This is a genomic window from Frigoribacterium sp. CF331 (assembly GCF_057787905.1).
This window is the reverse complement of record NZ_CM173545.1, coordinates 228,143-343,485: the sequence shown is the minus strand read 5'-3', so window position 1 is coordinate 343,485 and position 115,343 is coordinate 228,143. Positions and strand designations below refer to the sequence as shown.

Genomic DNA, 115,343 nt, shown 5'->3' with positions numbered 1-115,343 from the left:
CACCGGATCCCCCGAGGTCCAGATCGCCGTGATGACGCAGCGCATCCTCGACCTGACCGAGCACCTCAAAGAGCACAAGCACGACCACCACTCGCGTCGTGGCCTGTTGCTGCTCGTCGGCCAGCGCCGTCGCCTGCTCGGCTACCTGTCGAAGGTCGACATCGAGCGTTACCGCACGCTGATCGGCCGCCTGGGCCTGCGCCGCTAGTCCTCGCGCTCCGGCACGTCTCGACGACGGCCCCCTCTGCATGCAGAGGGGGCCGTTCTCTCGTCGAGACGGGGTGGCCACGCGACCGCACCGCCGACCCGAGCGGCCCGTCGGCTCGTCGCCCGGAGCGCCTCAGTACCAGTTGTGCGCCACCGAGTGCGCCCAGGCGGAGCACATCGTGCCGTAGCTGCTCCGGATGTACGAGATGCCCCAGTCCACCTGGGTGCGGTAGTTCGTCTGCCAGTCGAGCCCGAACGCGGCCATCTTGTTGCCGGGCAGCGACTGCGGGATGCCGTAGGCAGCGCTCGAGGGGTTGCTGGCGTTCGTGCGCCAGCCCGACTCCTTGTTCCAGAGCTGGACGAGGCAGGTGTACTCGGCACCGGTGCCGACCTTGGTCGCCGCGTAGGCCTTCGCGCCGGCCGGGTCGTTGACCGCGCCCGCCGGGGGAGTCGTGCCCGCACCGCCCGAGCCGCCCGAGCCGCCCGTCCCGGGAGTCGCGCCCCCGGACGATCCGCCGCCGCCCGACGAGCCCGACCCGCCGGACGTGCCCGCCGGTGCCTTCGCAGCGGCCGCCGCCTGGGCCTTCGCCGCGGCCTGCTGGGCGGCGAACGCCTGTTCCGCCGCGACCCCGGCCCGGTACTGCTGCTCGAGTTCGGCCGTGGAGCCCTTGAGCGCGGCGAGCTGGGCGTAGAGGTCGGTCGATCGCTGCGTCGCGCTGGCGACCTCGGCGTCGGCACTCGCCTGCGCGGCCGAGGCCCGGTCGGCCGTCTCCTGGGCGTCGCGGGCGAGGGCGTCGCGTCGGGCGGTCGCGGCCGCCGCCTGGTCGCTGAGCGACGACACCGTGTTGCTCGCCGTGGTGGCGTCGGCCAGCACCGTCTGCCAGCGGTCGCCGAACTGCGTGAGCGAGCCGAGCTGGTAGAGCGCGGCTCCGGGGTCGGGTGAGGTGAAGAGCTCGGTGCCCATGCTCTGGGTGCCGCCGGTGCGGAACAGGCTGCCGGCGAGCTGGCCGGCCTCCTGCTTCGCGGTGTCGGCGGTGGCCCTGGCGCGCTCGGCGTCGGCGGCCAGCTCGTCGGCCCGCTGCGAGGCCGCAGCCAGCTCGGCCTGCGCCGTCAGGTTCGCCTGGTCGGCGAGCACGGCCTCGTCGCTACGGTCGGACGCGGCCTTCTCGAGGCTGTCGAGGGACGCGTCGACGAGGTCGACCTGGGCCTCGGTCGCCGCGGCGTTGCCCTTCGCGGCCTCGACCTGGGCCCACGTCGGGTACCCCGCCGCCGACGCGGCGGTCGGTGCCACGAGCATCGCCAGCACGAGGGCCGAGGAGGCGCCGGTCGCCACCGCGAGGCGGCTCGCGCGACGGTCCCGGGCAGGCCTGTCGTGAGCACGCATGTGGACGACCCTAACGCCGTCCTCGCCGCACCGCGCCTCCCCGTCCGGGCGACACCCGCCGGTCGCACCCCCGGACGGAAGGGTGCGGGTGCTAGGATCGCGCTCGGAGCAGGCCGGTACGGCTGCTGGTCACCGGTGGTGACAGGCGGAATGCCCCGACCGACGCCGAGCGTCCGGGTCGGGTGCGGGGTCCGACCGTTTCTACTGTTGGCCAGACGTGCCACCGCCTCCGTCGCGTTGTTGCACGTGCATGTCGTCATGCCGTCCACGCCGCCCGCTCCCGGTACACATCGATGCCCACACGGGGCCTCGATGCAAAACAAAGAGGAGTAGCCCCCACATGGAGGGTCCAGAGATCAAGTTCGGCGAAGCCGTCCTCGACAACGGCAAGTTCGGCAAGCGCACCATCCGATTCGAGACCGGTCGTCTCGCCCAGCAGGCTCAGGGAGCCGTCGCTGCCTACCTCGACGAAGACACCATGCTCTTGTCGGCCACGAGCGCCAGCAAGAAGCCGAAGGACAACTTCGACTTCTTCCCGCTCACCATCGACGTCGAAGAGCGCTCGTACGCCGCGGGCAAGATTCCCGGCTCGTTCTTCCGTCGCGAGGGTCGCCCCTCGACCGAGGCCATCCTGGTCTGCCGTCTGATCGACCGGCCCCTGCGTCCCTCGTTCGTCGAGGGCCTGCGCAACGAGGTCCAGGTCGTCATCACGGTGCTCAGCATCGCTCCCGACGAGTTCTACGACGCCCTCGCGATCAACGCGGCCAGCGCCTCCACCCAGATCTCGGGCCTGCCCTTCTCCGGCCCGATCGCCGGCGTGCGCCTCGCGCTGATCGGTGACCAGTGGGTCGCGTTCCCCAAGGCCAGCCAGCTGGCCGACGCCGTGTTCGACCTGACCGTCGCGGGCCGTGTCGTCACCGACGCCGCCGGCAACGAGGACGTCGCGATCATGATGGTCGAGGCCGAGGCCACCGAGCACGCCTGGGGCCTCATCCAGGGCGGCGCCACCAAGCCCGACGAGGCGATCGTGGCCCAGGGCCTCGAGGCCGCCAAGCCCTTCCTCAAGCAGCTCGTCGACGCCCAGGCCACGATGGCCGCGCAGGCATCGAAAGAGATCGCCGACTACCCGGTCTTCCTGCCCTACACCGACGAGGTGCTCGAGGCCGTCACCGCTGCGGCCGGCACCGAGCTCGCCGAGGTCTACAAGATCGCCGGCAAGATCGAGCGCCAGGACGCCGACGACGCCCTCAAGTCCCGCGTGAAAGAGGCCGTCGCGGCCAAGGTCGAGGCCGGCGAACTGCCCGACTCGGCCCTCGGCCAGGTCGGCGCCGCCTACAAGACGGCGACGAAGAAGGTCGTCCGCGACCGCATCCTCACCGAGCAGATCCGCATGGACGGTCGCGGCCTCGCCGACATCCGCCCGCTCGACGCCGAGGTGCAGGTCATCCCGCGCGTCCACGGTTCCGCCATCTTCCAGCGCGGTGAGACCCAGATCATGGGCGTCACGACGCTGAACATGCTCAAGATGGAGCAGCAGATCGACTCGCTGAGCCCGGTCACCAAGAAGCGCTACCTGCACCACTACAACTTCCCGCCGTACTCGACCGGTGAGACCGGTCGCGTCGGTTCGCCGAAGCGTCGCGAGATCGGGCACGGCTTCCTGGCCGAGCGCGCCCTCGTGCCGGTGCTGCCCAGCCGCGACGAGTTCCCCTACGCCATCCGTCAGGTCTCCGAGGCCCTCGGGTCGAACGGCTCGACCTCGATGGGTTCCGTCTGCGCCTCGACCCTGTCGCTGCTGAACGCCGGCGTGCCCCTCAAGGCCCCCGTCGCCGGCATCGCCATGGGCCTCGTCTCCGACACGGTCGACGGTCAGACGCGCTACGCGGCCCTGACCGACATCCTCGGTGCCGAAGACGCCCTGGGCGACATGGACTTCAAGGTCGCGGGCACGAGCGAGTTCGTCACGGCGATCCAGCTCGACACCAAGCTCGACGGTCTGCCGACCGCCGTGCTCGACGCCGCCCTGAAGCAGGCCAAAGAGGCTCGCACCGCGATCCTCGGCGTGCTCAACTCGGCGATCGACGCCCCCGACGAGATGGCCCCGACCGCGCCCCGCGTGATCTCGGTCCAGATCCCGCAGGACAAGATCGGTGAGCTGATCGGCCCCAAGGGCAAGACGATCAACGCGATCCAGGACGAGACCGGCGCCGACATCAGCATCGAAGAAGACGGCACCGTCTACATCGGTGCCGTCGACGGCCCGTCGGCCGAGGCCGCCCGCGCCCAGGTCAACGCGATCGCCAACCCGACCAACCCCGAGGTCGGCGAGCAGTTCCTCGGCACCGTCGTCAAGATCGCGTCGTTCGGTGCGTTCGTCTCGCTCCTCCCCGGCAAGGACGGCCTGCTGCACATCAGCGAGGTCCGCAAGCTCGCCGGTGGCAAGCGGGTCGAGAACGTCGAGGACGTCCTCGGCGTCGGCCAGAAGATCCTCGTCGAGATCACCAAGATCGACGACCGCGGCAAGCTCTCGCTCGCCCCGGTCGTGGCCGACGAGGCCGACACCGACTCGAGCGGAGCGACCGAAGAGTCGACCGACGAGTCCGTCGACGCGTAGTCAGCACGCCACGAAGGGCCCGCCCCGACCTCGGTCGGGGCGGGCCCTCCGTCGTTCCGCCCCCACTGCGACCCCGCCGTCCAGACGCCGTCGGCTGGGTCGGCGACTCAGGGGATCGGCCGCACCGCGCCTCCGTGGGGCGCTGCGCCTCGTCGTCCTCCTGAGTCTCCGACGACGTCAGACGAGCGGACGGGATGAGCCCCTCGTCGTCGACGAGGAGGCGCGGGTCGCGTCCCCCGGATCGGGGCGGCGACACGACATCACGATTGCGTGCGGCGACGGCGGAAACGGGGCGGGTGGTCGTATTCTTGTTCTCGAGGGGCGAACCATACCCCATGCGATTGCACAGAGTCGCATCGGGGGTTCGCGACGAGAAGGGGACGGCGTGACCGAGACGACGGCTGAGCTCGCCCGGTCGGCCGTGTCCGACCTGGCCGCGAGCAGGGCGGCCAGTGCCTCGCTCGCGCAGCCGACCGTGCCCGTCGACCTCGGCATCATCCAGCCCCGACGGCGCCTCGGCCTCTCCGACCTCAAGGTCTTCCCCCTGGCGCTCGGGGGCAACGTCTTCGGCTGGACCGCCGACCAGACCGCGACGACGTCCGTCCTCGACGCCTACTTCGACCTCGGCGGCAACTTCGTCGACACGGCCGACTCCTATGCCGGAGGCCGCAGCGAGATCATGATCGGGTCGTGGATGCGCTCGCGTCGCTCCCGCGACGACATGGTCGTCTCGACCAAGGTCGGCAAGAGCGCCGACAACCCCGGGCTCACCCCGCGGGCGATCGAGCGTGCCGTCGACGCCTCCCTCGAACGGCTCGGCACCGACCGCATCGATCTCTTGTACCTCCACGTCGACGACACCGAGGTGGCCTTCGAGCGCACGCTGCTCGCCGTCGACCACCTGATCCGGGTCGGCAAGGTCCGCTGGTTCGGCGGGTCGCACCACTCGGGCAACCGGCTCTACGAGGCGCGCATCGCCGCGGGCATGCTCGGCATCGCCCCCATGGTCGCCCTGCAGAACCAGTACAACCTGCTCGATCGCTCCGAGTACGAGAAGGGCCTCGCGCACGTGGCCGCACAGCAACGGCTGGCCGTCATGCCCCGATTCGCCCTCGCCAGCGGATTCCTCACCGGAAAGTACCGTTCGCGTTCCGACTTCGCCCACAATCCACGACGACGCGTCCTGGCGAAGTACCTGTCGAAGCGTGGGCTCAAGGTCGTCCACGAGCTCGACCGCATCGCCTCGGTGCACGAGGTCTCGAGTGCGGCCATCGCCCTCGCCTGGCTCCTCGCCAAACCGAACGTGGTGGCACCCGTGGCGAGCGCCACGAACGCCAAGCAGGTCTACGAGTTGGCGCAGGCCGCGAGGGTCCAACTGACGCGCAACCAGGTCCTCGACCTCGATCGGGCCTCGGCCTGATCGAATCGCCGACCGTCAGTACGCGGCGGTCCGACGGGCGCGACCGAGGCGTGTGGGCGATGCCCGGCGGACCGGGTCCTCGCGGGTAGGTGCCTCGCGGGCCTCGGTCTGCCAGGTGGGTGCCTCGAGGTCTACGCCTCGAGGAGTCGCTGGGCGGAACGTCGGAGGGCGGCGGCGGCCGCGATGGCGTCGCCGGCGTAGGCGCCGACCTGGGCTCCGTCGAGTGCCAGGACGAGGTCGTCGGCCGCGTCGCCCGGCATCGGGTGCCCGGCGGTCTTGAAGAGGGAGACCATCTCGGACGTGAGCCACTCGCGGTGTTCGGCGATGGCGAGACGCACCGGGTGGGTCGGATCGCTGAACTCCGACGCGGCGTTCGCGAAGGCCGAGCCGCGGAACGACACGGTCTGGAGGCGCGCGACGACGGCGTCGAGGTAGGCCTCGAGGGTGGCCCGTCCGCCGCCGTGGGCCTCGATCAGCGAGGTGAGTTCGGCGGCCTCGACGTCGTGTCGCCCTGCGAGGTACTCGAGGACCAAGGTGTCCTTGGCACCGAAGTGCTTGTAGAACGTGGCCTTGGTCACGGAGGACTCGGCGATCAGCCGGTCGACGCCGACGACCCGCACGCCCTCGTCGTAGAACAGTCGACCGGCGGTGGTGAGGACGCGCGCGCGGGCGCCGGGGACGGGGGAGTCGGCGCGGGGGCGGCCAGGGAGACGCTGGACGGCCGGTGGGGGGGAATCGACCGTCACAGCGTGGCTCCTTGGGACGTCTCGGCTTGAAGCCGCGTGGGGGACGCGCGCTCCGGACCTTCTGACGACGTCCGACCAGCCGCCGACGACGGCCATCAGGGGGGTGGGGTCGTCGTCGGTGGCATCACTCTAACATCGATGGGGACAAACAGAGTCGTCCGTTTGTCCGCACGAGCGTACCCCAGTTCGGGTGCCAGACGTTCCGAGCGGCACACGGCCGACTGCAGGGGAGGTCGCCTAGGCTCGACCTGATGAACGGCCCTGTCTCCTTCCCCCTCGACGAGGTCGAGATCTCCTTCCGCGCCACGGGCGACGCGCTCGTGAGGCGGAGCGTGCTGCCCTCCGGCGTCCGGGTCCTCAGCGAACGCATGCCGGGCGCCCGCAGCACCACCATCGGCCTCTGGGTGGCCGTCGGCTCGCGCGACGAGTCCGAGGCGGACCGGGGGTCGACGCACTTCCTCGAACACCTGCTGTTCAAGGGCACCCCCACCAGGTCCGCGCTCGACATCGCCGTCTCGTTCGAGTCGGTGGGCGGCGAGCACAACGCCGCGACCGCGAAGGAGTACACCTGCTACTACGCGCGGGTGCGGGACGTCGACCTCGACGACGCCATCGACGTGCTCACCGACATGGTGACGTCGTCGACGCTCGACCCGGTCGAGTTCGAGACCGAGCGCGGCGTCATCCTCGAAGAGCTCGCCATGGCCGACGACGACCCGGCCGACATGGCCGGCGAGCGCCTGTTCGAGTCGGTCTTCGGCGACCACCCGCTCGGGCGGCCGATCGGCGGATCACCCGAGAGCATCCGGGCCGCGGTGCGTGACGACGTCGACCGGCACTACCGGGCGAACTACCGGCCCCGAGACCTCGTCGTGTCGATCGCCGGTGCCGTCGACCACGACCGGGCCCTCGACCGGCTCACGGCCGCGCTCGACCGGGCCGGCTGGCCCACCGACGCGGGGTCGCCGGTGCCGCGGCGTGACGACGCGCCCGTCGACCTGGTGGCGGGCGAACCCGTGCAGGTCGTCCGTCGTCCGCTCGAGCAGGCCACGGTGCTGCTCGGCCTCCCGGGCATCTCGGTCGGCGACGACCGTCGGCCCGCCCTCGCCGTCCTGAACTCGGTGCTCGGCGGGGGCATGTCGTCCCGTCTGTTCCAGGAGATCCGCGAGCGTCGGGGCCTCGCGTACTCGGTCTACTCGTTCGCGCCCAGCTACTCGGACGCGGGCCTCTTCGGTCTCTACGCGGGGTGCACCCCGGCCAACGCCGGCGACGTGGCCCGGCTGATGCTGGACGAGCTCGAGGGTCTCGCCGCCGACGGCATCACGGACGACGAGCGCCGGCGCGCCCTCGGCCAGCTGGGCGGCGCCGCGGCCCTCGCCCTCGAGGACAGCGACACCCGCATGAACCGCCTCGGACGGGCCGAGATCTCGACGGGCGAGTTCGTCGACCTCGACACGTCCCTCGACCGCATCGACGCGGTCACGTCCGACGACGTCCGGTCGTTGGCCACCCGGCTCCTCGCGGGCCCGCTGTCCACGGTCGTGGTCGGCGAGGTCGACGAGGCGACGTTCACGGCTCCGACGACGACGTCGAGGGTCACCACACGATGAACCAGGAGACGACGGTGTCCCACTACCTCTACCTCGTCCGGCACGGCGAACAGCAGGACGCAGAACACGGCCTGCCCGACGGCCCCTTGAGCGAACGCGGCAAACGCCAGGTGCGCCTCCTCGCCGAACGGCTCGGCGGCGTCCCCTTCGACGCGGCGTGGCACTCGCCGCTCGAACGGGCGGAAGAGACGGCCGCCATCATGACCGAGCGCATGCCCGCCCTCGAGTCGCAACCCTCGACCCTGCTGTTCGACTGCGTGCCCTCCGGGCCGACCTCCGACATGCCGTCGTCCTACAAGCCGTTCTTCGGGGGCGTCACCGACGAGCAGATCGAGGCCGGTCAGGCGCAGATGGCCGACGCGGTGGCCGAGTGGTTGACCCCCGCTCGTGAAGACCGTCACGACCTGCTGATCACGCACAACTTCGTCATCGGCTGGTTCGTCCGAGAGGTCTTCGGGGCCCCCGACTGGCGGTGGATGGGCGTCAACCAGGCGAACGCCGGCTTGACCATCATCCGGGTCCGTTCCGCGAAGCCGCCCGAGCTCGTGACCCACAACGACCTCGGGCACCTGCCGGTCGAGTTGCGCACCGGTCTCCCCGTCGAACAGCCCTTCTGACCCGGGGCCGCCCCGGTCGGGTGGGTCGTCAGGCCGCGCCGTCCGACGTGCCGACCGCACCCGGGTGCTCGACGGGCTTGCCGTACCAGGTCGTCGCGTTCGGGTTCGCGTTGTAGGGCTCGACGGTCGAGTACCCGGCGCTGCGGTACAGCCCGCCGGCCGCCGCCAGGCTGTCGTTGGTGTCGAGCACGATCTCGTCCGCCCCGAACGCGGCCGCCCGGCGTTCGAGCTCGACGAGCAGCGCGCGGCCCAGGCCGAGACCCCGGCCCGAGGGACGCACGTAGAGGTGCTTGACCTCGTACCGGACGGCACCGGTCGCCGACGGGGCGATCAGGCGGATGCCCCCGCAGGCCACCGGCTCGGGCTCGTGGTCCGCCTGCCGCTCGCCGACGTCCGGGTCGACGACGACGAACACGCCCGCCGGCGGGACGAAGGCCGAGGCGTCGGGCAACGTGGTCGTGTAGGTGCCCTGGGCCGAGGGGAACGTGGTCTCGCGCTCGGTGAAGTACTCGGTCAGGAGGGCGGCGGCATCGGGGGTGGAGACGCTCGTCTCTCGGAACCGGGGCATGCCCACCATGCTAGGTCGAGGCAGCGTCCCCCGTCGGTCGGCCCCGGTAGGTTGGACCGCATGACTTCGCGCATCGCCGTGGTGGGAGCCACCGGCACCCTCGGCTCGTTCATCGTCGACCTCGTCGAGCGCACCCCGGGGCTCGAGGTCCACGCCGGCCTGTCGTCGCGCGACGACCTCGACGACGTCCTCGGTGCGGACCTCGTCGTCGACGTCACGCATCCCGCGGTCAGCCCGGGCATCGTCGAGCACGTCGTCCGAGCGGGCATCCCCGTGCTCGTCGGCACCTCGGGCTACAACGCCGAGAGGCTGGCGAGACTCTCGACGGTCGTGGCCGACGCCGCAGGTCCCGGGGTCCTCGTCGTGCCGAACTTCTCGATCGGATCGCTGCTCGCGACGCGGTTCGCGACCCTCGCGGCACGCTTCTACGAATCCGTCGAGATCGTGGAGGCGCACCACCAGGGCAAGGTCGACTCGCCCTCGGGCACCGCCGTCCGCACCGCCGAGCTGATCGCCGAGGCGCGGCGCGACCTCGGTCCCGTCTCCGCACCGCACGCCGACCAGCGGGCCAGGGGTCAGCAGGTCGCGAGCGTCCCCGTCCACAGCCTGCGCCTCCGGGGCGTGGTCGCCCGACAGGAGGTCGTCTTCGGCGGCGAGGGCGAGACCCTCACCCTGACCCACGACACGCTCTCGCAGCACGCCTACGAGCAGGGCCTCCGCGTGGCCATCGCGGCCGCGCCGGGGGTCTCCGGGGTCGTCGTGGGGCTCGACGCCGTCCTGCCGCTCGACTCGTGAAGGGGCGTACCGCCGCGCTGGTGATGGCGCTGCTCCTGCTGCTCTACGTCGTGCTGGTGGGCCAACGCGCCGTGCTGTTCGTGTCGACCGGCGAGCCGGTGGCCATCGCGCTCGGCGTCGCCCTGCTCGTCCTGCCGCTGCTGGGCCTGTTCGCCCTGGTCGTCGAACTCCGCTTCGGCCTGCGCACGCAAGAGATCGTCCGCCAACTCGTGGCCGAGGGCGAACTGCCGGTCGACGACCTGCCGCGCCGCGCCTCCGGACGCTACGAGCGAGAGGCGGCGGACGCGGCGTTCCCCGCCTACAAAGAGGCAGTCGAAGCCGCTCCCGACGACTGGCGGGCGTGGTTCCGGCTCGGGCTGGCCTACGACGCGTGCGGCGACCGCCGTCGCGCCCGGCAGGCCCTGCGGTGGGCGATCGGCCTCAGGCGCGACTCGACCCGTTAGTCCGCGGCGCTGCGACGATCGGACGCACGCCTCTCGGGTCAGAGGGCGTCGACGAACGCCGACAGCGCCTGCTCGACCGTGCGGTGCCGGAACTCGAAGCCGTCGCGCTCGAGCACCTCGGGCACGACCTGCTGGCTCGGCAGCAGCATCTCGCGACCAGCCTCTTGCATGGCCGTCGAGATGACGGCCTCGGGGACGCCGAGCAGGTAGGGGCGGTGCAGGTCGGCGGCGAGCGTCCGCGTGATCAGGTCGCTCGTCGCGGGCGTCGGGCCGACCAGGTTGACGGGACCCGCGACCGACGACGTGAGCAGGTGCACGATCGCGGCCGCCTCGTCGTGGAGGCTGATCCATGGCCAGAACTGGTCGCCCGAGCCCAGTCGCGAACCGAGGCCCAGCTTGGTGAGGGGCAGCAGGGGCTTCAGCGCGCCTCCACCGGGTCCGATGACGATGCCGGTCCGCAGCGTGACGACCCTCGTGCCCTCGGGAGCCTTCTCGGCGGCGGCCTCCCAGGCCACGACCACGTCGCTGAGGAACCCCTCGCCGCGGCCGCTCGCCTCGGTGAGGCGCTGGCCCGGTCGGTCGCCGTAGACGCCCACGGCCGAGCCGCTGAGGAACGTCGCCGGGGCCGACGACGCGGCCGCCATGCCGTCGACCAACGTCGACGTCGCGGCGAGGCGGGACTCGAGGATGTCGCGCTTGTACCCGGCCGTCCACGGCAGACGACCCAAGGAGGCGCCGGCCAGGTTCACGACGGCGTCCGCGCGGGCGATCAGGTCGTGGTCGACGATGCCGGCACTCGGCACCCAGGTGAACTCGTCCTCGGCCCGGGGCTCACGACGCACCAACGAGAGCGGACGATGGCCTGCCTCGCGGAGTTGGCGGGTCAGCTCCGCGCCGATCATGCCGCTGGCGCCGGAGATCAGGACGGTGAGTGCGTCGGTCATGGGGACACCGTATTCCGCAGCCCTGGGGGAGCGGCCGCCGGTGTCTGCGGCGCTTCCCGTCGGGAGCGTCCTGCCAGGTAGAGTCGACGCCGTGCCCGAGACCGAAGCCACCCCCGCCGTGCCCTCAGACAAGACCCCCGAGTTCCGCTCCGACGTCACCGTCGAGCTGGTCCGCTCGAGCGCCCACGACTCCGACGTGCTGTTCGCCGCCCGCGTGTCGACCATGGGCGAACTGACGCTCGACGGCGCACAGGCCTCCGCCGACGGCGCCCAGGCGACGAAGGGTGCGGGGCTCATCAACTACCTGATGCGCGACCGGCACGGGTCGCCCTTCGAGCACAACTCCATGACCTTCTACGTGCAGGCGCCCATCTTCGTCTTCCGCGAGTTCATGCGTCACCGGATGGCCAGCTACAACGAGGAGTCCGGCCGCTACCGCGAGTTGAACCCCGTCTTCTACGTGCCCGCACCCACGCGCAACCTGCAGCAGGTCGGCAAGCCCGGCGCGTACGACTTCCTGCCCGGCACGCCCGAGCAGTCCGCCCTCGTCGACGAGGCCACCCGGGCCGCCTCGACCCAGGCGTTCGATGCCTACCAGCGCATGCTCGACGCCGGCATCGCCCGCGAGGTCGCCCGCATCGTGTTGCCGCTGAACATCTACTCGTCGATGTACGTCACCGTGAACGCCCGGTCGCTCATGAACTTCCTCAGCCTGCGCACCAAGCGCGAGGGCACGCACTTCCCGTCGTTCCCGCAACGCGAGATCGAGATGTGCGCCGAGAAGATGGAAGACCTGTGGGCCGAGTTGATGCCGCTCACGTACGCGGCGTTCGGGGCGAACGGGCGCGTCGCCCCCTGACGGCCGTCCTCGGCGGCGCGACCCGCGCCTCCCGACCGGAGGCGACGGGCCCGGCACGGGGGAGGGCGGGCCCGACGCGAGACAGTACGCTGGAGGGCGTGTCGAACATCAGCAACCCCTTCGGACAGGTCCTCGTCGCCCTCGTGACGCCGTTCACCGCCGACGGCGAGGTCGACTGGCCCGCCGTCGAGAAGCACATCGACGACTGCATCACCGCCGGGGCCGACGGCATCGTCGTCACGGGCACGACGGGTGAGACCAGCACGCTGACCGACCCCGAGAAGCTCCGCCTCGTCGAGGTGGGCAAGTCGGTGGCCGCGGGGCGGGCCAAGATCATCACGGGCGGCGGGTCGAACGAGACCGCGCACGCCATCCAGCTCTACAAGGCCAGCGAGAAGGCCGGCGCCGACGGCGTGATGATCGTCACCCCGTACTACAACAAGCCCACCCAGGCCGGGGTGCTGACGCACTTCCGCATGATCGCGGACGCGACCGACCTGCCGGTCATCCTCTACGACATCCCGGGCCGCACCGGCATCCCGATCAAGTACGAGACCCTCCTCCGGGCCGCGAAGCACCCCAACATCGTCGCCGTCAAGGACGCCAAGGGCGACTTCGCCGAGGTCAGCCGGGTGCTCAACCAGACCGACCTGCTCTACTTCTCGGGCGACGACGCCAACGTGCTGCCGCACCTCGCGATCGGCGCCTCCGGCCTGATCGGCGTCACCGCCAACATCGCCGCGGCGCCCTACCGCACCATCGTCGACGCCGTGAACGCGGGCGACCTGCACACGGCGACCGAGGCGCACCGGATGCTCGAGCCCCTCGTCCGCGCCGTCATGACCCACGTGCCCGGCACGGTGGCCGCCAAGTACATCCTCCACGGCCTCGGCCGCATCTCGAGCCCGCGGGTCCGGCTGCCCCTGGTCGGTCCCGAGGACAGCGAGGCCGCCCTGATCGAGGACGAGCTGTCGCACGTCGGGGCGATCCCCGGCCTCGACCTCAGCCGCTTCCGCCCCGACCGGAACGCGGCCGCCGGGGGCGCGCTGCCCAAGGTGCACGGCACCACCCGCTGACTCGCCGACCCCCACCGACGCCGACGTCGGTCCGAAGTCCTCCCGCACACCGGGGCACGAGCCCCACCCCAACCGAAGGAACAGATGCCCACGACAATCCACGCTCCCCGAGATCTCGCCAAGGGCACGCTCCGCGTGATCCCCGTCGGCGGGCTCGGCGAGATCGGCCGCAACATGACGGTCTACGAGATCGACGGCAAGCTGCTGATCGTCGACTGCGGCGTGCTCTTCCCCGAAGAGCACCAGCCCGGCGTCGACCTGATCCTGCCGGACTTCTCACCCATCCGTGACCGCCTCGACGACATCCTCGCCGTCGTCCTGACGCACGGTCACGAGGACCACATCGGCGCGGTGCCTTACCTGCTCCGTCTGCGCAAGGACATCCCGCTGATCGGCTCGCAGCTCACGCTGGCCCTGATCGAGGCGAAGCTCAAAGAGCACCGCATCACGCCCTACACGCTCGCGGTCAAAGAGGGTGGGCGCGAGTCCCTCGGGCCGTTCGACCTCGAGTTCATCGCGGTCAACCACTCCATCCCCGACGCCCTGGCCGTCGCGATCCGCACGTCGGCCGGCACCGTGCTGCACACCGGCGACTTCAAGATGGACCAGCTGCCGCTCGACGACCGGATCACCGACCTCCGTGCCTTCGCCCGCCTGGGCGAAGAGGGCGTCGACCTGTTCCTTCCCGACTCGACGAACGCCGACGTGCCCGGGTTCACGGCGCTCGAGCGTGACATCGGGCCCGTGCTCGACGACGTCATCCGGCGGGCCCCCCGCCGGGTGGTGGTCGCGAGCTTCTCCAGTCACGTGCACCGGGTCCAGCAGGTGCTCGACGCGGCCCACGCCAATGGCCGTCGGGTCGCGTTCATGGGCCGATCGATGGTGCGCAACATGGGCATCGCGGCCGACCTGGGCTACCTCAAGGTGCCCGACGGCGTGCTCATCGACGCGAAGAAGGCGAAGGACCTGCCCGACGACCGCATCGTCTACATGAGCACCGGCTCGCAGGGCGAGCCCATGGCCGTCCTGGCCCGCATGGCGAACCTCGAACACCAGATCGAGATCGGCGCGGACGACACCATCATCCTGGCCTCGAGTCTCATCCCCGGCAACGAGAACGCCGTCTACCGCGTCATCGACGGCCTCACGAAGCTCGGCGCCAAGGTCGTCCACAAGGGCAACGCCAAGGTGCACGTCTCGGGTCACGCGTCCGCCGGCGAGCTGCTCTACTGCTACAACATCCTGCGGCCGAAGAACGTCATGCCCGTCCACGGCGAGCACCGGCACCTGTACGCGAACGCCGCCCTGGCGGTCCGCACCGGCGTCCCGCAGAAGAACACCATCCTCGGCGAGGACGGCATCGTCGTCGACCTCCGCGACGGCGTCGCGAAGGTGGTCGGCCAGCTCGACCTCGGCTACGTCTACGTCGACGGCTCGACGGTGGGCGAGATCACCGACGCCGACCTGAAGGACCGCCGCATCCTGAGCGAAGAGGGCTTCATCTCGGTCTTCATCGCCATCGACGCGTCCACCGGCCGCGTGGTCGTCGGGCCCGAGATCCAGTCGCGCGGCTTCGCGGAGGACGAGAGGGTGTTCGACGACGTCAAGCCGAAGATCATCGCGGCACTCACCGAGGCCGCCGAGAACGGCACACGTGACACGCACGCCTTCAGCCAGGTCGTGCGCCGCACGGTCGGTCGCTGGGTGAACACGCAGCACCGTCGTCGTCCGATGATCGTGCCGGTGGTCATCAGCGCCTGAGGGTGAGACGGACGACGACGGCCCGCGGGGGAGACCCCGCGGGCCGTCGTCGTGCGTGCGGGACGTGGTGCCCTCGCCGGGGCGGAGTCGCCCTGCCGCCCCACCCGGCTCCGGTCCGAGAGGCTGATCTTCGGCGACGTCAGTCATCCTCGGGGGTGAGGCGCCGGTTGTCGCCACCTCGCTACCGTGATGTCTGACACGTCAGCACATCGACCGGGGGTAGCCGTTGCGCATCGCCAAAGTCTGGGTCTTCCCGATCCTGCGCATCCTGATCTTCGTCGCCATCGCGGCGGCTCTCGTCAAGCTCGCGTTCTTCGCCGCCCCGGCGAGCGGTGACGACGAGGTCGCCTTCCCCACGGGCGAACTCGTCGAGCCCCAGGTGGCGGTCTCGGTCGGCACCATCACGAACGACGTCGTGGTCGACGCCACCGTCGTGTCCGACCCGGCTGCTCCGGTGCCCGCCACGCTCGCCGGTGCGGTCACGACCGTCGACGTCGTCGCCGGGCAGGCCGTCGCGGCCGGCGACCGCCTCGCAAGCCTCCGCTCCGAGACGCCGCAAGAACCGCTCGTCGCCGCCGACGGCACGGTGACCGAACGCAAGCCGATCGTGAAGACGGCGGTCATCACGGCACCCGTGGCCGGGACGGTCACGTCGGTCGCCGTCATCAAGGACCAGACGGTGGTCGTGGGCGACGCCGTCGCGCAGGTCGCGCCTCCCACCTTCCATGTCACGGGGTCGCTCGCCGCCGCACAGCTGTACCGCCTCGTCAGCCGGCCGGCCGAGGGCTCGGTCGCGATCACCGGCGGTCCGGCGCCGTTCCCCTGCACGTCGCTGACGATCGGTGCAGGCACCTCCTCGTCGTCGTCCGGCACCGGCGAGACCGGCGAGACCGCTCCGACGGGTGACGCGTCCGGTCAGAGCGTCTCGTGCGTGGTCCCGGGCGACGTCACGGTGTTCAGCGGCCTCGCGGCGAAGCTCACCATCCCGGCGGGCGTCGCCACCGACGTGCTGACGGTTCCCCTCACCGCCGTCGAGGGAGCCGCGGGCAAGGGCGTGGTCTCGGTCGTCACGGCGGACGGCACGACCGAGAAGCGGGACGTGACCCTGGGCATCAACGACGGGACGACCGTCGAGGTCACGGGTGGTCTCGCGGAAGGCGACCTCGTGCTCGAGTTCGTCCCGGGGGCGGCCGCGGCGCCCCAGGGCGACTGCGTCGACCCCACCACGGGCGAGGACCTCTGCAGCTGATGGCGCTGATCAGGCTCGAGGCCGTGACCAAGACCGTGCCCCTCGCGGACGACGCGACCCTCGACATCCTCACGGGCGTCGACCTCGAGGTGGGTGCGGGTGAGCACGTCAGCATCGTCGGGCGTTCGGGGTCCGGCAAGTCGACCCTGCTCAACATCCTCGGGCTCATCGACGAGCCCACGACGGGTACCCACTGGTTCGACGGCCTCGACGTGCGCACGATCCGACGGGGTCGGCGCGACCGGCTGAGGGGTGCCCAGGTCGGCTTCATCTTCCAGCAGTTCAACCTGCTCCAGGGCAGGACGGCGCTCGAGAACGTCATGACCCCCCTGCTCTACTCGTCGGGCTCCGAGTTCTGGCGCCGCCGGTCCATCGCCGGCGAGATGCTCGAGCGCGTCGGACTCGGCCACCGGGCCGACTCGATGCCGCACCGACTGTCGGGGGGTGAGCAGCAGCGCGTGGCGATCGCCCGATCGCTCGTCCGCCGACCGCGCGTGATCCTGGCCGACGAGCCCACCGGTGCGCTCGACGTCGAGACCGGTGCCGGCGTGATGACCCTCCTCGACGGCATCGCGACCGAGAACGAGGCCGCCCTCGTGACGATCACCCACGACCTCGCGGTGGCGGCCAGGGCGTCCCGGCACTACCAGCTCGACACCGGCGTCCTCTCGCCGGCGGTCGGCGCCCCGGCGTCGGCACCGTCCGTCTCGGACGAGGTGCACGCGTGAGACGGGCGGCGGCCGACGTCGTCGGGGCCTTCGCCGAGGCCTGGGCCGAGTTGCGTGTCAACAAGCTGCGGGTGCTGCTCAGCCTCCTCGGGGTCGCGGTGGCCGTCGCGGCCCTGACGGGCGTCGTCGCGCTCGGCGGACTCGCCGAGCAGGCGTCCCGCGAGACCTCGGAGCGGTACGGCGGGCGTCCCGCGAACTACGCCGTCAACGCCTACGGCACCGGGTCCACCTCTCCGAGCGCCGAGTCGGTCGAGGACGCGTTCTCGACCGCGACCGCGCGGTACGGCATCGAGCAGACCAGCCGGGTCGTCTACGGCACCCGTGCCGTGCAACTCACGGACGGCGTGTCCGAGATCGCCGCGGTGACGGTCGACGTGCCCTACGGCGAGATGCACCGGGTCGTCATGACCGAGGGGGCGTGGTTCACCGACGCCGACGCCACCCGTCTCGCGCCTCCCGTCATCGTCAACGAGGTGCTCTGGCGACAGCTGGGGTCTCCACCGCTGTCGTCGCACCCGACCCTCCTGGTCCGAGGTGCGGACTCGGCGACGCTCGTCGTCACCGGCGTCTCGGCCGCGTCGGAGTACGACGGAACGCAGATGTACCTGTTGCCGATCTCCGATCACGACCTGACGCTCGCGAGCTACGGCGTCGAGACGCTCCAGTACGAGATGTGGCTCCCGCCCGATGCGAGCGATGCGCTGAGCGCCCAGGTGGCGTCCGACATGGGGGCCTCCCTCGGCGACGACGTGCAGGTCGACGTCGTGCGGCAGGACTACGCCGCCGGCGGTGATGCCGACCCGCTCGGACCGGTCAAGCTCGTCATCACCGGGGTCGGCGTCCTCGTCCTGTTGCTCGGTGGCCTCGGGCTGGTCAACATCGCCCTCGTGACGGTCCGCCAGCGCATCCGCGAGATCGGCGTCCGACGGTCGTTCGGGGCGACGGCTCCGCGGGTCTTCTTCGCCGTGATGCTCGAGAGCGTCGTCGGCACGGTCGTGGCGGGGGCGGTGGGCGTGATGGCGGCCGTCCTGGTCGTCGAGAATCCGACCGTCCAGGGCTACGTCGCCCAGGGGGCCGTCAGCGACCTGCCTCCGTTCCCCGTCGAGGCGGCACTCGTCGGCCTCGCGTCGGCCACGGCCATCGGGGCCGTCGCCGGGCTGTTGCCGGCCCTGGTGGCGATCCGCGTCAAGGTCATCGACGCCATCCGCTACTGACACACACCGGACCGCCTCCGGCCGCTGTCGGTGCTGAGAGGTACCTTGGAGCCCATGGCCACGCCCACCAAGTCGACCGCGCGTTCGCGCTCGTCGTCGCGCGCGTCGCAGACCTCCGGTGCCACGAAGGCGACCACGAGGCTGCCCGCGGCCCGTCGACCCGACCCCGTCCGAGAGGGCCCGGGTCCGCTCGTCTCGGCGTGGATGGGCCTCGCCCACCTGACCGGTGGGGCGTTCCGGCTGCTGGGCAAAGAGTCGCTCGCCAAAGACGAGCGTCGTGACGGCGTGCCGTTCCTGCTCGTGCTCCTCGCCGTCGCCGGCGCGGTCGTCGAATGGCTCAACCCCACCAGTCCGCTCGCGGTGGGCTTCGACGCCTACACGTTCGGCGGGTTGGTGGGCCGGGTCGCGTACGCCCTGCCGGTCATCATGGTCCTCTTCGCCGGCTGGTTGTTCCGACACCCGGCTTCGGTGCACGACAACACGCGCATCGGCATCGGCCTGGGGCTCTCCATCGTCTCCATCAGCGCGCTCTGTCACATCTTCGGCGGTCAGCCGGAGGCGGCAGAAGGACTCCGCGCCCTCGCCACGGGCGGCGGGGTTCTCGGCTGGGTCGTGGCGTCGTGGCTCGTCGCGCTCGCGACCGAGTGGGTCGCGGTGCCGCTCGTCGTCGTCCTGCTGGCCTTCTCGCTCCTGATCATCACGAAGACCCCGCCGAACCGCATCCACCGCCGCCTCGGCGAGCTGTACTCGTACCTGTTCGGCGAGACGACGTCGACGTCCTCCTCGGCCGGGGGAGACCCCGACCTCGTCGACCTGGCCGAGTCCGAGTCCCTGCCCTGGTGGCGGCGCAACAAGGACCAGCGCGAGGACGACCCGGCGTACGACACCCCGCTCGTCAGCGCGGGCGAGACCTCGCCGACCGAGACGCCCGGCCGACGCCGCCGCAAGAAGCCGGTCTTCGAGCCCGGTGCCGACGACGCGGGTGCGGCTGCCGACACCGGGGTCGACGATCGCCCCACGGCTCCGACGGACGTCTTCTCGGCCGATCTCCTGGGTGACCTCGACCGCGCCGAGGACGCCGTGCGCGCGCAGGGCTTCGACGTGCCGCCGGCACAGCCCACCGCGTCCACCACCGTGCTGCCGTCCGTCCCCGCCGAGCCCGTCGGTGAGAGCGACGCCGCCGCCGACTTCCTCGCCGTCGATCCCGACGAACCGGCTCCACCGTCTCTCGACGAGGTCGACGACGGTGCCGAGAGCGCCCCGTACCGGCTCCCCGCCGTCTCGAGCCTGTCGGTGGGCGAGCCCGCCAAGGCCCGCAGCGAGGCCAACGACGCGATCGTCGCGGCCATCAGCCAGGTGCTCGACCAGTTCAACGTCGACGCCAAGGTCACGGGCCTCAAGCGCGGTCCGACCGTCACCCGGTACGAGATCGAACTCGGCCCTGGCGTCAAGGTCGAGCGCGTGACCGCCCTGACGAAGAACCTCGCCTACGCCGTGGCGTCGAACGAGGTCCGCATCCTGTCCCCGATCCCGGGCAAGAGCGCGATCGGCGTCGAGATCCCCAACACCGACAAAGAGATCGTCGCCCTCGGTGACGTGTTGCGGTCGTCGGCCGCCACCAAGAGCGTCCACCCGTTGACGATCGGCGTCGGCAAGGACGTCGAGGGCGGCTACGTGGTCGCCAACCTGGCCAAGATGCCCCACCTGCTCGTGGCCGGGGCCACCGGCTCCGGCAAGTCGAGCTTCATCAACTCGATGATCACGTCGCTGCTCATGAGGGCCAAGCCCACCGACGTGCGCATGGTGCTCATCGACCCCAAGCGCGTCGAACTGTCGATCTACGCCGGCGTCCCCCACCTGATCACACCCATCATCACGAACCCCAAGAAGGCCGCCGAGGCGCTGCAGTGGGTCGTGAAAGAGATGGACATGCGGTACGACGACCTGGCCAGCTTCGGCTTCCGCCACATCGACGACTTCAACCGTGCCGTGGTCGGCGGCGAGATCGTCCTCCCGGCGGGCAGCCAGCGCAAGCTCAAGCCCTACCCGTACCTGCTCGTGGTGGTCGACGAGTTGGCCGACCTGATGATGGTCGCGCCCCGTGACGTCGAGGACAGCATCGTCCGCATCACCCAACTCGCCCGCGCCTCCGGCATCCACCTGGTGCTGGCCACCCAGCGTCCTTCGGTCGACGTCGTGACCGGCCTCATCAAGGCCAACGTGCCGTCGCGTTTCGCGTTCGCGGTCTCGAGCGTCACCGACTCCCGGGTCATCCTCGACCAGCCGGGTGCCGACAAGCTCATCGGCCAGGGCGACGGACTCTTCCTCCCCATGGGAGCCTCCAAGGCGATGCGCGTCCAGGGCGCGTGGGTGCAAGAGAACGAGGTGGCCCAGGTCGTCGCCCACGTCACCCGCCAGGCCCGACCCGACTACCGGCCCGACGTCGCGGCGGTGGTCGAGAAGCGCGAGATCGACGGCGACATCGGTGACGACCTCGAACTCCTGCTCGCCGCCGCCGAACTGGTCGTGAGCACGCAGTTCGGTTCGACCTCGATGCTGCAGCGCAAGCTCCGGGTCGGTTTCGCCAAGGCGGGTCGCCTGATGGACCTCATGGAGTCGCGAGACATCGTGGGTCCCTCCGAGGGTTCCAAGGCGCGTGACGTGCTCGTCACGACCGAGCAGCTCCCCGGCGTACTGGCGAAGCTGCGTGGTGGGGACGCAGGCGGCGCGCCCGTCGCGGGCGGCGCCTCCTCGGTTCCTGCGGCGCCGTCGCGAGGCGGAGCCGGCGACTACGACGACGACCCTGTCGAGGCCATGACCCGCGGTCTCGCGGAAGACGACGACGCCGGCAGCGAAGACGCCTGGCATCTGACGGGCAGGGACTAGACGATGACTCAGCACGACCCCTCCGGCCCGGCTGCCCCGCGCTCGGCCTTCTCGTTCCGGGGGAGGGTCGCCTCCAAGGGGCCGGGACCGGCCAGCACGGGCAACATCGCGAACGTGATCACGGTCGTCCGCATCCTGATGGCGCCCCTGTTCATCGCATGGCTGCTGATCGACGACGGTGCCGACGGGTCCTTGCGCGTCTGGGCCGCTGCTCTCTTCGTCGTGGCCATCCTCACGGACAGCCTCGACGGCATGCTCGCCCGCGGGCTCGACCTCGTCACCGACTTCGGCAAGATCGTCGACCCGATCGCCGACAAGGTGCTGATCGGCGGAGCCCTCGTCTCCCTCACGATCCTCGGTGAGCTCCCCTGGTGGGTCACCGTCCTGAACCTCGTCCGCGAGGTCGGCATCACGGTCTACCGCTTCGCCGTCCTGCGCGACCGTGTCATCCCGGCGTCCCGGGGTGGCAAGGTCAAGACGGTGCTCCAGGCCGTCGCGGTCACCCTCGCGCTGTTCCCGCTCTGGAACGTCTTCGGCGAGGGCATGCACTGGGTGAACGGCGTGTTCATGACCGCCGCGACGGTCGCGACGCTCGTGTCCGGCGCGGACTACATGCGGGTGGCCCTCCGGCACGGCAAGGCCGACGCGTGACCCAGGCCTCCGACCTCGTCGCCGAGCTGACGGGTCGTCGCCTGACCGTGGCCGTCGCCGAGTCGCTGACCGGCGGCGCCCTCGTCTCCGAGCTCGTGTCGGTTGCGGGTGCGTCGGCGGTCGTGCGAGGCGGTGTGGTGGCCTACCAGACCGAGCTCAAGCACACCCTGCTCGGTGTGGATCGAGACCTGCTCGCCCGTCACGGGCCGGTGCATGCCGACGTGGCCGAGGCCATGGCGAGCGGGGTCCGCGACGTCCTGGCCACCGAGGGCCGCCCGGCGGACATCGGACTCGCGACGACGGGTGTCGCCGGGCCCGACCCGCAGGGTGGGCACGACCCCGGGACGGTCTTCGTCGGGCTCGCCTGGCCAGGAGGCACGCGGGTCGTCCGACTCGCCCTCGCCGGCGACAGGCAGGCCATCCGAAACGCGACCGTCTCCGAATCCCTGACAGTCCTCGGTCGGTGGTTGGCCGAGACGAGGGAATAGCCGGCGTTTCGGTCTCGTTACAACTCCCGAGTTCACAACAGGTGCACAGATCCTCATGGCTACAGTCGTGGTCAGTCGGTCAGAGCACCAATCCCGTCGTCCCCCACCTGAGACCATCCCGTCAGGTGGGTCGTTCCCGAAGGAGGGTCCCATGGTCCTGGTACGTCAAGAAATCGGCGACGTCCTCCGCGACTTCCGTCTGCAGAAGGGCCGCACCCTCCGCCAGGTCGCGAGCAAGGCGAGCGTCGCCCTCGGTTACCTCAGCGAGGTCGAGCGTGGTCAGAAAGAGGCGAGTTCCGAGATCCTCGCGTCGGTCGCCGACGCGCTCGAGACGCCCATCTCGGTGATCATGCGTGAGGTCGGTGACCGCATGGCCGTCATCGAGGGGCTGAACCCCATCCCCGACACGCTTCCCGACGACCTCGTCGCCGAGTTCGACTCGGATCTCGCGGTCCGCTGACCTGCTGACACGACGTCCGACGCCCCCGGCTCATGCCGGGGGCGTTCGACGTCGGGGGTAGTCTCGTCTGATGCGCAAGAGCGAGTTCGCCCGGGCCGTCGAGGACGAGTTCGGCGACGTCTACGGTCGTGTCCTCACGCGCGATCTCGTGATCCAGTCGTTGGGCGACCGGACGGCGGACGAAGCCATCGCGCAGGGGGAGTCGCCCCGGGACGTGTGGCTGGCCCTGTGCGAGGCCGAGGGCGTGCCGGTGCCCCGGCGCCACGGGGTCGGCCTGCCCGAGCCGAAGAACTGACCACGATCTCGTCGACCGTGTGTTCGACACGCCGAGGTCGATCGGTCGAACACGTGTTCGGGTGGGTGATAGCGTCCTCCACAGAGACGTAGACCGTCGAGTTCTGCACCTCGGGCCCTGCTCGCCATCGCGATGTCGGGGGTGGCCCGTAGCGTTCCTCGCATCGACGTCCCGCGTCACCGGCACAAGCCGGTGACACCAGCCTTGTCGCAACGACGACGACCTTGTACCACCGGTCGGCGGCGACGCGACAGCCTACAGGCGCACGGACGACCACCACGAAGGAGAACGACATGCCCTCAGCAGCAGACCGCGAGAAGGCCCTCGAGACGGCTCTCGCCCAGATCGACCGACAGTTCGGCAAGGGCGCCGTCATGCGCCTCGGCAGCGACGACCGTGCTCCCGTGGCGGTGATCCCCACCGGCTCGATCGCCCTCGACGTCGCCCTCGGCATCGGCGGCATCCCGCGCGGACGCATCGTCGAGATCTACGGCCCCGAGTCGTCCGGTAAGACGACCCTCACCTTGCACGCCATCGCCAACGCCCAGCGCAACGGTGGCATCGCCGCGTTCATCGACGCCGAGCACGCGCTCGACCCCGAGTACGCGAAGAAGCTCGGAGTCGACATCGACGCGTTGTTGGTGTCGCAGCCCGACACCGGTGAGCAGGCACTCGAGATCGCCGACATGCTCGTCCGCTCGGGGTCCATCGACCTCGTCGTCATCGACTCGGTCGCCGCCCTGGTGCCCCGTGCCGAGATCGAGGGCGAGATGGGTGATTCGCACGTGGGCCTGCAGGCGCGCCTCATGTCCCAGGCGCTCCGCAAACTCACCGGCGGGCTCAACCAGACCGGCACCACGATGATCTTCATCAACCAGTTGCGCGAGAAGATCGGTGTCTTCTTCGGCAGCCCCGAGACCACGGCCGGCGGAAAGGCGCTGAAGTTCTACGCGTCCGTCCGTCTCGACATCCGCCGCATCGAGACGCTGAAGGACGGGACCGACGCCGTGGGCAACCGCACTCGCGTCAAGGTCGTGAAGAACAAGATGGCGCCGCCGTTCAAGCAGGCCGAGTTCGACATCCTCTACGGAGTGGGCATCTCGCGTGAGGGCAGCCTCATCGACTTCGGCGTCGAACACGGCATCGTCCGCAAGTCCGGGGCGTGGTACACGTACGAGGGCGACCAGCTCGGTCAGGGCAAGGAGAACTCGCGCAACTTCCTCATCAAGAACGCGGCGATCGCGCAAGAGATCGAGCAGAAGATCCTCGCCAAGCTCGGCGTCGGCGGCGCGAAGCCCGTCGAGGCACCCGTCGAATCGATCGAGGCCAAGATCGCCGCCCGAAAGGGCGCATGACCTCGCGCGACGATGACGGCGGCGCGTCGTCGGGACCGTCCGATGACGGTGCCGCCACCGCCCGCCTCGCCCCGGTCACGCCCCTCTTCGGTGCGGCGACCGACGGGGCGCGATCGACGCCCGCCCTGGAGGCCCTCGACGGTGTCGACCACTCAGGTCGGTCCGCGTCCGACAAGGAGGCCGTCCTGACGGCCATCAGTGCCCACTGGGTGGGCGACGACGCTGCTGCGGCCGCCTCGGTGGCGGATCATCCGTCGGCCCGAGGGGCCCGGTCGGGGGCTGCCGGCCGTCCCAAGGCCACGGGCTTCGACGAGCAACCCGACGACGGGCCCGAAGACCTCGAGGCGCAGCGTCGTCGCGCCGAGAACGTCAGCCTGCACGCCCTGTCCCGTCGGGGGGTGTCGTCGCACGAGATGGAGAAGCTCCTCCGATCGCGCGATCTCGACGAGTCCGTGGTGTCCGACGAGATCGAGCGTCTCGAACGCGTCGGACTGCTCGACGACGCCGAGCTCGCCGCAACGCTGGTCCGGGCCAAGCAAGAACGGAAGGGGCTCGGTCGAGGGGCCGTGACGTCCGAGTTGAGGGCTCGGGGCATCGACCCGGCGGTCATCGACGAGGCACTGGCCGAGACCGACGACGACGAAGAACAACAGCGTGCCGACGAATGGGCGCGGAAGCGAGCCGGGTCGTTGCGTGGTCTCGACCGCGAGACGGCCGAGCGACGGCTCAACGGCTACCTGATGCGTCGGGGCTACCGCTCCGAGGTGGTACGCCGGGCGGTCGATAAGGCCCTTCCCCGCGGCGGGAGCGCCCGCGGCGGGGTCCGCTTCGAGTGACCGGCTCGGGGGTGGCGGCGATCTACACTGAGTCACCATGACGACGGTCGCCACCATCCCCACCGCCTCGCGCGTCGAGGGTCCGGCCCGCACCTACGAGGTCCGCACCTTCGGCTGTCAGATGAACGTCCACGACTCCGAGCGCCTGAGCGGCTCCCTCGAGGCGGCGGGTTACGTCCCGGCCGACGGGGGCGAGGCCGACATCGTCGTCATCAACACGTGTGCCGTCCGCGAGAACGCCGACAAGAAGCTCTACGGCACGTTGGGCACGCTCGCCGGGCAGAAGAAGAAGCACGGGGGCATGCAGATCGCCGTCGGTGGCTGTCTGGCGCAGAAAGACCGGGACGTCATCCTCGACAAGGCGCCGTGGGTCGACGTGGTCTTCGGCACCCACAACATGGGTGCGCTCCCCACGCTGCTCGAGCGGGCGCGCCACAACGACGAGGCGCAGCTCGAGATCCTCGAGTCGCTGGACGTGTTCCCCTCGACCCTGCCGACCAAACGGGACTCCACCCATAGCGGTTGGGTCTCGATCTCGGTGGGCTGCAACAACACCTGCACCTTCTGCATCGTGCCCTCGCTCCGGGGCAAGGAGAAAGACCGTCGCCCGGGTGACGTCCTGGCCGAGGTGACGTCACTCGTGGACGACGGAGCCGTCGAGGTGACCCTGCTGGGCCAGAACGTGAACTCCTACGGCGTCGAGTTCGGCGACCGCCTCGCCTTCGGCAAGCTGTTGCGAGCCGTCGGGGCGGTCCCGGGGCTCGAACGCGTCCGGTTCACGAGCCCCCATCCCGCGTCCTTCACCGACGACGTGATCGCCGCCATGGCCGAGACGCCCGCCGTCATGCCCCAGCTCCACATGCCCCTGCAGTCGGGTTCCGACCGGGTGCTGAAGGCCATGAGACGCAGCTACCGCAGCGAGAAGTTCCTGGGCATCATCGACCGCGTCCGAGCAGCCATGCCGGACGCCGCGATCAGCACCGACATCATCGTGGGCTTCCCCGGCGAGACCGAGGAGGACTTCGCCGAGACGCTCCGGGTGGTCGAACGCGCCAGGTTCGCGTCGGCCTTCACGTTCCAGTACTCGGTCCGCCCCGGCACGCCGGCCGGCGAGATGGCCGACCAGATCCCCAAGGCCGTCGTCCAGGAGCGGTTCGAGCGCCTCACGGCCCTCCAGGACCGCATCTCGGCCGAGGAGAACCGCCGCCAGGTCGGTCGCCGGGTCGAGGTCCTCGTGGCCGCCGACGGGGGCCGGAAGGACGGCGCCACCCACCGTCTCTCGGGGCGGGCGGAAGACAGCCGACTCGTCCACTTCGAGGTGCCCGCCGGGCGGGAGGTGCCCCGCCCCGGTGACGTCGTCAGCCTGCGGGTCACCGACGCCGCGTCGTTCTTCCTCCTGTCCGACGTCACCGGTGCTCCCGACCCGCTCTACGAGGTGCGTCGAACGAGGTCGGGCGACGCGTGGGATCGTGCGCAGGCCGCGTCGTGCGGGGTGCCGTCCACGGGTGACGCGACCGGCGCCTCCCCGGTTCGGCCTGCGAGGGTGAGTCTCGGCCTGCCGACGCTGAGGGTGGCGACCACGCCGATCTACAGCACGACCGACGACCTCCGCTGACGTGCTGGTCGCGATCGTCGGGGCGACCGGCACGGGAAAGTCCGCGTTCTCCCTCGAGCTCGCCGAGGCCCTGGCGGCCCGGGGGCAGCCGGTCGAGGTCGTCAACGCTGATGCCATGCAGCTGTACCGGGGCATGGACGTCGGCACCGCGAAACTGCCGGTCGCCGAACGCCGGGGCATCCCGCACCACTTGTTCGACGTGCTCGACGTCACGGACGAGGCGAGCGTCGAGTGGTACCAGCGCGAGGCCCGGGCGGCCGTCGACGACATCGTCGGGCGCGGGGCCGTCGCGGTGCTCGTGGGCGGCTCGGGGCTCTACGTCTCGAGCGTCCTCTTCGACTTCCGGTTCCCGGGCACCGACCCCGTCGTCCGGGCGCGGTACGAGGCGATCGCCGACGAGCGAGGGGCCGGCGCGCTGTACGACGTGTTGGCTGGGCGCGACCCGACGTCGGCGGCGTCGATCGGGCGGTTCAACGTGCGCCGACTCGTGCGCGCCCTCGAGGTCGCCGACCTCACGGGGCGCCCGCTCTCGGGCACGCTGCCCGAGTCGTCGGCACCTTGGCGACCGTCCACGGTGTTCGGCGTCGCCGAGGAGCGTCCCGTCCTGGTGCAGCGCCTCGACCGGCGGGTCGAGCGGATGTGGCAGGACGGCCTCGTCGACGAGGTGCGGGGGCTCCTGCCCCGAGGTCTCGAGCGTGGCGTCACGGCCGGTCGCGCGATCGGCTACGCCCAGGCCGCGGCTCAGATCAGGGGAGAGCTCACCGAGCCCGAGGCGATCGAGGCCACCGCGGCCCTCACGCGACGGTACGCCCGGCGACAGGCCAGTTGGTTCCGCCGGTACGACGGCGTCGAGTGGTCCCGTTCGGGCGACCCTCAGGCCGTCGAGCGGGCCGTGGCTAGACTCCTCGGGTGACGACCACGCTGCAGTTCACCAAGGGGCAGGGCACGGGCAACGACTTCGTCCTGTTCACCGATCCCGACGCGACCACCGACCTGACGCCCGCCACGATCCGTGCCCTGGCCGACCGTCGGTTCGGCGTGGGCGGCGACGGCGTCATCCGGGCCGTCCGCACGGCCGCCCTGGCGACCGAGGCGGGCCTGCTGGACGACGAGCCACGCGCCGAGTGGTTCATGGACTACCACAACGCCGACGGCAGTCCCGCCGAGATGTGCGGCAACGGCATCCGCGTGTTCGCGCGGTACCTGGTCGAGCGAGGGCTCGTCTCGATGGGCGACGACGACGTGCTGGTGGTCGGCACCCGGGCCGGTGCGCGCGAGGTGCGCCGCGACGGAACGGGGTTCCGCGTCGACCTGGGCCCGTGGCGTCTCGGCGACGACGACCCGGTGGTGCGGGCTCGGCAGCTGCACGCGGCGCGCCCCGGCCTGCCGATCTCGGTCGGCAATCCGCACGTGGTCGTGGCCCTGGCCGGTGACGACGAGCTCGACGGCCTGGACCTGACCTACGTGCCGATCATCGAGCCGGCTCCTGCCGACGGGGCGAACGTCGAGTTCGTCGTCCCGGCCGACCCGCTCGTCGTCGACGGTCTCGGGCGCATCCGCATGCGCGTGCACGAACGGGGCAGCGGCGAGACCCTCTCCTGTGGCACCGGCGCGGCCGCGGCCGCCCTGGCCACCCGGCACTGGGCGGGTGCCTCCGCCCCGGACGGCTGGCTGGTCGACGTCCCCGGCGGGGTCGTGGGCGTCTCGATCAGCCACCACGTCGACGGCGAGCACGTCTCGCTCAGCGGGCCGGCCGAACTGGTGTTCACGGGGGCGCTCGAGATCTGACGGTGGGCACCGTCGGCGCGCTCCGGTCGCACCCGGCGATCGGGGTCAGCGGGGGGAGGTGACCCGTCCGGCGCGCAGGACGCGGTACCCCTTGCTGGTGGAGGCGCGGGTCACCTCGACGACGTCCGGCATCGTCTCGGCGATCCAACGCTGCAACGAGTCCGCACCCAGGTTCTTCTGCACCACGAGCCAGGCGTCGGCACCGTCGTCGAGGCGGGGCAGCCACCGCTCCAGCAGTGAGTGCAGTTCGGCCTTGCCGACCCGGATGGGCGGGTTCGACCAGATGGTCGCGAAGCGCAGGTCGTCGGGAACATCGTCGGGGGTCACGGCGTTGACGTTCTGGAGGCCGACCGACCGCGCGTTCTCGCGCACGAGGTCGAGCACTCTCTCGTTCACGTCGACGGCCCAGACCGTCGCGTCGGGTGACGACAACGCGAGGCTCAGTGTGATGGGGCCCCACCCGCACCCGACGTCCAGCAGATGGCCCGTCTCCGGCGGCGTCGGCGTGCCCGCCAGCAGCACCGCGGTGCCCGGGTCGACGCGGCCGGGGCTGAAGACCCCGGCGGCGGTGGTCAACGTCAGTTCTCGTCCCGCCAGGACGACGTCGATCGTCCTGGGCTTGGCCGCGCTGCCGGGCTGGGGTGAGAAGTAGTGCTCGCTGGCCATGCTCGTCAACCTACCGAACATCGGCGGGGACGTCGTTCCCCGCTCCCCGCACACCGAAAGGGTTAGTATCACCCCGATGACAGACCACACCACGACACCGCTCGACCCCGAGCGGAACGACCAGCCCGACGACGTCGTCGCGCGCGTCCTCGATCGTGCGGCCCAGAGGGCCTCCGCCTACACGGTCTTCTCGCCCGCGCAGGCCATCCAGACGCGGTCCTTGCACGACGGAGGGTCGGACGGCGACCAGTCCGAGCGCGACGACCGGCAGGCCCTCCGCCGGGTCGCCGGCCTCTCGACCGAACTGCAGGACGTCACCGAGGTCGAGTACCGGCAGCTGCGTCTCGAGAACGTCGTGCTGATCGGCGTCTACTCGCAGGGGTCGCTCCAGGACGCCGAGAACTCGCTCCGAGAACTCGCCGCCCTGGCCGAGACCGCGGGTGCCGTCGTGCTCGACGGCCTCCTGCAGCGACGGCCGAACCCCGACCCGAGCACCTACCTCGGCAAGGGCAAGGCCGAAGAACTGCGTGGGACGGTCGCGGCCCTCGGTGCCGACACCGTCATCGCCGACACCGAACTGGCCCCCAGCCAGCGCCGTGCCCTCGAGGACGTCGTCAAGGTGAAGGTCATCGACCGCACGGCCGTCATCCTCGACATCTTCAGCCAGCACGCCAAGAGTCGTGAGGGCAAGGCGCAGGTCGAGCTGGCCCAGCTCGAGTACCTGCTGCCGCGCCTCCGCGGTTGGGGTGAGTCGATGTCGCGACAGGCCGGTGGTCAGGTAGGAGGCGCGGGTGCCGGAATGGGCAGCCGCGGCCCCGGTGAGACCAAGATCGAGCTCGATCGGCGTCGCATCCACACGCGCATGGCCCGGCTGCGTCGGCAGATCAAGGAGATGAAGCCCGCGCGGGACGCCAAGCGGGCGAACCGTGACCGCAACGAGGTGCCCACCGTCGCCATCGCGGGCTACACCAACGCGGGCAAGTCGAGTCTGCTGAACCGTCTCACCAGTGCCGGCGTGCTCGTCGAGAACGCGCTGTTCGCCACCCTCGACGCGACGGTCCGCAAGAGCTCGACGGCCGACGGCCGCCCGTTCACCTACGCCGACACGGTCGGGTTCGTCCGCAACCTGCCGCACCAACTGGTCGAGGCGTTCCGGTCGACACTCGAAGAGGTCGAAGCGTCCGACGTCATCGTGCACGTCGTCGACGGGTCGCACCCCGACCCGGCCGCCCAGCTCGCCACCGTGCGTGACGTCATCGCCGAGGTCGACGGTCGGGACATCGCCGAGATCGTCGTCTTCAACAAGAGCGACCTCGTCGACGCCGACCAGCGTCTCGTGCTGCTCGGCCTCGAACCGACCGCGGTCTTCGTCTCGGCGCGGACGGGCGAGGGCGTGGACGAACTCCTCGCACGCATCGCGTCGGTCCTGCCCGAGCCCGAGATCGAGCTCGACCTGCTGGTGCCCTACGACCGCGGCGACGTGGTGTCACACCTGCACGACTCGGGTCGTGTCGTCAGCACCGACTACGAAGAGGACGGCACGCGGGTGCACGCCCGGGTCTACCCGAGCGACGTCGCCGGGCTGACGGAGTACGTCGCCCCGGCCACGGCGGTCCGCTGACGCCCAGCGGCCACGCCCCACACGACGTCGCGCCGGTCACCCTCGAGGGTGACCGGCGCGACGTCGTGTCGGGCGCAGACGGGGTGCCCCGTCGGCACTAGACCGAGCGCAGCACGGCGACGACCTTGCCCACGATCTGGGCATGGTCGCCGACGATGGGTTCGAAGGCGCTGTTGCGGGGGAGCAGCCAGGTGTGGCCGTCTCGCTGACGGAACACCTTGACGGTCGCCTCGTCGTCGAGCATGGCGGCGACGATGTCGCCGTTCTCGGCGTCCTGCTGCTGGCGGACGACGACCCAGTCGCCGTCGCAGATGGCCGCGTCGATCATCGAGTCGCCGACCACGCGCAGCATGAACAGCTCGCCCTTGCCCACGAGCTGACGCGGCAGGGGCATGACGTCCTCGATCTGCTGCTCGGCCGTGATGGGGATGCCGGCCGCGATGCGCCCGACCATGGGCACGTGCGCGGTGTCTCCGTCGTCGCTCGTCGTGAAGACGGTGGCCGGGGCGGGGGTCGGCGCCACGTCGTCCACGAGCACCTCGAGCGCGCGCGGTCGGTTCGGGTCGCGCCGGATGCGTCCGGCCAGTTCGAGCTGGTTGAGCTGGTGCGTCACGCTCGAGAGCGACCTCAAGCCGACGGCGTCCCCGATCTCGCGCATGCTCGGCGGGTAACCGCGGTGACCGATGCTCTCGGTGATGGCCGCGAGGATCGTCGACTGCTTGGCCGTCAACTCCTTGCGGGGGAGGAGACCGGATTCAGCCCGACGGGTCGCGTCGGGGGCCGCCTGCGGGGTGCGCTTCGGGTCGCTCATGGGTCTCCTGCCGTCGATGTCGGTGGTCCCTGTTTGACTCCTACCACCGATCGAAACCGTATCCGATCGGGCGGTGTCGACAAAACACATGTTCGAGTGTGTCGCGTCTTTCCCTCCCGATCGAGCCCGAGTACCGGGTCCAGATCCCGTCCCAGGGGTTGATCGCCGTCGAAATCGAATGTATGTTCGGAACACGTCTTCGTGTCCGGCATTCCCGGCCGAGTGCCGGGCACGAACTCGTCCCCTGTCTTCCCACGCTGAAAGGACCACCTCATGAGCGTCACCTCATCTCCCGCAGTTGTGTCCCCCGCCGACTCTCCCCGGGTCGTACGGTCGCGCCTCCGCATCACGCGGCGCGGTCGCGCGGTCGTCGCGGCGCTCGTGGCGGTCCCGGCGGTCGTCGTCGCCGGCGCGCTGGTGATCAACGGCGGCGGGGCGGTCGCGTCCGACACGACCGGCTCCTCCGACTTCCAGCACGTCACGGTCGACGGCGGTGAGACCCTGTGGCAGGTCGCCTCCGAGATCGCCCCGAGCTCGGACCCCCGCGACGTCATCGCCGACCTCGTCTCGCTCAACAACCTGCCCAGCGCCGAGGTCTCCGCCGGGCAGAGCCTCGCGGTGCCGACGCAGTACACCCGCTGACCCCGAGGTCCGGGCGGCAGGCCGTCGCCGCGACCGTGTGTTCCCCCGACCCGGGCGGGCTGGCACCGGACCGACCGCCCGTACGATGGTGGGGTGTCCTTCAGTCTCGACGACCTGCCCATCCGTGACGACCTGCGTGGTCTGACGCCCTACGGCGCCCCGCAGAAGAAGGTCCCGGTCGCCCTCAACGTCAACGAGAACACGCATCCCATCCCCGAGGACGTCGCCCGAGACATCGTCGAAGCGATGGCCCGAGCGGTGCTCGACGTGAACCGCTACCCCGACCGCGAGTTCACCACCCTGCGCGATTCCCTCGCCACGTACCTGGGGCACGGCTTGACCCGGGACAACATCTGGGCCGCGAACGGGTCGAACGAGGTCATCCAGCAGCTGCTCCAGGCCTTCGGCGGTCCGGGTCGCTCGGTGCTGGGCTTCCCGCCGACCTACTCCATGCACTCGATCATCACCGCGGGCACGGGCAGCCGGTGGGTCGAGGGTCGTCGAGACGAGGGCTTCGGCATCTCGCCCGAGACGGCCGTCGCCGAGATCGAGCGGACCCAGCCCGACATCGTCTTCTTCTGCGGTCCCAACAACCCCACCGGGACTCCGCTCGACCTGGCGACCATCGAGGCCGCCTACGAGGCCACCGACGGCATCGTCTTCGTGGACGAGGCCTACGCCGAGTTCATGCCGACCGGCCAGCCGACGGCCCTGACCCTCCTCGAGGGGCGTGAGCGACTCGTCGTCTCACGGACGATGAGCAAGGCCTTCGCCTTCGCCGGCGCCCGGGTGGGCTACCTGGCCGCGCACCCGGCGGTGACGGACGCGCTCCGTCTCGTGCGCCTCCCGTACCACCTGTCGTCCTTGACCCAGGCGGCGGCCGTGGCGGCTCTCTCGCACGCGTCCGAGATGCTGGCCATGGTGGACGACATCAAGACGCAGCGCGACCGCATCGTCGACGTGCTGACCGAGCTCGGCTACGAGCCGTGGCCGACCTGGTCGAACTTCGTCCTCTTCGGCGGGGTCGACGATCCGGCCGACGTGTTCGAGCGTCTGCTCGAGCGGGGCATCATCGTCCGAGACCTGGGCATCCCGAACCACCTGCGGGTCAGCGCGGGCACCGAGGCCGAGACCACGGCGTTCCTCGAGGCGCTCCGCGACATTAGGCTCTCTTCGTGACCGAGACGACCCGCGCCGCCCGTACCGCCTCCCTCTCGCGCGAGACGAGCGAGTCGAGCATCACGCTCGCCCTCGACCTCGACGGCTCGGGCCGGTCGACGATCGACTCCTCGGTGCCGTTCTTCGACCACCTCCTGACGGCCCTGTCGAAGCACTCGCTGATCGACCTCGACGTCTCGGCCCGGGGCGACACACACATCGACGTGCACCACACGGTCGAGGACATCGGCATCACGTTCGGCACGGCGCTGAAGCAGGCGCTCGGCGACAAGTCCGGCATCTCACGGTACGGCGACGCGCTCGTCCCGCTCGACGAGGCGCTCGTGCAAGCGGTGGTCGACGTGTCGGGTCGGCCGTACCTCGTCCACGCCGGAGAGCCCGAGGGGTTCGAGTACCACCTCATCGGCGGCCACTTCACCGGTTCGATGGTCCGGCACGTGTTCGAGGCCATCACCTTCCACGCCGGCATCACGGTGCACGTCCGCGTGCTGGGGGGTCGCGACCCGCACCACATCGCCGAGGCCGAGTTCAAGGCGTTCGCCCGGGCACTCCGTCAGGCCGTCCAGCCCGATCCGCGCGTCAGCGGCATCCCGTCGACGAAGGGCGCCCTGTGACGGCGGCTCGTCCGTCGGTCGTCGTCCTCGACTACGGCAGCGGCAACGTCCACTCGGCCGTGAAGGCGCTCGAACTGGCGGGTGCCGACGTGCTGCTGACGGCCGACCGTGCTCGGGTGCAGGCGGCGGACGGGTTGTTCGTGCCCGGTGTCGGGGCGTTCTCGGCGGTCATGAGCCAGCTCGAGTCCGTCAGCGGCGGAGACCTGATCGATCGTCGGCTCGCCGGCGGTCGCCCGGTGATGGGCATCTGCGTCGGCATGCAGGTCTTCTTCGAAGGCGGTGTCGAGCGGGGCAACACGACGGGCGGCCTGGGCGCCTGGCCCGGCGTCGTCGACGAGCTCAAGGCCGACGTCCTGCCGCACATGGGCTGGAACACCGTGGACGTGCCCGAGGGCAGCGTGCTGTTCGACGGCGTCGCCGACGAGCGCTTCTACTTCGTCCACTCCTTCGCGGCACAGGAGTGGTCGCTCGACGTGATCCGACCCTTCACCGAGCCGCACGTGACGTGGGCCGACCACGGCGGACGCTTCGTCGCCGCCGTCGAGAACGGCCCGTTGTGGGCCACGCAGTTCCACCCCGAGAAGTCGGGGCAGCCGGGCATCCGGCTGCTCTCGAACTGGCTCGGCACCCTCTGACCCCGACGCGACCCACCCGATCGCGCCTCCTGACCCTGCGGTGCCCCGGCCCCGTGAGAGAGACGACATGAGCGAGTTCTGCACGACCCCCGCCCTGACCCTGTTCCCCGCCGTCGACGTGGCGGGCGGGCAGGCCGTCCGCCTCACCCAGGGCGAGGCCGGCAGCGAGACGAGCTACGGCGACCCCGTCTCGGCCGCCGACGACTGGGCGAGCCAGGGCGCCGAATGGTTGCACCTGGTCGACCTCGACGCCGCCTTCGGGCGCGGGGACAACCGTGCCGTCATCAAGAAGGTCATCAAGCAGGTGAAGGGCGTCAACGTCGAGCTCAGCGGCGGCATCCGCGACGACAAGTCGCTCGAGGACGCGCTGAGCACCGGCGTCAAGCGCATCAACCTCGGCACAGCGGCCCTCGAGAACCCCGAGTGGGCCGCCCACGTCATCGCCGAGTACGGCGAGGCGGTGGCGGTCGGCCTCGACGTCCGCGGCACGACCCTCGCGGCGCGTGGCTGGACGGAAGAGGGCGGCGACCTCTGGACCGTGCTGGCCCGCCTCGAGGAGGCCGGCTGCGCACGCTACGTCGTCACGGACGTCGCCAAGGACGGCACGCTGCAGGGGCCGAACGTCGACCTGCTGCGTCAGGTGATGGACCGCACCGACCGTCCGGTCATCGCGTCCGGCGGCATCTCGAGCCTCGACGACCTCGTCGCCCTGCGTGAGCTCGTGCCCCAGGGCCTCGAGGGCGCGATCGTGGGCAAGGCGCTCTACTCGGGTGCCTTCACGCTCGCCGCGGCCCTCGACGTCGCCTCGAACTGATGACCGCTGCTCCGGAGGACCGGGGGAACGCGCGACACGGGTCGACGGCCGGCGACGGTGCGGCCCGCGACGGTGCGCCCGGCGTCCCTGAGCACGGCGACGCCGGGCGCGGCGCCGACAGTGCCGGGCGTCCCTGGGCGGGGCGCACGTTCGAGCACCACGACACGGCGCACGCGGGCGACGACGGATCGGCCGACCCGCGCCTCCTGGACGCCCTCCTCGGTTTCCGCGAGGGGCGGCTCGGCGAGGCCGACGTCGTCGACGCCCTCCGCCCGGCCCGTCTGCTCGTGCCATTGGTCGCCGTGGCCGGTGACGAGGGGTTCGACGACCACGGGCGCCGCGTCGACAAGACGCAGGAGCTGTCGATCGTGACGGTCTCCGGCCCGGACGGCCGCGACGTGCTGCCCGCCTTCACCTCGGTCGAGACCCTGACCCGCTGGCGTGCAGCCGCACGTCCCGTGCCGGTGGACGCCCGGCGCGTGGCGCTGGCGGCCGCCTCCGAGTCGACCGACCGGATCGTGCTCGACCCTGGGTCGATCACCGAGTTCGGGCTGCGACGCCCGGCCGTCTGGGCGGTCGCGCAAGACCTGCCGTGGGCGCCGAGCCACCACGACGAACGCGTCCTCGGCGCGTTCCTCGACGCGTCGCGCGGCGAGGAGGCGCTGGTCAGCCTGGTGGTCGCGCCCGGTTACCGGGACGCCCGCCTCGGCGCCCCCGAGATCGTGGTGCAGCTGGGGGTCGTCCCGGGGCTCGACCGTGACGCCCTCGCCGCGATGCTCGGGCGCCTGCAGGCCGCGTGGGCCGCCGACCCGGTGATCGTCGACCGGGTCGACAGCATGTCGGTCAAGGTGGTCGCGGGCTGAGGCCGCCGGGCCCCGGAGGGCGTGCGTCGGTGGGTCCGGTCAGTTGACCGGGCCGGTGTACTTCTCGCCGGGCCCCTGGCCGACGGCGTCGGGGATCGCCGAGGCCTCGCGGAAAGCGAGCTGCAACGAACGGAGCCCGTCGCGCAGTGCGCGGGCGTGCTGGTCGCCGATCTCGGGTGCGCTTGCCGTGACGAGGCCCGCGAGCGAGGTGATGAGCTTGCGCGCCTCGTCGAGGTCGGTCTGGGCCTGCGGGTCGTCCGCGAGGCCGACCTTGACGGCGGCGGCGCTCATCAGGTGGACGCAGACCGTGTTGATGACCTCGACGGCGTTCACGTCCGCGATGTCGCGGGCGGCGTCCTCGCCGAACCGCAGGTCGTCCTCGAACCGGGACGAACCGGGGGCCGCCTCGGGGGTCGTCTGCGACCCGGCGTCGCCGAAGCGGGCGTCGGGTGTGGGTGCGTCGTCGGGGGAGTGGCTCACGAACTGATCCTCTGCTAAACTCGTCCAGGCTCGGAGCGTCTGCTCCGTGCGAAAGTGGAGATTCTCCCACCCGCGCTTGACCGTTACACAAGGTTACCGGGTTGTTGGCACCCCGTTCGATCAGCACCATCGCCCTTCCTGCTCCTCGTCAGAGGCAGTGGGTGGGCACCGGTCGAGCAGCCAGGGTGCAGTGCGATGCGTCCCTGGTGACGACCGCACGAACCTCCTCTTTCTCTGGCCAGGCCGTCCGGCCCCGCCAGGTGCAGAAGAAACGACAGAGGAGTTCCGCATCAGCGATCCCCGTACGAACGACCGCATCCGCGTCCCCGAGGTCCGCCTCGTCGGGCCCGGCGGAGAACAGGTCGGTGTCGTCCCCATCGCCATGGCCCTGCGTCTCGCCGCAGAGGCCGAGCTCGACCTGGTCGAGGTGGCCCCCAACTCGAAGCCTCCCGTGGCCAAGATCATGGATCACGGAAAGTTCAAGTACGAGGCCGCGCAGAAGGCGAAGGAAGCGCGTCGCAACCAGGCGAACACGATCCTCAAAGAGGTCCGTTTCCGTCTGAAGATCGACAAGCACGACTACGAGACCAAGCGCAAGCGCGCCGAGGGCTTCCTCCAGGGCGGCGACAAGGTCAAGGCCATGATCCTGTTCCGTGGCCGCGAGCAGTCGCGTCCCGACCAGGGCGTCCGCCTGTTGCAGCGCTTCGCCGAAGACGTCGCCGAGTTCGGCAGCGTCGAGTCGACCCCGACCATCGACGGCCGCAACATGGTCATGGTGATCGGTCCGCACAAGAACAAGTCCGAGGCGAAGGCCGAGGCCGAGGCTCGCAAGGCGGCCAACAAGGCGCCGAAGCACCCGACGTCCGACGAGGTCCCGGCCGACGCACCGGCCGACCGACCGACAGAAGAAAGCAAGTAAGACATGCCCAAGCAGAAGACCCACTCCGGCGCCAAGAAGCGCTTCAAGGTCACCGGTTCCGGCAAGATCATGAAGCAGCAGGCCGGCATGCGCCACAACCTCGAGGTGAAGAGCGCCAAGCGCAAGGCCCGCCTGAACCAGGACCAGGTGCTCGCGCCCGCTGACGCCAAGGTCGCCAAGAAGCTTCTCGGTCACTGACCGCAGACACGAACGTAGAGGAACAAGAAAATGGCAAGAGTCAAGAGAGCGGTCAACGCCGCCAAGAAGCGTCGCGTCATCCTCGAGCGCGCCGAGGGTTACCGCGGCCAGCGTTCGCGCCTGTACCGCAAGGCCAAAGAGCAGGTCACCCACTCGCTCGTCTACTCGTACCGTGACCGCCGTGCTCGCAAGGGCGAGTTCCGTCGTCTGTGGATCCAGCGCATCAACGCCGCGTCGCGTGCGAACGGCCTGACCTACAACCGCCTGATCCAGGGTCTGTCCCTGGCCGGCGTCGAGGTCGACCGTCGCATCCTCGCCGAGCTGGCCGTCAACGAGCCCGCCACGTTCGCGTCGCTCGTCGCCACCGCGAAGGCCGCGCTGCCCGCCGACACCTCGGCCCCCAAGGTCGCCGCGTAGTCGCACCCGCACCACACCTCGAGGCCCGACGGCCGTCACCGCTCCGGTGTCGCCGTCGGGCTTCGTGCGTCCCCACGCCTCCCGGCCGCGTGCGGCATCATGGACGGGTGCCCCACGACTCCCTGCTCGACAACCCCCGTTCGCCTCGAGTCCGGGCGGTGGCCAAGCTCTCGAAGCGCGACGCCCGCACCGAGACCCGCACCTTCCTGCTCGAGGGGCCGCAGTCGGTCGGTGAGGCCTTCGCCTTCCGCCCCGAGCTGATCGTCGAGCTGTTCGGCACCCCGACCGCCCTCGAGCGGTACCCCGCCGTCGCATCCGCCGCCGAGGCCGAGGGCATCGACGTGCAGTTCGTCACCGAGCCGGTGCTCGAGGCCATGGCCGACACCGTGACGCCCCAGGGCATCGTCGCCGTCTGCCGGCAGTTCCCCACGTCCGTCAAGGACGTCTTCGCCGCGGACCCGAGGCTCGTCGTCATCCTCGAGGAGGTCCGCGACCCGGGCAACGCGGGCACCATCATCCGGGCCGCCGACGCCGCCGGTGCCGACGCCGTCATCATGACCGGCCGCAGCGTCGACCTGTACAACCCCAAGGTCGTCCGGTCCACGACGGGCTCGCTGTTCCACGTGCCGGTCGCCGTGGGCGTCGAGCTGCCGGCGATCGTCGACCGGTGCCGCGAGGTCGGCCTGCAGGTCCTCGCCGCCGACGTCAAGGGCGACGACCTGCTCGCCGCCCGCGTCGCGGGCGTCCTCGCGGCGCCGACGGCGTGGCTGTTCGGCAACGAGGCCAGGGGCCTCACCGACGTCGACCTCGGGCGCGCCGACCGCGCCCTGGTGGTGCCCGTCTACGGTCACGCCGAATCGATGAACCTCGCCACGGCGGCCTCGGTGTGCCTCTACGAGAGCGCTTTCGCCCACCGCAGCTAGCGCCTCCTCGGTCCCCGGGAGGCGCGGGTCGGGTCGGACGGGGACGTCACGACCGAACACGTCGTTTCGTTTTCATTAAGAATCGACTGTGAATTTGACCCCGACCTGGGGGTCTGTTTGTGTGGGCGCATGGAACCCCTCGTCGTGGTCGACCACGTCAACAAGCACTTCGGTGACCTGCACGTCCTGAAAGACATCACCACGACGGTGGGCCGGGGCGAGGTGGTCGTGGTCATCGGGCCGAGCGGCTCGGGCAAGTCGACCCTCTGCCGGGCCATCAACCGCCTCGAGACCATCGACGACGGCGTCATCACCATCGACGGGACGCGTCTGCCCGAAGAGGGTGCCGGCCTGGCGCGGCTCCGCGCCGACGTGGGCATGGTGTTCCAGAGCTTCAACCTCTTCTCGCACAAGACCGTCCTCGAGAACGTCATGCTGGGCCAGCTCAAGGTGCGCAAGCGGAGCAAGGCCGAGGCCCGAGAGCGTGCGATGCAGTTGCTCGAGCGGGTCGGCGTGGCGAACCAGGCCGACAAGATGCCGTCTCAGCTCTCGGGTGGTCAGCAGCAGCGCGTGGCGATCGCCCGTGCCCTCGCGATGGACCCCAAGGTGATGTTGCTCGACGAGCCGACGAGCGCACTCGACCCCGAGATGATCACCGAGGTCCTCGACGTCATGGTGCAGCTCGCGAAGGACGGCATGACGATGATCGTCGTCACCCACGAGATGGGCTTCGCCCGCAAGGCCGCCGACCGCGTCGTCTTCATGGCGGACGGCCAGATCGTCGAAGAGGCCACGCCCGAGGAGTTCTTCACCGCTCCCCGGTCGACCCGCGCACAGGACTTCCTGGCGAAGATCCTCACGCACTGAGCCGGGCCGCGGACGCCGTCGCGTCCGCCGTCCGCCACCGGCGCCCGACGCGCCGGCCCCCGACACCCGATCGCCGTCCGGCGTCCGGGCCACCCAGCAAGGAGATCAGAATGCGACTCAGCAAGGGATTCGTCGCCGTAGCCGCAGCAGCCGCCGTGGTCCTCGGCCTCTCGGCCTGCACCGACTCGTCGGCCCCGGCCGTCGACGTCGAGACGCCGGCCGACTTCGCCGAAGGCAGCACCATGGCCCGGCTCGCCGACGCCGGTGAGATCACCATCGGCACCAAGTTCGACCAGCCCCTCTTCGGCCTCGCGAACCCGGACGGCGTGCCCGAGGGCTTCGACGCCGAGATCGGCAAGCTCGTCGCGGCGAAGCTGGGCATCCAGCCCGAGAACATCACGTGGACCGAGACGGTGTCGGCGAACCGCGAACCGTTCATCCAGAACGGCCAGGTCGACCTCGTCATCGCGACCTACACGATCAACGACGATCGCAAGAAGGTCGTGTCGTTCGCCGGCCCGTACTACACGGCGGGTCAAGACCTGCTCGTGCTCGACGGCAACCCCGAGGGCATCGAGTCCGCGGACGACCTCGCAGGCAAGAAGGTCTGCACGGTCAGCGGTTCGACCAGCGAGAAGAACGTCGCGGCCTACACCACCGACATCCTCGCGACCGACACGTACTCCAACTGCCTCGAGCCCCTCCGCACCGGTGCGGTCTCGGCGGTGACGACCGACAACGTCATCCTGGCCGGCCTCGCCGACCAGAACGAGGGCGAGTTCGAGGTCGTCGGCGAGCCCTTCACCGAGGAGCCCTACGGCATCGGCCTGGCGCTCGACGACACCGACTTCCGCATGTTCGTCAACGACACGCTGCAGGAGGCCGAGGACGACGGCACCTGGGACGAGCTGTGGGAGAAGACCGCGGGCAAGGTGCTCGACACCCCGACGCCGCCCACGATCGACCGCTACTGACACCGCGCGGGCACCCGGGGCGTCCTGCCCCGGGTGCCCGTGTCCTGCCCCGACCGAAGGACCCCGTTGAACCCCTTGGACGTCATCCCCGGCTTCGACGCCGTGACCGACAACTGGCCCCGTTTCTGGGGCGGCTTCGTCACGACGCTGCAGCTGCTCGTTCTGTCGGGCCTCGGCGCCCTCGTGATCGGCTTCGTCGTGGCCGCGCTGCGCATCTCGCCCGTGGCCTCGTTCCGCACCTTCGCGACGGTCTACACCGAGGCGCTCCGCAACGTCCCGCTGACGCTCGTGCTCTTCTTCTGCGCCTTCGTCCTGCCCTACCTCGGCGTCGACTTCGGCACGTACTTCCCGCTGGCCGTGCTCGGGTTGACGGCCTACACCTCGCCGTTCGTGGCCGAGGCGATCCGCTCGGGGATCAACGGCGTGCCCGTGGGTCAGGCGGAGGCCGCACGCAGCATCGGGCTGGGCTTCGGTCAGACCCTCGGCCACGTCGTGCTGCCGCAGGCCATGCGCATGGTCGTCCCACCCCTCATCAACGTCTTCATCGCCCTGACCAAGAACACCTCCGTCGCGGGCGGCTTCTTCGTCGGCGAACTCTTCGCCGCCGGCCGGTACATCGCCAACGACCGCGGTGACGCCGTCATCACGACGCTGCTCGCCGTGGCGTTCTTCTACCTGCTCGTCACCATCACGCTCGGCCGCCTGGCCGCCGTGGTCGAGAAGAAGGTCGCAGTCCTCCGATGAGCACCTCCGTCCTCTACGACGCCCCCGGCCCCAAGGCCCGCCGCACGTCGCGCATCATCTCGGTGGTCGGCGTCGTGCTCGTGCTGGCGCTCGTCGCCTACCTGGCGTACCTCCTCGGGCGCCCCCGCATCAGCGCGAACGGCGCGGAGACACCCGGCGTCTTCGACTCGTCCCGGTGGGACATCCTGCAGGACCTCGCCCTGTGGCGTGCCATCGGCCGCGGGTGGCTCGGCACCGTCCAGGCCGCCGCCCTCGCGTCGGTCCTCGCCGTCGTCATCGGCATCCTGTTCTCGTTCCTCCGCACGGCCCGCTCGGCACTCGTCCGCGTGCCGACGACGATCGTCCTCGAGTTCTTCCGGGGCATGCCCGTGCTGCTGATGATGCTGTTCATCCTGTTGGTCTTCTCGACCGGGGCGTTCTGGGCCGTCGTGGCCGCGCTGGCGATCTACAACGGTGCCCTGATCGGCGAGGCCCTGCGGGCGGGCATCGCCTCGCTGCCGAAGGGGCAGCGTGAGGCGGGACTGGCCATCGGGCTCACGCCGATCCGCACGAGGTTCGCGATCGAGTTCCCCCAGGCCTTCCGCCAGATGCTGCCGATCATCCTCGCCCAGCTCGTCGTCCTGCTCAAGGACACCTCGCTCGGCTACATCGTGGGCTACCTCGAACTCACCCGGGTCGGCCTCAACCAGCTGGGGTCGTACTACGGCAGCCGGTACACCTTCACCCTCTTCGCCGTCGTGCTCGTCGTCTACCTCGCGACGAACCTCCTGCTCTCGTGGGTCGTCCGCATCGTCGACCGGCGCACGGGCCGTCGCGCCGTCGTCGCGAAGCGTCCGGGCGCACCGAAGGACCCCGGCATGTCCGCCCGCGGTGGCCGCTTCGAGTCCGACCACGTGTCGGGCCGCGCGACCTGACGAGGCCCGCCTCCTCGTCCCCGGCCCGCGCCTCCTCGTCGTCCCCGACCAGGAGGCGCGGGTCGCCTCCGCAAGATCGCTAAGCTTGGTTCTCGTGTCAGACTCCGTTCCCCTCACCGAAGACGCCGTCGCGTCGGCGGTCGACGCCGCCCTCGCGGCGATCGCCACGGCCGCGACCGTCGCCGAGCTCAAGACCGCGCGTGCGCAGCACGTCGGCGAGGCCTCGGTGCTGGCGCGCCTGAACGCCGGCCTGCGCGACCTGCCGAACGACCAGAAGGCCGCGGCGGGCAAACTCGTGGGCCAGGCCAGGGGTCGCGTCGGCCAGGCCGTCGCCACGCGCGAGGCCGAACTGGCCGTGGTCGAGGAGAACGCCCGGCTCGCGGCCGAGACCGTCGACGTCACGGCCCTGCCGTCGCGTCGTCGCGCCGGGGCCCGTCACCCCCTGACGCTGCTGCAGGAGCGCATGGCCGACCTGTTCGTCGGCATGGGGTGGGAGGTCAACGAGGGCCCCGAGCTCGAGCACGAGTGGTTCAACTTCGACGCCCTGAACTTCGACGCCGACCACCCGGCGCGGGCCATGCAGGACACCTTCTTCGTCGACCCCGTCGACCGTCACCTGGTGCTGCGCACGCACACGTCGCCGGTGCAGATCCGCACGCTGCTGTCGAGAGAGCTGCCGGTCTACAACGTCGCCCTCGGCCGGGTGTTCCGCACCGACGAGCTCGACGCGACGCACACGCCCGTCTTCACCCAGCTCGAGGGCATCGCCGTCGACGAGGGGCTGACCATGGCCCACCTGCGCGGCACGCTCGAACACCTCGCGCGGTCGATGTTCGGCGCCGAGGCGCAGATCCGCCTGCGCCCGAACTACTTCCCCTTCACCGAGCCCAGCGCCGAGATGGACGTCTGGCAGCCGAACGCCAAGGGCGGCGCGCGGTGGGTCGAGTGGGGCGGTTGCGGCATGGTCAACCCGAACGTGCTGCGCGCGGCGGGCATCGACCCCGAGCGCTACCAGGGATTCGCCTTCGGCATGGGCATCGAGCGCACACTGCAGTTCCGCAACGACCTGAACGACATGCGCGACATGGTCGAGGGCGACGTCAGGTTCAGCGAGCAGTTCGGGATGGTGGTCTGATGCGGGTTCCGCTGAGTTGGCTGGGCGAGTTCGTCGACCTGCCGGGTGACGTGTCGCTCGAGAGCGTCCACGCCGCCCTCGTGTCGGTCGGGTTCGAAGAAGAGGACGTGCACGTCGGCGACGTGACCGGCCCTCTCGTGGTCGGGCAGGTGCTCGAGTTCACGCCCGAGCCGCAGAAGAACGGCAAGACCATCAACTGGTGCCAGGTCGCCGTGGGGCCGAACGCGGCGACCGAGCCCGACGACGTCCGCGGCATCGTCTGCGGTGCCCACAACTTCGTCGTCGGTGACAAGGTCGTCGTGTCGTTGCCCGGCGCCGTGCTGCCCGGCCCCTTCCCGATCGCCGCGCGCAAGACCTACGGGCACGTGTCCGACGGCATGATCGCCTCGACCCGAGAACTCGGTCTCGGCGACGAGCACGACGGCATCCTCGTGTTGTCGTCGCTCGGCCTCGACCCCGAGGTCGGCACGGACGCCATCGCACTGCTCGGACTCGACGAGGCGGCGGTCGAGATCAACGTCACGCCCGACCGCGGCTACGCCTTCAGCATCCGCGGGGTCGCCCGCGAGTACTCGCACGCGACCGGTGCGACCTTCCGCGACCCGGCGTCGCTCGTGTCGCCCACCCCGTCGACGGGGTTCTCGGTCGTCGTCGACGACCAGGCGCCGGTGCGAGACCGCGTGGGCGTCCAGACCTTCACCACCAAGGTGGTCCGCGGCATCGACGCGACGCGTCCCACGCCGCCCTGGCTGGCCTCGCGCCTCCGCCTGGCGGGCGTCCGCAGCATCTCGCTGCCGGTCGACGTCACGAACTACGTCATGTTCGAGCTCGGCCAGCCCATCCACGGCTACGACCTCCACAAGGTCAGCGGGGGGCTCTCGGTCCGCCGGGCGGCACCCGGCGAACGCCTCGAGACCCTCGACGGTCAGGTGCGCGACCTGCACCCCGAAGACCTCGTGATCGCCGACGAGTCGGGTGCCGTCGGCCTGGCGGGCGTCATGGGCGGTGCCTCGACCGAGATCGGCGAGGGCACGACCGACGTCCTGATCGAGGCCGCGACCTTCGACCCGACCTCCGTCGCTCGAACCGCCCGTCGCCACAAGCTGCCCAGCGAGGCGTCCAAGCGCTTCGAGCGCGGTGTCGACCCCCAGGTCGCCGAGGCGGCCGCCCAGCGCGTCGTCGACCTGCTCGTCGAGCTCGCCGGCGGCACGGCCGACACGCTCGGGTCTCGGTGGGACGCGTCCTCGACGCCCGAGACGATCACCTTGCCGGCCCACCGGCCGGCGAGCCTCATGGGCGTCGACTACACCGACGACGAGGTGTCCGCAGCCCTGACGGCGATCGGTGCGCGCGTCGAGCGTGCCGGCGACGACTGGCTCGTCACCCCGCCGACCTGGCGCACCGACCTCGTCGACCCGGCGTCGCTCGTCGAAGAGGTCGCCCGCATCACCGGCTACGACCGCATCCCCTCCGTCCTGCCGGTCGCTCCGGCCGGGCGCGGCCTCAGCCGTGAGCAGCAGTTGCGACGGCAGGTCTCGAACGGGCTCGCCGCGTCCGGGTCCACCGAGGTCGCCGCGTACCCGTTCGTGTCGTCGGCCCAGAACGCCGCCTTCGGTTCGAGCGACGGCACCGTGCTGCCCGCCGTCCGGCTCGCGAACCCGCTCGACTCGGCTGCTCCCGAGCTGCGGCGTTCCCTCGTGCCCGGCCTCCTCGAGGTCGCCCGTCGCAATCTCGGTCGCGGCCTCGTCGACCTCTCGCTGTTCGAGGTCGGCACGGTGTTCCTGCCGGTCGAGGGCGTCGCCTACGGCAGCGCCGAGGTGCCCTTCGGGGCCGCGCGTCCCGACGACGCGACGTTGTCCGCCCTCGCCGAAGCCCTTCCTCCCCAGCCACGACATCTCGGGCTCCTCGCCGCAGGCACCGTCGTCGACCGTGCCCCGGGTCAACCCGCCGTCGCGGCCTCGCTCGCCGACGTGCTCGACGCCGTGCGCGTCGCGGCGTCCTCCGTCGCCGCCGCGGTCTCGTTCCGCCAGGCCCGGCACGTGTCGCTGCATCCCGGTCGCACGGCCGAGGTCCTGGTCGGCGACGAAGTCGTGGGCATCGCCGGCGAACTGCTGCCGAGCGTCGCGTCCGACCTCGACCTGCCCCGCGTGGTGGCCGTGGCCGAGCTCGACCTCGACCGTCTGCTCGCCCTCGCCGCGGTCGAACCGTCCACCTCCGCCCTGTCGTCCTATCCTGCGGCGACGCAGGACCTCTCTCTCGTGGTGGGCGTCGACGTCCCCGCGGGCGACGTCCTCGCCGCGGTCCGCGACGGCGCCGGCCCCCTGCTCGAGAGTGCCCGACTGGTCGACGACTACCGGGGTGCCGGGTTGCCCGACGCGTCGAAGTCGCTCACCTTCGCCCTCCGCTTCCGGGCCGACGACCGCACCCTCACCGCGGCCGAGGCCTCCGAGGCCAAGTCCGGCTCCGTCCGCCTGGCCGGCGAGCGATTCGGGGCGGCGCTCCGCGACTGACACTCGCCCGGCGCCGCCGCCCCTGATCCCAGGCCGATTCGAACATTAGGGTGGACGCATGCCTTTCTCCGTTGCCGTGGCCGGCGCGAGTGGTTACGCCGGTGGTGAGCTGTTGCGCTTGCTGGCCGAGCATCCCGACTTCGAGGTGCAGACCGTCACCGCGTTCCAGAACGCCGGTCAGCGACTCCTCTCGGTGCAGCCGCACCTGCGCTCCCTCGCGCACCTGACCCTGGTCGAGACGACGCCCGAGGCCCTCGCCGGCCACGACGTCGTGTTCCTCGCGTTGCCCCACGGCAAGTCGGGGGCGATCACCGCGCAGCTGCCCGACGACACGCTCGTCGTCGACTGCGGTGCCGACCACCGGCTCACCGACGAGTCCGCCTGGCAGACCTTCTACGGCGGCGAGTTCTTCGGCGCCTGGTCGTACGGCCTGCCCGAGCTGGTCCTCGGCGACGCACCCGGACGCCAGCGTGACGCCCTCGTCGGCACCAAGCGCATCGCGGTGCCCGGCTGCAACGTGACGGCCGTCACCCTGGGGCTGGCTCCCGGCGTCCAGGCCGGAGTGGTCGAGACCGCCGACATCGTCACCGTGCTGGCCGTGGGCCCGTCCGGGGCGGGCAAGGCGCTCAAGACCCACCTGTTGGCGAGCGAGCTGATGGGCTCGGCGTCCGCCTACGGCGTGGGCGGCAGCCACCGGCACGTCCCCGAGATCCAGCAGAACCTCCGCGTCGCCGGGGCGACCGAGGTGAACGTCTCGTTCACGCCCGTGCTCGTCCCGATGTCGCGCGGCATCCTCGCCACGACCACGGCGCGCCTCGCCCCGGGCGTCTCGGCCGGCGACGTCCGGTCCGCCTGGCAGCAGGCCTACGCGAACGAGCCGTTCGTGCACCTCCTGCCCGAGGGCGAGTTCCCCCGCACGGCGGACACCCTCGGGGCGAACACCGCGCTCATCGGCCTCGCCGTCGACGAGGCCGCCGACCGCGTCGTCGTCGTCAGCGCCATCGACAACCTCGTCAAGGGCACCGCGGGCGCCGCGATCCAGTCCGCGAACATCGCCCTCGGCCTGCCCGAGACCACCGGCCTCGGCCAGAACGGAGTCGCCCCGTGAGCGTCACCGCAGCAGCCGGCTTCGAGGCCTCGGGCGTCGTCGCCGGCCTCAAGAGCACCGGAGCCCCCGACGTCGCCCTGGTCGTCAACCGGGGCCGCAGCACCGCCGCCGCCGCCGTCTTCACGAGCAACCGGGCGAAGGCCAATCCCGTCCTCTGGTCGCAGCAGGTCGTCTCCGACGGTCGCGTCGACGCCGTCGTCCTCAATTCCGGAGGCGCGAACTGCTTCACCGGGGCCTTCGGCTTCCAGACGACCCACTCCACGGCCGAGACCGTGGCCCAGGCCCTCGACCTGTCGGCCACGGACGTCCTCGTCTGTTCCACGGGGCTGATCGGAGTCGGCGACCAGCGGTTCCGCGACAAGGTCCTGGCCGGGTCCACCGCGGCGGCTGCGGCGTTGTCGGCCGACGGCGGTCTCGACGCGGCCACGGCCATCATGACGACCGACACCAAGCCGAAACAGGCCGTCGTGTCGGGCGACGGCTGGGTGGTCGGCGGGATGGCCAAGGGCGCCGGCATGCTCGCGCCGGGGCTCGCCACGATGCTCGTCGTGCTGACGACCGACGCGGACGTCGATCCGGTGGGCCTCGACGCCGCGCTCCGCGAGGCGACCCGGGTCACGTTCGACCGTCTCGACTCCGACGGCTGCATGTCGACCAACGACACCGTCGTGCTGCTGGCCAGCGCCGAGTCCGGTGTCGCGCCTCCTTCCGGCGACTTCGCCGCGGCGGTCACGGCGCTCTGCGCCGACCTCGCCGAGCAGCTCCAGGCGGACGCCGAGGGCGCGTCGCACGACATCCGCATCGAGATCGTCGGGGCGGCGTCGGACGACGACGCCGTCGAGGTCGGTCGGTCCATCGCCCGGAACGCCCTGTTCAAGGCGGCCGTCTTCGGCAACGACCCCAACTGGGGTCGCGTGCTGGCGGCGATCGGCACCACCTCGGCCGAGTTCGACCCCTACGACGTCGACGTGACCATCAACGGCGTCCGGGTGTGCCATGCCGGTGCCCCCGACCGGCCGAGCGACGAGGTGGACCTCACCCCGCGGGCGGTCCACGTCCTCGTCGACCTCAAGACGGGCCCTGTCGAGGCGACGATCCTGACGAACGACCTCACGCACGACTACGTGCACGAGAACAGCGCGTACTCCAGCTGATGGGCGTCCACACGAACACGGGCGCCACGGCTGCCGACGAGCAGGAGCTGGCCGCGGTCAAGGCCTCGACGCTGATCGAGTCCTTGCCCTGGCTCAAGCGCTTCTCGGGCAAGGTGGTCGTCGTCAAGTTCGGCGGCAACGCCATGGTCGACGACGCCCTCAAGCAGGCGTTCGCCGAAGACATGGTCTACCTCCGCTACGCGGGGCTGCACCCGGTCGTCGTCCACGGCGGCGGGCCGCAGATCTCGGCGGCGCTGGACGCAGCCGGCATCGAGAGCGAGTTCCGCGGTGGCTACCGGTACACCTCGACCGAGGCGATCTCCGTCGTCCGCGACGTCCTGGCCGGCGAGGTGAACCGCGAGATCGTCGAGCTGATCAACGAGCACGGTGACCTGGCCCGCGGTGTCTCGGGCGAGGGCTCGACGTTGTTCGAGGGGCGCAAGCGCGGCGTCGTCGTCGACGGCGAGACCTTCGACCTGGGCCACGTGGGTGACGTCACGCACGTCGACCCCTCCTCGGTGCTGGCCGAGATCGCGGCGGGGCGCATCCCCGTCGTCTCGTCGATCGCGACCAACCGGGTCGACCCCGAGCACGCCCTGAACGTCAACGCCGACGCCGCGGCGGGCGCGCTGGCCATCGCCCTCGGCGCGGCCAAGCTCGTCGTGCTGACCGACGTCGCCGGGCTCTACGCCGACTGGCCGAACCGGGACTCGCTCGTCGAGGCCATCACGGTCTCGGCCCTGACCGACATGCTGCCGACCCTCGAGTCGGGCATGATCCCCAAGATGCGCGCCTGCCTCGACTCGGTCGTCGGCGGCGTGGGCGGGGCGACCATCATCGACGGTCGCATCCCGCACTCCATCCTCCTCGAGGTGTTCACCCAGCGCGGGTCGGGCACCGAGGTGGTCCCCGACGACAGGGCGGCCTCGACCGGCGCGCCCGTCGTCACCTCGTTCGGCACCCCCGCCGGCGAGCCCGTCACCACCCGGGGCGCAACCCCGGGCGGCCCTGCCGCGAGCGGCACCGACACGAAAGGACAGTCGTGACCATGATCCAGACCCAAGGCGGTACCTGGCAGCGCCGATTCGGCGACTCGATGATGCGCTCGCTGTCCACGCCGAAGGTGATGCTCGACCGGGGCGAGGGCTGCCAGGTCTGGGACGTCGACGGCAAGCGCTACCTCGACTTCCTGGCCGGCATCGCGGTGAACGCCCTCGGGCACGCCCACCCGGTGCTCGTCGAGGCGCTGAGCGAGCAGGCGAGCAAGCTGATCCACGTCTCGAACTACTTCGCGACGGCCCCCCAGGTCGAGCTCGCCGAACGGTTGACCCGCATCAGCGGCGCCGGCGAGCGGGGGCGCGTCTACTTCGGCAACAGCGGGGCCGAGGCCAACGAGGCCGCGGTCAAGCTGGCCCGCCTCAACCGCGGCGACGGTTCGCGCACGCGCATCCTCGCCCTGCAGAACTCGTTCCACGGCCGCACGATGGGCTCGCTCGCGTTGACCGGCAAGCCCGCGCTGCGTGAGCCCTTCGAGCCGATGATGCCCGGGGTGGAGCACATCGACACGACGATCGAGGCCCTCGAAGCGGCCCTCGACGACACGGTCGCGGCACTGTTCGTCGAGCCGATCAAGGGCGAGGCCGGCGTCGTCGACCTGCCCGACGGCTACCTCGAGCGGGCGCGAGAACTGACCACCCGACACGGTGCCCTCCTGATCCTCGACGAGATCCAGACCGGCATCGGCCGGACCGGCTCGTGGTTCGCGTTCCAGCAGCACGACCTCGTCCCCGACGCCATCACGGTGGCCAAGGGCATCGCCGGGGGAGTCCCGATCGGTGCGCTCATCACCTTCGGTGACGCGTCCGACCTGTTCGAGGCCGGGCAGCACGGCAGCACCTTCGGGGGCAACCCGCTCGCCACCGCCGCGGCTAACGCCGTGCTCGGAGAGATCGAGGCGAGCCAGCTCGTGCTCAACGCGATCGTCCGAGGTGACCAGCTGCGGGCGGCCGTCGAGGCGATCGGTTCGCCCCTCGTCGGCGAGGTCCGGGGCGCCGGACTCCTGATCGGCCTGGGCCTGACCCAGCCCGTGGCGGCACGGATCGCGGCCGACGCCCTCGAGGCCGGCCTCATCGTCAACGCACCGAACGACTCGAGCATCCGTCTCGCGCCTCCGCTCATCGTCGGCGACGACGAGATCGCCGAGTTCATCCAGATCATGACCACCGTCCTGAAAGGCCTCGAATGACCCGCCACTTCCTCCGGGACGACGACCTGACGACGGCCGAGCAGCTCGAGGTCCTCGACCTCGCCGACGAGCTCAAGCGCGACCGCTGGTCGCAGCGGCCGCTCGCCGGCCCGCAGACCGTCGCCGTCATCTTCGACAAGTCGTCGACGCGCACCCGGGTGTCGTTCGCCGTCGGCATCGCCGACCTCGGCGGCAGCCCGCTGATCATCGCCACGGCGAACAGCCAGCTCGGCGGCAAGGAGACGCCGTCGGACACGGCCCGCGTGCTCGAGCGCATGGTCTCCGCCATCGTCTGGCGCACCTACGCGCAGTCCGGCCTCGAAGAGATGGCGGCGGGGACGACCGTCCCCGTCGTCAACGCCCTGAGCGACGACTTCCACCCGTGCCAGTTGCTGGCCGACCTGCAGACCATCCGCGAGAAGAAGGGCACGCTCGCCGGGCTCACGGTCGCGTTCGTCGGCGACGGCCGCTGCAACATGGGCCAGTCCTACCTGCTCGCGGGCGCCACCGCGGGCATGCACGTCCGCATCGGCGCACCCGAGGGTTTCCTGCCCGACCCGACCGTGGTGGCCGACGCCGAGGCGATCGCGGCCCGGACGGGCGGCTCGGTGCTCGTCACGACCGACGCCGTCGAGGCGGTCACCGGCGTCGACGTCGTCGTGACCGACACCTGGGTGTCGATGGGCAAAGAGGACGAGAAGGACGAGCGCGTCGCCGTCTTCGGGTCGTTCAAGGTCGACCAGGCGCTGATGGCCCGGGCCGACGCGGACGCGATCTTCTTGCACTGCCTCCCCGCCGACCGCGGGTACGAGGTCACGGCCGACGTCATCGACGGCCCCACCAGCGTCATCTGGGACGAGGCCGAGAACCGGCTGCACGCTCAGAAGGCGCTGCTCACCTGGCTGCTGGCCCGCTGAGCGCACCCACCACCACACACTCGTAGACACACCCACACCACACAAGGAGAACCATGGCGGAACGCGTCGTCCTCGCATACTCAGGAGGCCTCGACACCTCGGTCGGCATCGGCTGGTTGGCCGACGCCACCGGCAAGGAGGTCGTCGCCCTGGCCGTCGACGTCGGACAGGGCGGAGAGGACATGGAGGACATCCGTCAACGCGCCCTCGACTGCGGCGCCGTCGAGTCCGTCGTCGTCGACGCCAAGGAGGAGTTCGGCACGGACTACCTGATGCCGGCACTCAAGGCCAACGCGCTGTACCAGAAGACCTACCCGCTGGTCTCGGCCCTCAGCCGTCCGCTGATCGCACGTCACCTGGCGTCGGTCGCGAAAGAGCTGGGTGCGAACAGCGTCGCGCACGGCTGCACGGGCAAGGGCAACGACCAGGTCCGCTTCGAGGCGGCCGTCGCGGCCCTGGCCCCCGACCTCACGAGCATCGCCCCCGTCCGAGACCTCGCCCTCACCCGTGACAAGGCGATCGTCTACGCGGAAGAGCACGCCCTCCCGATCCGTCAGAGCGCGAAGAACCCCTACTCGATCGACAAGAACGTCTGGGGCCGCGCGGTCGAGACCGGCTTCCTCGAGGACCCCTGGAACGCCCCGATCGAGGACCTGTACGAGTACACGCAGGACCCGGCCGTCGTCCGTGACGCCGACGAGGTCGTCATCACGTTCGAGGCCGGCGTGCCGACCGCGATCGACGGCGTGGCGTTCACCCCCCTCGGCATCGTCGAGCGCATGAACGAGCTGGCCGGCAAGCACGGCGTCGGCCGCATCGACGTCGTCGAGGACCGCCTGGTCGGCATCAAGAGCCGTGAGGTCTACGAGGCGCCCGGCGCGATGGCCCTGATCGCCGCGCACGAGGCGCTCGAGGCCCTGACCATCGAGCGCGACCTCGGCCGCTACAAGCGCGGAGTCGAGGCCGAGTGGTCGAACCTCGTCTACGACGGCCTCTGGTTCTCGGGTCTCAAGCGCTCGCTCGACGTCTTCATCGACGACACCCAGAAGTACGTGTCGGGCGAGATCCGCCTCAAGCTGCAGGGTGGTCGCGCCGTCGTCACCGGCCAGAGGAGCGACGCGAGCCTCTACGACTTCGACCTCGCGACCTACGACACGGGCGACACCTTCGACCAGTCGCTGTCGAAGGGATTCATCGAGATCTGGTCGCTGCCGAGCAAGATCTCGGCTCGTCGCGACCTGGCCCACGGGGCGTGACCGGCGAGAACGGGGCCGGTGACGGGCCCGGCGGCAACCAGCGCGCAGGCGAGGCGGGCGCCCTCTGGGGCGGCCGCTTCGCCTCCGGGCCGTCCGCCGAGCTCGCGGCGCTCAGCAAGTCCACGCAGTTCGACTGGCAGCTCGCCTCGTACGACATCGCCGGGTCCCGGGCGCACGCCCGGGCTCTGGCGGCGGCGGGCTACCTCGACGCCGCCGAGCTCGACGCGATGGTGGCGGCGCTCGACCGTCTCGAGTCGGACGTGCTCGACGGCACCTTCACCGCGTCCGAGTCCGACGAGGACGTGCACTCCGCCCTCGAGCGGGGTCTCATCGGCATCGCCGGCCCCGAGCTCGGAGGCAAGCTGCGGGCGGGCCGCAGCCGCAACGACCAGATCGCCACCCTCGTGCGCTTGTACCTGCGCGACCACGCCCGAGTCATCGGCCGGCACGTCGTCGACCTGGTCGACGCCGTCGCGGGCCAGGCGACCGCCCACCCGACGGCCGTCATGCCCGGTCGGACGCACCTCCAGCACGCCCAGCCGGTCCTGTTGGCGCACCACCTCCTGGCCCACGCCTGGCCCCTGGTCCGCGACCTCGAGCGCCTGCGCGACTGGTCACGCCGAGCCGGTGCGTCGCCCTACGGTGCAGGTGCCCTCGCCGGCAGCTCGCTCGGTCTCGACCCGCTGTCGGTCGCGACCGAACTGGGGTTCGACCGCACGACCGAGAACTCGATCGACGCGACGGCCAGTCGTGACGTCGTGTCCGAGTTCGCGTTCGTGACGGCCTCGATCGGCATCGACCTCTCGCGCCTCGCCGAGGAGATCATCCTCTGGAACACCCGCGAGTTCGGCTTCGTCCGGCTGCACGACGCCTTCTCGACCGGGTCGAGCATCATGCCGCAGAAGAAGAACCCCGACATCGCCGAGCTGGCACGAGGCAAGTCCGGTCGACTGATCGGCAACCTGACGGGTCTGCTGGCGACCTTCAAGGGGCTGCCGCTGGCGTACAACCGCGACCTGCAAGAGGACAAAGAACCGGTCTTCGACTCGGTGAGCCAGCTCGAGGTGCTGCTGCCGGCCTTCACGGGCATGGTGGCGACGCTCGACTTCGACGAAGGCCGCATGGCCGAGCTGGCCCCGCAGGGGTTCTCGCTCGCGACCGACGTCGCCGAGTGGCTGGTCCGCCAGGGTGTCGCCTTCCGCGACGCGCACGAGATCAGCGGCGAACTGGTGAGGTTCTGCGAGCAGCACGACCTCGAGCTGCACGAGCCCACCGACGAGCAGTACCGAGCGATCTCGCCGCACCTCACCGGCGAGATCCGACCGGTCCTGACGGTCGAGGGGTCCATCGCGAGTCGCCGCGGCGCCGGGGGCACGGCTCCCGAACGGGTGGCCGAGCAGCTCGCGCAGCTCACCGAGCAGATGCGTCACCTCGTCCAGGCCCTCGACCCGGTGGCGGCGTGAGCCCTCGCCGCACCGGGCCGGGCGACGACCGGCCGACCCGCGCCTGGGTCGTGCCGGTCGTCGTCGCCCTCGCCGTGGCCGTCCTCGTGGCCGTCGTGGTGATCACGCTCGCCAGCGGGCAACGATTCTTCTGAGCGGCGTGGGCACGAGGGGGCGGTGAGCGCGACGACCGCCGACGACAGCCTCGCGAGGCTGCTGGCCGAGCCGGCGCTGGAGGTCGCGCCGCGCCTCCTCGGCTCGGTCTTCTGGTCCGGGCGGGTCGGGGTCCGCCTGACCGAGGTCGAGGCGTACCACGGCCAGGGTCAGGACCCCGGCTCGCACGCGCACCGCGGTCGTTCGGCGCGCAACGGCAGCATGTTCGAGGACGCCGGCACCCTCTACGTGTACCTGTCGTACGGCATCCACCGATGCGTCAACATCGTGTGCGGTCCCGAGGGGTACGCATCCGGTGTCCTCCTGAGGGCGGGTGAGGTCGTGGCCGGCCTCGACGAGGCACGGAGCCGTCGGACGACGTCACGATCGCCGGCCGACCTCGCCCGTGGGCCCGGTCGGCTCGGCTCCGCCCTCGGCATCGAGCTCGGCGACGACGGCTCGCGCCTCGTCGACGACGCCCCCGGTCAGGAGGCGCGGTTCCGGCTGCGACTCCCGTCCGCACCGGTCGGCCCCGTCGCCGCCGGCCCCCGCGTCGGTGTGTCGGGTCACGCCGGCGGCGACGCCTTCCCCTGGCGGTTCTCGCTCGAGGGCGACCCGACGGTCTCGCCCTACCGGGCAGCGGTGTCCCGCCGACGCGGTGGGGCGTGACGAGGGGGACCGCGGCCGCTGGTAGCGTGTCGCGCGTGACCAGTGAAACGACCGCCGACGTGCTGGCAGCCCAGAGCAACGACCCGTCGTTCGACGACGTGTGGGACGAGTTGCAGTGGCGCGGCCTGGTGCACGTCTCGACCGACGCCGACGCACTGAAGACCTTGCTCGCGGGCGACCCGATCACGTACTACTGCGGATTCGACCCGACGGCGCCGAGCCTCCACCTCGGCAACCTCGTGCAGTTGCTCACGATGCGCCGCCTGCAGCTCGCCGGTCACCGGCCGCTCGGCCTCGTGGGCGGTTCGACCGGTCTCATCGGCGATCCTCGACCCACCGCCGAGCGGGTGCTCAAGACGCCGGAGCAGACCGCCGAGTGGGTCGACCGCATCCGCGTGCACGTCGAGAAGTTCCTGTCACCGGACGGTGACAACGGCCTCCGCGTGGTCAACAACCTCGACTGGACGTCACCGCTCAGCGCCATCGAGTTCTTGCGCGACATCGGCAAGAACTTCCGCGTCGGCACGATGCTCAAGAAGGACGCCGTGGCCGCCCGGCTGAACTCGGACGCCGGCATCAGTTACACCGAGTTCAGCTACCAGATCCTTCAGGGCCTCGACTTCCGCGAGCTCTACCGCAGCCACGGCTGCGTGCTCCAGACCGGCGGCAGCGACCAGTGGGGCAACCTCACGAGCGGCACCGAGCTCATCCGCCGCACCGAGGGCGTCTCGGTGCACGCCATCGGCACCCCGCTCATCACGAACACCGACGGCACGAAGTTCGGCAAGAGCGAAGGCAACGCCGTCTGGCTCGACGCCGAGCTGACCAGCCCCTACGCCATGTACCAGTTCTGGCTCAACACCGACGACGCCGACGTCGTCTCGCGGCTCAAGGTGTTCACGTTCCTCTCGCGCGCCGAGATCGAGCGGTTCGCCACGGCCGTCGCCGACGAACCCTTCCGTCGGGAGGCGCAGCGCGCCTTGGCCTGGAACGTCACGTCCCTGGTCCACGGCACCGCGGCCACCCGTTCGGCCATCGACGCCGCCGCGGCCCTCTTCGGCCAGGGCGACCTCGCCCTCCTGGACGGGTCGACCCTGCGGAGCGCGATCGCCGAGTTGCCGGCCGCCACGGCCGATTCGTCCACCACGGTCGCGCAAGCCCTCGTGGACTCGGGTCTCGTCACGTCGCTCGGGGCGGCGCGTCGCGCCACCGCCGAGGGCGGCGTGTACGTGAACAACGCCAGGGTCGAGAACGGCGACGCACTCGTGGCCGACTCTCAACTGCCCGGGGGAGTCGTCGTGCTCCGGCGGGGCAAGAAGACGTTGGCCGGCGTGACCGTCAAGGTCTGAACCGGCAGCCGTCCGGTCCGCCCAGAAGCCCGCACTCCTCGTCGAGGAGTGCGGGCTTCTCTGCGTCCGGAGGGGCGGACGGCAACCGGATGCCCGAGTTTCCGGGCCTCGCAACCGCGACACGCCCGGGATGCGTGGAGATTTGGGGGTGGGGCCGACGGCCTGTGTAAAGTAATCCGAGTCAGCCCAAAGGTGCGGCGGAGCGGCCAGGACAGCGACCAGAGATGGTCCCGATCCGGAGCTCACCGGCCTCAAGTGGTGACATCCTCCCCGAGATCACGTCGTTTACGACGAGAGAATCGTGTGGTAGGGTTTCAAATCCATCCTCTGGTTCTTCCAGGCGCTGGTCTTCACGAGTTGGAGATCGGAAATCGAGTCGGTTTGACTTGGTCCACCAGGATGGTATGGTTCCACAGCAGCTTCGAGCGAGGGTCTAACAAGACTGGGTCTCGAGTGCGTTTGGTCCTTGAGAACTCAACAGCGTGCACATTGTCAAATGCCAAATTATACCCTGGCATTGCTTGTGGCTTCACCGTTTGGTGGGGTTGTGAGTGGTGTTTAGGTTTCTTTGAGATTGATGGACAACAACAATCGTCAGATTGTTTTGTTCTTTAGTCAGCATCAAATTCAGCAGTCATGGCCTATTCCGGTTGTGCTGTTTTTTCTTTTACGGAGAGTTTGATCCTGGCTCAGGACGAACGCTGGCGGCGTGCTTAACACATGCAAGTCGAACGATGAACTGGAGCTTGCTCCAGGGATTAGTGGCGAACGGGTGAGTAACACGTGAGTAACCTGCCCTTGACTCTGGGATAAGCGCTAGAAATGGCGTCTAATACCGGATACGAGCTTCAGCCGCATGGCTAGGAGTTGGAAAGAATTTTGGTCAAGGATGGACTCGCGGCCTATCAGCTAGTTGGTGAGGTAATGGCTCACCAAGGCGACGACGGGTAGCCGGCCTGAGAGGGTGACCGGCCACACTGGGACTGAGACACGGCCCAGACTCCTACGGGAGGCAGCAGTGGGGAATATTGCACAATGGGCGAAAGCCTGATGCAGCAACGCCGCGTGAGGGATGACGGCCTTCGGGTTGTAAACCTCTTTTAGTAGGGAAGAAGCGAAAGTGACGGTACCTGCAGAAAAAGCACCGGCTAACTACGTGCCAGCAGCCGCGGTAATACGTAGGGTGCAAGCGTTGTCCGGAATTATTGGGCGTAAAGAGCTCGTAGGCGGTTTGTCGCGTCTGCTGTGAAATCTGGGGGCTCAACCCCCAGCCTGCAGTGGGTACGGGCAGACTAGAGTGCGGTAGGGGAGATTGGAATTCCTGGTGTAGCGGTGGAATGCGCAGATATCAGGAGGAACACCGATGGCGAAGGCAGATCTCTGGGCCGTAACTGACGCTGAGGAGCGAAAGCGTGGGGAGCGAACAGGATTAGATACCCTGGTAGTCTACGCCGTAAACGTTGGGAACTAGATGTGGGGGCCATTCCACGGTCTCCGTGTCGCAGCTAACGCATTAAGTTCCCCGCCTGGGGAGTACGGCCGCAAGGCTAAAACTCAAAGGAATTGACGGGGGCCCGCACAAGCGGCGGAGCATGCGGATTAATTCGATGCAACGCGAAGAACCTTACCAAGGCTTGACATATACCGGAAACGTCCAGAGATGGTCGCCCCGCAAGGTCGGTATACAGGTGGTGCATGGTTGTCGTCAGCTCGTGTCGTGAGATGTTGGGTTAAGTCCCGCAACGAGCGCAACCCTCGTTCTATGTTGCCAGCACGTTATGGTGGGAACTCATAGGAGACTGCCGGGGTCAACTCGGAGGAAGGTGGGGATGACGTCAAATCATCATGCCCCTTATGTCTTGGGCTTCACGCATGCTACAATGGCCGGTACAAAGGGCTGCGATACCGTAAGGTGGAGCGAATCCCAAAAAGCCGGTCTCAGTTCGGATTGAGGTCTGCAACTCGACCTCATGAAGTCGGAGTCGCTAGTAATCGCAGATCAGCAACGCTGCGGTGAATACGTTCCCGGGCCTTGTACACACCGCCCGTCAAGTCATGAAAGTCGGTAACACCCGAAGCCAGTGGCCTAACCCTTGTGGATGGAGCTGTCGAAGGTGGGATCGGTGATTAGGACTAAGTCGTAACAAGGTAGCCGTACCGGAAGGTGCGGCTGGATCACCTCCTTTCTAAGGAGCATGTACCCGCCCCGCTGTTTACACGGGGAGTTTCGGGTCAAGTCGGTTTCGAAGCGAATGTCTTCGGCCGGCGCTCATGGGTGGAACATTGACGATGGCTCTTTGCGGAGAGCATCAGCGCTAGTACGGCACCTTCGTGGTGTCTGGAAGGTGAGGGTGTTCAAGGTGGAGGGCATGCACGCTGTTGGGTCCTGAGGGACCAAGCACCCACACTTGGTGTGGGGGTTTTACCTCTGGGCCATGAAAGTCCTGCATCAATGGCAGGGTGATCATGGTGCCGCCCGTATTTTGAGAACTACACAGTGGACGCGAGCATCTTAGTCGCAAAGAATTGCCGGCCTTCGGGTTGGTTGTTGTTTGTGATACTAAGTGCAATTTCTTAGACCAACCCGCCCTTCGGGGTGTGGTTGGCGAATGAGATAACACTGACGCTGCCGGTCTTTGGCTGGCAGCAACTTTGTGGTCAAGTTTCTAAGAGCAAACGGTGGATGCCTTGGCATCTGGAGCCGAAGAAGGACGTAGAAATCTGCGATAAGCCTCGGGGAGCTGATAATCGAGCCCTGATCCGAGGATTTCCGAATGGGGAAACCCCGCCAGGCGTTATGTCTGGTGACTCCCGCCTGAATATATAGGGCGGGTAGAGGGAACGTGGGGAAGTGAAACATCTCAGTACCCACAGGAAGAGAAAACAACAGTGATTCCGTCAGTAGTGGCGAGCGAAATCGGAAGAGGCTAAACCGGTCATGTGTGATAGACGGCGGTCGTTGCATGGTCGGGGTTGTGGGACCCGTTGTCCTGTTCTGCCGGACAGGAGCAGTTACAGCGCAGTATAGGCGAACAGCTTTGAATGGCTGGTCATAGAGGGTGCGAACCCCGTAGCCGAAATGCTGGCGCTGGCTGAATGGGTATCCCAAGTAGCTCGGGGCCCGAGAAATCCCGTGTGAATCTGTCAGGACCACCTGATAAGCCTAAATACTCCCAGATGACCGATAGCGGACAAGTACCGTGAGGGAAAGGTGAAAAGTACCCCGGGAGGGGAGTGAAATAGTACCTGAAACCGTTTGCTTACAAACCGTTGGAGCCTCCTTGTAGGGGTGACAGCGTGCCTTTTGAAGAATGAGCCTGCGAGTTAGCGATATGTGGCGAGGTTAACCCGTGTGGGGTAGCCGTAGCGAAAGCGAGTCTTAATAGGGCGATACAGTCGCATGTCCTAGACCCGAAGCGAAGTGATCTATCCATGGCCAGGTTGAAGCGACGGTAAGACGTCGTGGAGGACCGAACCCACTTAGGTTGAAAACTGAGGGGATGAGCTGTGGATAGGGGTGAAAGGCCAATCAAACTTCGTGATAGCTGGTTCTCTCCGAAATGCATTTAGGTGCAGCGTTGCGTGTTTCTTGCCGGAGGTAGAGCTACTGGATGGCCGATGGGGCCCAAAAGCTTACTGACGTCAGCCAAACTCCGAATGCCGGTAAGTGAGAGCGCAGCAGTGAGACGGTGGGGGATAAGCTTCATCGTCGAGAGGGAAACAACCCAGACTACCAACTAAGGTCCCTAAGCGTGTGCTAAGTGGGAAAGGATGTGGAGTTGCATAGACAACCAGGAGGTTGGCTTAGAAGCAGCCACCCTTGAAAGAGTGCGTAATAGCTCACTGGTCAAGTGATTCCGCGCCGACAATGTAACGGGGCTCAAGCACACCACCAAAATTGTAGATTTCGTATTATAGACAAGCCTTCGTGGTTCAGTCGTACGGAGTGGTAGGAGAGCGTCGTGTGGCCAGTGAAGCGGCGGTGTAAACCAGCCGTGGAGGCCACACGAGTGAGAATGCAGGCATGAGTAGCGAAAGACGGGTGAGAAACCCGTCCTCCGAAAGACCAAGGGTTCCAGGGCCAGGTTAATCCGCCCTGGGTAAGTCGGGACCTAAGGCGAGGCCGACAGGCGTAGTCGATGGACAACGGGTTGATATTCCCGTACCGGCGAAGAACCGCCCAAGCTAATCCAGTGGTGCTAAGAGTCCTAACCCGGCTGAGTGGATCCCTTCGGGGTGATGCCGGCCGGTCTAACGCTCGACCCCATGCTGGTGCGGTTAACGTATTAACAGGTGTGACGCAGGAAGGTAGCTGAGCCAGGCGATGGTATCCGTAAGGTGAACCTGGTGTAAGGATGTAGGGCTGACGATAGGCAAATCCGTCGTCAATGCGCCTGAGATCCGATGCGTACCCCGATTGGGGGAAATCAGTGATCCTATGCTGCCGAGAAAAGCATCGACGTGAGGTTCAAGCCGCCCGTACCCCAAACCGACTCAGGTGGTCAGGTAGAGAATACCAAGGAGATCGAGAGAATCGTGGTTAAGGAACTCGGCAAAATGCCCCCGTAACTTCGGGAGAAGGGGGGCCGGAACCGTGATGGGATTTACTCCCGGAGCGGGAAAGGCCGCAGAGACCAGTGGGAAGCGACTGTTTACTAAAAACACAGGTCCGTGCCAAGTCGCAAGACGATGTATACGGACTGACGCCTGCCCGGTGCTGGAAGGTTAAGAGGAAGGGTTAGCGCAAGCGAAGCTCAGAATTTAAGCCCCAGTAAACGGCGGTGGTAACTATAACCATCCTAAGGTAGCGAAATTCCTTGTCGGGTAAGTTCCGACCTGCACGAATGGCGTAACGACTTCCCAGCTGTCTCAACCGCGAACTCGGCGAAATTGCACTACGAGTAAAGATGCTCGTTACGCGCAGCAGGACGGAAAGACCCCGTGACCTTTACTACAGCTTGGTATTGGTGTTCGGAGTGGCTTGTGTAGGATAGGTGGGAGACTGTGAAGCTTGGACGCTAGTTCAGGTGGAGTCATTGTTGAAATACCACTCTGGTCACTTTGGATATCTAACTACGAACCGTGATCCGGTTCTGGGACAGTGCCTGGTGGGTAGTTTAACTGGGGCGGTTGCCTCCCAAAAAGTAACGGAGGCGCCCAAAGGTTCCCTCAACCTGGTTGGCAATCAGGTGTCGAGTGTAAGTGCACAAGGGAGCTTGACTGTGAGACTGACAAGTCGAGCAGGGACGAAAGTCGGGACTAGTGATCCGGCAGTGGCTTGTGGAAGCGCTGTCGCTCAACGGATAAAAGGTACCTCGGGGATAACAGGCTGATCTTGCCCAAGAGTCCATATCGACGGCATGGTTTGGCACCTCGATGTCGGCTCGTCGCATCCTGGGGCTGGAGTAGGTCCCAAGGGTTGGGCTGTTCGCCCATTAAAGCGGTACGCGAGCTGGGTTTAGAACGTCGTGAGACAGTTCGGTCCCTATCCGCTGCGCGCGTAGGAAATTTGAGAAGATCTATCCCTAGTACGAGAGGACCGGGATGGACGAACCTCTGGTGTGTCAGTTGTCCTGCCAAGGGCACCGCTGATTAGCTACGTTCGGAACGGATAACCGCTGAAAGCATCTAAGCGGGAAGCCGGCTTCGAGATGAGATTTCCATACCCTTCGGGGTGAGAGGCTCCCAGCTAGACTACTGGGTTGATAGGCCGGATGTGGAAGTGGGGACTAACGACCCATGGAGCTGACCGGTACTAATAAGCCGATAACTTGACAACACTCCCTCCCTGTAGAGGCGGGGGAAAGCTGCTTGCGTCCACTATGTGGTTCCCGAAATACGGTCGGGAACAACGAAACACACAACAACTAAACACAGACAAGACGCCACACCTTACGGTTTGGCGCATGGTCTGAAACAGACTTCACCACCAGACATGGTGTGTGGTAGATGTTTCGGCGGCCATAGCGAGAGGGAAACGCCCGGTCACATTCCGAACCCGGAAGCTAAGACTCTCAGCGCCGATGGTACTGCAAGGGGGACCTTGTGGGAGAGTAGGACACCGCCGGACTCCTTTTAGTGCGAACAGCACATGCAACACCAGAAGAGCCGCCCCAGTGGGGCGGCTTTTCTGCGTTCGGGGCGATCTCTCGAGTGGTCGAACCGCACCTCCCGCGGTTCGGGGTCGCTTTGGTAGAGTCGTCCCTTCACAACTCGACAGCTGGCAGAGAACAACAGAGGAGCACTTCGGTGACTGATCGCGACGACGACGACCGCACGGACGGCCCGCGCCGCCCCTCTTCTGGGTCCGGCCGCCGCGACTCTGATCGTGGCGGCGACCGCCCCTCGTCCGGTGATCGGGGTCGCGGCGCAGCAGACCGCCCGACTGGAGCCAGGCCGCCCCGCGGGGACCGCCCGACCGGCGGTCGGCCCGCCGGTGGTCGTCCCTCGGGCGATCGTCCGCAGCGTGGGGATCGGCCGTCGTCGGGTGATCGTCCGCAGCGTGGTGATCGGCCGTCGTACGGTGATCGTCCGCAGCGTGGTGATCGGCCGTCGTACGGTGATCGTCCGCAGCGTGGCGATCGGCCGTCGTACGGAGACCGTCCCCAGCGCACCGGTCGTCCCGGTGGTGACGACCGTCGCAGTGGCGGGCCTCGTGCGGGCTCGACGGGGCGCGGGGACCGGCGAGACGGGTGGAAGCCCCGCGAGACCCCCGAGGACCGCGACCCGTTCGGCATCAAGTCCGTGCGTCCCGCCCAGGAGGTCGCGCACGTTCCCGACGACGTCGAGCCCCGCGACCTCGACAAGGTCGCACGCGGCGAACTCAAGACGCTCAGCAAGGAGAACGCCGACTGGGTCGCCAAGCATCTCGTGATGGCCGGTCGACTCATCGACGAGGACCCTGCCGAGGCCCACAAGCACGCCCTGTCGGCCGGCCGACGTGCCGGGCGCATCTCGGTGGTCCGAGAGACGATCGCCATCACCGCGTACCAGGTGGGGGACTACGCGCTGACCCTTCGAGAGCTGCGCACGTACCGCCGCATCTCCGGCCGCGACGACCAGCTGCCGCTGATGGTCGACAGCGAACGCGGTCTCGGTCGCCCCGAGCGTGCCCTCGAGCTCGGGCGATCCGTCGACGTGTCCACGCTCGACCCGCAGGTCCGTGTGTCGTTGGCGATCGCCATGTCGGGCGCGCGTCTCGACCTCGGTCAGCCTCAGGCGGCTCTCGGCGAGCTCGAGATCCCGCAGCTCGACCGGACCAAGGCCTTCAGCTACAGCCCGGCCCTCTTCGCGGCCTACGGCACGGTGCTCGAGGACCTCGGCCGACCCGACGAGGGCGAGAAGTGGCTCGAGTTGGCCGACCGTGCCGAGGACGCCCTGGCCGCGCTCGAGCACGGAGGTGCCGACGGTGAGACCGTCGAGATCGTCGAGGAGGAGATCGAGGTCCATGTGGCCGACGAGCCTCCGGTCGGCCTCGACGCCGAAGGCGGCCTCGACGAGATCGGCGAGGAAGGCGTCTTGGACGAGGAGGTCGACGTCGACGTGTCGACCGAGACCAGCGACACCAACGTCGTCGTGTCGACCGAGACGAGCGACGCCGACGCCGCGGACGTCACGCCCGCCGACGACGACCCCGAGACGCTCGACGACGAGGACCACCAGCACGATGAGACTGCCGATCCCGAGACGACTGCGCAGGACGACGGCGCCGACGAGCACCGTGGCTGACGCCCGGACCCCCCTCGACGGCGTCGACACCGTCCTCGCCGACCTCGACGGGGTCGTCTACCGCGGCCGGCACGCGATCGACCACGCGGTCGAGAGCCTGACCGACGTGGCCAGGACCCGCCGGGTCGGCTACATCACCAACAACGCCTCGCGCACGGCCGAGGCCGTGGCCTCGCAACTGTCGGGCTACGGGCTCGAGGTGGGGGCGGACGACGTGGTGACGTCCCCGCAGGCCGCGGTGCGCCTCCTGGTCGACGCGGTCCCCGCCGGGGCGACGGTCCTCGTCGTCGGCGGGGAAGGACTGACGTCGGTGATCGAGGCCGAGGGGTTCGTCGTGACCCGCTCGGCCGACGACGCGCCGGCGGCGGTCGTGCAGGGGTTCAGCCCCGACGTCGGGTGGGCGCAGCTGGCCGAGGCGTCGTACGCCCTGCACACGGGCATCCCCTGGATCGCGACGAACACCGACTGGACCATCCCGCAGGAGCGCGGGATCGCACCCGGCAACGGGACGCTCGTCTCGGCGGTGCACACCGCCGTCGGACGGCTGCCCGTGACGGCGGGCAAGCCCGAGACGCCGATCTTCGCGGCCGCCGTCGAACGCTTCGGGGCGACCGTGGCCGCCTTCATCGGCGACCGCCTCGACACCGACATCGTCGGGGCCAACGCGGCGGGGTTGACCTCCGTCCTCGTGCTGACCGGCATCGACGGCGCGAAGCAGGTCCTGGCGGCCGACGTGAAGTCCCGACCCGACTTCATCGTCGGCGACCTCCGAGAGCTGCTGCAGCCCTACCCCGAGACCGTCGAGCACGACGAGGAGGACGTCCACGTCGTGACCGTCCGCGCCGCGAGCGTCGCGGTCCGCGGTCACGTGGTGCGCGTGCTGTCCGCCGGGGACGATCCCGTCGACCTGTTGCGAGCCGGAGCGGCAGCCGTGTGGGGGACCGGCAAAGCGATCTACGGCCTCGACGTCGACCCGGCGCTGCACGCCGACGGCTGATCGCCCGCCCGGCTTCCCGGCTCGGTCGTCGGTGGCGGCGGCTAGTCTGGACGGCACCATGAGCGACGACCACCCCGACGAGACCGCCGTCGACGGCACGCCCCCCGGCACCCTCCGGCGGGGCGTCGTTCCCGATGCCGGCGTCGACGAGGCCGAGGAGGCGCGGGCCGGTTGGTCCGCGCGGGCGGCTGACATCGAGTCCCGACCGCTGGCCTCCCGTGCCGCCGGGTTCGCGGTGGTCCACGACGAGCTCCGGGCCGTGCTCGAGGGCACGACGACCGACACCGGTCAGGGCGGTCGATGACGTCCTCTGAGGCTTCCGGCGAGCGGCTCGACTCGGCCCTGGCACGACGAGGCCTCGCCCGGTCGCGAACGCACGCCGCACGACTGTTGGCGGACGGCCTCGTGACGGTCAACGGCGTCGGCGTCGTCAAGGCGTCGGCCCGGGTCGCCGAGTCGGACGACGTCGCCGTCGCCGGCCTCGACCACTACGTGAGTCGGGCGGCCCACAAGCTGCTGGGTGCCCTCGACGCGTTCGGCGTCGACCCGACCGGGCGGACGGCCCTCGACGTCGGTGCCTCCACCGGCGGCTTCACCCAGGTGCTCCTCGAGCGCGGGGCCGACCACGTGATCGCCCTCGACGTCGGCCACGGCCAACTGGCCAACCCCGTCCGCTTCGACCCGCGCGTCACGATCGTCGAAGGCGAGAACGCGCGGTACCTGACGGCCGAGCGGTTCGCGCAGTTGACGCCCCGCGCCTCCTCGGTGTCGCTCGTCGTCGCCGACGTCTCGTTCATCTCGTTGACCATGGTGCTGCCAGCGCTCGTGGCGAGCCTGGGTGTGGACAACGACTTCGTGCTGCTGGTGAAGCCGCAGTTCGAGGTGGGGCGACAGGGCGTGCGCGAGGGGCTCGTGCTCGACCCGGTGCTGCGGAACGAGGCCGTCACCGGCGTCTTGTGGGCCGCCCACGACCTGGGCCTCGGCACCGCCGGTCTCATCTCGTCCCCCATCGCCGGGGGGTCGGGCAACCGCGAGTACTGTGTGCACTTCTCGGCCTCGGCCGGGTCGAATCCGACAGAATGGCTCAGCACCGCCGACAGCTTGACGAGAGGGTGAACGACATCTCGACGACACGACACATCCTGGTGGTCTCGCACACGGGGCGCCCGGACTCCATCGACGCCGCCCTCGCGGTCTGCGGGCTGCTGGGCGACGCGGGCGTCGTGCCGGTGCTGCCCCGTGACGAATGGGACGACATCCGTCGGGCCGAACCGACCGCCGCGATCGACGACGTCGAGATCCTCTTCGACGGCGTCGCCTGCGACGACCTCGAGTGCGTCATCGTGCTCGGTGGCGACGGCACCATCCTGCGGGCGGCCGAGCTGATCCGAGGCACCCGGGCGCCGATCGTCGGCGTCAACCTCGGGCACGTGGGGTTCCTGGCCGAGAGCGAACGCGACGAGATGGCCGACACCGTGGCCCGCGTCCTCGCGGCGGACTACGAGGTCGAAGAGCGCTTCGCGCTCGACGTCAAGGTGACCAACGGCGACGAGGTCGTCTACGAGACCTGGGCGATGAACGAGGCCACGGTCGAGAAGGCCTCGCGCGAGCGCATGCTCGAGGTCGTCATCGAGGTCGACGGCCGGCCCCTGTCGTCGTTCGGATGCGACGGCGTCGTCATGTCGACGCCGACCGGCTCGACGGCGTACTCGTTCTCGGCCGGTGGCCCCGTCGTCTGGCCCGCGGTGCAGGCCCTGCTGCTCGTGCCGCTCAGCGCCCACGCCCTCTTCGCCCGCCCTCTCGTGGTCGGGCCCGACTCGGTGCTGGCCGTCGAGGTGCTCAGCCGGACCGACGCGCGCGGCATCCTCTGGTGCGACGGCCGCCGTGAACACGACCTCCCCCCGGGGGCCCGGGTCGAGTGCAGTCGCTCCGACCAGCCCGTCCGACTGGCCCGACTCCGGACCGGCCCGTTCACCGACCGCCTCGTGGCGAAGTTCCAACTGCCCGTCACCGGGTGGCGTGGCCCGGCGCGCGTCGAGGCCGACCCGACCACCGAGGGCGCGCGATGATCGAAGAGATCTCGATCCGAGACCTGGGCGTCATCGGCCGGGCGACGTTGCCGCTCGGGCCCGGCTTCACCGCGGTGACGGGCGAGACCGGTGCGGGCAAGACCATGGTCGTCTCGGCCCTGGGCCTCCTGCTCGGGCAGCGCGCCGAAAGCGGCGTCGTCCGGTCGGGCAGCCCCCAGGCCGTCGTCGACGGTCGGTGGGTCGTCCCGGCCGAGGGGGTCGTCGTCGACCGGGTGCACGACGCGGGCGGCGACGTCGACGACGGTGAGCTCTTCCTGAGCCGCGTCGTGTCGGCCGAGGGGCGTAGTCGAGCCGTCGTGGGCGGTCGCTCGGCACCCATCGGCGTGCTCGGCGACCTGGCCGACCACCTCGTGGTCGTGCACGGCCAGTCCGAGCAGATCCGGCTCAAGTCCGCGGCCGCGCAGCGCGCCGCCGTCGACGCGCACGGCGGTGCCGCCCTCGCCGAGGCGGCCGGGCACTACCGCAGCGCCTACGACGCGTGGCTCGCCGCCCGTGCCGAGCTCGACGAGATCACCCGTGACCGTGACGCCCGCCGTGCCGAGGCCGAGACGCTCCGGGCGGCGATCGACGAGATCGAGGGCCTGGCGCCGGTCGCGGGCGAGCTCGACGAGCTCGACGCGACGGCCGAGCGACTGAGCAACGCCGAAAACCTGCGGCTGGCGGCCGGCCTCGCCCACGAGGTCCTCTCGACCGACGCCGTCGACGGGACGCGGGACGTGGTGTCCCTCGTCGAGGAGGCCCGGCGTCAGATCGAACGGGTGGCACCGCACGACCCCGCGCTCGAGCCGATCGCCGACCTGCTGGCCGAGGTCAGCGTGCAGGTCGCCGAGTCCGCGTCCCGACTGTCGAGCTACCTCGGCACCCTCGACGCCGACGTCGCCGTCGAGCTCGAGTCGGTGCAGACGCGGCGGGCCGACCTGGCCGGGCTCGTCCGCAAGCACGGCCCCACCCTCGACGACGTCATCCGGCTGCTCGACGACGGCAGCCGCCGCCTGGTCGAACTCGACGGCGACGACGACCGGCTCGCGCACCTCGACGACGACGTGGCCGAGCTGCGGGCCGAGGCCGAGCGGCGCGCGGGCGTCCTCGGCGAGTTGCGTCGCGCCTCCGGGGCCGACCTGTCGACGCGCGTCAGCGCCGAGTTGAGCGCCCTGGCGATGACGGGGGCCGAGATCGTCGTCGAGGTCACGCCCCGCGACGAGCTGGGCACGAGCGGCGGCGACGTCGTGTCGCTGCTGCTGCGCCCGCACCCGGGCAGTGAGCCCAGGCCGCTCGGCAAGGGGGCCTCGGGCGGCGAGCTCTCGCGCGTGATGCTCGCGCTCGAGGTCGTCATGGCGGGCTCGAGCGACGTGCCGACCTTCGTGTTCGACGAGGTCGACGCCGGCGTCGGCGGCTCGGCCGCGATCGAGATCGGTCGCCGTCTCGCGGCACTGGCCGAGCGGGCGCAGGTCATCGTCGTGACGCACCTGGCCCAGGTCGCCGCGTTCGCCACGAACCACCTGCGCGTCGTCAAGGACGCCTCGGGCGAGGTCACGGCCAGCAGCGTCCACCAGCTCGAGGGCGACGAGCGCGTCGCCGAGATGGCGCGCCTGCTCTCGGGGCTGCCCGACAGCTCGAGCGGACTCGAGCACGCCCGCGAGCTGCTCGAGCTCGCCTCGTCGGCCCGGCGCCCGGCCACGGCCGACACACGTTCGTAACAGGGGTGGTCTGTCGGATCGGCCCGGTGTGACATAGGATGGAATCCCGTGGTGAACGTTGAGAACTCGGGTCCAGATGCCAGCACGACGAAGCACATCTTCGTCACCGGAGGCGTCGTCTCCTCCCTCGGAAAAGGCCTGACGGCCGCCAGCCTGGGCAATCTGCTCACGGCCCGCGGGCTGCGGGTCGTCATGCAGAAGCTCGATCCGTACCTGAACGTCGATCCGGGCACCATGAACCCGTTCCAGCACGGCGAGGTCTTCGTCACCGACGACGGTGCCGAGACCGATCTCGACATCGGTCACTACGAGCGCTTCCTCGACATCGACCTCGGTCAGTCGGCGAACGTCACGACCGGTCAGATCTACTCGACCGTGATCGCGAAGGAGCGACGCGGCGAGTACCTCGGCGACACCGTGCAGGTCATCCCGCACATCACGGACGAGATCAAGCGCCGCATGCGCCAGCAGGCCGACGACGACCCGAAGCCCGACGTGATCATCACCGAGGTCGGCGGCACGGTCGGCGACATCGAGAGCCAGCCGTTCATCGAGGCGGCTCGTCAGGTGCGTCACGAACTCGGTCGCAAGAACGTGTTCTTCGTCCACGTCTCGCTGGTGCCCTACATGGGCGCGTCCGGCGAGCAGAAGACCAAGCCGACGCAGCACAGCGTCGCCGCCCTGCGCTCGATCGGCATCCAGCCCGACGCGCTCGTGCTGCGCAGCGACCGACCGGTCAGCGAGAGCAACAAGAAGAAGATCGCCCTGATGTGCGACGTCGACGAAGACGCCGTGGTGAATGCGAAGGACGTCGCGAGCATCTACGACATCCCCGCGATGCTCAACGACCAGGGGCTCGACGCCTACATCATCGACCACCTCGGCCTCGGCGAGAAGGCCGGCGAGGTCGACTGGTCGGGCTGGCAGCCGGTGCTGACGGCGGTCCACGAGCCCAAGCACGAGGTCACCATCGGCCTGGTCGGCAAGTACATCGACCTGCCCGACGCGTACCTGTCGGTGACCGAGGCCCTGAAGGCCGGGGGCTTCGCGCACCAGACCAAGGTGTCGCTGACCTGGATACCGTCCGACGACTGCGAGACGCCCGAGGGCGCGGCCAAGGCGCTGCGCGGGGTGGACGGCATCTGCGTCCCCGGTGGCTTCGGCATCCGCGGCATCGAGGGCAAGCTCGGTGCGCTGCGGTACGCCCGCGAGAACGGCCTGCCGGCGCTCGGGCTCTGCCTGGGGCTGCAGTGCATGGTCATCGAGTACGCGCGCAACGAGGCGGGCCTGACCGGCGCCTCCTCGTCCGAGTTCGACCCCGACACCGAGTACGCCGTCGTGGCGACCATGGCCGAGCAGGTCGACATCATCGCCGACGGCGACCTGGGCGGGACCATGCGCCTCGGCCTCTACCCGGCCGCGCTCACCCCGGGTTCGCTCGCCGCCGACCTGTACGGGTCCGAACTGGTCTCCGAGCGCCACCGTCACCGTTACGAGGTCTCGAACCAGTACCGCCAGCAGATCGCCGACGCGGGCCTGCGGTTCTCTGGCACGTCGCCCGACGGCACGCTCGTCGAGTACGTCGAGCTCGACCGTGCCGTCCACCCCTTCTACATCGGCACGCAGGCCCACCCCGAGCTGCGGTCGCGTCCGAACGACGCGCACCCGCTGTTCGCCGGGCTCGTCGCCGCGTCGCTCGAGCGTCACGACGCGAGCAAGCTGTTCGCCGACGAGGCCGACGCCGCCGAGGTCGTCGCGTGACCGACGCGGTCGGCACGGGCCCGACGGCCGGGGGCCCGGCGCCCCTCGCCGACGAGCCCGCGTCGCCGACGGTCACGTCGAGTGAGGTGGTGTTCGAGGGTGCCGTCTGGGACGTCAGGCGCGACACCGTCGACTACAACGGCTCGCCCATGGTGCGCGAGTACGTCGCCCACACCGGGGCCGTCGCCGTGCTCGCCGTCGACGACGACGAGCGCGTGCTCGTCATCAAGCAGTACCGCCACCCGATCCGCAGCCGCGACTGGGAGCTGCCCGCGGGCCTGCTCGACGCCGAGGGCGAGGGCAAGCTCGACGCCGCGAAGCGCGAGCTGGCCGAGGAGGCCGATCTGCAGGCGACGAGCTGGGACGAACTCGTGTCGTTCCACACCACCCCCGGCGGCAACGACGAGATGGTCACGGTCTACCGGGCCACCGGCGTCAGCGCCACCGCCGACGCCTTCGAGCGCAGCGACGAGGAAGCCGACATCGAGAAGCGCTGGGTCTCGCTCGACGAGATCGTCGAGGGCGTGCTGGCCGGTCGCCTGCACAACTCGATCCTCAGCATCGCGGCGCTCGCCGCGGTCGCCTCCCGCTGACGAGCGGGTCGGCCGCTCGGGGCGGCCCGCGTCGCCGTAGCCTGAGGTCGTGACGATCGAGGAGGCGCTGGACCGCTACCTGAGGCACGTCTCGGTCGAGCGGGGCCTCAGCCCGAACACGACGGCGGCCTACCGGCGCGACCTGGTCCTCTGGCGGGCGCACCTGGCCGAGGCCGGACGGCGCACCCTCGACGAGGTCGAGCCCGCCGACGTCGCCGCGTTCCCGGCGGCGCTGGCGACCCGCGCCGAGAAGCCGCTGGGCGCCTCCTCGGTGGCCAGGGTGCTGTCGTCGGTGCGGGGCTTCCACCGTTTCGCCCTCGAGGAGGGGCTGGTCGCGGCGGACGTCGCCGGCACCACCCGGCCGCCCAAGCTGCCGAGTCGCCTGCCCAAGGCGATCTCGGTGGGCCAGGTCGAGGCCCTGCTCGCCGCGACCGACGGGGACGAGCCGACGCGGTTGCGCGACAAGGCCCTGCTCGAACTGCTCTACGCGACGGGTGCGCGGGTGAGCGAGGCCGTGTCGCTCAACGTGGACGACGTGATCGAGGGCGACGTCGTGCGCCTCTTCGGCAAGGGGAACAAGCAACGGGTCGTCCCGCTCGGCAGCTACGCGCGCCGGGCGCTGGACGCGTACCTGGTGCGGGCCCGGCCGGTCTTCTCGCCACGCGGTGAGGCGTCGCCCGCCCTGTTCCTCGGCACCCGCGGGGCCCGGGTGTCGCGGCAGAACGCCTGGCTGATCATCCAGGCGGCGGCCGAGCGGGCCCGGCTCGACGTCGAGGTGTCGCCGCACACGCTCCGGCACTCGTTCGCGACGCACCTGCTCGAGGGCGGGGCCGACGTCCGCGTCGTGCAAGAGCTGCTCGGGCACTCGTCCGTCGCGACGACGCAGATCTACACGCTGGTGACGGCGGACGCCCTGAGGGACGTGTACTCGACGGCCCACCCCCGGGCACGATGGGGCTCGTGACCCCGGGGCGGAGCCGGGCCGGCCCCGGCCGGTGCGGCGCCGACCTCGTGCCGACCGGGCGCCGACAGGGGCGTCGACCAGGGCGCCCACCACGGCGCTGACCAGGCAAAACCCTCAAGCAAGGCATGAGGCTTCCTGGTGACGGGCCGGGCGCGGCACCCCGGGGGCGTCGGGGGTCGCCGGTACTCTCGTACCCGTGAGCACCAAGCCGACCTCGAGCACCCCCGCCCTCTTCGAGAGCGCTCCGGCGACCGTCCCCGCGAACGGCCCCACCGGGCGCCCGCGCACCGAGTTCCCCACCCCCGAGCCCCTGGCGAGCCACGGCCCGGCTCGCATCATCACCCTCTGCAACCAGAAGGGCGGCGTCGGCAAGACCACGACGACCATCAACCTCGGCGCCTCGTTCGCCGAGTACGGACGTCGCGTGCTGGCCATCGACTTCGACCCGCAGGGCGCGCTCACCGCGGGGCTCGGGGTGCAGTCGCACGACCAGGCCACCGTCTACGACCTCATGATCGGTGCCGTCAAGGACGCCCACGACGTCATCGTGCCGACGCGGGTCGACAACCTCGACGTCATGCCGGCCAACATCGACCTCTCGGCTGCCGAGGTGCACCTCGTCAACGAGGTCGCCCGCGAGCAGATCCTCGCGCGCATCCTGCGTCAGGTCAGTGACGAGTACGACGTCGTCCTGATCGACTGCCAGCCCTCGCTCGGGCTGCTGACCGTCAACGCCCTCACCGCCGCGCACGGCGTGCTGATCCCGCTCGAGTGCGAGTTCTTCGCCCTGCGTGGCGTAGCCCTGCTCGTCGAGACCATCGAGAAGGTGCGCGACCGTCTCAACCCGGCGATCACGCTCGACGGCATCCTGCCGACGATGTTCGACTCGCGCACGCTGCACAGCCGTGAGGTGCTCGAGCGCGTGGTCGAGGCCTTCGACGACCAGGTGCTCGAGACGGTCATCGGGCGCACGGTCAAGTTCCCCGACGCGTCGGTCGCCGGCACCCCGATCACCAAGTTCGCCCCCGAGCACCCGGCGGCGCAGGCCTACCGTCAGTTGGCCCGAGAGCTGATCGCGCGTGGCGCCGCGGCCTGAGCCGGCGACCGCCGAGGTCGGCGTCGACGAGACGGTCCTCACGGGCCCCGAGGTCTCGCCCGGGTTCGAGGTGCGGCTCGACAACTTCAGCGGGCCCTTCGACCTGCTGCTCTCGCTGATCTCGAAACGCGAGATGGACGTCACCGAGGTCGCGCTCAGTGCCGTGACCGACGAGTTCCTGTCGTTCCTCCGCCGCATCGACACCGACGAGAACCTCGACCAGGCCAGCGAGTTCATCGTCGTCGCGGCCACCCTGCTCGACCTCAAGGTCGCGGGTTTGCTGCCGCAGGGCGAGCTCGTCGACGCCGAGGACGTCGCCCTGCTCGAGGCCCGCGACCTGCTCTTCGCCCGCTTGCTGCAGTACCGGGCCTTCAAGCAGGCGGCCGAGTGGTTCGCCCGCCACGGTGCCGCCGAGGCCGCACGGCACGCCCGGTCGGTGCGCCTCGAGCAGAAGTACCGCGTGTCGACGCCCGAGCTCGTCTGGACCCTCTCTCCCGACGACTTCGCCGCCCTCGCCACCCTGGCCCTCACCCCCCGCGAGATCCCCACCGTCGGCCTCGACCACCTCCACGCCCCACTGGTGAGCATCCGCGAGCAGGCGGCGATCGTCGTGTCGCTGCTCCGCCACGGCGTTGTCGTGACCTTCCGCGAGCTCGTCGCCGGGGTCGACGAGAAGGGCGTCGTCGTCGCCCGCTTCCTCGCCCTGCTCGAGTTGTACCGGCACGCGTCCATCTCGTTCGAGCAGGTCGAGCCCCTCGGCGAGCTCAGCGTGCGATGGGTCGCCGAGACCTGGACCGAAGAGAACCTGGCGGCGCTGGGGGCCGACTATGAGGGGTGACGCGACCCGCGCCTCCTCGTCCGTCGCGACCGACGAGCCGCGCGGCGCCGAGACCGATGCGGGCCCCACCACCGCGATCGCCCGCCAGCTCGAGGCCCTGCTCATGGTGGCCGACGAGCCTCAGTCGCTCGTCGAGCTGGCCACGGCGGTCGGCGCTCCGGTGGCCGCCGTGCGTCAGGCGGTCGTCGGGCTCGTGGCCGACTTCGACGGCGTCGACGGCACGGTGCGGCGTGGTTTCGAGCTGCGCGAGGTCGGCGGCGGCTGGCGGTTCTACGTCCGAGACGAGCACGATCCGGTCGTGCGCGATTTCGTGCTGACGCAGAACCCGACGAAACTGTCACAAGCGGCTCTCGAGACGCTGGCGGTCATCGCCTACAAGCAACCCATCACCCGCAGCAGCATCGCCCAGATCCGGGCGGTCAACGTCGACTCGGTCGTCCGTACGCTGCTGGGTCGCGGCCTGATCACGGAGTCGTCCACCGACCCCGAGACAGGCGCCATCAACTACGAAACGACAGGCCTCCTCTTGACCCATCTCGGCATCAACTCGCTCGATGAGCTGCCGCTCATCTCGCCCCTCCTCTCGGACGGCCAGGGGGGTTTCGACGATGTCGCGTAGTCCCTCCTCGTCGTCGGCCGACGACTCCGAGCTGGCCTCGGGCGAGCGCCTGCAGAAGGTCATGGCCGCCGCGGGCGTCGCCTCGCGCCGGGTCAGCGAAGACATGATCGCCGCCGGACGCGTCACCGTGAACGGCAAGGTCGTCACCGAGCCCGGCCGCCGCATCGACCCGACGACCGACAAGATCGTCGTCGACGGCAGCGCGGTCCAGCTCGACGCCACGCGCCGCTACGTCATGCTCAACAAGCCGGTCGGCATCGTGAGCACCCTCAGCGACGAGAACGGTCGACCCGACCTCCGTCAGTTCACCGAGCAGTACGAAGAGCGCCTCTTCAACGTCGGCCGACTCGACGTCGAGACGAGCGGCCTGCTCGTGCTGACGAACGACGGCGAACTCGCGCACGTGCTCGCGCACCCGTCGTTCGGCGTCACCAAGACGTACATCGCCAAGGTGAAGGGCGTCGTGACTCCCGCCGTGCTCAACGAGCTGACGTCGGGCGTCGAGCTCGACGACGGGCCCATCGCGGCGGACAAGGCGACGCTCGTGGCCGGCGGTGCAGGCCTCTCGCGCTCGACCGACTCGTCGCTGATCGAGATCACCCTCCACTCGGGACGCAACCGCATCGTCCGCCGCATGCTCGAGGCCGTCGGCCACCCGGTCGTCGACCTGGTCCGCCGGTCGTTCGGCCCGCTGCACCTGGGCACGCTGAAGGTCGGCCACATGCGCTCGCTGACCAAGGTCGAGCTCGGGGCCATCCTCACGATCTCGCGCGACGCCACGTCGGCGGCGACGGTCGACGCCGCCCCGATCACCGAGAGCCCCGACGCTCCCGTCGACGAGGCCGACGTGGTCGAGCTGGCCCTCGCCGACGACGAGGTCGAGAAGGACTACTACGACGAGGACGACGAAGAGTACGACCCCGCGACCGACGCTCGCGCCGAGCGACGCCGCGCGGCTGCCCGCGACCAAGCCGAGTCGACGTCGCGCCGTGCCCAGGTGCGCCGAGAGCAGGAGGCGCGGCGCGGTCAGCGCGACGAGCGCCCGACCCGAGGCGGCTACCAGGGCAACCGGCACGACGGGCGCGGCGGCGACGAACGTCCCGTCCGCGGGTACCAGGGCGCCAACGACGACGGCCGTGGACGCGAGGGGCGACCCGCCCGCACCGGCTACCACGGCGGCGACGAGCGTCCGGCCCGTGGCGGCTACCAGGGGCGCGACGACCGTGGCGGCTACCAAGGGCGTGACGACCGTGGCGGCTACCAGGGGCGGAACGACGACGGACGCGGTGCGTCGCGGGGTGGCTACCAGGGGCGGAACGACGACGGTCGGGGGCGCGACGAGCGCCCGGCCCGTGGTGGGTACCAGGGCCGCGACGACCGTGGCGGGTACCGGGGTCGCGACGACCGTGACGGCTCGCGGGGCGGCTACCAGGGTCGCAACGACGACGGTCGTGGTCGCGACGATCGCGGTGGCTTCGTGTCCCGCGACGACCGTGGCTCGCGCGGTGGCTTCGTGTCGCGCGACGACCGTGCGCCTCGGGGCGGCGGCGACCGTCCGCTGAGCCCCGGAGAAGAGCGCGCGGCGGGTTACCCGAACCGTGACGCCAACCGCGACCCTCGCACCGGGCGCCCTTCGGGCATCCGCGCCGGCGGCAAGGCGACGAACCGCGGCTGGGTCGACCGCAGCGCCGAGCGCGGCGAAGACGAACGCGGTGGTCGGGACGATCGCGGTGCGTCGCGTGGCGGGTACCAGGGTCGGGACGACCGTGGTGCGTCGCGTGGCGGGTACCAGGGTCGGGACGACCGCGGTGGTCGGGACGACCGCGGTGGTCGGGACGATCGCGGTGCGTCGCGGGGCGGGTACCAGGGTCGGGACGACCGTGGTGCGTCGCGTGGCGGGTACCAGGGTCGCGATCAGCGCGACGAGCGCGGCGGCCGTGGCGACTCGAGTGGTGGCTACCAGGGTCGCGACGACCGCGGTGGCTCACGCGGCGGTGGCCACCAGGGCCGCGAGCAGCGCGACGACCGGGGTGGTTCGCGAGGCGGGCCCGCCCGTGGCCCGCGGGACGACCGCGCCGGCCGTGACGACCGCGGCGGCGACCGTCCCTACCGTGGCCGTCCCGATTCCGGGGGACGTGGTCCTCGAGGGGGCGGGCGGTCGTGACCGACGGGCACCGCGCCTCCTCGGCGGACGTCGCCCCGTCGGTCGACGCGCCGGGCACTGACGTGCCGGGCGCCGGTGGGCCGACGGCAGACGCCCTGACGGCCGGCAGCCGTCGGCTGGTGGGTCCGGTGCGCATCGTCGGATCGGGGCTGCTCGGGGCCAGCATCGGCCTGAGGCTGCGGCAGCACGGCGTGGACGTCATCCTCGACGACGTCTCGCCGGCGGCCCGCAGTCTCGCCGTCGACTACGGCGCCGGTCGACCTCCGGCCGAGGGCGACGCGCCCGTGCTCGTCGTCGTGGCCGTGCCTCCCGACGTGACCAGCGAGATCGTCGCGCGCGAGCTCGAGGCCTGGCCCGAGGCGCTCGTCACCGACGTCGCGTCGGTCAAGGTCGCTCCGCTCGCCGGACTGCGGGCCCTCGGCGCGGACGTGTCGCGCTACATCGGCTCGCACCCGATGGCCGGCCGTGAACGTGGAGGAGCCGTCTCGGCGCGCGCCGACCTCTTCGTCGGACGCCCGTGGGTGATCGCGGGGCACGACGACATCAGCTACCGACGGGCGGCCGCCGTCGAAGACCTGGCCCTCGACCTCGGGGCGACCCCGATCGAGATGACCCCCGAAGAGCACGACGCGGGTGTCGCCCTCGTGAGCCACGCTCCGCAGGTCGTCGCCTCGTTGATGGCTTCCCGCTTGCGTGACGCACCCGACGCGTCCCTCGGCCTGGCGGGCCAGGGCGTGCGCGACGTCACGCGCATCGCGAGCAGCGACCCGGCGCTCTGGACGCAGATCCTCGGCGCGAACGCTTCGCGCGTGGCCGCCGTGCTGCGCGACTTGCGCGCCGACCTCGACCGCGTCGTCGTCGCCCTCGAGGCGCCCGACGCCCCCGGCAGCCGCCGAGCGGTGGCCGAGAGCATCGGCGCCGGCAACGGTGGCGTCGCCCGCCTGCCCGGCAAGCACGGGCGACAGACCCAGTTCAGCTCGGTGATCGTCATGGTCGACGACACCCCCGGGCAGCTGGCCCGCCTGCTCACCGAGATCGGTGAGATCGGCGTCAACCTGGAAGACCTGCGGCTCGAGCATTCGCCGGGCGCGCAGGTAGGACTCGCGGAGGTATCGATCGTGCCCGAACAAGAAGACCGACTCGTGGACGAGCTCGAAGCCCGGGGCTGGACCGTCGCGGGGGCGTTCGCGTGAGCGCCGACCAGGGCGTGACGAGCCCGGTGGAGCCCGACGACGTCGACCCCGAGCGTTCGCCGGGGGAGCACGGCGTCGGAGGCCCGGCGGGCGAGGCCCACGTGGAAGAGCTGCGCGCAGAGACCGCCGAGGCCGTGCACCGCCACGTGGTGGTGGCCGTCGACGGACCGGCCGGAAGCGGCAAGTCCAGCGTCAGCCGCGCCTCCGCCGTGGCCCTCGGCTTCGACTACCAGGACACCGGGGCGGCCTACCGCGCCTTCGCCCTGCACGCCCTCGACGGCGACGTCGACCTCGACGACGCGGAGGCGATCATCGCGGCGCTGCCCTCGTTCCGGTACGCGATCGAGATCGACCCGGCCCGCGCCTCCTCGGTGACCGTCGACGGTCGAGACGTGACGGACGAGATCAGGACGCCCCGCGTGACGACCGCCGTCAGCCACGTGGCCAAGGTGCCCGAGGTGCGACGGTTCATGGTCGACCTGTTCCGGCGCATCATCGCCTCGACCGACAGGCCCGGCATCGTCACCGAAGGGCGTGACATCACGACCGTGGTCGCACCGGATGCCCAGGTCAGAATCCTGTTGACCGCCAGCGAAGCGGCTAGGATGGCCAGGCGTTCGGCCGAGGTGACCGGGCAGAGTGCCGAAGAGACAGCTCGGCAGCTCTCGACCCGTGACCGGCTCGACAGCAAGGTCGTCGACTTCATGACCGCCGCACCCGGCGTCTCCACCGTCGACTCCACCTCACTCGACTTCGACCAGACCGTCCAGGCCGTGGTCGAGCTCGTCCGAGCGAGCACCCCCATTTCTTAGAGGAAGCCCCCATGGCAGACGACGACAAGTACCCCGAGCTCGACGAGCAGATGGTCGACCGCATCCAGACGATGCCCGACGAGGACGCCGACCAGCGCGCCAGGGCCCTGCGCGCCGGCCTGTCGGACTACGACCTCGACGAGGGCGACATCGACGTCCTCGAGGGCGGCGAGTGGGACCCGAACGCGCTGACCTACGCCCCGGCCCTGCCGGTGCTGGCCATCGTCGGTCGACCGAACGTCGGCAAGAGCGCCATGGTCAACCGCATCCTCGGGAGGCGCGAGGCCGTCGTCGAGGACAAGCCCGGCGTGACGCGCGACCGCGTCTCGTACAAGGCCGAGTGGGGCGGACGTCGCTTCACCCTCGTCGACACCGGCGGGTGGGAGCCCGACGCGATCGGCATCGACCGTTCGGTCGCGATGCAGGCCGAGATCGCCGTCGACCTGGCCGACGCCGTGCTCTTCGTCGTCGACGTGAACGTCGGGGCGACCGCCACCGACGAGGCCGTCGTGCGCATGCTGCGTGCCTCGCACAAGCCCGTGATCCTCGTCGCGAACAAGAGCGACGACGCCCGCAAAGACCTCGAGGCCGCGTCGCTGTGGTCGCTGGGGCTCGGTGAACCGTTCCCGGCGTCGGCCCTGCACGGTCGCAACGTGGCCGACCTGCTCGACCTCTGCATGACCAAGCTGCCCGCGGTGTCGACCGTGGCCAAGCAAGAGATCGGTGGCCCGCGACGCGTCGCGATCCTCGGCCGCCCCAACGTCGGCAAGAGCTCGCTGCTCAACAAGGCCGCCGGTGAAGAGCGCGTCGTCGTCAACGAGCTGGCCGGCACGACCCGCGACCCCGTCGACGAGCAGGTCGAGATCGCCGGTCGGGTGTGGACGTTCGTCGACACCGCCGGCATCCGCAAGCGCGTCCACCTGCAGCAGGGCGCCGACTTCTACGCGTCGCTCCGCACCTCGGCCGCGCTCGAGAAGGCCGAGGTCGCGGTCGTCGTCATCGACGTGACCGAGCAGATCTCGACGCAAGACCTCCGCATCATCGACCTGGTGCTCGAGTCGGGCCGTGCGCTCGTGCTCGCGTTCAACAAGTGGGACCTGCTCGACGACGACCGTCGCCGCTACCTCGAGCGCGAGATCGAACAAGACCTCGACCACGTGTCGTGGGCGCCGCGCGTCAACATCTCGGCCCGCACCGGTCGTCACCTCGAGAAGCTCGTGCCCGCCCTCGAGCTGGCGCTCGAGTCGTGGGACACCCGCATCCCGACCGGCAAGTTCAACGCCCTGCTCGCCGAGCTCGTCGCGGAGCACCCGCACCCGCTGCGGTCGGGCAAGCAGCCACGCATCCTCTTCGGCACGCAGGCCGCGAACCGCCCACCGACGTTCGTCCTGTTCACGACCGGGTTCCTCGACCCGCAGTACCGCCGGTTCATCACGCGGCGCCTGCGCGAGATCTTCGGCTTCGAGGGCACGCCCATCACCGTGAACATGCGCGTCCGCGAGAAGCGCAAGCGTCCCTAGGCCTTTCTCGTCGGGGGACCGACACGTCCCGCAGGCCCGCCTGTGGATCGGACGCCCGGTTGTGGATCGTTTCCACACCGGGCGTTCTGCATTGCTAGGGTGGCTCTCATCGATCGCGATATGTGGATGTCGCATGACGGAGGGCGAGGGTGCATGGCAGATCTGGCAGTGGACGAACGGACGTTGACGTCCGTGGCGTGGCGGGTGTCGACGGCGGCGGTCGACGCCGAGGTGTCGGCCGCACTCGCGGCGGGGTCGGCGGCCGACGTCGGTTCGCCGACCGTGGCGGCCGTGCTCGACGAGGCGACCGGGCAGCTCGTCCGACGAGCCGAGTTGACCGTCGAGGCGATCCGGGCGGTGGGCGACTTCCCGACGACCTTCATGCTCGAGTTCGCCGAGGTCGAGGCCCGGCTGGCCGCCGGTCTGCCGCTCGGTGACCTGGCCGGGGTGGGGTCGGAGTGAGCCTCGACGACGACCCGGGCCTCGGTTCGGTCGACGGCATCCGGCGTCTGGCCGCGTCTCGGCGTGACGAGGTCGACGATCTCGAGGTGGCGTCGTACCGGTTGACCGAGGCGGCGAGTTGGGGTGCGGAGTGCTGGCACGGGCGTTCGGGCGAACAGTTCGTGGCAGCGGTGACCGACGTCGCGACCGAGGCGGCCGCCGTCGCGCGAGGTCTCGAACACCACGCGGCGGCTCTCGAGGCCTATGCAGCGCAGGTGGCTCTGATCCAGGGGACGAAGCAGACCCTGGAGGCGCGGCGTGCGATGGCGGAGAAGACCATCCTGTCGACGGGGGCGACCCTGAAGGCCATCGTGCACGAGGCGGCGGATGCCGCACGTGGCGACCTCTTCGGCCTCGTCGTCGAGTCGGAGTACCGGTCGGGCGAACGGACGACGTTGCAGCGGCGGATCGACGACGAGCGGCAGGAACTCGAGACCGTCGCGAGCCTCTGGGCCGATCTGGTCGAAGAGCGTGCCGCGGCCGATCGCCGGTGCATCGCCGCATTGCAGAGCCCCGAGGCGATGGGCGCGTTGCCGCAGGTCACGGCGGCGGCCCTCGCGACGGGCCCGGCCGGTGCGCTGCTCGACCTGCTGGCAGGTCTGTCCGCGACCGAGCTGACGATGTTGCTCGAACAGCACCCCGAGTTGGTCGACGAGGCGTTCCTGGCCGACCCCGGGCGAGTCAGGGCGTGGTGGGACGCGTTGGGCGAGCAGGGGGCACGGAACACCGACGGGCTGACGGCGCTGCAGCTGGCACTGGTCCGCGGGGCGCCGGCCATCATCGGTGCCTTGGACGGCCTGCCGCCGTCGGTGCGGATCGCGGCGAACGCGATCAACGCGGCCCGACGCATCGCCGAGATCGACCGGATGGTGGGGCCCCTCCGGCGACGGGGGCTGACGGGCGATGCCGAGCTGCTCGCGGCGTTGGCGCGCGAACGCGCCTACCTGAAGGGCGCGGTGGCGCAGCCGCCAACGGTGCAGCTGTACCTGTATGACGCCCCGCGGTCACGCATCATCGAGATGTTGGGCACCTGGGACGCAGCCACCGTCGATCACGTCATCACCTACGTGCCCGGGACCTACTCGAGCCTGCACGGTTTCTATCGCCACAGCATTCAAGAGATGCCCCAGTGGCTCCAACGCCAGGGGGGTTCGGGCGTCGTCGCCTTTGTGTACAAGGACGGGCCTTTCCCTGGTGAGGATCCGCTCAACGGAGAGGCGGACCTGACTCGGATCGGGGAGGCGAACGACCCACGTCGTGCCCGGGACGCCGGCAGACAGCTGGCCTCGTTTCAGGCGGGCTTGAGAGCCGATGCGGTCTTTGCAGGCGAGACTCCCGCCCGGACGACAGCCATCGGGCACAGCTGGGGCTTGACGAACATCACGTCGTCCGAGCTCTGCGCAACGCACTACGACAGCGTCGTCTCTTTGTCAGGGGCAGGCATGCTCAACGAGTGGCGCCCGGACGCCTCAACCGTCTACCGGGACTACTCCTACCGCGACATCCTGCAGCAAGCGCAGGACCTCCACGTGGTCTGGAACGGAAAGAACCCACGAAAGGATGACTCGTTCGTCCACAACGACTACTACGGAGGCGTCGAAGACGTCCTCGTGCGTGATTCGGCCGGGCGGTTGATCATGCCCGACTTCGGAACCCTTTTCGACAACCACAATCTGGTCGCCAGGGCCACTGACGCCAACAACGACGTCCGTGAGGATCTCAAACAGGACCTTCTCCGATGAGGCTTACGCGTTCAGTCCTCGCCGGCGCTGTCTCCGTAGCGTGCGTCCTCACCCTCTCGTCCTGTGGCCCCGGCGCAGAAAAGACTGCTGTGAACTCCGCGCAACGCGATCCGACCGTGAGCTCCATGACCGTGGCAGAGGCCAAGTCACAGGCTCAGCTCATCGAAGACGACGTCGCAGCTCGCGTCGACGTCGATGCGGTCGTCAGGACCCAGCGAATAGATCCCGGGACGCTCCTCGGCTGCAGCCGAGGCGCATACCAGTGGAGCGGGGGTAGCTCGGTCTCCTTAGCCACCGATGCTTCTGCGAGAGACATCGTGGGCACTCTCGCGAAGTCATATGCAGGGGAAGCTGAAGATCAGGGTCTCGTGTACGAGAAGAGAAAGGGACGTGGGGATTCGCATGATTTCGTGTTGCGGGGTGACCATGGTGCCAGCTATTACGTATCGGCCGATCAGACAGATTCGACGGTCGAGATCACGTCGTTCTCGTCGTGCTTCGAACTCGAGGTGCTACCTGACGGTGGACTCTCGTACTGACCTGTAGGTCATTTGTGACCGCCGCACGTGTGTCCCTGGGTCATCCTTGCCATGACTCGTCTGTGACTCGGGGCAGCTGCCCAGGGCAGGTGACCTTGCTCATGACAAGAGCCAGCCCAGCCGCCTTGTGGCGAGATCCGAGGTGGGGTGAGGGGAAGAGGGCGGAGTAGGGCACCATTGGTGTTCGTGGAGCGAGCGGACGGGGTGCGAAGGTGACGGGGGCTGGGCTGTGGCACCGCGCCTCCTCGGGGGCGGGGCTGTCGGCGGCGGCCGACCGGGTGTGGCAGCGGCTGCAGCTCGACCGGCTGGCCGGCGGGCGGCACTCTGGCTACGTCATCCACGAAGACATGCGGCAGCACCCACGCACGGTGCGGAGCTTCGTCGGCATCCGCTGGCTGCTGTTCGGCGAGACCGTGGTGGGGCTCACCGCGATCTTCATCGCCGCCGTCCTCACCAGCCGCGGTGAGCACGTGCCGTGGGCGGTGTGGTTCCGGTCCACCGTCGTCCTGTTCATCACCGCCTCGCTGTACGTCTTCGCGTGGCGCGCCCAACTCGGCTACTACTGGGCCTACTCGCGCCTGCGATTGTTCAGCCGCATCTTCCCGATCGTCACACTGATCGTCGCCACCATCCCAGGGCTCTACCCCGGATGGATGGTCGTCGAACAGATCGTCTTCTCGCTGTTGATGATCGGCATCGGCGACCTCCTCACCAGCGACCACATGCGCGCAGCCTTCCCGCGGCCGGCCAAGCCCGGCTCGACGGACCCGCCGGCCTGACGCCAGGCCGAGAGCACGTCCATCGCGCCACGAGCTAAACATCCCGCCACCGGATTCGATGGCGAGATGTTTACTTCGTGGCGGGTCGGCGGGTCGGCGGGTCGGCGGGTCGGCGAGGCGGCGGGTCGGCGGGTCGGCGGGTGGGCGGGACGGTGGGTCGGCGCGCCGCCCGCGCCGACCCACCAGCCCGTCGGGGAGACCCGCGTGCCTACGCGTCGACGAGTTCGGCCGAGCCGCCGCCGGTGGTGTCGGGGACGGCTTCGCCGACGGGCGGCGACGTCGGGGCGGGGCCCGAGGCAGCGAGCTCGTCCACGATCGGTGCCGAGGCCGAGACGCCCGCCGCTCCGGCCAGCCCGGCCGCGGCCGACTCCGGAGGCAGGGGCCAGCCGATCGCCTCGGGGGCGCCCCGCAGGTTGCGCAGCCACCAGGCCCAGTCCTCGGGCACGAGGCTGAACGGGTCGTCGAAACCCAGCTGGCGCGCGGCGTAGACCGGCCAGTGCGGGTTGGCCAGGGCCGACCGTCCGAGGTAGATCAGGTCGATGCCCTCGTCGGCGATCACCTGGTTCGCGAGCTCGGGAACGCCGAGGTTCCAGCTGGTCGCGACCGGGATGTCGACCTCGTCGCGGACGCGTTTCGCGTGACCGAGCATGCCGCCGAGCTTCCCGATGGGGACGTCGCCGCGCATGTCGTCGGTGTTGAAGCCGATGCTGAGGTCGGCCAGGTCGAGGCCGTGCTCCTTCATCCAGCCGATGGCGGTGATCGACTCGTCGACCTCGATGCCGCCCGGGTGGAGGTCGTCGATGCCGAGGCGCATCGTCAGGGGGATGCGGTCGGGCAGCACGGCCCGCACGGCGTCGAGGGCCTCGAGATGGAACCGCGCCCGGTTCTCGAGCGAACCGCCGTACTGGTCGGTCCGCTGGTTCGCAAGCGGCGAGAAGAACTCGCTGCCGAGGTAGCCGTGGGCGAAGTGCATCTCGACCCATTCGTAGCCGGCGGCGAGGGCGCGTTCGGTCGTCGCGGCGTAGTCCTTCATGAGCTGGGCGATCTCGTCGACGGTCAGCTCACGCGGGGTGTAGGGCAGGGTGCCTCCGTACGCGATGGCGGACGGTGCACGGGTCTGCCATCCCGCCTCGTGCTCGGGAGGCAGCATGTGACCGCCCTCCCAGGGCGTGACGAGGCTGCCCTTGCGACCGGTGTGGCCGAGCTGGATGGCCGGCACGCCACCCATCGCCTTGATCATGTCGGTGACGCGCTTGTGGCCCTCGATCTGGTCGTCGTCGTAGAGGCCGGCGCAGTGCGTCGTGGTGCGACCGTCGGGGGTGATCGCGATCTGCTCGGGGAAGACCAGGCCGAACCCGCCGGCGGCACGCGCGCCCAGGTACATGACGTGGAAGTCGTCCATCCTGCCGTCGGTCGACCGGTACATGGTCATCGGCGACATGCCGATGCGATTGCGCAGGGTGACACCCTTGAGCGTGAACGGGGAGAAGAGGTTCGGCATCGGGTTCCTTCGGTTCGGGGGCGGGATGTGGGGGCTGAGGTCAGTCGATCACCGGGAGGTACGTGCAACGGTTTCGCCCGGGTTGCGCGACCGTAACGTTCTGCTCTCGTCGGCCGGACGGCGGTGAGAGATCGCGGACGCGGGCGACGGCGGGCTCGGCTGACCGGCACCCGCCGGGCTGCGCTCAGGCACCGGCCCGCCAGCGCTCGAGCACGATCTCGACGAGTTCGGGTGGGGGAGCTTCCCCGTCGTCGACCAGCAGCGGGGCACTGGTGAGGTCGCCTCCGGAGGCGCGGGCGAGGTCGGCGAAGTAGCCGGGCGCGAGCAGGTAGGTCGCCACCACGACCCGCGCGCCGCTCGGGGCGGACGCACGGACGGAGGCGACCGCCGCGGGGACGCGCGGCTCGGCGGCGGAGATGAAGGCCGCGGTGACCGGGCTGCCGAGCCGCGCCTCCAGGGCTCGTGCCGTCGTCACGCAGTCGGCGACCGCGCGCGCGTCGCTCGACCCGGCAGCCGCCAGCACGACGAGGTCGCCCTCGCGCCAGCCGGCCTCGAGCAACCGACGGTGGAGCACGGCGGTGAGGCGGTCGTCCGGGCCGAGGGCGCCCGTGACGACGACGGGTCGTGGGGCGGCGTCGGCCGCGGCCTCGGCGAGGTCCACGTGCACGTGGTACCCGGCCGAGAGCAGCAGGGGCACGAGGGTGGCACCGCGGTCGTCGTCGAGGCCGTCGACGGTCGTGGGCACGTCGGGCTGCTGCACGTCGACGAAGGAGTCGACGACCGTCAGTTCGGGCGCGGCCTCACGCACCCCGGCCAGGAGGGCGGCCACCGCGCGCCGCCCGACCGGGTCGGAGGTGCCGTGCGACGCACCCACCAGGGCCCGGGCCGGCGAGACCTCGACCGTGCCGTCGACCACCCGCGACCGCCAGATCCGGAGGCGCAGGTCGGGCTTCGTGAGGCAGGCACCGGTCTCGAGGTCGTAGACGTCCTTGTGGAGGGGCGAGGCGACGGTCGGTCGTCCCGCGCGCGAGCCCACGATGCCCCGGGCCATCACGGCCGATCCGGTCAGCGGGTCGAGGTGGCCGAAGGCGCGGACGGAGTCGTCGGGCAACCGGACGACGGCCACCTGCGAGCTGCCGACGAGCGCGGCCTCCGCCCACATCGGGGCGAGGTCGTCGAGCCGGCACACGGCCGTCCAGACCGGGGTCGCCGTCACGGCCGCCTCGGCGGCCGCGCAGGCACAGGCGCTCACGAGCGTGCAGGGGGTCGTGCACGAGCGGCGGGTGGTCGTCGTCAGCACGTCGGTCGTCGTCACGGGGTCCCTCTCGGCGGGTGCGGCAGATCGTGTCCGGGCATCGGTGACGCTACGAGTCGCGTGTTTCGGGGACGGCCCGGCGGCGTGACGGCCAGGTAACGAAGACCTCACCGTTCTCCGAGCGAACGGTGAGACTCGCGACACAGTGCGTCACACGCGCGCAACGTGCCGGTGACGCCGGCGTCGTAGCGTCGGGCTCGGGCCGACCCGCCCGACCCACGACCGGGTCGACCCGACCAGCCCCCGCCCGAGGAGGACCCCGTGGACGACATCACGACCGCACCCGTCAGCACTCCGTCCGCGAGCCCGGTCCCACGGGTGCTCGTCGTCGGCGGCGGCCCGGCCGCCCACCGCCTTGCCGAGGCGCTCGCCGCGCGTGCCACCGCGGACGGGCCGGTCGCGGAGGTCACGGTCGTCGGTGAGGAGGTCCACCTGCCTTACGATCGCGTTGCGCTCTCGACCCGGCTCGCCGGGGCCGTCGACCTGACGCTGGGCGCCGGGTCGGTGTGGAGCGCGGGCGGCGTCTCGTACCTGGGCGGCGTCCGGGTGGAGGCCGTCGACGTGGACCGTCGCACGGCCACCACGAGCGACGGCCGCACGCACGGATACGACGCCCTCGTGCTCGCCACCGGGTCGTCCGCCACCGTGCCGCCGATCCCCGGGGCCGCGGCCGGTCGCGTGTACCGCACCATCGACGACGTGGACGCCCTCCGCGACGAGGTCGCCACGTTCGCCGAGCGCCACGGACGACCGGCACGGGTCGTCGTGGTGGGCGGCGGGCTGCTCGGACTCGAGGCGGCAGGAGGCGCGGCCGCGTTGGGCGCGACGGCCAGCGTCGTGCACAGCGGTCGCTGGCTCATGTCGGCCCAGCTCGACGAGGGCGCCGGGCGGGCGCTCGGTCGGATCGTGACGGCCGGAGGGATCGGCCTGCACCTCGGCACCCGCCCCGCCGAGGTGCTCACCGCACCCTCGGGGGCCGTGCTGGGCGTGGTCCTCGAGGACGGCCGCACCGTCGGGGCCGACGTGGTCGTCTTCTCGATCGGCATCACACCGCGGGACGAGCTGGCCCGTGCGGCGGGCATCGAGGTCGCCCCGCGCGGCGGCGTCGTCGTCGGCTCGGACTGCTCGACCTCGGAACCGCACGTGTACGCGATCGGCGAGGTCGCCAGCGTCGACGGCGTCTGCACCGGTCTCGTGGCCCCCGCGAACGCCATGGCCGAGGTCGTCGCCGACCGCCTCGCCGGGGGTGCCGCGGTGTTCGGCGGCATCGACGACGCGACCAAGCTCAAGCTCGCGGGCGTCGACGTGGCCTCGTTCGGTGACGCGACCGCCCGCACCGAGGGGGCCCTCGAGGTGGTCTACGCCGACCCGGCCCGCGGCCTGTACCAGAAGCTCGTCGTCAGCGCCGACGCCAAGACGCTGCTCGGCGGCATGTTCGTCGGCGACGCGACGCCCTACACGACCCTGCGCCCCCTGTTGGGCCGCGAACTGCCCGCGGAGCCCGCGGCGTTCCTGGCGGCGTCCGGCGCCGAGGGCGCCGCCGATGTCGAGCTGCCCGACGATGCGCAGATCTGTGCCTGCAACGACGTCTCGGTCGGCGACGTCCGGGGCTGGATCACGGGTGCCCACGGCGAGGCCTGCACCGACCTCGCGACGCTCAAGACCTGCTCGCGGGCGGGCACGCAATGCGGGTCGTGCGTGCCGCTGGTGAAGAAGACCCTCGACGCCGAGCTGACGAAGGCGGGCGTCGCGGTGTCGACCGCGCTCTGCGAGCACTTCGCCATGGGGCGGGCCGAGCTCTTCGAGGCCGTCCGCGTCCTCGGCCTCAGCTCGGCGGCGGCGGTCTTCGAGCGATTCGGCCGCGGCGGGCTCGGCTGCGACGTCTGCAAGCCCGTCGTCGCCTCGGTGCTCGCCACGCAGACGCACGCGTACATCCTCGACGGCGACACCGGACCGCTGCAGGACACCAACGACCGGGCCCTCGCCAACATGCAGAAGGACGGCACCTACTCGGTCGTGCCCCGCATCCCGGCCGGCGAGATCAGCCCCGCAAAGCTCAAGGTCATCGCCGAGGTCGCCGAACGGTTCGGGCTCTACACGAAGATCACGGGCGGCCTGCGGATCGACATGTTCGGGGCCCGGCTCGAACAGCTGCCCGACATCTGGCGACTGCTCGTCGACGCCGGGTTCGAGTCGGGCCAGGCCTACGGCAAGAGCCTGCGCAACGTGAAGTCGTGCGTCGGCTCGACCTGGTGCCGCTTCGGCGTGCAGGACAGCGTGGCCATGGCCATCTACCTCGAGGAGCGCTACCGGGGCCTGCGCTCGCCCCACAAGTTCAAGATGGGCGTCTCGGGCTGTGCCCGCGAGTGCGCCGAGGCCCGGGCCAAGGACGTCGGCGTCATCGCCACCGAGAACGGCTGGAACCTCTACGTCGGCGGCAACGGCGGGTTCCAACCCGTGCACGGCCAGCTGCTCGCGAAGGACGTCGACGACGAGACGCTCATCGCCTACATCGACCGCTACCTCATGTACTACGTGCGCACGGCCGACCGGTTGCAGCGCACCGCCCGCTGGCAGGAGGAGCTCGACGGCGGCCTCGACCACGTCCGGGCCGTCGTCTGCGACGACTCCTTGGGCATCGCGGCCGAGCTCGAGGCGGCGATGGTGCAGCACGTCGGCGACTACGTCGACGAGTGGGCGCTCACCCTCGACGACCCCGAGCGGCTCAAGCGGTTCCGGTCGTTCGTCAACGCCCCCGACACCCCCGACCCGTCGATCGCGCACGTCACCGAACGCGACCAGCCCCGACCCGCGACACCCGACGAACGACGCTCCGCGAGCGTCCTGCTCGCGGGCGACCGCATCCCCGTGCGAGAGGCCTGACCATGCAGCTGACCCTCGACCTGACCGGTCGACACGTGCTCGTCGTCGGTCGACCCGACCAGGCCCGCCACGCCGTGGCCGCGGTGCGGGCCGACGGAGCCGTCGTCGAGTCACGGCCCGCGGACGACGCCGCGCGGCACCTCCGCGCGCTGCTCGCGGGCGCCGGACCGCGCCTCCTGCACCTGGTGGTCTGGGTCGAGGGACCCGAGGAGGCGCGGGTCGCGATCGCCGCGTCGGCCGCCGCCCTCGAGGTGCCCCTGGCCACCGCACCCGCCACCGACCCGTCTCCGCACGGGCACGTGACGCTCGTCGGCGGGGGACCGGGTGCGCCCGAGCTGCTGACCGTCGCGGGGCGTGCGGCGCTCGCCGCGGCCGACGTCGTGCTGCACGACCGACTCGGGCCGGGCGACCGGGTGGCCGAGCTGGCGCCGGGTGCCGAGCTGGTCGACGTGGGCAAGACCCCCGGTCACCACGCCGTGCCGCAGCGCGAGATCGAGGCACTCCTCGTCGAGCACGCGGTGCGCGGTCGTCGGGTCGTCCGGTTGAAGGGCGGTGACTCGTTCGTGTTCGGTCGCGGGGGCGAGGAGGTCGCCGCCTGTCGACGGGCCGGCGTGCCGGTGACCGTGGTCCCGGGCGTGACGAGCGCCGTCGCCGTGCCGGAGGAGGCCGGCATCCCCGTGACCCACCGCGAGGTCAGCCGGGCCTTCACCGTGCTGTCGGGTCACGTGCCCTTCTCCGACGACGAACTGCGACACCTCGTGGGTCTCGGCGGCACGATCGTCGTGTTGATGGGCGTCGCGAACCTGCCGCAGACCGCGGCCGGACTCCGCCGTCACGGGATGAGCGTGGACATGCCGATGGCGGTGCTCGAGAGCGGGTTCACCGACCGCAGCCGACGCACGGTCACGACCGTGGGCGAGGTCGACGCATTGATCGGGACGTTCCGGTCGCCGGCCGTCATCGTGATCGGCGAGGTCGTACGGGTGGCCGACGCCGGGCTCGACGAGGTCGCCGACCTCGTGGCGTTCGCGGCACCGCGTCCCGTCGGGTCGGAGGGGTCTCGGGCCGGGGCTGCCGCGTCCCGTGCAGGGGCGGCTGCGTCACGTGCCGTGGCGCCGGCACCATGCGCCGCGTCGGCTGCCGACGCCCGGGTGACGGCGTGACCGACGCCGACGGGGCGGCGAGCGTCGCGGCGTTCCAGCCCGACCAGCTCGAGGGGTTCCGCGTGGCGGTGACCTCGGACCGTCGGTCGGAGGAACTGATCGCCGCGTTCGAGCGTCGTGGTGCCGACGTGGTGCACGCGCCCACCATCCGGATGACCGGCGTGCAGGACGACGAGACGCTGGTCGACGAGACGCTCGGCATCATCTCGGCCCGACCCGACGTGCTGCTCGCCACCACCTCGTACGGCATGCGGCGGTGGTTCGACGCCGCCGACGCGGCCGGCATCGGCGACGACCTGGTCACGGTGCTCGCCGACGCCCGCATCGTGGTGCGCGGGCCCAAGGCGCGCGGGGCCATCCGTGCGGCCGGACTCGACGACCAGGGGATGAGCGAGCGTGAGACGACGACGTCGCTGGTCGACCTCGTCCTGCGCAGCGACGTCGCGGGCCAGACCGTCGCCGTGCAGCTGCACGGACTGACCGACCCGGCGCAGCTCGACCGCCTGAGGGACGCGGGGGCCACCGTGCTGACGGTGTCGCCGTACCGCTGGACGGTGCACGAGGACGTCAGTCGCGTCCGTCGTCTCATCTCCGCGCTCTGTGGCGGCAGCGTCGACGCCATCACCTTCACGAGCGCCCCCGCCGTCGACGCCCTCTTCTCGATCGCGGACGGGGCGGGTCGGCTCGACGAGCTGCAGAACGCCCTGCGCGACCAGGTCGTGGTGGCCGCGGTCGGACCCGTGACGGCGGCGCCGCTCGTCGAGGCCGGGGTCCTGCCGATCGTGCCCGACCGGTTCCGCATGGGAGCGCTGATCCGGTTGCTCTGCCAGCACCTCGAGCAGAACGCGGCGCACCGGCTGAGAACCGACTACGGCGACGTCGAACTGCGGGGGCACCAGGTGCGCCTCGCGGAGCAGCGCTCCACGCTCAGCCCGGTCGCGCTCGCGCTGTTCCGTGCTCTGGTCACCGCCCAGGGGGCGACGGTGTCGCGGGACGAGCTGGCCCTCGCGGCTCCCGAGCAGCTCGACGACCACGGGGTCGACGTCGCGGTCAGCCGTCTGCGGCGGGCGCTGCCCGAGCCGGGGCTGGTGCAGACGGTGATCAAGCGCGGGTACCGGCTGACGGTGGTGCGGTAGCGCGGGGCGCTGCTCGGCCCACCCCGCCACGAGGTGAACACGCCGCCACGGGATGTCGTGGCGGCGTGTGTACTCCGTGGCGGGGGCCGGGCAGGAGGCGCGGGCCGGTGGGAGGCGGGCGTCCGGACGAGAGGTGGTCGGCGCGCATCCCGCCACGGAGTAAAGACGCCGCCACGGGATGTCGTGGCGGCGTGTGTACTTCGTGGCGGGGTGGGGGCGAGGGTGCGGCTCGGGCGGGCGGGCGGCCGGGCGGGCAGCCGGGCGGGCAGCCGGGCGGGCGGGCCGGTCGATCAGCCGGGGCGCGGCCTTCATCGGGCCACGACGCCACGAAGTGGACACAGCGCCAGAACTAGACGTGGCGCTGTGTCCACCGCCTGGCGTCCTGCGTGGGCAGAGGTGCGGCGGAGGGCGGGCGTAGGTGTGGCGTGCGGACGTCGGCGCGCATCCCGCCACGAGGTGAACACGCCGCCACGAGATCTCGTGGCGGCGTGTTCACCTCGTGGCGGGGTCGGGCCGTGCCCGCGCGCCACCTACCGCCAGCGCTGCAGCGCGACGCGCTGCACCACGTTCAGCACGGTGTCGCTCAGCGTGCCGAGCAAGGCCAGCAGCACGATGGCGAGGAAGATCCGGTCGACGCGCCCGTTCGACTGCGACTCGGTCAACAAGAAGCCGAGGCCCATCGACGACGCGATCAGTTCGGCCGCGACCAAGAAGAGCCACGCCTGCGCCAGCGCCAGCCGCAGCCCCGACACGAGCGACGGCAGCACGGCCGGCAGCTGCACCCGGGTGAACAGCGACACCCGGCGCAGGCCGTAGGCGCGGCCGGCCTCGACGAGCTGCGGGTCGACGTGCCGCAGCGACCCCGCGACCGTGGTGAACACCGGGAACGCCGCACCGATCGCGATCAGCGTCACCTTGCTGTCCTCTCCGATGCCGAGGTACAGGATCAGCAGCGGCACCCAGGCCAGCGACGGCACCGCCCGCACGGCCGCGATCGACGGCGCGAGCAGGGCCTCGCCCACCCGCGACAGACCGACGACGGCTCCGACGACCAGCCCGATCGCCGAGCCGACCACGAACCCGATCAGCACCCGCTGCACCGAGATGGCGACGTAGAGGCCGAGCTGGCCCGTCGCGACGAGATCGACGCCGGCCCGCACCACGTCGGCGGGGGACGGCAGGCGGTACGAGGGGACTCCTCCGACGGTGGTGGCGAGCACCCAGGCGGCGAGCACGGCGGCCGGCACCAGCACCCCGAGCAGGGCCAGGCGGCGGGGAGCAGGTGCGCCCGGGGCACCCGGGCGTCGCGGCGCGGGCGACCCGGACGAGGAGGCGCGGCGTCCGTCGTCGGCGGCCCGCGCCTCCTGCGGTCGGGACGCGGAGGCGCGGTGCGCGTCGGACGCGACCCGCGCCTCCTGCGGTCCGGACGGGGAGGCGCGGTGCGCGTCGGACGCGACCCGTGCCCTGTCGAGGGGGGTGCCGGTGACGGCGTGGGTGACGTCGCCGCGCCAGGCTCCGTCGACGACGGTGCCCGTGCCGCGCGTCGCCTCGTCGCGGACGACCTGGCGGGCGTCCGCCTCGCGACCGCTCAGGTTGTCGCTCATGACGTGGCGGACCGGGCGTAGCCGTCGTCGAAGAGCGAGTCGAGGGCGGCGTCGACGTCGTCCTGCGAGGGCACGTCGCCCGACTCGACGAGGATCGGGCCGACGGTCTCGAGGACGGCGCGCTGGTCGGCTCCGGGGGCGGGGTCGATGTCGAGGTGGGTGCGGTCGATCACCGTTGAGGCCACGGCGGGGTCGATGCCGGCGGCCTCGGCGAGGATGTCGGCCGTCGCGTCGGGGTTGTCGATCGCCCAGGCGCGGGCCTTCTCGTACGAGTCGACGACGACCTGGGCGACGTCGGGGGAGGCGTCGAGGAAGGACTCGGTCGCGTTGAGGAACCCGTAGCTGTTGAAGTCGACGTTGCGGTAGATCAGCTTGGTGCCCGACTCGGCCTGGCTGGCGGCCATGATCGGGTCGAGGCCCGACCAGGCGTCGACGCTGCCGTTCTCGAGGGCGGCGCGTCCGTCGGCGTGCTGCAGGTTCTGGATCGTCACGTCGGACGCGCTGAGCCCCGCCTGGTCGAGTGCCTGCAGCAGGAAGAAGTACGGGTCGGTGCCGCTGGTCGCGGCGATCGTCTTGCCATGGAGCCCCTCGACGTCGGTGATGGTCGAGTCGCCCGGGACGACGAGCGCCGACCACTCGGGCTGCGAGTACACGTCGATCGTCTTGATGGGGGAGCCGTTCGAGCGGGCGAGCAGCGCGGCCGAGCCGGCGGTCGAGCCGACGTCGACCGCTCCGGCACGCAGCAGCTCGTTGGCCTTGTTCGAGCCGGCCGATTGGGTCCAGTTGACGGTGACGTCGTCGCCGAGGGCGTCCTCGAGGTAGCCCTGGCTCTTCACGACCAGGCTGAGCGGGTTGTAGGTCGCGAAGTCGATGTCGAGGGTGTCGGTCGACCACTCGCCGGTGCTCTCGCCGGTGCCGCCAGCCGCTTGGGCGCCGGTGTTGGCGTCCTCGCCCGCGACGCAGCCGGTGAGGACGAGGGCGCTCGCCGCGGCGAGGGCGAGACCGCCGGCCCAGGAGGCGCGGGTGCGGGTGGTGGGGAGGGTGCGGAAGGTCATCGGTTCGTCTCCGTGCTGTCGGGGGCGGTGCGGTGGTGTGTGGGTGGCGGTGCAGGTGCGGTCGTGGTGCCGGTGTGGCCGGCGGGTGTGGCGCTCGCGGTCGTGCCCGGGGTGGGCGTCCTCGTCGCGCCGGTGTGGCCGGGGGTCGCGGTCGTGGTGGTCGCGGCGCTCGAGGTCAGGGTGCTGGTGGTCGAGTTGCCGACGTGGACGCGGTGGACGCCGAGGTCGGCGAGCAGCTGAAGGCGCAGTTCGGCCAGGGCGGGGTCGTCGCGGTCGCGGGGTCGATCGCCGGGCACGGTGACGATGCGCTGGATGCTGGGGGCTCCCGGTGCGGTGTCGGCGTGCGCCGCGCCTCCTGCGGTGGTGTCGGCGGTGCCCGTGGCGCCGGCGGGCGGCTGCTGCTGCTGCTGCGAGAGGTCAGCGAGGACGACGATGCGGTCGGCGAGGTAGAGGGCTTCGTCGACGTCGTGGGTGACGAGCAGGACGGTGGTGGGTTCGGCGCGGTGGATGTCGAGCAGCAGGTCGTGCATGCGGAGGCGGGTGAGGGCGTCGAGGGCTCCGAACGGCTCGTCGAGCAGCAGCACCTTGGGGGCGCGGGCGAGGGCGCGGGCGAGGGAGGTGCGTTGGGCCATGCCTCCGGACACCTGGCGGGGGCGGAGGCCGGCCGAGCTGCCGAGTCCGACGAGGTCGAGCAGTTCGGTGATGCGGGCCCGGCCGGCGGCCTTGTCGGGCTTGTCTTGGTTTCGGCCAGGCTTCGGCAGGCCGAGTTCGACGTTCTGGCGGAGGGTGCGCCAGGGCAGGAGGCGCGGCTCTTGGAACGCGATGGCGCAGCGTTGGTCGGTGGGCCGGGTGGGGGAGTCGTCGATGTCCACGGTGCCGGCGTCGGGCTGGTCGAGGCCGCCAACCTGGCGCAGCAGGGTCGACTTGCCGCAGCCGGAGGGCCCGATGATGGCGATGATCTCGCCGGCCTCGACGTCGAGGTCGAGGTCTTTGAGGACGGGGCGCTCGCCGAAGTGCCTCCCGACGCCGCGCAGACGGATCGGCAGAGCCGAGGAGGCGCGGGTCGTCGAGGTGGGCATGTCACGACGGTAGGTGCGTGCGCGGTCTGCCGGGGCGGCGGGTGTAACGGGGCGAAACACTCCGTCCGGTCCGCCTGCGGTCGCGGGGTGTCGGCCTGCCGTAGCCGCCCGCCCCATGGTTGCCGTCGAGTCGTGGCTCGTCTTGCCCGTCGGGCCGCCCTTGTTCGTGCCCGGTCTCAGGCACGCCCATTTGTCGGCTATAGTTGTGGGGTTGCCTCGGTCGGGGCAACACCAAGACCTGGGTTGCGCTTCGAACCCGGATCTCGGGCTGTGGCGCAGCTTGGTAGCGCACTTGACTGGGGGTCAAGGGGTCGCAGGTTCAAATCCTGTCAGCCCGACCAAATCGATTGTGATCGGCCGAGGTGGACACGTTTGGTGCCCATATCTCGCCACTCCTCGGTGGCTCAAGCGTCTGCGTTCGTCTCGGTGCCCGCTCTACCTTCGGTCCCGAGGTTTGGTGATCCACGAGAAGCCAGGACCGTCTTGGACGAGGCATCCGAATCCATGGTTCTGGAGCAGCTGGATCAGATCGTCGACAGGCCTTGCAGGAAGAAGAACTGAGAGCCGGATGCCGGTCTCGAGGTGAGCCGCGTAGTCGAGTAGCTGCCCGATGGCCATGCGGATGTCGGTTCGTGATGCACTTGCCTTGGCCTCATAAAGGGTGTTGTCATGCGGCGTGAAGAAATCCGTGAGCATGCTTCTGCCCCCTGCCAGAGGAATGGACCAGCGTCTGGCCGTTTCATTCTGGCTCTGCAGCCAGGCAGCGAAGCGCGCCGTCAGCTGGGCCTCACGACGATGCGCCTCACCGTCTTCCGTTCCCTGCCGGGCTGAGATCAACGTCTTGTCGACTTCAGTGGGAACGAGCAGTGAAATTCTCTCTTCTGGTTCGGCAGACGCTGAAGGCGAAGGGGGCCCTGCCTCGGAAACCCTTTCTAGGTGGAAGACGATGACTTTCCGATCACGACCCCTGCGATCGGGAGCCGTGGCGAAGTGAAAGCCGAGTTCGTCGTCGGAACGCACCTCGTACTCGCCCATGTACTTCTGTCGCTTTGTGGATGTTCCTCGTACAACGCCATCGGCTACGAACAGCTGTAACCGCTTACCCTCCGACTTGTGATTGAGAAGCGTCTTGTTTCCGAGTTTGAACTGTTGATCACCGTCCTGGCCCGCGCCGGTGTAGTTGAAGGCTCTACCGTCTGATGTCTCACCGTCATGGAGCGCGTAGCCAAACTGTGCCCCCTCGCGCAAGTCGGAGAAAACCATGACGTACTCGCTTCTAGTTGAGGGAACGACCCCTCCGGAGTAAACACTTCCGCCATATGTGGCGGCCAGTTCTGCCCGTGTTGTCATGTCGCCCGGGTGCAAAGTCCAAGAAAAGCTCATTTTCCGAGATTAGGTATGGCGACGCATTCTGCACCTTGCAGAAACGGGTGATCTCGAGGTGATGAACGAGACCAACGTCGGCTCGGCGGGCGGAAGGAGCCATCCAGTCATTCCCTCTTGACCCTGCCCCAAGGGCATGGTCTCTACTTGGTTTCACACCGGCACCGCGCCGGCGTGACCGAGAGGAGCCTCCCGTGGCCTGGAGCACACGTGAGCTGGCTGAGCTGGCCGGCACCACCGTCAAGTCGGTGCGGTACTACCACCAGCTCGGTTTGCTCGACGAGCCCGAGCGGCTGACCAACGGGTACAAGCAGTACGAGGTGCGGCACCTGGTGCGCCTCCTGCAGATCACCCGTCTGACCGACCTCGGCGTCCCGCTCGCCCGGATCGAGTCGATCGGCTCGTCCGTCGACGACCCCGCCGGCGCCCTCCGCACGATCGACGCCGAGCTCGCTGCCACCATCGAGCGGCTGCAACGCATCCGCGCCGAGCTGGCGGCGATCCTCGAGAACCGGACCAGCGCCTCCTTGCCTGCCGGGTTCGCCGAGGCGGGACGCGACCTCAGCGAAGCCGACCAGTCGCTGCTGCTGATCTGGTCGAAGGTGTTCGACGAGGGGGCGATGGACGACCTGAAGCAGATGCTGATCGACTCGCCCAAGACGGCTGCCGACGCCGAGCTCGACGAGCTCACCGACGACGCCGACCGCGAGACGCGGCGTCGGCTGGGGGAGCAGTACGCTCCGGTGCTGGCGGCGGTGACTCAGCGGTACGAGTGGTTGGGTGCCCCGGGGGAGCGGGCTCCGCGGGGTGCGGCGTTCGCACAGCGAACCGTGACCGAGGCGGTGGTCGAGCTGTACAACGGCGCTCAGCGCGAGGTGCTCTACCGGGCATCGCTCATCGGGGCCGGGAAGCTCGACGAGCTGGCCGCGCTCGAGGCGGCACTCCATGCCGCCGAGACGCATGCCGATGCCGAGGCGATCGGTGGCGAGGCGACCGGTGTCGGGGACGCGGGTGGCGGCGCCGGGCCGAGCCGCGCCTCCTCGGGTTCCGACACCGAGGAAGGCCGGCGATGAGCGAGACGACACTCGCGCCCACACTGGCCGAGGATCTGCTGCTCGTGCTGTTCGACCCTCGGTCGGGGTCGATCCACAGCGAGGGGTCTCCGCTGTTCCACGTCTTGGCCGGGGCGGTGCTGACCGAGCTGGCGCTGCTCAGCGCGGTCGACATCGACCGGAAGGCCACGCTGCGGGGGAGGCAGGTGCGGGTGACGTCCTCCGCGGCGCCGACCGACGAGCTGCTGCTCGGCACCTGGCAGCGGGTCGAGCGCAAGCCGACGGATGCGTACTCGCTCGTGCTCGAGATCGGTCCGGCGCTTCGGGCGCTGACCCTCGACCGGCTGGTGGCGCGCGGTGCGCTGCTCCGCGAGAAGACGACCACGCTCGGCTTCATCCCTGGTACTCGGCTGCGCCTGGACGAGGGGGCAGGAGGCGCGGGTCGGCGGGGCGAACTCGTCGCGTCGCTGAGGAGCATCCTCGCGGAGGGTGCCGAGCCGTCGGTGCGCACCGCCGCCCTCGCGGCACTGGTGTCGGCGAGTGGGGTTCTGCCGGCGATGCACCGGGACATCCCGTGGTCGGGCGACGTCTACACCCGCGGGCGCGAGCTGCAGCAGGGCAAGTGGGGCGCGCAGATCGCGGGGGACGCCATCGCGGTGGCGGCTGCGGCGATGCTCTCGACGGCGTTGTTCGTGACGGTTGGCCTGCCTGGACTTCGGGACGACTGAGGTCGTTCTGCTTGCGGCGGCGTCTGGCTGCCTCGTTGCTCCCTCTTCGCCACGCCGGTGTTCGGCGTGCCCTCACACCTCAGTGACACCCATCGAAGGAGATCACCATGTCCATCGCACTCACCCTCTCAGGCCCGTCGCGCTTGTCGTCCGCGGCCGCGGCCTCGGCTTCTGCGTCCGATGCCTCGTCGGGCGGCCCGTTCGCCTGGTTGCAGGAGCTGATGGGCCAGGTGCCCGAGCTCGCGCAGCCGCTGATCCTGGTGCTGGCGGGGGCGATCCCGTTCTTCGAGGGGGAGGGTGCGGCCGCGCTCGGAGTGCTGAGCGGGGTCAACCCGGTCGTTGCGGCGCTGGCGGCGATCGTCGGCAACGTGCTGTGCGTGGCCGCGGTGGTGTGGTTGGGGTCGTGGGTGCGGTCGGGGGTCGTGGAGCGGCGCAGGAGGCGCGGGGTGGGTGGGGCACCGGCTAGCGGGTCGGGTGCGGCGGCGGGTGAGCCGGGTGCGGGTGAGGTCGTCGACGGGCGTGCGGGGGCGACGTCGGGTGGTGCTGGCGCTGCTGCCGGTGCTGGCGATGGTGCTGGCGTGAGTGCTGCCGGAATGCCTGCGGCGACCCGGGTCGTGTCGCGTGATGGGGTGCCGGAGTCGAAGCCCGAGAAGAAGGGACAGCAGCGGCTCAAGCGTTGGCTGGTTAAGTTCGGCGTGCCCGGTGCGAGCCTGCTGGCACCGCTCGCACTGCCGACGATGTTCACCGCGGCGACCCTCGTCGGCACCGGGGTGCCCAAGAGCTGGGTGATGCTTTGGCAGGTCATCGCGATCGTGCTGTGGACGACGGCGGTGACGGTGGTTGCCACGGGGGTGTTGAGCGTTGTGGGTTGACGACCACCGCCCTGCAGCCGGCAAAGATGCAGTGTCGATCCCACTTCTTACGAGTCAGTAGGTTTGGGGTTTATGGATACTCTTGAGGACACCTCGGCAAGCTCCAATTTCGGGCAAGCACTCGTCTTCGCTGCGAAGCTCCCCGGCGTTCGCATCGAGCGCTCGGCTTACCTTCGCCGCTCACTGGCGCGGCACTGCACCGAGGAACAGATCGAACGAGCGGTGGCGACGACGCCCGCTGAAGCTGGTGTCCCGGCCTCCGTGCTTCGAAAGCTCGCAGACGCGTCCATCCGGCATGAGACGGGCAAGGTCACGGCCTTGTCGGCCGCGGCAGGTATCCCAGGTGGGATAGCAATGCTCGGCACGATCCCCGCGGACGCGGCACAGTATTTGGCTCACATGCTTCGAGTTGCTCAGAAACTTGCTTATTTGTACAGCTGGCCCGAACTCTTTTCGGGGGAAGGGGATGAGCCAGACGATGCGACGCAGAACATGCTGACGCTGTTCGTGGGTGTCATGTTCGGAGTTCAAGCGGCGAACAAAGGCGTCGGAATCGTCGCGGCCAAGCTCGCCGAGCAGGTCGCCAAGCAACTGCCCAAGAAAGCTTTGACGAAGGGGCTTGTCTACCCCATTGTCAAGAAGGTGTCAGGGCAGGTCGGTGTTCACATGACCAAATCTGTCTTCGCCAATGGTCTTGCGAAGGTCATACCGCTTGCAGGCAGCGTTCTGTCCGGCGGCCTGACGCTCGCCACATTTGCGCCCATGGCCGCCCGGTTGAGGAGGCATCTCGAGGCTCTGCCGCCGGCCATTCAGGATGGGCAGTCATGAGACGGGCTCCTTTGACTTCTTGCGTGGTCATGAGCATTCAGGTCGGGGTTGCCGCACCTGCTCGGTCGAAGACAAATCATGGCTGATCTCAAACTGTTCACGATCGCGGATAGCATCGCGACGGAAGTCAGATCGCAAACAGTAACCCTCGAACGCAATCTCCAACTGCTCATCGAGGGCAACATGGAGACCATTTTCGGCGTGCGGTTTCTCGGGTCGGAGTACTCCACCGGACCTGTTCACCGGGGCCGGATCGACTCTCTCGGACTCGACGAGAACGGTTCGCCGGTGATCTTCGAATACAAGAGGACGTCGTCGGAGAACGTCATCAACCAAGGTTTGTTCTACCTTGACTGGCTCCTCGATCACCGAGCCGAATTCCAATTGCTCGTCAGCCGGGAGCTAGGCGTTTCAGTTTCTGAGTCCATCGACTGGTCAGCCCCGCGACTGATCTGCGTCGCTAATGACTTCACGCGATACGACGAGTACGCCGTGCGCCAGATCGACCGGAACATCGAGCTGGTCCGTTACCGAGACTTCGGCGGGCAGATGCTTGCGGTCGAGTTGATCACGCAAGTTTCAAGTCGGGCTGCGGTGTCAGTGTCGCGACAACCGTCTCGGCGCATGCAGACCTCTGAAGGGGCCGTACAGGACCACGACGGACTGGGCGCGAGTCCTGAGCCCACTGAGGGCACCTCCCGCGAGGACCTGCCCGCTCGACGAGGTACTTCGGTGACGACTCACCTCTCGCGCGCGAGCGAGACTCTTAGTCAACTTTTCGAGAAGTTTGACACTTTCGCGCAAGCCCTCGGGGACGACGTCGTGAAAAATGTTCGCCACAACTATTTTGCCTACCGACGCCTCAAGAACTTCGCGTGCGTCGAGGTGCATCCCGTTTCAGGCACCTTGCTCATCTACGTGAAGCTCGACCCTGCCACGGTGCGCCTGGAGGAAGGTTTTTCCCGCGACGTCACCCACATCGGGCATCTAGGAACCGGGGATCTTGAGCTGCGTCTGGAGGACGACTCGCGTTGGGGGGCGGTGGAGGAACTAGTCAGACGGGCTTTCGAGGCCAACTAGTCATTGCGTCAATCTGGGGGAGCAGTTGAGCCGGAGGGCATCGCATATCCAGACGGGCTACGCGGGTTTCGATAGTGGTGCCTCGGATCGAGATCGTAGAAGGACGCAGGCGCGTGCCGTCGTCGGTGTAGATCAAGGTGCCTTCGTCAAGACCCATCACGGTGCAGTACGCGAGCATTTGATAGAGGTCCTCGACTCTCGGGGCACCGGTCTTGTACTTGGCATCGACCACCACGGCGGGGACGCCGCCGACGAGATGGACGAAGTCGGGGCGGATGGGCTGTTTGCGTTCACGGTCGAGGTGCGTCGGGTACTGGCCGACGCTGACACCGGTCGAGACGGCCGCGAACGACTCCGTCAGCGCCGCCGTGACGAAGCCCTCGAACGCTTCAGCCATGTTGACCACGAACGACGCGACCGCCTGACCGCCGCCGGTCGTCGACGGCGCGACACGGGCGAGGACCAGCTCGGCGAATCGCAACGCGGGGTGGTACCGCTCGTTGAGGCGGGTGGGCTGCCACGACGGCAGACCCGCACCCGGGCGCACCAGCGTCGCGTGTACGAGACGGGACTCGAGGTGGACCAGGCGGCGCCGCGCCTCCTTGGTGAGGCGGGGGAGCGTGAGCAGGAGGCGGGCCGCCGCCCGCTGGAGCTGGTTCTCGGCGATGTCGACCGTGTAGTCGTCGACGGTGAGCTCGACGGGGAGGAGCTGGCCGCCTCGGCGGGACATCTGGTCGGAGAAACGGATGCGTCCGCGGATCGCGACGGCGCTCTCGTCGAGACGGCGGTAGCCCTGGAGGACCCCGCGGCCGAGGGCCCGCTCCATGAGGCGAGCGTAGGTCTCGGCGACGGCCGGGAAGAGGTCGTCGCCCGTGCCGTCGACCTCGTCGGGTCGGAAGCCCGGGTCGGCGGCGTAGCCAAGCATGAAGAGGACCGATGAGAACGGCGCCTTGGGCCGGACCACGATCTCGTGGCCTCCCACGGCGACGGCACCGACCCGATTGAGCTGGGGCTTCACCTGCGGACCGGCCGAGGTGATCTTGGACTCGAGCAGCCCGGTGTCACACGCTCGCTCGATGACCTCGGCATCGAAGGGAGCGGGTGACCAGCCACCGTTCTCACGGAGATCGAGTCGGGTCACGAGGGTGTCGTCTCGCGGAACTCGTCACCCACCTCAAGGGTGCCGCCGGCGTCGACGACTCCGGGCTCGAGCGCGGCGAGGCCGAAGCGGGCCCGCACCTCGGCGCGGGACATGCGGCCGTAGTAGTGCTCGTCGAGGAGAGGCAGGATGTCGTGCTCCCAGATGCGTTCGAGCCCGCGCGCGGTCCGGGCCGAGGAGCCCATCAGGTACGAGGGTCCGATCTGGAAGTCGCGGTCGGTGTCACCGATGCGGTCGTTCAGCTGGCGGAGCAGCGCCCCGCGGCTGACGTCGTGTTGTCGCGCGGCGGACCAGCGGTCGATCAAGCCGCGAACGGGCTCTTCGGCCGGGTGCAGCTCGACGAAGGCGAACCGGCGCCGGATCGCCGCATCGACCAGTGAGATCGACCGGTCTGCGGTGTTCATCGTGCCGATGACGAACAGGTTCTCGGGGAGGCGGAAGTCGTCGTCAGGGGAGTACTGCAGCGAGACCTTCGCGTCGCGGTACTCGAGCAGGAGGTAGAGCTCGCCGAAGACCTTCGCGATGTTGGCCCGGTTGATTTCGTCGATGATCAGGACGTGCGGCACGGACGGGTTTGCGGCGGCCGCTTCGGCGAGCAGTCGGACGGGGCCGGGGGCGAGTCGGAACGTCGCGGTGCCGTTGTCGTCGACGGTGGGGCGGAAGCCCTCGAAGAAGTCCTCGTAGGAGTACGACGGGTGGAACTGGACGATCTTGACGGCGCCGCCGGGGGCGACGAAGTCGGCGAGAGCCCGCGCGACGTAGGTCTTGCCGGTGCCGGGAGGGCCGAAGAAGATCAGTTGGCGGCGCTCGTCGAGGAGCTCGATGACGTCGGAGAGCCAGGGGCGGTCGTAGTGGAGGCGCGCGGCGAACTCCGGGGTGGCGTCAGGCAGGTGAACCGGGCCTGGAGGCGTGGGATCGTTCACCAAGTAATGGGCATCCGAGATGGTGGAGGCGCTCCCCAAGAGGTCGAGAACAGCGTCAGGCACGTCGGCCTCTGCGACGGGCGGCCACCAGGTGACCGGTCGCTCGCCCTCTGCCGTGAGTTTGCCGACGACGCCGACGTGGATGGACCCGTCGTGGTTGACGAAGACTTGGTCCTCGGACTGCATTGTGACGTAGAAGGCGGTGGCGGAGGCGATCTGAGACAGGACGTCCTCGATGGCGCGCCGGCCCGCCCCCGCGCGGAGGGCGGCGCTGCGTATCGATCGACGGTCGGCTGCCTCGCCCGCGTCGAAGTCGAGGGCCGGGGCGACCAAGGGCCGACCGGGGACGGCGGCGGGAACGGCCCAGCCGCGCCGTTCAAAGGCTGCGTCGGGCGCGCGCCACTCCTCTCGCCAGGGTGACGTGTACCAGTCGATGTCGAGATGACCATCGGGGTCGAGGCGGTCACGGAGGGCGAGCAGGTCGCGGTCGACGTCACCAGTCAGATCGGTGAGGGCCGCGCCGAAGGCCTCGACGATCGACTGTTTGTCGGCTGCCGAGACGATGCGCTCGAAGTACGTCGGCCAGACCAGGGCGAGGAGCGAGTTGCGGATCGGAGCGCCGTCGTCGCCGACGTCCATGGCGTGGGCGCGGAACGCCCACGGATCGTCGAGTGCCTCTTCTCGGGTGTCCTCGTCGAGAACGTCCCAGAGAGCGATGAAGCGACAGAGCCACTGCACGTGCTGGGGGATCTGCTGGTTGAAACCCTGCCCGCCGTTGAAGATGCCGAGCGTGTGCAGGGCGTCGACGACCTGCTCGGGCACGGGCGGCTTGTCGTCGAGGACGTCGAGGACGTCCTGCAGCAGCTTCCGCTTGGTCTGGGGGAGGACGTTGACGAGCGGGAGGCGCTGGACGAAGCAGAGCTCGGCGGCGAGCAGGACGACGGCGCGGGGCTGACCGGCGAGCTGTCGGATGAGCCGGTCGCGGAACGTGCCGTCAGTCGAAGCTGCGTCCATGGCACGGTCGAGGGCTTGGGCTGTCTCGGCGGTCCACGTGACGACATCGTTGTCGAAGACGGAGCCCTCACGCCGCAAGCCGGGCCCGAGGACCAGGCGGGCGGCTTCGGAGATGGCCTGCCGCTCGGCGCGGCCGGTGCGAACGGGTTTGTCGTCCGTTGTCGCCGGCGAGGCCGGGTCGGTCGTCCCGCGGATCGCGGCACAGTCGGAGCACCAGCCGGGATCGGTCTGTGTGCGGAGCTCGACGTCGGGAGCGTTCCGCCAAGCCGAGAGGGTTTCGTCAGGCGACCACGTACGGACGGGTGTTCCGACACCGTGCGCGCAGCCGGGCAGGTGGAGCTTGCCAGAGGGGGCCTCCTCGTAGCCGTCGGGCGACGTCGCGAGGCCCCACTCGACGTCGGCGAAGGTGCGCGTCGAGCCAGGGACGCGACCGCGGGAGCCAGGAGCTGAGCTCTGGACGTCGAAGCCGAGACGCCGGAGGACGGACTGGGCTCTTCCGGAGTCGAAATCGCGGTTGGTGAGCCCGGTTGCGGCCGACAAGACCTGTTTGACCGGGAAACGTCGACCTGCAACGTCGACCCAGTAGGTGGTCAGCGGCTCCGGGGTGCGCGAAGCCAAGTCGACCTCGATGCCCTCTTTCGTCAGCTCGTACGTCGACGCGTTGATGGTCACCTGCATTGCATCCCCCTTGGTCGTGCTTGTGATTCTGCCGGAGCGCGGAGGCCGTTTGCTGAGGCGCCGCCGCTGTGCGTTTGTTCTGTTCATTCAGCGTGCGAGCATCTGTCACTCTGAGTCCATGAATTGGAGTTCCTTCGTCCCTGACTCGATCGTGGCGCTCATGAGCGCCGCTCTTGCCATTGCGGTCGCCTTGTTGACGTTCAGGCGAGATCAGGCAAAGAAGAACAAGCAGCTAGCTCACAACCTCGCCGACGACCTTGCATCTCGCCGAGCGTTCGCGCTCATCACGCCCTTCGAGGGCACTGGCGGCGAGTTCGCTAATCGATGCTTCGTGAGTGTCCAGGCGGCGATGGAGCGCATTTCAGCAGTTCGAGACGAGATTCGTCCCAACGACCGTCTACGGGACGAACTACAGAGCATGGTTCTCGCGTGTGTCGCCTATAAAGAACGAACAGAGATCAATCCGCACCGATGGCAGTTCGCGCTCATGGACCTCAGGGACCAGCTGAACACCTCTGTTCGGTCGCTCGAGAAGATTCTTCATCTCAAGCCCGGCTCCCTGCCGGAGCCGGGGACGCCCCACAACCCTCACTTGCAACCTCGGTAGAACGCCGGCGTCGCGTACGCGCCGGGAAACGGTGCATCTCGACTTGTTCCGTGATGCGAGCCCGTGCCTCCCTGGTGTTGATGCTTTCACTGCGTTGCTGATCCGTCGGGCGTCAGGCGCGCGGCCGGTACGTCGTCGCGACGGCGACGGCGCCGGAGGCGAGGTCGTGACGGGCGGTCGGTGTGAGGCCGAGGGGATGGGGTGCCCGGCGAGGAGGTAGGAACCGTGGCCGGCGACCCCGGGATGACGGTGAACTCGTACTCGTCGACGAGGCCCCAGCCGACGACGTCGATGGCGAAGGTGGAACCTCCGAGGCGGAGCGGGCCCCCGGGGCGGCTTCTCAACTCGCGCACCGCCTCGCGCAGGTTGCCTCCGAGTCGCTCGGCGTTCCAGTCGACACTTTCGAGCGTCGTCGACGCCATGGCGAAGGCGCCACCAGAGGTGCGGGTGCTAACGCCCGTCAGCCCAGTGCGTCGGCCGCGCGAACCCCTTGGGCAGGCGCGTCACCGCATCGCCCCGGGCGCTGTTCACCTGCATCTGCGTCAGGTAGATGGCGCCCGACAGGTCGGCCCCGGCGAGATCGGCGTCTCGGAGGTCGACCCCCAGCAGATCGCAGCGGTCGAGGTCGGCCCCGCGCAGGTCCGCCGCGATCGCGATGCTGCCGCGCAGCGTCCGACCCCGCAGATCCGCCCCGGCCAATGCGGCACCCATCAGGTCGCTCCCCGGCTCGAGGGCCGGCCCTTTTCTCTTAAGCCGTTGAGGAGGCGCGGGTGCCGACGCGCGGGCGACCTCGCTCGCCTGCACCAGCAGCGCGCGCACCGCGTCGTACTCGGCGTCGACGTCGAGGGTGGCGAGCTCGTCGGGGGTGCCGTCGGTGAGGGTCCGGACCTGCTCGAAGGCGGCCAGCCAGGGGTCGGCATTGGGGGTGCCTGCGCCGGGGCGAGCCTGCTCGCGCTCGACCAGGGTGATCGCCTCGTCGAGGTACCAGAGGAGCTCGTGCAGTCGGCGCACGAGCGGGAACGTCGAGAACATCGCCTCACGCGTCGCGGCGTCGTCCCGCCAGGAACGCCCGGCGAACGTCTGCCGGCTGACCTTCTGACCCGCTCCGAAGCAGTCGAACACCGTGCAGCCCTTGAACCCCCGGTCGCGCAGCTGCGGGTGGATGCGGCAGCCGTCGTGCTCGTCGAGGTTCGTGCACGGATCACCGGCCGGCTTGTCGAACGGGAAGTCCGTGCTCTTTGTGAACGCGAGCGCGACACAGCACAGGCCGAAGCAGTTGGCACAGTCGGCTCCGAGGTCGGCGCGGCGGCCCAGTTCGATGCGTGTGCGGGTGGTCATCGGGGGCAAGGCTAGCGGGCGGCGGGGTCGGTGGCCTCGGGGACCGGGTGCCGGGCGGGGGAGGCGACCCGCGCCTCCTCGGGATGGGAAAGGAGGTCGTCGAGGGGGCGAGACCAGGCGGTCTCGTGGTGCAGCTGGCCGGTGGCCCGGAAGAGGCGCACCTGCTGACTGTCGGGGAGGGCGGCCACGAGGACGTCACGGTCGGCGCGGCCGAACCCGAGCTTCTGCCAGAAGGGGCCCGAGCGGCGGGAGAAGAGCCAGGCGGTGCGGGCCCCGGCTGCTGCGGCCTCGGCGAGAGCGTGGCGGGCGAGGTCGGTGCCGACTCCGCGGGTGCGGACCGTCGGGGCGACCGCGACGCTGCGGACCAGGGCGTGGGTGCCGTCGGCACTCAGCTCATAGCCGGTGCTGCCCACGATCGCCCCGGCGGCGTCGCGCTCGACCCAGAGGTGGAGGTGCGGTGACGGCGAGTCGAGGCCGGCCAGGGTGAGGTCGGCCCCGGCGAGGAACGTCTGAAGACCTGCCCTGGCGTCGGCGTCGTTCATGGCGACGGGGATGAGCGGCATGGGGGCCATTCTTCCTGGGGCCGATGGCTTCAGCCCGATCGAGTGGTCCGAAAACGTCCTTCGGGCACCGCGGAAGGACGTTTTCCGACCACTCGGCCGGCCCGGCCGGCCCCGGACGCCGGGTGGCCTCCCAACGGGGGCTCGTTCAAGCATCACGTGTCGCCCTACCGTCGGGGCGAGGGGGAACACCATGAGCGAGACCGTGGCGCGGGGAAGCCTGGCGATGACACTGAAGGCCCGGCGGCCGGCCTACTCGGTGATGCAGGAGTGCTTACGGGTGCAGGCCGCTGCCCCTGCCCTGAGTCGTCGTGCCCGCTTCTTCGGCAGCACGCCGCTGAGCCCCGAGGCGCGCAGCTGGTACCAGGGCGCGCTCGGCGAGATCGAGGTCGCCCGCGTGCTGAGCGAGCTCGGGCCGGGGTGGACCGTGCTGCACTCCGTCCCGGTCGGCTCGGGTGCGTCCGACATCGACCACGTCGTCCTCGGACCCACGGGCATCTTCACCATCAACACGAAGCACCACGCCGACAAGAAGATCTGGGTGGGCGGCGGCACGTTCATGGTCGGCGGACACCGGACCGACCACGTCCGCAACTCGCAGTTCGAGGCGACCCGCGCGTCCCGGCTGTTGTCGACGGCGGCGCACACCGACGTCGAGGTCGCGCCGGTGATCGTCCTGGTGGGGGCGGCCTCGCTCCGCTTCGGCAAGAAGGCACCCGTCGTCCCCGTGCTCACCGTCGCCCAGCTGCGGAAGTGGCTGCTGACCCTGCCGCGCAAGCACTCGGACGAGGCGGTCGCCTACTTCGCGCTGCTCGCCGAAGAACGCGGCACCTGGCACACGGAGGCGCTGGTGCTGACGGACACGCTCCGTCACGAACACCGCTTCGACCGCCTGCGCCGCGAGATCGACGACGCGGCCCGGCGGCGTCGGCGGTGGCGGGTCGGGACGGCGCTCGGCGTGCTCGGGGCGAGCGGGGGAGTCGCGATCGCGCTCGTGGCGACGGTCACGAGCACGGTCGTCTCGACGTTGGGGTAGCAGCCGGCCCGCTGAGCCGACACGAGGGCCCCGTGTGCGGTGATCCGGTACGTACAGGATCAGCGCGTGAACGACGACGCCGCCCGCACGGCGACCGCGGTCACGGCCGCGAGGGCGGCCGCGATGAGCGCGAACGCCGACCAGACGGCGAGATCGGCGTGCTGCAGGTGGAGGCCGACGAGCAGGGCGACCAGCGTGCCCGCCGTGACGGCCGACCAGAGCGTGAGGGCTCGGGTGCTCCACCGGCGGAGGTCTGTGGGCGTCCCTCGTGGCGCCCAGCGCACGGCAGCGAGAGCGACCGCCGTGAGCAGGGCCGGGACGAGTGCGACGAGGTTGACCATGGGCGACCCCGATCAGGAGGCGCGGGTGGCGCGCGAACGGACGACCCACCGCACCAGCACGATCAGCGCCAACACCGCCGCCGTCACCACGGCGATCGCGGCGGTGACGAGCATGAGGGGCCCAGCCACGAACGCGATCGAGAACCAGTCGATCATGGGTTCGGTCGAAAACCGCACGCTGCCGGTGTGCCCGAAGGCCAGCCAGTCGACCAGCGCGGCCCCTCCGAAGGCCAGCAGGCCGACGATGCCGAAGGCGACGGCGAAGCGCCCCATGAGAGGGAGAGATCTCATCGAGGGCGACGCGCTCATGGGCCTAGGGTAGGGGCCTGTTACGCCGAGCACCACGTCGTTTGCGCACCAGAACCGGGGCTTCGAGTCGAGTGCTGCGCGGGGGCATGAGCACGATGTTGCGCTCCGACAGCCGGAAGTGATGCGCCGTTGCGTCAGGTCGATCCGAACGGGCAGATGCGCCATCGCGTGGCTGAGCCACCTCCCTAGCGTGGACGCCATGACGACGATCGACGCCACGAACCCGACGCGCCCCGCCGCGAACGACCACGCCGGCCACCCCCGCCAGACCCCGGCCGACTTCTGGGCGACGGCCGAACGGCACCTCATCCGGTACGGACGCGGCGGGTTCGTGCCCTCGATCGTCGAGCGCGCCTCCGGGGCGACGCTCTGGGACGAGCACGGCCGCTCCATCATCGACTTCACCTCGGGCCAGATGAGCTCGCTGCTCGGCCACTCGCACCCGGCCGTCGTCGAGACCGTCCGCGCCTCCATCGGCACCCTCGACCACCTCTTCAGCGGCATGCTCAGCCGGCCCGTCGTCGACCTCGCCGCCGCCCTGTCGCGCACCCTGCCCGACGAGCTGACCAAGACGATGATCCTCAGCACGGGCGGCGAGTCGAACGAAGCCGCCCTCAAGATGGCCAAGCTGGTCACCGGCGGGTTCGAGGTCGTCTCGTTCGACCAGTCGTACCACGGCGTCACCCACGCCTCGGGGGCCGCGACCTTCAGCATCTCGCGCTCGGGCTACGGGCCGGTCGCCCCGGGCAACTTCATCATCCCCACCCCGAACGCCTACCGGTCGGCCTTCGTGCGCGACGGCGTCCACGACTGGCAGGCCGAGCTCGACTTCGGCTTCGCGATGGTCGACCGCCAGTCGGTCGGCGCGCTCGCCGCCTTCATCGCCGAACCGATCCTCAGCACCGGCGGCGTCATCGAGCCGCCTCCCGGCTACTTCGCCGCCCTGCGGCAGAAGTGCGACGAGCGCGGCATGCTGCTCATCGTCGACGAGGCCCAGACGGGCCTGTGCCGCACCGGAGACTGGTACGCCTTCACCCGACACGGCATCGTGCCCGACATCCTCACCCTGTCGAAGACCCTCGGCGCCGGCCTGCCCGTCTCCGCCGTCGTCACGACCGACGCCATCGAGGCCGTCGCCGCCGAGCGCGGCTTCATGTTCACCACCACCCACGTCTCCGACCCGCTCGCCGCCGCCGTCGGACTGACGGTCGTCGAGACGCTCGAGGCCGGCGGGTTCGACGCCGTCGCCCGCCGACTCGGCGACCGCCTGCGCACCGGCCTGCTCGACCTGCAGTCACGCCACAAGCGCATCGGCGACGTCCGCGGTCGTGGCCTGCTGCAGGGCGTCGAACTCGTCACCGACCGCGTCACCAAGACCCCGGCCGACGCATACGGCACCCTGGTCACGTCGATCTGCCTCGAGCTCGGACTGCACCTCAACATCGCCCAGCTGCCCGGGGTCAACAGCATCCTGCGGCTGGCCCCACCACTCACCGTCACCGACGACGAGCTCGACGCCGCCCTCACGATCCTCGACCAGGCGCTCACCCTCGCGGACGAGCAGAGCTGAGGCACGCCAGCCCCGAGGCGGCGCACCCACCCCGCGGAGGCGCGCCCGCCCCGAGGAGGCGCACCCACCCCGAGGAAGCGCACCCGCCATGGGGAGGCGCACCCACGCCGAGGAGGCGCGCCCGCCTCACCGAGACAAGCCCGCCTCACCGAGACGCGCCCGCCCCGCGCGAGCACGCCCGCCTCACCCCAGGTCGCGCTTGATCGTCGCCATCGGGAACCGCGACTGCAGTCGCCCCAGCCCGGGCAATGCGAACAGCTTCGTCGCGACGAACGCCTCGTACGCGGCGAGGTCCTTCGTGCCCACGAGCACGAGGTAGTCCGGCGCGCCGAACGTGCGCCGCGCCTCCACGACCTCGTCCAACGCGACGAGCTCGGCCTCGAAGCGGGCGAGGATCTCGGCGGACTGCTCCTTGAGCTCGATGTCGACCAGCACCTCGAACGAGCGGTCGAGCGCCGCGGGTGCGATGCGCGCGTGGTAGCCCGCGATCACGCCGTCCTGCTCGAGGCGCCGGACCCGCCGCAGGCAGGGCGACGGCGACAGCCCGACCGCCTCGGCCAGCTCGAGGTTCGACAGGCGACCGTTGCGGCGCAACTGGTCGATGATTGCGCGATCGATGCGGTCCATGGGTCGATTGTGCCGTGCCCCGGGGACGACGGCCGCGGCCGGGAGGCGACGGGCGCGGCTGGCGCGACCCGCGCCTCCTGGTCAGACGTCGATGCCGAACAGGCGCGCCGCGTTGCCGCCGGTGAAGGCGTCACGGTCGGCGTCCGTCGCGAACTCGCCGAGGAAGGCCTGCACCTCGTCGCCCGTCGGGTGCTGGAAGGGGTAGTCGGTCGAGAAGAGCAGCCGGTCGATCGTCGTGACCTCGAGCGCGTGCCTGAGCAACGCCGGCTCGAACATGCCCGACGCCGTGATGTGCACGTTCTGCCGCATGCACTCGCTCACCGCGCGATCGAGGCCCGCCAGCCCCGACAACCCGTCGGCACGGCTGAGCCAGAACAGCAGCAGCTCTCCCCAGTGCCCCAGCACGATCTGCAGCTCGGGGTGCCGGTCGAAGGTGCCCCGCGCGATGAGTCGCAACGCCGCCGTCGCCGCCTCGAGGTGCCAGCCCCACGCGAACGTCGACAGGGCCAGCCCCGTCAGGTCGCCGAGGCCTCCGTACTGGGCCGCGCGCACCTCCCGGGTCGGGATCTGCGGGTGGATGAACAGCGGCTTGCCGAGTCGCGCCGCCATGGCGAAGAGGTCGTCGTACCGCAGGTCGTCGAGCGGCACGTCGCCGGTCCGGCCGTAGACCATCGCCCCGACGAACCCGGCTGCGGACGCCCGCTCGAACTCGCCTGCCACCGCAGCCGGATCGGCCATCGGCAGCGTCGCCAACGCCCGGAGGCGCGTCGGGTGCCGGGCCACGGCCCCGGCCGCGAGGTCGTTCAGCTCTCGCGCGAGTCGACGGGCATCGGCCGGCGGCAACGGCCCGGTCGCCGGAGGAGCCACCGACAGCACCTGCACGTCGACGCCCTGCTCGTCCATCGCGGCGATCCGCCCGTCACCCACGTCCTCGAGCCGTGCCAGGTGGTCGCCCCGCTCGTTGAAGGCGAGGCTGTCATCACGCAGCTCGGGCGGCAGCGACTCGAGCGCGGCCTTCAGCTCAGGGGTGGTCCAGTGCTCTTCGATGCCGATCAGGGGCATGGGGCTCCTCTCGTCGCGCGTGCGAGGGTGCGCGGGTGCGCCGTCGCGAGCGCCAGTCAACGCCTGCCCGCCGTCGGGTGCCAGGGTCGGCCGGTCGAGTGGTCCCAGATCGTCCTTCATCACGCCGCGAAGGACGATTTCCGACCACTCGATCGAGGTGCGAGGACGGGCCCGAGGGACGGACTCGACCTCGGAAGGAGGTCTGGGTGGGCGGGGGTCGGCGTCAGCTCGGGTCGATGAGCGCCCGCAGCGTCTCGATCGGCACCTTCGGGCGGCGGTTCTCGTCGAGCAGGCCGTTGACCTCTTGCACCGTGTCGGTCAACTGCGTGTAGCACCAGCCCGCCAGGAACGTGCTGGCTTGCACGGCCTCCAGCAGCCCGCCGAGACGCTCGACGAAGTCGTCGCCGTCCGTGGCCCGCGAGTAGCCCCAACCGTCGGCCGGCGCGTCGCCGACGTCGAACTGGATGCCGCCGAACTCGGTCAGCATGACCGGTGCCCCGGCGTCCACCGCGCCGCCGACCAGCATCCGTCGCCCGGCCGGCCCGAAGCCCGCCAGCAGCGCGGCCCGTGCGTCGTCGTCGGCGTAGCGCGCCCTCACGACCTCGGGGCCGGCCTCGTAGTCGTGCACGCTGAGGATGTCGGACGACACGTGCTCCCAGCCGTCGTTCGAGATGACGGGTCGGGTGGGATCGAGGGCGCGCGTCAGCTCGGCCAGCGACCGGGCGAAGGCCTGCTGCGCCGGGTCGTGGGCGATGTGCTGCACGCCCCAGCTCTCGTTGACCGGCACCCACGTGACGACGCAGGGGTGCGACACGTCACGCTCGACCGCCTCGATCCACTCGCGGGTGAGCAGGCCCACGGCCGTCGGCGAGAACTCGAACGCCCCGGCGATCTCGCCCCAGACGAGCAGGCCCGACCTGTCGGCCCACCACAGGAACCGCGGGTCCTCGATCTTCTGGTGGATGCGCGTGGCGTTGAAGCCCAGCGACTTGATCAGCTCGACCTCGACGCGCAGCGCGTCGACCGACGGCGCGGCGAGGTGCGACTCGGGCCAGTAGCCCTGCTCGAGGACGCTGCGCACCGGGTAGGGGCGGTCGTTCAGCACGAAGGCCCCCTCGGCGACGACGGTGGACCGCAGCCCGAGGTACGACGCGACCCGGTCGACCGTCGCGCCTCCGCCCCCGTCGGCGGCGTCGGCGGCGACGAGCCGGACCTCGGCGTCGACCAGGCGGGGGTGCTCGGGGCTCCAGAGAAGGTGCTCGTACGCCTGGCCGTTGTGCTGACGCGGCAGGTCGACCACGAGGTCGACGTGCGACGACGTGACGGGCACCCGGGTCGACCCGAGGGGCTCGCCCTCGTACGAGAGCGAGACCAGGAGGTGGTGGCCGGCCGTCACGCGCCCGCGCAGGTCGGCCCCCAGTCGCACCTCGCCACGCACGAGGTCGCTCGACCACCTCAGGGACCGCACCGCGACCGCGGGCACGGCCTCGAGCCAGACCGTCTGCCAGATGCCCGTCGTGCGGTGGTACCAGATGTCGTGCGGATCGAGCTTCCAGTCCTGCTTGCCGCGGGGCTGGGTCACGTCGTGGGGGTCGTCCTCGGCGCGGACGACGAGCAGCTGCTCGTCGAGCGAATCGTCGACGGCGTCGGTCGCGTCGAGGGTGAACGGCGTGTGCCCGCCCCGGTGCTCGCCGAGCAGCACGCCGTTGAGCCACACGCGGGCGTGGTGGTCCACGGCCCCGAAGTGGACCAGCAGGCGCGGGTCGCCTGACGACGCGCCCGCCGCCTCGATCTCGGCGCGGGTCACCGAACGGGAGTACCAGACGACCGGGTGGAACGCCGTGTCACCGATGCCGGACGCCGGCGACTCGGGCGGGAAGGGCACGACGATCGTCCGCTCGACCAGCGCGCGTCGGTGCCAGCCCTCCGCCGACCCGACGTCGAGGTCGTCGTGGGCGAAGCCCCACGGGCCGCCGAGG

Annotated in this window: 101 protein-coding genes, 1 tRNA gene, 3 rRNA genes and 3 pseudogenes (2 of these 108 running past the window's edge); 85 read left to right on the top strand and 23 right to left on the bottom strand. The window is 70.1% G+C overall.

Annotated elements, in window-relative coordinates:
- On the top strand, nt 1–208 hold the 3' portion of the coding sequence (gene rpsO / locus AC3CCI_RS01580; protein ID WP_056262814.1) for a 30S ribosomal protein S15. The gene continues 62 nt to the left of window position 1, outside the view; the window shows 208 of its 270 coding nt (coding positions 63–270); its start codon lies beyond the left edge, outside the window; its stop codon occupies nt 206–208.
- Nucleotides 209–340: 132 nt separating this feature from the next.
- Here the strand turns inward: rpsO and AC3CCI_RS01575 are convergent, their stop codons facing one another.
- Nucleotides 341–1,591, bottom strand: coding sequence for an aggregation-promoting factor C-terminal-like domain-containing protein (locus tag AC3CCI_RS01575; RefSeq protein ID WP_488627897.1), 1,251 nt, complete (start codon nt 1,589–1,591; stop codon nt 341–343).
- Between the two features lie 340 nt (nt 1,592–1,931).
- Between AC3CCI_RS01575 and AC3CCI_RS01570 the strand changes: the two genes are divergently transcribed.
- Both AC3CCI_RS01570 and AC3CCI_RS01565 read left to right on the top strand, forming a co-directional pair.
- Entirely contained in the window at nt 1,932–4,205 is a 2,274-nt protein-coding gene (locus AC3CCI_RS01570) for a polyribonucleotide nucleotidyltransferase (RefSeq protein WP_354595584.1), read from the top strand.
- A 385-nt stretch (nt 4,206–4,590) separates the two neighbouring features.
- Nucleotides 4,591–5,625 carry an aldo/keto reductase gene (locus tag AC3CCI_RS01565; RefSeq protein ID WP_488627896.1) on the top strand — a complete coding sequence of 345 codons (1,035 nt, stop codon included), beginning with the start codon at nt 4,591–4,593 and terminating at the stop codon, nt 5,623–5,625.
- A 131-nt stretch (nt 5,626–5,756) separates the two neighbouring features.
- On the opposite strand, the gene AC3CCI_RS01560 is transcribed toward AC3CCI_RS01565, so the two are convergent.
- Nucleotides 5,757–6,371: a TetR/AcrR family transcriptional regulator gene (locus tag AC3CCI_RS01560; RefSeq protein ID WP_354595582.1), complete on the bottom strand. Its 615-nt coding sequence runs from the start codon at nt 6,369–6,371 to the stop codon at nt 5,757–5,759.
- A 251-nt stretch (nt 6,372–6,622) separates the two neighbouring features.
- Between AC3CCI_RS01560 and AC3CCI_RS01555 the strand changes: the two genes are divergently transcribed.
- Together AC3CCI_RS01555 and AC3CCI_RS01550 are read left to right on the top strand one after the other, a co-directional pair.
- The gene (locus tag AC3CCI_RS01555; RefSeq protein WP_488627895.1) at nt 6,623–7,981 is read left to right on the top strand and encodes a M16 family metallopeptidase; all 1,359 of its coding nucleotides are present in this window, start codon (nt 6,623–6,625) and stop codon (nt 7,979–7,981) included.
- A gap of 14 nt (nt 7,982–7,995) precedes the next feature.
- Complete coding sequence (locus tag AC3CCI_RS01550) at nt 7,996–8,598, top strand: histidine phosphatase family protein (RefSeq protein ID WP_054147267.1); 603 nt, start codon at nt 7,996–7,998, stop codon at nt 8,596–8,598.
- Between the two features lie 28 nt (nt 8,599–8,626).
- Here AC3CCI_RS01550 and AC3CCI_RS01545 read toward each other — a convergent pair whose 3' ends face one another.
- A complete protein-coding gene (locus AC3CCI_RS01545) occupies nt 8,627–9,166 on the bottom strand; it encodes a GNAT family N-acetyltransferase (RefSeq protein ID WP_354595580.1) in 540 nt (179 codons plus the stop codon).
- 60 nt (nt 9,167–9,226) lie between these two features.
- On the opposite strand from AC3CCI_RS01545, the gene dapB reads away from it, so the two are divergent.
- Both dapB and AC3CCI_RS01535 read left to right on the top strand, forming a co-directional pair.
- Nucleotides 9,227–9,961, top strand: coding sequence for a 4-hydroxy-tetrahydrodipicolinate reductase (gene dapB / locus AC3CCI_RS01540; RefSeq protein ID WP_488627894.1), 735 nt, complete (start codon nt 9,227–9,229; stop codon nt 9,959–9,961).
- The gene (locus AC3CCI_RS01535; RefSeq protein WP_488627893.1) at nt 9,958–10,404 is read left to right on the top strand and encodes a tetratricopeptide repeat protein; all 447 of its coding nucleotides are present in this window, start codon (nt 9,958–9,960) and stop codon (nt 10,402–10,404) included. Before dapB ends, AC3CCI_RS01535 begins: the two co-directional genes overlap by 4 nt.
- A 38-nt stretch (nt 10,405–10,442) precedes the next feature.
- Here the strand turns inward: AC3CCI_RS01535 and AC3CCI_RS01530 are convergent, their stop codons facing one another.
- Nucleotides 10,443–11,348 carry a TIGR01777 family oxidoreductase gene (locus tag AC3CCI_RS01530; protein WP_354595579.1) on the bottom strand — a complete coding sequence of 302 codons (906 nt, stop codon included), beginning with the start codon at nt 11,346–11,348 and terminating at the stop codon, nt 10,443–10,445.
- Nucleotides 11,349–11,439: 91 nt separating this feature from the next.
- Between AC3CCI_RS01530 and thyX the strand changes: the two genes are divergently transcribed.
- The 16 genes from thyX to dapF all read left to right on the top strand — a co-directional run bounded on the left by thyX (nt 11,440) and on the right by dapF (nt 28,609).
- Nucleotides 11,440–12,207 (top strand): FAD-dependent thymidylate synthase, encoded by a 768-nt coding sequence (gene thyX, locus AC3CCI_RS01525; RefSeq protein WP_354595578.1) that lies wholly within the window; start codon nt 11,440–11,442, stop codon nt 12,205–12,207.
- 98 nt (nt 12,208–12,305) lie between these two features.
- On the top strand, nt 12,306–13,283 hold the full coding sequence (gene dapA / locus AC3CCI_RS01520) for a 4-hydroxy-tetrahydrodipicolinate synthase (protein WP_488627892.1): 978 nt from the start codon (nt 12,306–12,308) through the stop codon (nt 13,281–13,283).
- 84 nt (nt 13,284–13,367) lie between these two features.
- Entirely contained in the window at nt 13,368–15,044 is a 1,677-nt protein-coding gene (locus tag AC3CCI_RS01515) for a ribonuclease J (protein ID WP_354595576.1), read from the top strand.
- Between the two features lie 226 nt (nt 15,045–15,270).
- Nucleotides 15,271–16,293: an efflux RND transporter periplasmic adaptor subunit gene (locus AC3CCI_RS01510; protein ID WP_354595575.1), complete on the top strand. Its 1,023-nt coding sequence runs from the start codon at nt 15,271–15,273 to the stop codon at nt 16,291–16,293.
- The gene (locus tag AC3CCI_RS01505; protein ID WP_354595574.1) at nt 16,293–17,021 is read left to right on the top strand and encodes an ABC transporter ATP-binding protein; all 729 of its coding nucleotides are present in this window, start codon (nt 16,293–16,295) and stop codon (nt 17,019–17,021) included. The genes AC3CCI_RS01510 and AC3CCI_RS01505 overlap by 1 nt, the downstream gene beginning before the upstream one ends.
- Nucleotides 17,018–18,235: an ABC transporter permease gene (locus AC3CCI_RS01500; protein WP_488627891.1), complete on the top strand. Its 1,218-nt coding sequence runs from the start codon at nt 17,018–17,020 to the stop codon at nt 18,233–18,235. The genes AC3CCI_RS01505 and AC3CCI_RS01500 overlap by 4 nt, the downstream gene beginning before the upstream one ends.
- A gap of 54 nt (nt 18,236–18,289) precedes the next feature.
- A complete protein-coding gene (locus tag AC3CCI_RS01495) occupies nt 18,290–21,121 on the top strand; it encodes an FtsK/SpoIIIE family DNA translocase (RefSeq protein ID WP_488627890.1) in 2,832 nt (943 codons plus the stop codon).
- Between the two features lie 3 nt (nt 21,122–21,124).
- Entirely contained in the window at nt 21,125–21,772 is a 648-nt protein-coding gene (pgsA, locus tag AC3CCI_RS01490) for a CDP-diacylglycerol--glycerol-3-phosphate 3-phosphatidyltransferase (protein ID WP_488627889.1), read from the top strand.
- On the top strand, nt 21,769–22,260 hold the full coding sequence (locus AC3CCI_RS01485; RefSeq protein WP_354595570.1) for a CinA family protein: 492 nt from the start codon (nt 21,769–21,771) through the stop codon (nt 22,258–22,260). Before pgsA ends, AC3CCI_RS01485 begins: the two co-directional genes overlap by 4 nt.
- A 151-nt stretch (nt 22,261–22,411) precedes the next feature.
- Entirely contained in the window at nt 22,412–22,720 is a 309-nt protein-coding gene (locus AC3CCI_RS01480) for a helix-turn-helix domain-containing protein (RefSeq protein WP_043596680.1), read from the top strand.
- 70 nt (nt 22,721–22,790) lie between these two features.
- The gene (locus AC3CCI_RS01475) at nt 22,791–23,015 is read left to right on the top strand and encodes a DUF3046 domain-containing protein (RefSeq protein WP_354595569.1); all 225 of its coding nucleotides are present in this window, start codon (nt 22,791–22,793) and stop codon (nt 23,013–23,015) included.
- Nucleotides 23,016–23,308: 293 nt separating this feature from the next.
- Nucleotides 23,309–24,370 (top strand): recombinase RecA, encoded by a 1,062-nt coding sequence (gene recA, locus AC3CCI_RS01470; protein ID WP_354595568.1) that lies wholly within the window; start codon nt 23,309–23,311, stop codon nt 24,368–24,370.
- Nucleotides 24,367–25,206: a regulatory protein RecX gene (locus AC3CCI_RS01465; protein WP_488627888.1), complete on the top strand. Its 840-nt coding sequence runs from the start codon at nt 24,367–24,369 to the stop codon at nt 25,204–25,206. Before recA ends, AC3CCI_RS01465 begins: the two co-directional genes overlap by 4 nt.
- Nucleotides 25,207–25,243: 37 nt before the next feature.
- A complete protein-coding gene (gene miaB / locus AC3CCI_RS01460; RefSeq protein ID WP_488627887.1) occupies nt 25,244–26,821 on the top strand; it encodes a tRNA (N6-isopentenyl adenosine(37)-C2)-methylthiotransferase MiaB in 1,578 nt (525 codons plus the stop codon).
- Between the two features lies 1 nt (nt 26,822).
- Nucleotides 26,823–27,734: a tRNA (adenosine(37)-N6)-dimethylallyltransferase MiaA gene (gene miaA / locus AC3CCI_RS01455; protein WP_488627886.1), complete on the top strand. Its 912-nt coding sequence runs from the start codon at nt 26,823–26,825 to the stop codon at nt 27,732–27,734.
- The gene (gene dapF / locus AC3CCI_RS01450; RefSeq protein WP_488627885.1) at nt 27,731–28,609 is read left to right on the top strand and encodes a diaminopimelate epimerase; all 879 of its coding nucleotides are present in this window, start codon (nt 27,731–27,733) and stop codon (nt 28,607–28,609) included. The genes miaA and dapF overlap by 4 nt, the downstream gene beginning before the upstream one ends.
- 45 nt (nt 28,610–28,654) lie before the next feature.
- On the opposite strand, the gene AC3CCI_RS01445 is transcribed toward dapF, so the two are convergent.
- A complete protein-coding gene (locus tag AC3CCI_RS01445; RefSeq protein ID WP_488627884.1) occupies nt 28,655–29,275 on the bottom strand; it encodes a class I SAM-dependent methyltransferase in 621 nt (206 codons plus the stop codon).
- 76 nt (nt 29,276–29,351) lie between these two features.
- On the opposite strand from AC3CCI_RS01445, the gene hflX reads away from it, so the two are divergent.
- The gene (gene hflX, locus AC3CCI_RS01440; RefSeq protein WP_354595562.1) at nt 29,352–30,896 is read left to right on the top strand and encodes a GTPase HflX; all 1,545 of its coding nucleotides are present in this window, start codon (nt 29,352–29,354) and stop codon (nt 30,894–30,896) included.
- A 97-nt stretch (nt 30,897–30,993) separates the two neighbouring features.
- Here the strand turns inward: hflX and lexA are convergent, their stop codons facing one another.
- Complete coding sequence (gene lexA, locus AC3CCI_RS01435) at nt 30,994–31,707, bottom strand: transcriptional repressor LexA (protein WP_488627883.1); 714 nt, start codon at nt 31,705–31,707, stop codon at nt 30,994–30,996.
- A gap of 273 nt (nt 31,708–31,980) precedes the next feature.
- Here lexA and AC3CCI_RS01430 point away from each other — a divergent pair, with 273 nt between their 5' ends.
- The 6 genes from AC3CCI_RS01430 to AC3CCI_RS01405 all read left to right on the top strand — a co-directional run bounded on the left by AC3CCI_RS01430 (nt 31,981) and on the right by AC3CCI_RS01405 (nt 36,454).
- The gene (locus AC3CCI_RS01430; protein WP_354595664.1) at nt 31,981–32,349 is read left to right on the top strand and encodes a hypothetical protein; all 369 of its coding nucleotides are present in this window, start codon (nt 31,981–31,983) and stop codon (nt 32,347–32,349) included.
- 93 nt (nt 32,350–32,442) lie between these two features.
- On the top strand, nt 32,443–33,528 hold the full coding sequence (locus tag AC3CCI_RS01425; RefSeq protein WP_488627882.1) for a histidinol-phosphate transaminase: 1,086 nt from the start codon (nt 32,443–32,445) through the stop codon (nt 33,526–33,528).
- Nucleotides 33,525–34,142 (top strand): imidazoleglycerol-phosphate dehydratase HisB, encoded by a 618-nt coding sequence (gene hisB, locus AC3CCI_RS01420; RefSeq protein WP_354595662.1) that lies wholly within the window; start codon nt 33,525–33,527, stop codon nt 34,140–34,142. Before AC3CCI_RS01425 ends, hisB begins: the two co-directional genes overlap by 4 nt.
- A complete protein-coding gene (gene hisH / locus AC3CCI_RS01415) occupies nt 34,139–34,777 on the top strand; it encodes an imidazole glycerol phosphate synthase subunit HisH (protein WP_354595661.1) in 639 nt (212 codons plus the stop codon). Before hisB ends, hisH begins: the two co-directional genes overlap by 4 nt.
- Before the next feature lie 67 nt (nt 34,778–34,844).
- Entirely contained in the window at nt 34,845–35,591 is a 747-nt protein-coding gene (priA, locus tag AC3CCI_RS01410) for a bifunctional 1-(5-phosphoribosyl)-5-((5-phosphoribosylamino)methylideneamino)imidazole-4-carboxamide isomerase/phosphoribosylanthranilate isomerase PriA (RefSeq protein ID WP_488627881.1), read from the top strand.
- Nucleotides 35,591–36,454, top strand: a complete 864-nt coding sequence (locus AC3CCI_RS01405; protein WP_488627880.1) for an SseB family protein — start codon at nt 35,591–35,593, stop codon at nt 36,452–36,454. Before priA ends, AC3CCI_RS01405 begins: the two co-directional genes overlap by 1 nt.
- 39 nt (nt 36,455–36,493) lie before the next feature.
- Here the strand turns inward: AC3CCI_RS01405 and AC3CCI_RS01400 are convergent, their stop codons facing one another.
- Entirely contained in the window at nt 36,494–36,826 is a 333-nt protein-coding gene (locus AC3CCI_RS01400) for a DUF1844 domain-containing protein (protein ID WP_354595668.1), read from the bottom strand.
- 397 nt (nt 36,827–37,223) lie between these two features.
- Here AC3CCI_RS01400 and infC point away from each other — a divergent pair, with 397 nt between their 5' ends.
- From infC to AC3CCI_RS01185, 43 genes and pseudogenes are all read left to right on the top strand, one after another.
- Nucleotides 37,224–37,853 carry a translation initiation factor IF-3 gene (gene infC / locus AC3CCI_RS01395; RefSeq protein WP_082486865.1) on the top strand — a complete coding sequence of 210 codons (630 nt, stop codon included), beginning with the start codon at nt 37,224–37,226 and terminating at the stop codon, nt 37,851–37,853.
- Between the two features lie 3 nt (nt 37,854–37,856).
- Nucleotides 37,857–38,051, top strand: a complete 195-nt coding sequence (rpmI, locus tag AC3CCI_RS01390; protein WP_043596704.1) for a 50S ribosomal protein L35 — start codon at nt 37,857–37,859, stop codon at nt 38,049–38,051.
- A 30-nt stretch (nt 38,052–38,081) separates the two neighbouring features.
- Nucleotides 38,082–38,468: a 50S ribosomal protein L20 gene (gene rplT, locus AC3CCI_RS01385; protein WP_043596706.1), complete on the top strand. Its 387-nt coding sequence runs from the start codon at nt 38,082–38,084 to the stop codon at nt 38,466–38,468.
- Nucleotides 38,469–38,590: 122 nt separating this feature from the next.
- Nucleotides 38,591–39,391 (top strand): TrmH family RNA methyltransferase, encoded by an 801-nt coding sequence (locus AC3CCI_RS01380; RefSeq protein ID WP_488628644.1) that lies wholly within the window; start codon nt 38,591–38,593, stop codon nt 39,389–39,391.
- A 129-nt stretch (nt 39,392–39,520) separates the two neighbouring features.
- Entirely contained in the window at nt 39,521–40,258 is a 738-nt protein-coding gene (locus AC3CCI_RS01375; RefSeq protein WP_354595658.1) for an amino acid ABC transporter ATP-binding protein, read from the top strand.
- Between the two features lie 110 nt (nt 40,259–40,368).
- A complete protein-coding gene (locus AC3CCI_RS01370; RefSeq protein WP_354595657.1) occupies nt 40,369–41,232 on the top strand; it encodes a glutamate ABC transporter substrate-binding protein in 864 nt (287 codons plus the stop codon).
- Between the two features lie 75 nt (nt 41,233–41,307).
- Nucleotides 41,308–41,976 carry an amino acid ABC transporter permease gene (locus AC3CCI_RS01365; RefSeq protein ID WP_354595666.1) on the top strand — a complete coding sequence of 223 codons (669 nt, stop codon included), beginning with the start codon at nt 41,308–41,310 and terminating at the stop codon, nt 41,974–41,976.
- Nucleotides 41,973–42,890 (top strand): amino acid ABC transporter permease, encoded by a 918-nt coding sequence (locus AC3CCI_RS01360; RefSeq protein WP_354595656.1) that lies wholly within the window; start codon nt 41,973–41,975, stop codon nt 42,888–42,890. The genes AC3CCI_RS01365 and AC3CCI_RS01360 overlap by 4 nt, the downstream gene beginning before the upstream one ends.
- Before the next feature lie 94 nt (nt 42,891–42,984).
- Complete coding sequence (gene pheS / locus AC3CCI_RS01355) at nt 42,985–44,025, top strand: phenylalanine--tRNA ligase subunit alpha (RefSeq protein WP_488627879.1); 1,041 nt, start codon at nt 42,985–42,987, stop codon at nt 44,023–44,025.
- Nucleotides 44,025–46,535 (top strand): phenylalanine--tRNA ligase subunit beta, encoded by a 2,511-nt coding sequence (gene pheT, locus AC3CCI_RS01350; protein ID WP_488627878.1) that lies wholly within the window; start codon nt 44,025–44,027, stop codon nt 46,533–46,535. Before pheS ends, pheT begins: the two co-directional genes overlap by 1 nt.
- A gap of 58 nt (nt 46,536–46,593) precedes the next feature.
- Nucleotides 46,594–47,643, top strand: a complete 1,050-nt coding sequence (gene argC, locus AC3CCI_RS01345; protein ID WP_354595653.1) for an N-acetyl-gamma-glutamyl-phosphate reductase — start codon at nt 46,594–46,596, stop codon at nt 47,641–47,643.
- On the top strand, nt 47,640–48,797 hold the full coding sequence (gene argJ / locus AC3CCI_RS01340) for a bifunctional glutamate N-acetyltransferase/amino-acid acetyltransferase ArgJ (protein WP_488627877.1): 1,158 nt from the start codon (nt 47,640–47,642) through the stop codon (nt 48,795–48,797). Before argC ends, argJ begins: the two co-directional genes overlap by 4 nt.
- Nucleotides 48,797–49,843 carry an acetylglutamate kinase gene (gene argB / locus AC3CCI_RS01335; RefSeq protein WP_488627876.1) on the top strand — a complete coding sequence of 349 codons (1,047 nt, stop codon included), beginning with the start codon at nt 48,797–48,799 and terminating at the stop codon, nt 49,841–49,843. The genes argJ and argB overlap by 1 nt, the downstream gene beginning before the upstream one ends.
- A 2-nt stretch (nt 49,844–49,845) precedes the next feature.
- Entirely contained in the window at nt 49,846–51,042 is a 1,197-nt protein-coding gene (locus tag AC3CCI_RS01330; protein WP_354595650.1) for an acetylornithine transaminase, read from the top strand.
- On the top strand, nt 51,039–51,959 hold the full coding sequence (argF, locus tag AC3CCI_RS01325) for an ornithine carbamoyltransferase (RefSeq protein WP_488627875.1): 921 nt from the start codon (nt 51,039–51,041) through the stop codon (nt 51,957–51,959). Before AC3CCI_RS01330 ends, argF begins: the two co-directional genes overlap by 4 nt.
- A 53-nt stretch (nt 51,960–52,012) precedes the next feature.
- Entirely contained in the window at nt 52,013–53,215 is a 1,203-nt protein-coding gene (locus AC3CCI_RS01320) for an argininosuccinate synthase (RefSeq protein ID WP_354595648.1), read from the top strand.
- Nucleotides 53,212–54,678 carry an argininosuccinate lyase gene (gene argH, locus AC3CCI_RS01315; RefSeq protein ID WP_488627874.1) on the top strand — a complete coding sequence of 489 codons (1,467 nt, stop codon included), beginning with the start codon at nt 53,212–53,214 and terminating at the stop codon, nt 54,676–54,678. The genes AC3CCI_RS01320 and argH overlap by 4 nt, the downstream gene beginning before the upstream one ends.
- Nucleotides 54,675–54,812, top strand: a complete 138-nt coding sequence (locus tag AC3CCI_RS01310) for a hypothetical protein (RefSeq protein ID WP_488627873.1) — start codon at nt 54,675–54,677, stop codon at nt 54,810–54,812. Before argH ends, AC3CCI_RS01310 begins: the two co-directional genes overlap by 4 nt.
- Before the next feature lie 22 nt (nt 54,813–54,834).
- Nucleotides 54,835–55,479 (top strand): DNA-3-methyladenine glycosylase, encoded by a 645-nt coding sequence (locus tag AC3CCI_RS01305; protein WP_488627872.1) that lies wholly within the window; start codon nt 54,835–54,837, stop codon nt 55,477–55,479.
- Between the two features lie 35 nt (nt 55,480–55,514).
- Complete coding sequence (tyrS, locus tag AC3CCI_RS01300; protein ID WP_488627871.1) at nt 55,515–56,828, top strand: tyrosine--tRNA ligase; 1,314 nt, start codon at nt 55,515–55,517, stop codon at nt 56,826–56,828.
- A 666-nt stretch (nt 56,829–57,494) separates the two neighbouring features.
- Nucleotides 57,495–59,014, top strand: a 16S ribosomal RNA gene (locus tag AC3CCI_RS01295).
- Nucleotides 59,015–59,484: 470 nt separating this feature from the next.
- Nucleotides 59,485–62,607, top strand: a 23S ribosomal RNA gene (locus AC3CCI_RS01290).
- Nucleotides 62,608–62,781: 174 nt separating this feature from the next.
- A 5S ribosomal RNA gene (gene rrf / locus AC3CCI_RS01285) occupies nt 62,782–62,898 on the top strand.
- Together the 16S, 23S and 5S rRNA genes form the textbook arrangement of a ribosomal RNA operon.
- 674 nt (nt 62,899–63,572) lie before the next feature.
- On the top strand, nt 63,573–64,556 hold the full coding sequence (locus AC3CCI_RS01280; RefSeq protein WP_488627870.1) for a hypothetical protein: 984 nt from the start codon (nt 63,573–63,575) through the stop codon (nt 64,554–64,556).
- A complete protein-coding gene (locus tag AC3CCI_RS01275) occupies nt 64,549–65,553 on the top strand; it encodes an HAD-IIA family hydrolase (protein ID WP_488627869.1) in 1,005 nt (334 codons plus the stop codon). Before AC3CCI_RS01280 ends, AC3CCI_RS01275 begins: the two co-directional genes overlap by 8 nt.
- A 58-nt stretch (nt 65,554–65,611) precedes the next feature.
- Nucleotides 65,612–65,857 carry a hypothetical protein gene (locus AC3CCI_RS01270; protein ID WP_354594575.1) on the top strand — a complete coding sequence of 82 codons (246 nt, stop codon included), beginning with the start codon at nt 65,612–65,614 and terminating at the stop codon, nt 65,855–65,857.
- A complete protein-coding gene (locus AC3CCI_RS01265; protein ID WP_488627868.1) occupies nt 65,854–66,669 on the top strand; it encodes a TlyA family RNA methyltransferase in 816 nt (271 codons plus the stop codon). The genes AC3CCI_RS01270 and AC3CCI_RS01265 overlap by 4 nt, the downstream gene beginning before the upstream one ends.
- Nucleotides 66,633–67,622, top strand: a complete 990-nt coding sequence (locus AC3CCI_RS01260) for an NAD kinase (protein WP_488627867.1) — start codon at nt 66,633–66,635, stop codon at nt 67,620–67,622. Before AC3CCI_RS01265 ends, AC3CCI_RS01260 begins: the two co-directional genes overlap by 37 nt.
- Nucleotides 67,619–69,340, top strand: coding sequence for a DNA repair protein RecN (gene recN, locus AC3CCI_RS01255; protein ID WP_488627866.1), 1,722 nt, complete (start codon nt 67,619–67,621; stop codon nt 69,338–69,340). Before AC3CCI_RS01260 ends, recN begins: the two co-directional genes overlap by 4 nt.
- A gap of 51 nt (nt 69,341–69,391) precedes the next feature.
- On the top strand, nt 69,392–71,101 hold the full coding sequence (pyrG, locus tag AC3CCI_RS01250; RefSeq protein WP_354594717.1) for a CTP synthase: 1,710 nt from the start codon (nt 69,392–69,394) through the stop codon (nt 71,099–71,101).
- Nucleotides 71,098–71,694: an NUDIX domain-containing protein gene (locus AC3CCI_RS01245; protein ID WP_488627865.1), complete on the top strand. Its 597-nt coding sequence runs from the start codon at nt 71,098–71,100 to the stop codon at nt 71,692–71,694. The genes pyrG and AC3CCI_RS01245 overlap by 4 nt, the downstream gene beginning before the upstream one ends.
- 49 nt (nt 71,695–71,743) lie before the next feature.
- A complete protein-coding gene (xerD, locus tag AC3CCI_RS01240) occupies nt 71,744–72,658 on the top strand; it encodes a site-specific tyrosine recombinase XerD (RefSeq protein WP_354594579.1) in 915 nt (304 codons plus the stop codon).
- A 196-nt stretch (nt 72,659–72,854) separates the two neighbouring features.
- Entirely contained in the window at nt 72,855–73,754 is a 900-nt protein-coding gene (locus AC3CCI_RS01235) for a ParA family protein (protein ID WP_354594580.1), read from the top strand.
- Complete coding sequence (locus AC3CCI_RS01230; RefSeq protein WP_488627864.1) at nt 73,738–74,592, top strand: segregation and condensation protein A; 855 nt, start codon at nt 73,738–73,740, stop codon at nt 74,590–74,592. The genes AC3CCI_RS01235 and AC3CCI_RS01230 overlap by 17 nt, the downstream gene beginning before the upstream one ends.
- Nucleotides 74,582–75,211, top strand: coding sequence for an SMC-Scp complex subunit ScpB (gene scpB, locus AC3CCI_RS01225; RefSeq protein WP_488627863.1), 630 nt, complete (start codon nt 74,582–74,584; stop codon nt 75,209–75,211). The genes AC3CCI_RS01230 and scpB overlap by 11 nt, the downstream gene beginning before the upstream one ends.
- Nucleotides 75,201–76,001: pseudogene (locus tag AC3CCI_RS01220) on the top strand (pseudouridine synthase); the annotation flags it as partial. The gene scpB and the pseudogene AC3CCI_RS01220, both read left to right, overlap by 11 nt.
- Before the next feature lie 1,469 nt (nt 76,002–77,470).
- Nucleotides 77,471–78,568, top strand: a complete 1,098-nt coding sequence (locus AC3CCI_RS01215; RefSeq protein ID WP_488628710.1) for a prephenate dehydrogenase — start codon at nt 77,471–77,473, stop codon at nt 78,566–78,568.
- 134 nt (nt 78,569–78,702) lie between these two features.
- Nucleotides 78,703–79,380 (top strand): (d)CMP kinase, encoded by a 678-nt coding sequence (cmk, locus tag AC3CCI_RS01210; protein ID WP_354594720.1) that lies wholly within the window; start codon nt 78,703–78,705, stop codon nt 79,378–79,380.
- Between the two features lie 71 nt (nt 79,381–79,451).
- Entirely contained in the window at nt 79,452–80,900 is a 1,449-nt protein-coding gene (gene der / locus AC3CCI_RS01205) for a ribosome biogenesis GTPase Der (protein ID WP_369814040.1), read from the top strand.
- A gap of 153 nt (nt 80,901–81,053) precedes the next feature.
- Nucleotides 81,054–81,362, top strand: a complete 309-nt coding sequence (locus AC3CCI_RS01200; protein ID WP_488627862.1) for a hypothetical protein — start codon at nt 81,054–81,056, stop codon at nt 81,360–81,362.
- Complete coding sequence (locus AC3CCI_RS01195; RefSeq protein WP_488627861.1) at nt 81,359–83,143, top strand: hypothetical protein; 1,785 nt, start codon at nt 81,359–81,361, stop codon at nt 83,141–83,143. Before AC3CCI_RS01200 ends, AC3CCI_RS01195 begins: the two co-directional genes overlap by 4 nt.
- A 125-nt stretch (nt 83,144–83,268) precedes the next feature.
- Nucleotides 83,269–83,682, top strand: a complete 414-nt coding sequence (locus tag AC3CCI_RS01190) for a hypothetical protein (RefSeq protein ID WP_488627860.1) — start codon at nt 83,269–83,271, stop codon at nt 83,680–83,682.
- Nucleotides 83,683–83,894: 212 nt separating this feature from the next.
- Entirely contained in the window at nt 83,895–84,461 is a 567-nt protein-coding gene (locus AC3CCI_RS01185; protein ID WP_488627859.1) for a hypothetical protein, read from the top strand.
- A gap of 208 nt (nt 84,462–84,669) precedes the next feature.
- On the opposite strand, the gene AC3CCI_RS01180 is transcribed toward AC3CCI_RS01185, so the two are convergent.
- A complete protein-coding gene (locus tag AC3CCI_RS01180) occupies nt 84,670–85,962 on the bottom strand; it encodes an NADH:flavin oxidoreductase/NADH oxidase (protein ID WP_488627858.1) in 1,293 nt (430 codons plus the stop codon).
- Nucleotides 85,963–86,146: 184 nt separating this feature from the next.
- Entirely contained in the window at nt 86,147–87,277 is a 1,131-nt protein-coding gene (gene nirD / locus AC3CCI_RS01175) for a nitrite reductase small subunit NirD (protein WP_488627857.1), read from the bottom strand.
- A gap of 261 nt (nt 87,278–87,538) precedes the next feature.
- Here nirD and nirB point away from each other — a divergent pair, with 261 nt between their 5' ends.
- The 3 genes from nirB to AC3CCI_RS01160 are packed head-to-tail and all read left to right on the top strand — an operon-like array spanning nt 87,539 to nt 92,459.
- Nucleotides 87,539–90,160, top strand: coding sequence for a nitrite reductase large subunit NirB (gene nirB / locus AC3CCI_RS01170; protein ID WP_488627856.1), 2,622 nt, complete (start codon nt 87,539–87,541; stop codon nt 90,158–90,160).
- Nucleotides 90,161–90,162: 2 nt separating this feature from the next.
- The gene (gene cobA, locus AC3CCI_RS01165) at nt 90,163–91,323 is read left to right on the top strand and encodes a uroporphyrinogen-III C-methyltransferase (protein ID WP_488627855.1); all 1,161 of its coding nucleotides are present in this window, start codon (nt 90,163–90,165) and stop codon (nt 91,321–91,323) included.
- A complete protein-coding gene (locus AC3CCI_RS01160) occupies nt 91,320–92,459 on the top strand; it encodes a uroporphyrinogen-III synthase (RefSeq protein WP_488627854.1) in 1,140 nt (379 codons plus the stop codon). The genes cobA and AC3CCI_RS01160 overlap by 4 nt, the downstream gene beginning before the upstream one ends.
- Before the next feature lie 530 nt (nt 92,460–92,989).
- On the opposite strand, the gene AC3CCI_RS01155 is transcribed toward AC3CCI_RS01160, so the two are convergent.
- From AC3CCI_RS01155 to AC3CCI_RS01145, 3 genes and pseudogenes are all read right to left on the bottom strand, one after another.
- Nucleotides 92,990–94,063 (bottom strand): ABC transporter permease, encoded by a 1,074-nt coding sequence (locus AC3CCI_RS01155; RefSeq protein WP_488627853.1) that lies wholly within the window; start codon nt 94,061–94,063, stop codon nt 92,990–92,992.
- The gene (locus tag AC3CCI_RS01150) at nt 94,060–95,118 is read right to left on the bottom strand and encodes an aliphatic sulfonate ABC transporter substrate-binding protein (protein ID WP_488627852.1); all 1,059 of its coding nucleotides are present in this window, start codon (nt 95,116–95,118) and stop codon (nt 94,060–94,062) included. The genes AC3CCI_RS01155 and AC3CCI_RS01150 overlap by 4 nt, the downstream gene beginning before the upstream one ends.
- Nucleotides 95,119–95,333: 215 nt before the next feature.
- Nucleotides 95,334–96,197, bottom strand: a pseudogene (locus AC3CCI_RS01145) (ABC transporter ATP-binding protein); the annotation flags it as partial.
- 264 nt (nt 96,198–96,461) lie between these two features.
- Between AC3CCI_RS01145 and AC3CCI_RS01140 the strand changes: the two are divergent.
- Nucleotides 96,462–96,538, top strand: a tRNA-Pro gene (locus AC3CCI_RS01140).
- Between the two features lie 94 nt (nt 96,539–96,632).
- On the opposite strand, the gene AC3CCI_RS01135 is transcribed toward AC3CCI_RS01140, so the two are convergent.
- Entirely contained in the window at nt 96,633–97,547 is a 915-nt protein-coding gene (locus AC3CCI_RS01135) for an SRA domain-containing endonuclease (protein WP_488628709.1), read from the bottom strand.
- Nucleotides 97,548–97,774: 227 nt separating this feature from the next.
- Between AC3CCI_RS01135 and AC3CCI_RS01130 the strand changes: the two genes are divergently transcribed.
- From AC3CCI_RS01130 to AC3CCI_RS01110, 5 genes are all read left to right on the top strand, one after another.
- On the top strand, nt 97,775–98,653 hold the full coding sequence (locus AC3CCI_RS01130) for a MerR family transcriptional regulator (RefSeq protein ID WP_488627851.1): 879 nt from the start codon (nt 97,775–97,777) through the stop codon (nt 98,651–98,653).
- Nucleotides 98,650–99,360: a GOLPH3/VPS74 family protein gene (locus AC3CCI_RS01125; protein ID WP_488627850.1), complete on the top strand. Its 711-nt coding sequence runs from the start codon at nt 98,650–98,652 to the stop codon at nt 99,358–99,360. The genes AC3CCI_RS01130 and AC3CCI_RS01125 overlap by 4 nt, the downstream gene beginning before the upstream one ends.
- 107 nt (nt 99,361–99,467) lie before the next feature.
- Nucleotides 99,468–100,232, top strand: a complete 765-nt coding sequence (locus AC3CCI_RS01120) for a small multidrug efflux protein (protein WP_488627849.1) — start codon at nt 99,468–99,470, stop codon at nt 100,230–100,232.
- 72 nt (nt 100,233–100,304) lie between these two features.
- Nucleotides 100,305–101,060 carry a hypothetical protein gene (locus AC3CCI_RS01115; protein WP_488627848.1) on the top strand — a complete coding sequence of 252 codons (756 nt, stop codon included), beginning with the start codon at nt 100,305–100,307 and terminating at the stop codon, nt 101,058–101,060.
- Between the two features lie 78 nt (nt 101,061–101,138).
- On the top strand, nt 101,139–102,140 hold the full coding sequence (locus tag AC3CCI_RS01110; protein WP_488627847.1) for a DUF5655 domain-containing protein: 1,002 nt from the start codon (nt 101,139–101,141) through the stop codon (nt 102,138–102,140).
- On the opposite strand, the gene AC3CCI_RS01105 is transcribed toward AC3CCI_RS01110, so the two are convergent.
- The 3 genes and pseudogenes from AC3CCI_RS01105 to AC3CCI_RS01095 all read right to left on the bottom strand — a co-directional run.
- Nucleotides 102,115–103,281 carry an McrC family protein gene (locus AC3CCI_RS01105; protein ID WP_488627846.1) on the bottom strand — a complete coding sequence of 389 codons (1,167 nt, stop codon included), beginning with the start codon at nt 103,279–103,281 and terminating at the stop codon, nt 102,115–102,117. The two genes, AC3CCI_RS01110 and AC3CCI_RS01105, sit on opposite strands and share 26 nt — an antisense overlap.
- Nucleotides 103,278–105,236 (bottom strand): McrB family protein, encoded by a 1,959-nt coding sequence (locus AC3CCI_RS01100; protein ID WP_488628708.1) that lies wholly within the window; start codon nt 105,234–105,236, stop codon nt 103,278–103,280. The genes AC3CCI_RS01105 and AC3CCI_RS01100 overlap by 4 nt, the downstream gene beginning before the upstream one ends.
- Nucleotides 105,237–105,737: 501 nt before the next feature.
- Nucleotides 105,738–105,914, bottom strand: a pseudogene (locus AC3CCI_RS01095) (hypothetical protein); the annotation flags it as partial.
- On the opposite strand from AC3CCI_RS01095, the gene AC3CCI_RS01090 reads away from it, so the two are divergent.
- Nucleotides 105,841–106,521: a DUF6650 family protein gene (locus AC3CCI_RS01090; RefSeq protein WP_488627845.1), complete on the top strand. Its 681-nt coding sequence runs from the start codon at nt 105,841–105,843 to the stop codon at nt 106,519–106,521. The pseudogene AC3CCI_RS01095 and the gene AC3CCI_RS01090 sit on opposite strands and share 74 nt — an antisense overlap.
- 450 nt (nt 106,522–106,971) lie before the next feature.
- Here the strand turns inward: AC3CCI_RS01090 and AC3CCI_RS01085 are convergent, their stop codons facing one another.
- Together AC3CCI_RS01085 and AC3CCI_RS01080 are read right to left on the bottom strand one after the other, a co-directional pair.
- Entirely contained in the window at nt 106,972–107,859 is an 888-nt protein-coding gene (locus AC3CCI_RS01085; protein ID WP_488627844.1) for a pentapeptide repeat-containing protein, read from the bottom strand.
- A gap of 11 nt (nt 107,860–107,870) precedes the next feature.
- Nucleotides 107,871–108,422 carry a GNAT family N-acetyltransferase gene (locus AC3CCI_RS01080; protein ID WP_488627843.1) on the bottom strand — a complete coding sequence of 184 codons (552 nt, stop codon included), beginning with the start codon at nt 108,420–108,422 and terminating at the stop codon, nt 107,871–107,873.
- Between the two features lie 190 nt (nt 108,423–108,612).
- Between AC3CCI_RS01080 and AC3CCI_RS01075 the strand changes: the two genes are divergently transcribed.
- Nucleotides 108,613–109,455, top strand: coding sequence for a nuclease-related domain-containing protein (locus AC3CCI_RS01075; RefSeq protein ID WP_488627842.1), 843 nt, complete (start codon nt 108,613–108,615; stop codon nt 109,453–109,455).
- Nucleotides 109,456–109,514: 59 nt separating this feature from the next.
- Here AC3CCI_RS01075 and AC3CCI_RS01070 read toward each other — a convergent pair whose 3' ends face one another.
- The gene (locus tag AC3CCI_RS01070; protein ID WP_488627841.1) at nt 109,515–109,796 is read right to left on the bottom strand and encodes a hypothetical protein; all 282 of its coding nucleotides are present in this window, start codon (nt 109,794–109,796) and stop codon (nt 109,515–109,517) included.
- A 12-nt stretch (nt 109,797–109,808) separates the two neighbouring features.
- Entirely contained in the window at nt 109,809–110,105 is a 297-nt protein-coding gene (locus AC3CCI_RS01065) for a hypothetical protein (RefSeq protein ID WP_488627840.1), read from the bottom strand.
- Between the two features lie 199 nt (nt 110,106–110,304).
- Here AC3CCI_RS01065 and AC3CCI_RS01060 point away from each other — a divergent pair, with 199 nt between their 5' ends.
- The gene (locus AC3CCI_RS01060; RefSeq protein WP_488627839.1) at nt 110,305–111,675 is read left to right on the top strand and encodes an aspartate aminotransferase family protein; all 1,371 of its coding nucleotides are present in this window, start codon (nt 110,305–110,307) and stop codon (nt 111,673–111,675) included.
- A 183-nt stretch (nt 111,676–111,858) separates the two neighbouring features.
- Here AC3CCI_RS01060 and AC3CCI_RS01055 read toward each other — a convergent pair whose 3' ends face one another.
- The 3 genes from AC3CCI_RS01055 to AC3CCI_RS01045 all read right to left on the bottom strand — a co-directional run.
- A complete protein-coding gene (locus tag AC3CCI_RS01055; RefSeq protein ID WP_488627838.1) occupies nt 111,859–112,302 on the bottom strand; it encodes an Lrp/AsnC family transcriptional regulator in 444 nt (147 codons plus the stop codon).
- A gap of 81 nt (nt 112,303–112,383) precedes the next feature.
- Nucleotides 112,384–113,364 carry an amidohydrolase family protein gene (locus AC3CCI_RS01050; protein WP_488627837.1) on the bottom strand — a complete coding sequence of 327 codons (981 nt, stop codon included), beginning with the start codon at nt 113,362–113,364 and terminating at the stop codon, nt 112,384–112,386.
- 223 nt (nt 113,365–113,587) lie between these two features.
- Nucleotides 113,588–115,343: the 3' portion of a glycoside hydrolase family 2 protein gene (locus AC3CCI_RS01045; RefSeq protein WP_488627836.1), read on the bottom strand. It continues 101 nt past the right edge of the window; 1,756 of the gene's 1,857 nt are visible here — the last part of the coding sequence; its start codon lies beyond the right edge, outside the window — the gene reads right to left on this strand; it ends in the stop codon at nt 113,588–113,590.

What these genes read in the sequence shown, in the direction of transcription:
- AC3CCI_RS01080 (WP_488627843.1), bottom strand. Translation starts at nt 108,422, where the DNA reads ATGCCGCTCATCCCCGTCGCCATGAACGACGCCGACGCCAGGGCAGGT.
- AC3CCI_RS01075 (WP_488627842.1), top strand. Translation starts at nt 108,613, where the DNA reads ATGAGCGAGACCGTGGCGCGGGGAAGCCTGGCGATGACACTGAAGGCC.
- AC3CCI_RS01120 (WP_488627849.1), top strand. Translation starts at nt 99,468, where the DNA reads ATGTCCATCGCACTCACCCTCTCAGGCCCGTCGCGCTTGTCGTCCGCG.
- AC3CCI_RS01050 (WP_488627837.1), bottom strand. Translation starts at nt 113,364, where the DNA reads ATGCCCCTGATCGGCATCGAAGAGCACTGGACCACCCCTGAGCTGAAG.
- AC3CCI_RS01320 (WP_354595648.1), top strand. Translation starts at nt 52,013, where the DNA reads ATGGCGGAACGCGTCGTCCTCGCATACTCAGGAGGCCTCGACACCTCG.
- der (WP_369814040.1), top strand. Translation starts at nt 79,452, where the DNA reads ATGCCCGACGAGGACGCCGACCAGCGCGCCAGGGCCCTGCGCGCCGGC.
- AC3CCI_RS01375 (WP_354595658.1), top strand. Translation starts at nt 39,521, where the DNA reads ATGGAACCCCTCGTCGTGGTCGACCACGTCAACAAGCACTTCGGTGAC.
- recA (WP_354595568.1), top strand. Translation starts at nt 23,309, where the DNA reads ATGCCCTCAGCAGCAGACCGCGAGAAGGCCCTCGAGACGGCTCTCGCC.
- dapB (WP_488627894.1), top strand. Translation starts at nt 9,227, where the DNA reads ATGACTTCGCGCATCGCCGTGGTGGGAGCCACCGGCACCCTCGGCTCG.
- argF (WP_488627875.1), top strand. Translation starts at nt 51,039, where the DNA reads ATGACCCGCCACTTCCTCCGGGACGACGACCTGACGACGGCCGAGCAG.
- cobA (WP_488627855.1), top strand. Translation starts at nt 90,163, where the DNA reads ATGCAGCTGACCCTCGACCTGACCGGTCGACACGTGCTCGTCGTCGGT.
- argB (WP_488627876.1), top strand. Translation starts at nt 48,797, where the DNA reads ATGGGCGTCCACACGAACACGGGCGCCACGGCTGCCGACGAGCAGGAG.
- AC3CCI_RS01405 (WP_488627880.1), top strand. Translation starts at nt 35,591, where the DNA reads ATGACCGCTGCTCCGGAGGACCGGGGGAACGCGCGACACGGGTCGACG.
- AC3CCI_RS01445 (WP_488627884.1), bottom strand. Translation starts at nt 29,275, where the DNA reads ATGGCCAGCGAGCACTACTTCTCACCCCAGCCCGGCAGCGCGGCCAAG.
- priA (WP_488627881.1), top strand. Translation starts at nt 34,845, where the DNA reads ATGAGCGAGTTCTGCACGACCCCCGCCCTGACCCTGTTCCCCGCCGTC.
- AC3CCI_RS01100 (WP_488628708.1), bottom strand. Translation starts at nt 105,236, where the DNA reads ATGGACGCAGCTTCGACTGACGGCACGTTCCGCGACCGGCTCATCCGA.
- AC3CCI_RS01055 (WP_488627838.1), bottom strand. Translation starts at nt 112,302, where the DNA reads ATGGACCGCATCGATCGCGCAATCATCGACCAGTTGCGCCGCAACGGT.
- AC3CCI_RS01270 (WP_354594575.1), top strand. Translation starts at nt 65,612, where the DNA reads ATGAGCGACGACCACCCCGACGAGACCGCCGTCGACGGCACGCCCCCC.
- AC3CCI_RS01265 (WP_488627868.1), top strand. Translation starts at nt 65,854, where the DNA reads ATGACGTCCTCTGAGGCTTCCGGCGAGCGGCTCGACTCGGCCCTGGCA.
- AC3CCI_RS01475 (WP_354595569.1), top strand. Translation starts at nt 22,791, where the DNA reads ATGCGCAAGAGCGAGTTCGCCCGGGCCGTCGAGGACGAGTTCGGCGAC.
- AC3CCI_RS01065 (WP_488627840.1), bottom strand. Translation starts at nt 110,105, where the DNA reads ATGAGCGCGTCGCCCTCGATGAGATCTCTCCCTCTCATGGGGCGCTTC.
- AC3CCI_RS01125 (WP_488627850.1), top strand. Translation starts at nt 98,650, where the DNA reads ATGAGCGAGACGACACTCGCGCCCACACTGGCCGAGGATCTGCTGCTC.
- AC3CCI_RS01115 (WP_488627848.1), top strand. Translation starts at nt 100,305, where the DNA reads ATGGATACTCTTGAGGACACCTCGGCAAGCTCCAATTTCGGGCAAGCA.
- AC3CCI_RS01060 (WP_488627839.1), top strand. Translation starts at nt 110,305, where the DNA reads ATGACGACGATCGACGCCACGAACCCGACGCGCCCCGCCGCGAACGAC.
- AC3CCI_RS01200 (WP_488627862.1), top strand. Translation starts at nt 81,054, where the DNA reads ATGGCAGATCTGGCAGTGGACGAACGGACGTTGACGTCCGTGGCGTGG.
- AC3CCI_RS01555 (WP_488627895.1), top strand. Translation starts at nt 6,623, where the DNA reads ATGAACGGCCCTGTCTCCTTCCCCCTCGACGAGGTCGAGATCTCCTTC.
- AC3CCI_RS01150 (WP_488627852.1), bottom strand. Translation starts at nt 95,118, where the DNA reads ATGACCTTCCGCACCCTCCCCACCACCCGCACCCGCGCCTCCTGGGCC.
- AC3CCI_RS01110 (WP_488627847.1), top strand. Translation starts at nt 101,139, where the DNA reads ATGGCTGATCTCAAACTGTTCACGATCGCGGATAGCATCGCGACGGAA.
- recN (WP_488627866.1), top strand. Translation starts at nt 67,619, where the DNA reads ATGATCGAAGAGATCTCGATCCGAGACCTGGGCGTCATCGGCCGGGCG.
- lexA (WP_488627883.1), bottom strand. Translation starts at nt 31,707, where the DNA reads ATGAGCGACCCGAAGCGCACCCCGCAGGCGGCCCCCGACGCGACCCGT.
- AC3CCI_RS01180 (WP_488627858.1), bottom strand. Translation starts at nt 85,962, where the DNA reads ATGCCGAACCTCTTCTCCCCGTTCACGCTCAAGGGTGTCACCCTGCGC.
- miaB (WP_488627887.1), top strand. Translation starts at nt 25,244, where the DNA reads ATGACGACGGTCGCCACCATCCCCACCGCCTCGCGCGTCGAGGGTCCG.
- scpB (WP_488627863.1), top strand. Translation starts at nt 74,582, where the DNA reads ATGAGGGGTGACGCGACCCGCGCCTCCTCGTCCGTCGCGACCGACGAG.
- pheT (WP_488627878.1), top strand. Translation starts at nt 44,025, where the DNA reads ATGCGGGTTCCGCTGAGTTGGCTGGGCGAGTTCGTCGACCTGCCGGGT.
- AC3CCI_RS01465 (WP_488627888.1), top strand. Translation starts at nt 24,367, where the DNA reads ATGACCTCGCGCGACGATGACGGCGGCGCGTCGTCGGGACCGTCCGAT.
- AC3CCI_RS01330 (WP_354595650.1), top strand. Translation starts at nt 49,846, where the DNA reads ATGATCCAGACCCAAGGCGGTACCTGGCAGCGCCGATTCGGCGACTCG.
- AC3CCI_RS01505 (WP_354595574.1), top strand. Translation starts at nt 16,293, where the DNA reads ATGGCGCTGATCAGGCTCGAGGCCGTGACCAAGACCGTGCCCCTCGCG.
- AC3CCI_RS01155 (WP_488627853.1), bottom strand. Translation starts at nt 94,063, where the DNA reads ATGAGCGACAACCTGAGCGGTCGCGAGGCGGACGCCCGCCAGGTCGTC.
- AC3CCI_RS01480 (WP_043596680.1), top strand. Translation starts at nt 22,412, where the DNA reads ATGGTCCTGGTACGTCAAGAAATCGGCGACGTCCTCCGCGACTTCCGT.
- rplT (WP_043596706.1), top strand. Translation starts at nt 38,082, where the DNA reads ATGGCAAGAGTCAAGAGAGCGGTCAACGCCGCCAAGAAGCGTCGCGTC.
- rpmI (WP_043596704.1), top strand. Translation starts at nt 37,857, where the DNA reads ATGCCCAAGCAGAAGACCCACTCCGGCGCCAAGAAGCGCTTCAAGGTC.
- AC3CCI_RS01370 (WP_354595657.1), top strand. Translation starts at nt 40,369, where the DNA reads ATGCGACTCAGCAAGGGATTCGTCGCCGTAGCCGCAGCAGCCGCCGTG.
- AC3CCI_RS01360 (WP_354595656.1), top strand. Translation starts at nt 41,973, where the DNA reads ATGAGCACCTCCGTCCTCTACGACGCCCCCGGCCCCAAGGCCCGCCGC.
- AC3CCI_RS01085 (WP_488627844.1), bottom strand. Translation starts at nt 107,859, where the DNA reads ATGACCACCCGCACACGCATCGAACTGGGCCGCCGCGCCGACCTCGGA.
- AC3CCI_RS01575 (WP_488627897.1), bottom strand. Translation starts at nt 1,591, where the DNA reads ATGCGTGCTCACGACAGGCCTGCCCGGGACCGTCGCGCGAGCCGCCTC.
- AC3CCI_RS01135 (WP_488628709.1), bottom strand. Translation starts at nt 97,547, where the DNA reads ATGACAACACGGGCAGAACTGGCCGCCACATATGGCGGAAGTGTTTAC.
- argC (WP_354595653.1), top strand. Translation starts at nt 46,594, where the DNA reads ATGCCTTTCTCCGTTGCCGTGGCCGGCGCGAGTGGTTACGCCGGTGGT.
- AC3CCI_RS01515 (WP_354595576.1), top strand. Translation starts at nt 13,368, where the DNA reads ATGCCCACGACAATCCACGCTCCCCGAGATCTCGCCAAGGGCACGCTC.
- hflX (WP_354595562.1), top strand. Translation starts at nt 29,352, where the DNA reads ATGACAGACCACACCACGACACCGCTCGACCCCGAGCGGAACGACCAG.
- AC3CCI_RS01545 (WP_354595580.1), bottom strand. Translation starts at nt 9,166, where the DNA reads ATGCCCCGGTTCCGAGAGACGAGCGTCTCCACCCCCGATGCCGCCGCC.
- AC3CCI_RS01260 (WP_488627867.1), top strand. Translation starts at nt 66,633, where the DNA reads ATGGCTCAGCACCGCCGACAGCTTGACGAGAGGGTGAACGACATCTCG.
- AC3CCI_RS01070 (WP_488627841.1), bottom strand. Translation starts at nt 109,796, where the DNA reads ATGGTCAACCTCGTCGCACTCGTCCCGGCCCTGCTCACGGCGGTCGCT.
- AC3CCI_RS01570 (WP_354595584.1), top strand. Translation starts at nt 1,932, where the DNA reads ATGGAGGGTCCAGAGATCAAGTTCGGCGAAGCCGTCCTCGACAACGGC.
- AC3CCI_RS01495 (WP_488627890.1), top strand. Translation starts at nt 18,290, where the DNA reads ATGGCCACGCCCACCAAGTCGACCGCGCGTTCGCGCTCGTCGTCGCGC.
- AC3CCI_RS01530 (WP_354595579.1), bottom strand. Translation starts at nt 11,348, where the DNA reads ATGACCGACGCACTCACCGTCCTGATCTCCGGCGCCAGCGGCATGATC.
- AC3CCI_RS01190 (WP_488627860.1), top strand. Translation starts at nt 83,269, where the DNA reads ATGACCGTGGCAGAGGCCAAGTCACAGGCTCAGCTCATCGAAGACGAC.
- AC3CCI_RS01430 (WP_354595664.1), top strand. Translation starts at nt 31,981, where the DNA reads ATGAGCGTCACCTCATCTCCCGCAGTTGTGTCCCCCGCCGACTCTCCC.
- pgsA (WP_488627889.1), top strand. Translation starts at nt 21,125, where the DNA reads ATGACTCAGCACGACCCCTCCGGCCCGGCTGCCCCGCGCTCGGCCTTC.